The sequence below is a fragment of the Streptomyces toxytricini genome (genome assembly GCF_014649915.1).
GTDB lineage: Bacteria > Actinomycetota > Actinomycetes > Streptomycetales > Streptomycetaceae > Streptomyces > Streptomyces toxytricini.
Genome location: NZ_BMTY01000005.1, coordinates 267,534 through 366,978, shown reverse-complemented (window position 1 = coordinate 366,978; position 99,445 = coordinate 267,534). Strand labels below are relative to the sequence as shown.

The 99,445-nt window shown below is 74.8% G+C and carries 79 protein-coding genes and 1 pseudogene; 40 read left to right on the top strand and 40 right to left on the bottom strand.

The window, feature by feature from the left end:
* Positions 1 to 213: pseudogene (locus IE170_RS08965) on the top strand (trypsin-like serine protease); the annotation flags it as partial.
* 145 nt (positions 214 to 358) lie between these two features.
* Here the strand turns inward: IE170_RS08965 and IE170_RS08960 are convergent.
* The 5 genes from IE170_RS08960 to IE170_RS08940 form a co-directional block, all read right to left on the bottom strand.
* Positions 359 to 1,165, bottom strand: coding sequence for an alpha/beta fold hydrolase (locus tag IE170_RS08960; RefSeq protein WP_189808756.1), 807 nt, complete (start codon positions 1,163 to 1,165; stop codon positions 359 to 361).
* A gap of 272 nt (positions 1,166 to 1,437) precedes the next feature.
* A complete protein-coding gene (locus IE170_RS08955) occupies positions 1,438 to 2,754 on the bottom strand; it encodes a hypothetical protein (RefSeq protein WP_189808755.1) in 1,317 nt (438 codons plus the stop codon).
* Between the two features lie 86 nt (positions 2,755 to 2,840).
* A complete protein-coding gene (locus IE170_RS08950; protein ID WP_229884653.1) occupies positions 2,841 to 4,046 on the bottom strand; it encodes an aggregation-promoting factor C-terminal-like domain-containing protein in 1,206 nt (401 codons plus the stop codon).
* A 51-nt stretch (positions 4,047 to 4,097) separates the two neighbouring features.
* A complete protein-coding gene (locus IE170_RS08945) occupies positions 4,098 to 4,379 on the bottom strand; it encodes a hypothetical protein (RefSeq protein ID WP_189808754.1) in 282 nt (93 codons plus the stop codon).
* Between the two features lie 5 nt (positions 4,380 to 4,384).
* On the bottom strand, positions 4,385 to 4,591 hold the full coding sequence (locus IE170_RS08940) for a hypothetical protein (RefSeq protein WP_189808753.1): 207 nt from the start codon (positions 4,589 to 4,591) through the stop codon (positions 4,385 to 4,387).
* 291 nt (positions 4,592 to 4,882) lie between these two features.
* Here IE170_RS08940 and IE170_RS08935 point away from each other — a divergent pair, with 291 nt between their 5' ends.
* Entirely contained in the window at positions 4,883 to 5,869 is a 987-nt protein-coding gene (locus IE170_RS08935; RefSeq protein WP_189808752.1) for a LuxR C-terminal-related transcriptional regulator, read from the top strand.
* A gap of 17 nt (positions 5,870 to 5,886) precedes the next feature.
* Here IE170_RS08935 and IE170_RS08930 read toward each other — a convergent pair whose 3' ends face one another.
* From IE170_RS08930 to IE170_RS08920, 3 genes are all read right to left on the bottom strand, one after another.
* Positions 5,887 to 6,039, bottom strand: coding sequence for a hypothetical protein (locus IE170_RS08930; RefSeq protein WP_189808751.1), 153 nt, complete (start codon positions 6,037 to 6,039; stop codon positions 5,887 to 5,889).
* 164 nt (positions 6,040 to 6,203) lie between these two features.
* A complete protein-coding gene (locus IE170_RS08925) occupies positions 6,204 to 6,818 on the bottom strand; it encodes an HAD family hydrolase (RefSeq protein ID WP_189808750.1) in 615 nt (204 codons plus the stop codon).
* A 25-nt stretch (positions 6,819 to 6,843) separates the two neighbouring features.
* Positions 6,844 to 8,070 carry an MFS transporter gene (locus tag IE170_RS08920; protein ID WP_223855671.1) on the bottom strand — a complete coding sequence of 409 codons (1,227 nt, stop codon included), beginning with the start codon at positions 8,068 to 8,070 and terminating at the stop codon, positions 6,844 to 6,846.
* A 170-nt stretch (positions 8,071 to 8,240) separates the two neighbouring features.
* Between IE170_RS08920 and IE170_RS08915 the strand changes: the two genes are divergently transcribed.
* Positions 8,241 to 9,008 (top strand): DeoR/GlpR family DNA-binding transcription regulator, encoded by a 768-nt coding sequence (locus IE170_RS08915; protein WP_189808748.1) that lies wholly within the window; start codon positions 8,241 to 8,243, stop codon positions 9,006 to 9,008.
* Positions 9,009 to 9,032: 24 nt separating this feature from the next.
* Here IE170_RS08915 and IE170_RS08910 read toward each other — a convergent pair whose 3' ends face one another.
* Positions 9,033 to 9,437: a cupin domain-containing protein gene (locus IE170_RS08910; protein WP_189808747.1), complete on the bottom strand. Its 405-nt coding sequence runs from the start codon at positions 9,435 to 9,437 to the stop codon at positions 9,033 to 9,035.
* Positions 9,438 to 9,489: 52 nt separating this feature from the next.
* Between IE170_RS08910 and IE170_RS08905 the strand changes: the two genes are divergently transcribed.
* The 4 genes from IE170_RS08905 (at position 9,490) to IE170_RS08890 (ending at position 13,165) form a co-directional block, all read left to right on the top strand.
* Complete coding sequence (locus tag IE170_RS08905) at positions 9,490 to 10,566, top strand: GlxA family transcriptional regulator (protein WP_223855670.1); 1,077 nt, start codon at positions 9,490 to 9,492, stop codon at positions 10,564 to 10,566.
* A 44-nt stretch (positions 10,567 to 10,610) separates the two neighbouring features.
* Entirely contained in the window at positions 10,611 to 11,651 is a 1,041-nt protein-coding gene (locus IE170_RS08900) for a vWA domain-containing protein (protein ID WP_189808746.1), read from the top strand.
* Positions 11,652 to 11,843: 192 nt separating this feature from the next.
* Positions 11,844 to 12,827, top strand: a complete 984-nt coding sequence (locus IE170_RS08895; RefSeq protein ID WP_189808745.1) for an RNA polymerase sigma factor — start codon at positions 11,844 to 11,846, stop codon at positions 12,825 to 12,827.
* A 5-nt stretch (positions 12,828 to 12,832) separates the two neighbouring features.
* Positions 12,833 to 13,165: a hypothetical protein gene (locus tag IE170_RS08890; protein WP_189808744.1), complete on the top strand. Its 333-nt coding sequence runs from the start codon at positions 12,833 to 12,835 to the stop codon at positions 13,163 to 13,165.
* Positions 13,166 to 13,184: 19 nt separating this feature from the next.
* Here the strand turns inward: IE170_RS08890 and IE170_RS08885 are convergent, their stop codons facing one another.
* Positions 13,185 to 14,441, bottom strand: a complete 1,257-nt coding sequence (locus IE170_RS08885) for an ATP-grasp domain-containing protein (RefSeq protein WP_189808743.1) — start codon at positions 14,439 to 14,441, stop codon at positions 13,185 to 13,187.
* Positions 14,442 to 14,916: 475 nt separating this feature from the next.
* Between IE170_RS08885 and IE170_RS08880 the strand changes: the two genes are divergently transcribed.
* A complete protein-coding gene (locus IE170_RS08880; RefSeq protein ID WP_229884652.1) occupies positions 14,917 to 16,179 on the top strand; it encodes an MFS transporter in 1,263 nt (420 codons plus the stop codon).
* A 236-nt stretch (positions 16,180 to 16,415) separates the two neighbouring features.
* On the opposite strand, the gene IE170_RS08875 is transcribed toward IE170_RS08880, so the two are convergent.
* Entirely contained in the window at positions 16,416 to 17,276 is an 861-nt protein-coding gene (locus IE170_RS08875; protein ID WP_268255642.1) for an arylamine N-acetyltransferase family protein, read from the bottom strand.
* A gap of 327 nt (positions 17,277 to 17,603) precedes the next feature.
* Here IE170_RS08875 and IE170_RS08870 point away from each other — a divergent pair, with 327 nt between their 5' ends.
* From IE170_RS08870 to IE170_RS08860, 3 genes are all read left to right on the top strand, one after another.
* A complete protein-coding gene (locus IE170_RS08870; RefSeq protein ID WP_223855668.1) occupies positions 17,604 to 18,581 on the top strand; it encodes a hypothetical protein in 978 nt (325 codons plus the stop codon).
* A 76-nt stretch (positions 18,582 to 18,657) separates the two neighbouring features.
* The gene (locus IE170_RS08865) at positions 18,658 to 20,526 is read left to right on the top strand and encodes an HSP90 family protein (RefSeq protein WP_189808740.1); all 1,869 of its coding nucleotides are present in this window, start codon (positions 18,658 to 18,660) and stop codon (positions 20,524 to 20,526) included.
* The gene (locus tag IE170_RS08860) at positions 20,527 to 23,598 is read left to right on the top strand and encodes a hypothetical protein (RefSeq protein WP_189808739.1); all 3,072 of its coding nucleotides are present in this window, start codon (positions 20,527 to 20,529) and stop codon (positions 23,596 to 23,598) included.
* Positions 23,599 to 23,631: 33 nt separating this feature from the next.
* Here IE170_RS08860 and IE170_RS08855 read toward each other — a convergent pair whose 3' ends face one another.
* Complete coding sequence (locus IE170_RS08855) at positions 23,632 to 24,255, bottom strand: hypothetical protein (RefSeq protein WP_189808738.1); 624 nt, start codon at positions 24,253 to 24,255, stop codon at positions 23,632 to 23,634.
* Between the two features lie 555 nt (positions 24,256 to 24,810).
* On the opposite strand from IE170_RS08855, the gene IE170_RS08850 reads away from it, so the two are divergent.
* Positions 24,811 to 25,452, top strand: coding sequence for an HAD family hydrolase (locus IE170_RS08850; protein ID WP_189808737.1), 642 nt, complete (start codon positions 24,811 to 24,813; stop codon positions 25,450 to 25,452).
* Positions 25,453 to 25,519: 67 nt separating this feature from the next.
* Here the strand turns inward: IE170_RS08850 and IE170_RS08845 are convergent, their stop codons facing one another.
* Positions 25,520 to 26,188, bottom strand: coding sequence for a DUF4097 family beta strand repeat-containing protein (locus tag IE170_RS08845; RefSeq protein ID WP_189808736.1), 669 nt, complete (start codon positions 26,186 to 26,188; stop codon positions 25,520 to 25,522).
* Positions 26,189 to 26,429: 241 nt separating this feature from the next.
* Here IE170_RS08845 and IE170_RS08840 point away from each other — a divergent pair, with 241 nt between their 5' ends.
* A complete protein-coding gene (locus tag IE170_RS08840; protein WP_189808735.1) occupies positions 26,430 to 27,176 on the top strand; it encodes a helix-turn-helix domain-containing protein in 747 nt (248 codons plus the stop codon).
* Between the two features lie 6 nt (positions 27,177 to 27,182).
* On the opposite strand, the gene IE170_RS08835 is transcribed toward IE170_RS08840, so the two are convergent.
* Together IE170_RS08835 and IE170_RS08830 are read right to left on the bottom strand one after the other, a co-directional pair.
* The gene (locus IE170_RS08835) at positions 27,183 to 27,416 is read right to left on the bottom strand and encodes a hypothetical protein (protein WP_189808734.1); all 234 of its coding nucleotides are present in this window, start codon (positions 27,414 to 27,416) and stop codon (positions 27,183 to 27,185) included.
* Positions 27,417 to 27,723: 307 nt separating this feature from the next.
* Complete coding sequence (locus tag IE170_RS08830) at positions 27,724 to 28,125, bottom strand: MerR family transcriptional regulator (RefSeq protein ID WP_189808784.1); 402 nt, start codon at positions 28,123 to 28,125, stop codon at positions 27,724 to 27,726.
* Between the two features lie 561 nt (positions 28,126 to 28,686).
* Here IE170_RS08830 and IE170_RS08825 point away from each other — a divergent pair.
* Entirely contained in the window at positions 28,687 to 30,174 is a 1,488-nt protein-coding gene (locus tag IE170_RS08825) for a SulP family inorganic anion transporter (RefSeq protein WP_189808783.1), read from the top strand.
* Between the two features lie 76 nt (positions 30,175 to 30,250).
* On the opposite strand, the gene IE170_RS08820 is transcribed toward IE170_RS08825, so the two are convergent.
* The 6 genes from IE170_RS08820 to IE170_RS08795 all read right to left on the bottom strand — a co-directional run bounded on the left by IE170_RS08820 (position 30,251) and on the right by IE170_RS08795 (position 38,515).
* Positions 30,251 to 31,222: a helix-turn-helix transcriptional regulator gene (locus IE170_RS08820; RefSeq protein WP_229884650.1), complete on the bottom strand. Its 972-nt coding sequence runs from the start codon at positions 31,220 to 31,222 to the stop codon at positions 30,251 to 30,253.
* A gap of 1,072 nt (positions 31,223 to 32,294) precedes the next feature.
* Complete coding sequence (locus tag IE170_RS08815) at positions 32,295 to 33,047, bottom strand: lytic polysaccharide monooxygenase auxiliary activity family 9 protein (protein ID WP_189808732.1); 753 nt, start codon at positions 33,045 to 33,047, stop codon at positions 32,295 to 32,297.
* A gap of 58 nt (positions 33,048 to 33,105) precedes the next feature.
* Positions 33,106 to 34,464 (bottom strand): fibronectin type III domain-containing protein, encoded by a 1,359-nt coding sequence (locus IE170_RS08810; protein ID WP_189808731.1) that lies wholly within the window; start codon positions 34,462 to 34,464, stop codon positions 33,106 to 33,108.
* A 418-nt stretch (positions 34,465 to 34,882) separates the two neighbouring features.
* Positions 34,883 to 36,019 (bottom strand): DUF4132 domain-containing protein, encoded by a 1,137-nt coding sequence (locus IE170_RS08805; protein WP_189808730.1) that lies wholly within the window; start codon positions 36,017 to 36,019, stop codon positions 34,883 to 34,885.
* A 58-nt stretch (positions 36,020 to 36,077) separates the two neighbouring features.
* Positions 36,078 to 36,911: a hypothetical protein gene (locus IE170_RS08800; protein ID WP_189808729.1), complete on the bottom strand. Its 834-nt coding sequence runs from the start codon at positions 36,909 to 36,911 to the stop codon at positions 36,078 to 36,080.
* A gap of 110 nt (positions 36,912 to 37,021) precedes the next feature.
* Complete coding sequence (locus tag IE170_RS08795) at positions 37,022 to 38,515, bottom strand: MFS transporter (RefSeq protein WP_189808728.1); 1,494 nt, start codon at positions 38,513 to 38,515, stop codon at positions 37,022 to 37,024.
* A 187-nt stretch (positions 38,516 to 38,702) separates the two neighbouring features.
* Between IE170_RS08795 and IE170_RS08790 the strand changes: the two genes are divergently transcribed.
* From IE170_RS08790 to IE170_RS08775, 4 genes are all read left to right on the top strand, one after another.
* On the top strand, positions 38,703 to 39,506 hold the full coding sequence (locus IE170_RS08790) for a TetR/AcrR family transcriptional regulator (protein ID WP_189808727.1): 804 nt from the start codon (positions 38,703 to 38,705) through the stop codon (positions 39,504 to 39,506).
* A 1,191-nt stretch (positions 39,507 to 40,697) separates the two neighbouring features.
* On the top strand, positions 40,698 to 41,693 hold the full coding sequence (locus IE170_RS08785; RefSeq protein ID WP_189808726.1) for a CPBP family intramembrane glutamic endopeptidase: 996 nt from the start codon (positions 40,698 to 40,700) through the stop codon (positions 41,691 to 41,693).
* A 496-nt stretch (positions 41,694 to 42,189) separates the two neighbouring features.
* Positions 42,190 to 42,438 carry a hypothetical protein gene (locus IE170_RS08780; protein WP_189808725.1) on the top strand — a complete coding sequence of 83 codons (249 nt, stop codon included), beginning with the start codon at positions 42,190 to 42,192 and terminating at the stop codon, positions 42,436 to 42,438.
* A 4-nt stretch (positions 42,439 to 42,442) separates the two neighbouring features.
* On the top strand, positions 42,443 to 44,818 hold the full coding sequence (locus IE170_RS08775) for a helix-turn-helix domain-containing protein (RefSeq protein ID WP_189808724.1): 2,376 nt from the start codon (positions 42,443 to 42,445) through the stop codon (positions 44,816 to 44,818).
* Positions 44,819 to 44,867: 49 nt separating this feature from the next.
* Here the strand turns inward: IE170_RS08775 and IE170_RS08770 are convergent, their stop codons facing one another.
* Positions 44,868 to 45,644: a TioE family transcriptional regulator gene (locus tag IE170_RS08770; RefSeq protein ID WP_189808723.1), complete on the bottom strand. Its 777-nt coding sequence runs from the start codon at positions 45,642 to 45,644 to the stop codon at positions 44,868 to 44,870.
* A 102-nt stretch (positions 45,645 to 45,746) separates the two neighbouring features.
* Between IE170_RS08770 and IE170_RS08765 the strand changes: the two genes are divergently transcribed.
* The gene (locus tag IE170_RS08765; RefSeq protein WP_308428373.1) at positions 45,747 to 46,940 is read left to right on the top strand and encodes an erythromycin esterase family protein; all 1,194 of its coding nucleotides are present in this window, start codon (positions 45,747 to 45,749) and stop codon (positions 46,938 to 46,940) included.
* Between the two features lie 157 nt (positions 46,941 to 47,097).
* Positions 47,098 to 47,745 (top strand): DUF6461 domain-containing protein, encoded by a 648-nt coding sequence (locus IE170_RS08760; RefSeq protein ID WP_189808722.1) that lies wholly within the window; start codon positions 47,098 to 47,100, stop codon positions 47,743 to 47,745.
* 237 nt (positions 47,746 to 47,982) lie between these two features.
* On the opposite strand, the gene IE170_RS08755 is transcribed toward IE170_RS08760, so the two are convergent.
* Positions 47,983 to 48,582, bottom strand: a complete 600-nt coding sequence (locus IE170_RS08755; protein ID WP_189808781.1) for a short chain dehydrogenase — start codon at positions 48,580 to 48,582, stop codon at positions 47,983 to 47,985.
* A gap of 120 nt (positions 48,583 to 48,702) precedes the next feature.
* Here IE170_RS08755 and IE170_RS08750 point away from each other — a divergent pair, with 120 nt between their 5' ends.
* Positions 48,703 to 49,605, top strand: coding sequence for a LysR family transcriptional regulator (locus tag IE170_RS08750; RefSeq protein ID WP_189808721.1), 903 nt, complete (start codon positions 48,703 to 48,705; stop codon positions 49,603 to 49,605).
* Between the two features lie 22 nt (positions 49,606 to 49,627).
* Here the strand turns inward: IE170_RS08750 and IE170_RS08745 are convergent, their stop codons facing one another.
* The 15 genes from IE170_RS08745 to IE170_RS08675 all read right to left on the bottom strand — a co-directional run bounded on the left by IE170_RS08745 (position 49,628) and on the right by IE170_RS08675 (position 71,363).
* Entirely contained in the window at positions 49,628 to 50,434 is an 807-nt protein-coding gene (locus IE170_RS08745) for a thioesterase II family protein (protein WP_189808720.1), read from the bottom strand.
* 146 nt (positions 50,435 to 50,580) lie between these two features.
* On the bottom strand, positions 50,581 to 51,501 hold the full coding sequence (locus IE170_RS08740; protein ID WP_189808719.1) for an SDR family oxidoreductase: 921 nt from the start codon (positions 51,499 to 51,501) through the stop codon (positions 50,581 to 50,583).
* Positions 51,498 to 52,106, bottom strand: coding sequence for a TetR/AcrR family transcriptional regulator (locus IE170_RS08735; protein WP_189808718.1), 609 nt, complete (start codon positions 52,104 to 52,106; stop codon positions 51,498 to 51,500). The genes IE170_RS08740 and IE170_RS08735 overlap by 4 nt, the downstream gene beginning before the upstream one ends.
* A gap of 129 nt (positions 52,107 to 52,235) precedes the next feature.
* A complete protein-coding gene (locus IE170_RS08730) occupies positions 52,236 to 52,856 on the bottom strand; it encodes a dihydrofolate reductase family protein (protein WP_189808717.1) in 621 nt (206 codons plus the stop codon).
* Between the two features lie 396 nt (positions 52,857 to 53,252).
* Entirely contained in the window at positions 53,253 to 53,945 is a 693-nt protein-coding gene (locus IE170_RS08725) for a formyltransferase family protein (protein ID WP_189808716.1), read from the bottom strand.
* Entirely contained in the window at positions 53,942 to 58,081 is a 4,140-nt protein-coding gene (locus tag IE170_RS08720) for an amino acid adenylation domain-containing protein (RefSeq protein ID WP_189808715.1), read from the bottom strand. The genes IE170_RS08725 and IE170_RS08720 overlap by 4 nt, the downstream gene beginning before the upstream one ends.
* Positions 58,082 to 58,683: 602 nt before the next feature.
* Positions 58,684 to 60,387: an NAD-dependent epimerase/dehydratase family protein gene (locus IE170_RS08715; RefSeq protein WP_189808789.1), complete on the bottom strand. Its 1,704-nt coding sequence runs from the start codon at positions 60,385 to 60,387 to the stop codon at positions 58,684 to 58,686.
* Positions 60,372 to 62,996 carry an AMP-binding protein gene (locus IE170_RS33340; protein WP_189808714.1) on the bottom strand — a complete coding sequence of 875 codons (2,625 nt, stop codon included), beginning with the start codon at positions 62,994 to 62,996 and terminating at the stop codon, positions 60,372 to 60,374. The genes IE170_RS08715 and IE170_RS33340 overlap by 16 nt, the downstream gene beginning before the upstream one ends.
* Positions 62,997 to 63,001: 5 nt before the next feature.
* The gene (locus tag IE170_RS08705; protein WP_189808713.1) at positions 63,002 to 63,868 is read right to left on the bottom strand and encodes a beta-ketoacyl-[acyl-carrier-protein] synthase family protein; all 867 of its coding nucleotides are present in this window, start codon (positions 63,866 to 63,868) and stop codon (positions 63,002 to 63,004) included.
* Positions 63,869 to 63,874: 6 nt separating this feature from the next.
* A complete protein-coding gene (locus IE170_RS08700) occupies positions 63,875 to 64,999 on the bottom strand; it encodes a 3-oxoacyl-ACP synthase III family protein (RefSeq protein ID WP_189808712.1) in 1,125 nt (374 codons plus the stop codon).
* A gap of 547 nt (positions 65,000 to 65,546) precedes the next feature.
* The gene (locus IE170_RS08695) at positions 65,547 to 66,554 is read right to left on the bottom strand and encodes an ATP-grasp domain-containing protein (protein ID WP_189808711.1); all 1,008 of its coding nucleotides are present in this window, start codon (positions 66,552 to 66,554) and stop codon (positions 65,547 to 65,549) included.
* Between the two features lie 45 nt (positions 66,555 to 66,599).
* Positions 66,600 to 67,859 (bottom strand): ATP-grasp domain-containing protein, encoded by a 1,260-nt coding sequence (locus tag IE170_RS08690; RefSeq protein ID WP_189808710.1) that lies wholly within the window; start codon positions 67,857 to 67,859, stop codon positions 66,600 to 66,602.
* A complete protein-coding gene (locus tag IE170_RS08685; protein WP_189808709.1) occupies positions 67,852 to 69,072 on the bottom strand; it encodes an MFS transporter in 1,221 nt (406 codons plus the stop codon). The genes IE170_RS08690 and IE170_RS08685 overlap by 8 nt, the downstream gene beginning before the upstream one ends.
* Entirely contained in the window at positions 69,069 to 70,259 is a 1,191-nt protein-coding gene (locus IE170_RS08680) for an ATP-grasp domain-containing protein (RefSeq protein WP_189808708.1), read from the bottom strand. The genes IE170_RS08685 and IE170_RS08680 overlap by 4 nt, the downstream gene beginning before the upstream one ends.
* Before the next feature lie 42 nt (positions 70,260 to 70,301).
* Complete coding sequence (locus tag IE170_RS08675; protein ID WP_229884649.1) at positions 70,302 to 71,363, bottom strand: pyridoxal-phosphate dependent enzyme; 1,062 nt, start codon at positions 71,361 to 71,363, stop codon at positions 70,302 to 70,304.
* A gap of 178 nt (positions 71,364 to 71,541) precedes the next feature.
* Between IE170_RS08675 and IE170_RS08670 the strand changes: the two genes are divergently transcribed.
* The 4 genes from IE170_RS08670 to IE170_RS08655 all read left to right on the top strand — a co-directional run bounded on the left by IE170_RS08670 (position 71,542) and on the right by IE170_RS08655 (position 75,617).
* Positions 71,542 to 73,287, top strand: coding sequence for a non-ribosomal peptide synthetase (locus tag IE170_RS08670; protein WP_189808707.1), 1,746 nt, complete (start codon positions 71,542 to 71,544; stop codon positions 73,285 to 73,287).
* 84 nt (positions 73,288 to 73,371) lie between these two features.
* Complete coding sequence (locus IE170_RS08665) at positions 73,372 to 74,124, top strand: thioesterase II family protein (RefSeq protein WP_189808706.1); 753 nt, start codon at positions 73,372 to 73,374, stop codon at positions 74,122 to 74,124.
* Positions 74,121 to 75,344 carry a cytochrome P450 gene (locus tag IE170_RS08660; RefSeq protein WP_189808705.1) on the top strand — a complete coding sequence of 408 codons (1,224 nt, stop codon included), beginning with the start codon at positions 74,121 to 74,123 and terminating at the stop codon, positions 75,342 to 75,344. Before IE170_RS08665 ends, IE170_RS08660 begins: the two co-directional genes overlap by 4 nt.
* A gap of 132 nt (positions 75,345 to 75,476) precedes the next feature.
* Entirely contained in the window at positions 75,477 to 75,617 is a 141-nt protein-coding gene (locus tag IE170_RS08655; RefSeq protein WP_189808704.1) for a hypothetical protein, read from the top strand.
* A gap of 30 nt (positions 75,618 to 75,647) precedes the next feature.
* On the opposite strand, the gene IE170_RS08650 is transcribed toward IE170_RS08655, so the two are convergent.
* Entirely contained in the window at positions 75,648 to 78,698 is a 3,051-nt protein-coding gene (locus tag IE170_RS08650) for an AfsR/SARP family transcriptional regulator (protein WP_189808703.1), read from the bottom strand.
* A 218-nt stretch (positions 78,699 to 78,916) separates the two neighbouring features.
* Complete coding sequence (locus IE170_RS08645) at positions 78,917 to 79,846, bottom strand: MBL fold metallo-hydrolase (protein ID WP_189808702.1); 930 nt, start codon at positions 79,844 to 79,846, stop codon at positions 78,917 to 78,919.
* Positions 79,847 to 80,103: 257 nt separating this feature from the next.
* On the opposite strand from IE170_RS08645, the gene IE170_RS08640 reads away from it, so the two are divergent.
* From IE170_RS08640 to IE170_RS08570, 15 genes are all read left to right on the top strand, one after another.
* Positions 80,104 to 81,702, top strand: a complete 1,599-nt coding sequence (locus tag IE170_RS08640) for an acyl-CoA carboxylase subunit beta (RefSeq protein ID WP_189808701.1) — start codon at positions 80,104 to 80,106, stop codon at positions 81,700 to 81,702.
* Entirely contained in the window at positions 81,699 to 81,923 is a 225-nt protein-coding gene (locus tag IE170_RS08635; protein WP_189808700.1) for an acyl-CoA carboxylase epsilon subunit, read from the top strand. The genes IE170_RS08640 and IE170_RS08635 overlap by 4 nt, the downstream gene beginning before the upstream one ends.
* An 87-nt stretch (positions 81,924 to 82,010) precedes the next feature.
* Positions 82,011 to 83,579 (top strand): MFS transporter, encoded by a 1,569-nt coding sequence (locus IE170_RS08630; RefSeq protein WP_189808699.1) that lies wholly within the window; start codon positions 82,011 to 82,013, stop codon positions 83,577 to 83,579.
* Between the two features lie 134 nt (positions 83,580 to 83,713).
* Positions 83,714 to 85,069 carry a salicylate synthase gene (locus tag IE170_RS08625; RefSeq protein ID WP_189808698.1) on the top strand — a complete coding sequence of 452 codons (1,356 nt, stop codon included), beginning with the start codon at positions 83,714 to 83,716 and terminating at the stop codon, positions 85,067 to 85,069.
* 81 nt (positions 85,070 to 85,150) lie between these two features.
* The gene (locus IE170_RS08620) at positions 85,151 to 86,185 is read left to right on the top strand and encodes a ketoacyl-ACP synthase III family protein (RefSeq protein ID WP_189808697.1); all 1,035 of its coding nucleotides are present in this window, start codon (positions 85,151 to 85,153) and stop codon (positions 86,183 to 86,185) included.
* Positions 86,186 to 86,274: 89 nt separating this feature from the next.
* Positions 86,275 to 87,924: a (2,3-dihydroxybenzoyl)adenylate synthase gene (locus tag IE170_RS08615; RefSeq protein ID WP_189808696.1), complete on the top strand. Its 1,650-nt coding sequence runs from the start codon at positions 86,275 to 86,277 to the stop codon at positions 87,922 to 87,924.
* Positions 87,921 to 88,229, top strand: a complete 309-nt coding sequence (locus IE170_RS08610) for a phosphopantetheine-binding protein (RefSeq protein ID WP_189808695.1) — start codon at positions 87,921 to 87,923, stop codon at positions 88,227 to 88,229. The genes IE170_RS08615 and IE170_RS08610 overlap by 4 nt, the downstream gene beginning before the upstream one ends.
* Positions 88,226 to 89,767 carry an amidohydrolase family protein gene (locus tag IE170_RS08605; RefSeq protein WP_229884648.1) on the top strand — a complete coding sequence of 514 codons (1,542 nt, stop codon included), beginning with the start codon at positions 88,226 to 88,228 and terminating at the stop codon, positions 89,765 to 89,767. The genes IE170_RS08610 and IE170_RS08605 overlap by 4 nt, the downstream gene beginning before the upstream one ends.
* Positions 89,764 to 90,543 carry a 2,3-dihydro-2,3-dihydroxybenzoate dehydrogenase gene (locus IE170_RS08600; protein ID WP_189808694.1) on the top strand — a complete coding sequence of 260 codons (780 nt, stop codon included), beginning with the start codon at positions 89,764 to 89,766 and terminating at the stop codon, positions 90,541 to 90,543. The genes IE170_RS08605 and IE170_RS08600 overlap by 4 nt, the downstream gene beginning before the upstream one ends.
* A gap of 31 nt (positions 90,544 to 90,574) precedes the next feature.
* Entirely contained in the window at positions 90,575 to 91,234 is a 660-nt protein-coding gene (locus IE170_RS08595; RefSeq protein ID WP_189808693.1) for an isochorismatase family protein, read from the top strand.
* Positions 91,231 to 93,153 carry an anthranilate synthase family protein gene (locus IE170_RS08590; RefSeq protein ID WP_373298959.1) on the top strand — a complete coding sequence of 641 codons (1,923 nt, stop codon included), beginning with the start codon at positions 91,231 to 91,233 and terminating at the stop codon, positions 93,151 to 93,153. Before IE170_RS08595 ends, IE170_RS08590 begins: the two co-directional genes overlap by 4 nt.
* Before the next feature lie 82 nt (positions 93,154 to 93,235).
* Positions 93,236 to 93,511 carry a chorismate mutase gene (locus tag IE170_RS08585; protein WP_189808692.1) on the top strand — a complete coding sequence of 92 codons (276 nt, stop codon included), beginning with the start codon at positions 93,236 to 93,238 and terminating at the stop codon, positions 93,509 to 93,511.
* A gap of 588 nt (positions 93,512 to 94,099) precedes the next feature.
* Positions 94,100 to 94,381 carry an acyl carrier protein gene (locus IE170_RS08580; protein ID WP_114059283.1) on the top strand — a complete coding sequence of 94 codons (282 nt, stop codon included), beginning with the start codon at positions 94,100 to 94,102 and terminating at the stop codon, positions 94,379 to 94,381.
* Positions 94,365 to 95,264, top strand: coding sequence for a thioesterase domain-containing protein (locus tag IE170_RS08575; protein WP_189808691.1), 900 nt, complete (start codon positions 94,365 to 94,367; stop codon positions 95,262 to 95,264). The genes IE170_RS08580 and IE170_RS08575 overlap by 17 nt, the downstream gene beginning before the upstream one ends.
* 89 nt (positions 95,265 to 95,353) lie before the next feature.
* A partial coding sequence (locus IE170_RS08570) for a type I polyketide synthase (protein WP_189808690.1) occupies positions 95,354 to 99,445 on the top strand: 4,092 nt, incomplete at its 3' end.

Below are 99,445 nucleotides of genomic sequence, written 5' to 3'. Positions count from 1 at the left end.
GTCGGCACACCGGTACTCATCGGCGTCGGCTGGAACACCTACCCCACCCTCTCCTTCGCCGACATCAACAACGACGGTCTTGTCGACCTCATCGGGCGCGATGCCGGCGGAGCCCTCTGGGCATACCCCCACACCGGCGGTTCCGGCACCCAGACCTTGGGTAGCCGCGTCCTCCTCGGGCAGGGCTGGAGCGGCCTCGACATCATCCGCTGACGCGAGGGTGACGACCGGGGGGCGGGCTCTGACGAGGCCCGCCCCCCGGCGCGTGTCCGGCATGCCGCGGCGGCCGCCCGCTGGGCGGTGCCGCGGCCCGGGACGCGCTCGAGCATGCCTCGGCACCGCAAGGGGGCGTCACGGGTCAGGCTGCTTCCGCGCTGCGTGTGGGGGCGGTGAGTTCGCAGATGGTGTGGGCGATGGTGTGGTGGTCCTGGCGGAGGATCTTCGAGTGGTTGCTGGGGGCCTTCGCCGTGATGCGGATGTTCGGGTTGCGAAGGGTGGCCGGGGTCAGGTCGGCTCGGATCCTTTCCATCAGTTGCGCTTCACCGCCCAGGTTGCCGCCCGTCGCGAGGACGTAGTGGACCGGGAGGGCCAGGCTGTCGAGGACCGGGTTGAGGACCGCGGGCGCGCACAGTTCGTTCGCCTCGATGTTGACCTCGGCGTGCTGGGCGGCGCTCATCCGGGCCGCCATGCCGAGTCGGCGGGCGACCGGGAACAGCGGGCTCAGCCGGCGGAACAGCTTGCGGATCTTCGCCCGGGCGGCGTCGTCGAGCCATTCGTGCGGCAGCGCTCCGTCCACGCAGACCACGCCCTCGGCGCGGCCCGGGTTGCGGGCGGCCCAGTTGACGGCGAGTACGGCGCCGTAGGACCAGCCCACCAGGATCGGCCGCTCCACGGCGCGTGCGGCGAGAACGGCGTCGATGTCGCGGAGGCACGCCTCGAAGGAGTAGTCCGCGGAGCGCTGCGACTTGCCGCGGGCGCGCGCGTCGAAGGTGATGTGCCGGAAGCCGGCGCCGAGGTCGGCGGTGACACGGCGCCAGTGCGACTGGTCGGCGTAGCAGCCGTTGAGGTAGACCACGGGGCGGCCGGGGCCGCCGGTGTCGGTCACGGCCAGTGCGGTGTCCTCGACGGTGACCGTTCCGGTCCAGGGTGAGTGAGTCGTCGTCATGGTGTCGTCCGTCCTTCGTCCGGGGCGTTCCTGTTGTTTCCGACACCGCAAAAGCTACGTTGCGTTCGACGATACGGCAACGCTTCAACTCGCCATAATCCATGTTTTCCCAGGTCACAGCCTCCATTTCGTTGCAGTGGGCGTGCAAGGTAATGCAATGAGCGGAGTTGCATGTTGCAATGAGATGCGCGTGAACGCGTCGGTGCACGCCAAGGCCCGCGGGCGCAGCCTGTGTGTGCTGCGGTCCCGTGGGCCCGGGGTGCGCGTCGGTGTCAGCCGTTGATCGCCTTGTCGTAGCGGAGGGCCACGTAGCCCGACGCCGCGTGGCCGGCGATGCGGCCGTCCGAGCCGCCGTTGAGGTAGTCCTGGCCGCGCATCATGTCGTCGTTCGGGTTCGACTGGTGGATGTACGAGAACTTGCCGGCCGCCTTGTCGACCCACTTCTCGAAGAGCACCACGTGCCCCGATGAGGTGTTCAGGGCGTCGCCCGGCTGGAGGTCGGACTTCGAGATGGTGGCGCTGACGCCCGGGAGGCTGGCGGTGGTGTAGCTGCTGTCGGCGTGCCAGGCCATCGAGATGAAGCCCGAGCAGTCCGTGCGGTAGGAGTGGCCGCCGTCCGGGTCGGAGGCGTACGCGCTCTGGCTGTACGGGATGTCGCGGTTCAGCCAGTTCACGGCGCGGCTCATGATTTCGGTGCGGGTGATCTGGCCGCCGCGCGTGGACGGGGTCGGGGTGGGCGGCGCCGGCGGCTGGTAGGTGCAGTCGTTGGCGTACGCGGAGAGCAGGGTCTGCGTCCAGCCGCTCGCGTCGACCGGGTCGTCTGAGTGGTAGGCGATGTCGCCGCCCTTGCCGTCGGTCGGGTCGGCGTCGTGGTACCAGTACATGCCGCCGTTCGTGCGGCCGTAGTAGAGGCCGCCGCCGGGCGAGACGAGGCTGTCGACCGCCGACCAGCCGCTGCTCTTGAGTTCGGAGCTCTCCCAGTCGCCGACGCCGTTGATCTGGTACGAGAGCAGCCTTCCGTCGGCGGTGGTGGCGATGAGGACGTCGTCGCCGGCCGCGGCGAGGGTCTTGAGGACGAAGCCCTCGTCGATCACGACGTGCTTGGCGATGTGCGCCGGGCCGGCGGGCTTGGCCTGGGAGACGTTGTAGCGGTGGAGCTGGCCCGCGACCGTGCCGTAGAGGTGGCCGGCCCCGTCGTAGACCATCTTGTCGAAGGTCCAGCCGCTCTCCCAGATCCTGGTCACGCCGGCCAGCGCCAGGGCGTTGTCGTTGGTCTGGATGTCGACGCGGTACAGCTCGCCCGCCGTGGACGTCACGAGGACGGTGTTGAAGTTGAGGGTGGCCATCGCCTTCGGCGTGAAGCCGAGGTTCGCGCCGATCAGCGTCTTGACGCGGTCGCCGGTGTTCGGGGATATCGCCGTGTACGTGAGGCGCCCGTCCGGCAGGGTGCCGTAGACGGAGACGTTGCCGCCGCAGATGGCGGCCGCCTGGGCCGGCGTCGCCGTGGTGAGGGTGACGAGGCCGAGGGAGGTGGCGGCCGCCGCGAGGGTCGCGGTGAGGCGGAGCGTGCGGGACGACGAGCGACGCATGGGGTCTTCTCCGGTGGTTTCGGGCAGCCCTGAGCGGGGCGGGGCGGAAGGGGGTGAGGCAGGGGAGGTGCGGCCGCGGCCGCGCGTCAGTACCAGTTGTTCTTCAGGAAGTGGTTCCAGGCGCCGCACGGCGTGCCGTACCGGCCGTCGATGTACGACAGGCCCCACTTGATCTGCGTGACCGGGTTGGTGCGCCAGTCGTCGCCGAAGGCGTCCATCTTGGAGCCGGGCAGGGCCTGGGGGATGCCGTAGGCGCTGGAGCTCGGGTTGTCGGCCCAGTAGCGCCAGCCGCTCTCCTTGTCCCACAGCTGCTCCAGGCAGCTCCACTGGGTGGAGTTGTTCCAGACGCCGCCGTCGTGGCGGTTCATCAGGTCGCGGCCTGCCGCCTTCACGGCGGGGATGTCGCGGCCGTCGAGCGGGTCCGCGGTGGTGGTGCAGGTGAACGTGCCAGGCTGGGCGGAGAGCAGCTGCTGCGTCCAGCCGCCGGTGTTGACGGGCGTGTCGTTGTGGTAGGCGATGTCGCTGCCGGTGCCGTCGGCCGGGTTGGCGTCCTTGTACCAGTACATGGCGCCGGTGGTGGGGATCCGGCCGTAGTAGAGGCCGCCGCCGGGCGAGACGAGCTGGTCGAAGGCGGACCAGCCCGAGGTCTTCAGGTCGTCGCGGCTCCACCCGCCCGCGCTGTCGATCTTGTACGAGTACAGGGCGCCGGCCTCGGTGGTCGCCAGCAGGCGGTCGTCGCCGGCGGCGGTGAGGGTCTTCAGGACGAAGCCGCTGCCGATCTCCTTGCGCTGGCCGATGTGCGCGGAACCGGTCGGCTTCGGCTGCGACACCAGGTACTGGAGGAGCAGGCCGCCGGCGGTGCCGTACAGGTGGCCGTGCCCGTCGTAGGTGAGCTTGTCGTGCGTCCAGCCGCTGTCGAAGAGCTTGACGGGCGGGCGCTCCAGGACGAGCGACGTGTTGTTGGTGAGGACGTCCAGGCGGTAGAGCGCGCCGGCGGTCGAGGTGACCAGGACGGTGTTGAAGTTGAGGGTGGCCATGGCCTTCGGCTCGAAGCCGAGGTCGGCTCCGATGACGACCTTCTTCAGCTCGCCCGTGGCGGGCGTGATGGTGCTGAAGGTGAGCCGGCCGTCGGGGAGGACGCCGTAGATCGAGGCGGTGCCGCTGCACGTGGTCGCGGCCTCGGCGGCCGGGGCGGCGGCGACGGTCGCGGCGGTGAGGAGCCCGGCCCCGAGCACGCCGGACAGGGCGGCGACGGCGGTCTTGCGGGCGGCCTGGAGGAAGGTGTTCGTCACTGCGTTCCTTGGTCCTTGGTCCTTGGGCCTTGCGCCTCGGGCCTGGGTCGGTCAGGGGCCCGGGGGCGGGGTGGCGTAGCCGTGGGCGCGCAGCGGGGCGCGGGCGCCGGAGAGGAGGGCGCGGGCCTGGTCGAGGGCGGCGGCCTCGGAGGCGGCGCGGAGGAAGAGGTAGAGGTCGACGCCGGTGTCGGAGGGCCTGGCCCGGACGTGTTCGAGTCCGTGGGCCGCTCGGGCGTGCGCCCAGATGAGGTCGCAGAGGACGGCGAGGGCGCCGTCGGCGTCGGGGCCGGGGCGGGGGCGGGGTCCGTCGAGGGTGGCCCGGATGACGCGCACGCCGGTCAGTCCCAGTTGATGCTGCCGGTCGCGGACTTGGGGGCGGTGTCCCAGTTGATGCTGCCCGGGCCGGTGCCGGTGGCGCCGCCGGTGGCGGTGGCGGCCGCGGTCGTGGAGGCGGCGCTCGCGGTGGTCGCGGCGCCGAGGCCGGCTCCGGCGCAGAGCAGGGCGCAGAGGGCGGCGGCAGCAGCGGTGCGGGCGGTGCGGGACATGGATCCCCCCAGGATCGAGAGTCGGGAAGCAGTGGGTGTGGTGCGGTGTGCTGCGTGTGCTGCGCGCGCTGTCCGGGCCGACCGGATGGCTCCGGCGCCCCGGGCCGGGGCCTGCGCCCCGTCGTTCCGGTGATCACCATGCTGCTGCCGCCGGTGCCCGCGGGAAAGGTGTTTCGGCTGTCACCAAGGGGCCTGGCACCTTGGTGACAGGTCTCGTTTACGATCACGGTCACGGGTGTCCGCGGCAGGCCGCGGGGGCGAGGGGCCGTACGACAGCTGGGGGGCTGGGGCATGCTGCAGGCGCTGGGGCTCGGGGCGGACGTGGAAGCCGTCTACCGGGGGATGCTCGCCGATCCGTCCGGCGGTGTCGCCGAGTTGGGCGCCCGCCTCGGCCTCACCGAGGAGCAGGTCCGCGCCGGCCTCGACCGGCTCGTCGACCTCGACCTGCTGCGCCCCTCGAGGGACTCTCCCGGCGCGCTGCGCGCGGTCAGGCCCGAGCTGGGGCTGGAGCTGCTGCTGCGCCGCCAGGAAGAGGAGCTCGTACAGCGGCAGCAGGAGCTGGCGCGCAGCAAGGCGGCCGCGGCGCAGGTGGTCTCCGAGTTCGCGGAGCTCCGGCCGAACACCGAGGTCGACGGAGCCGAGCGGCTCGTCGGGATGGACGCGATCCAGAGCCGGTTGGAGGAGCTCGCGCACGGGCTCGTCGGGGAGTGCCTGGCGATCCTGCCGGGCGGCGCACTGTCCGAGGCCAGCCTGGAGGCGTCCCGGCCGCTGGACCGGCGGGTGCTGGCCCGCGGCATCGAGATGCGGTCGGTGTACCAGGACAGCGCCCGCAACGACCCGGCGACGCTGGCGTACGCGCGCTGGCTGACCGAGCAGGGCGCCCAGGTCCGCACCAGCCCGCTGTTGCCGCCGCGTTTGCTGGTGTTCGACCGCACGGTCGCGGTCGTGCCGATCGATCCGGCCAACTCCCGCCTGGGTGCGCTGTGTACGCGCGCGCCCGGCATCGTCGCCTCGCTGATCACCCTGTTCGAGCAGACCTGGAACGCGGCGGTGCCCCTCGGAGCTGACCGGCCGCGCCCCAGCGACACGGAGCCGACCGCGGCCGAGCTGGAGCTGCTGCGGCTGCTGGCGTCGGGGATGACCGACGAGACGGCGGCGAAGCGGCTGGGGGTGTCGCTGCGGACGGTCCGGCGGCAGATGGCGGCGCTGATGGAGCGCCTGCACGCCACGAGCCGCTTCGAGGCAGGGCTGAAGGCGGCGCAGCAGGGCTGGCTCTGACGGGCCGCCGGGCCCGATCAGCCCGCCGGCCGGGCCCGGTGTCCGGCGGCCGCCGCGAGGAAGGCGTCGTTCTCCTCGCGCAGGCCGACCGTGACGCGGACCCCCTCACCGGGGAATGGGCGGACGAGGACGCCCCGCTCGGCGCAGAGGTCCGCGAATGAGGCGGCCACCGGGCGGGAAGCGCCTCCCGCGGGCGTACCCAGTCGCCGCGCGGCTTCAGCCGGCCCCCCGGCGCAGCCTCGACCAGGCCGCGGGGCCGGCCCGCGCCTCCCGCTGCGGGGGCGGTAACCAGCCGTCCGCGGCGGCGCGCACAGGGCGTGGGCTCTTGCGGGTGTCACGCCCGGCCCGTCTCCAGGACGGCCCTCAGGGCCGTCCGCAGCGCTTCCGGGCCGGTGAACAGGTGTCCCTGCATGCCGAGTTCGCGGGCCGCGCGGACGTTGTCCTCGCGGTCGTCGACGAACAGCACCTCCCCCGGCGGCAGTCCGAGCTCCCGCAGGCACCACTCGTACGCCGCGGCATCGGGCTTGGTGCTGCCGATGCGGCAGGACAGGCCGCGTACGGCGAACCGCTCCAGCCACGGCTGCGTGGCCTCGTACCGGGCGGCGAGCTCCTCGGGGATGTTGGAGAGGAGCCCGAGGGCGACTCCGCGGCCGGCCAGATCGGCGAGGAGGGCGACGGCGCGGTCGTCGACCTCGCTCCAGCTTGCCAGGTCGGCGGCGATGAGGTCGCGGGTCAGGCGCTCGTCGGGGGTGGTGCCGAGGGCGGCGCAGACCCCCTGCCAGTAGGCCGGGCCGTCGACGTCACCGCGGTCGTAGGGGTCGCGGTGCGCCCAGTACGCCTCCCAGAAGCGGTCGGGATCGCCGCCGGCGACGGCCTCGAGCGCGGCTCTGGACGCGGGCGACTGCAGGCGTGCGATGACGCCGAACATGTCGAAGAGGACGGCTTTCATGCGTGGTTGCCTCGCTTTCCGGGGTTCACCGTGTGGTGGCGGCTTCGGGTCGGCCCGCGCCGCTGGGGTGGGACAGGCCGTCGGGGTCGGGGGCGTTGCGGCGCAGCCAGAGGCTGAGCACCCCGCAGCCGACGGCGAGGGCGAACAGCACCAGCGGCACCGTCTTCACCTCCATCGTGTCGACGACCCCGCCGAGCAGCGGCGGGAAGGCGACGCCTCCGATCATCGAGGCGGCGATGACGTACGCGCCGGCCGCGGCCACGCCGGGGACGGCCCGGCTGAGCCAGGGCAGGCAGGTGGGGAAGATCGGCGCGATCATCAGTCCGACGCCGAAGTACGCGTACGGGGCGAGCAGCGGGACGGTGGCCAGGAGCAGGAAGCCGGCCATGCCCCCGCAGCAGACGACCAGGATCGAGGGGGCGGACCAGCGCAGGCTGAGCGGGGCGACGGCGAAGCGGCCGACGGTCATGGCCGCCCAGTAGGCGGAGGTGGCGCCGGCGGCGGTCGCGGCGCCGTAGCCGAGGGCCTCCAGGTGGGTCGGCTCCCAGCCGCCGACCCCGGTCTCGATGGCGACGTGGAGCACGTAGATGCCGATGAACGCCGCGATGACCGGCATGGCGCGGGCGCCGCCCGCGGCGGCGCCCTCGGCGGGCGCGGGAGCGGGTTCGCGGGCGGCGACACCGCCGAGGGTGAGGAGGATCAGCAGGGTGAGCACGCCGAGGCCGAGGAAGATGCCCGGGTAGTTCTCCGCGCCGAGCCGGCCGATCAGGGCGGGGCCGGCGATGGCTCCGATGCCGAAGTGCCCGTTGAGCAGGTTGAGCATGGCGGTGCTGCGGTGGCCGAAGCCGGTGGCGAAGAGCTGGTTGAGGCCGTAGTCGATGCCGCCGAAGCCGAGGCCGATGACGAAGGTGCCGGCGAGGGCGGGGATCCAGCTCGGCGAGAAGGCGAAGGCGGCGCATCCGGCGGCCGTCAGCACGTACGAGCCGCCGAGCAGCACGCGGTTGTTCAGGCGGCCGCGCAGCACGTGGTGGACCAGCACGCCGAGGAGCGCGCCGACGAAGTGGGCGCTGAGGCTGAGGCCGGCGACGGCCGGGCTGATGCCGTACTCCTCCCGCAGGGCCGGGATCGCGGGGCCGTACAGCGCCTGGAGGGCGCCGATCACGACGAACGCCCCGCAGGAGGCGGCGACCGCGACGGTGGTGAGGAGGGGACCCGCCGCCTCGGGCGGGTCTTCCCCGGGGGTGGCGGACATCGGTCTCCCCATCGATCATGCAGGAATGAACAACAGTCACGTTCATTACGGGGCGATTCCCACACCGCACCTCACACAATAGGCATGATTAATGTTCGTTTCAACAGCCTCGCCGTTCGGAACGCACAGGCCGGGTCACACGCAGGCGGTCTTGGGGTAGAAACGGACACATGAACGTGATGGAGAGGCACAAGCTCGTGATCGGACTGCTCGCGCAGCAGAACCGCGCGACCGTCGCCGAGCTTGCCCGGGCCACCGGGGCGTCCGAGATGACCGTCCGCCGGGACCTGGAGGTGCTGGAGTCCCGGGGCGCGCTGCGCCGGGTCCGCGGGGGCGCGGTGAGCGCCCTGCCCGGCGGCGTCGAGCCGCCTTACGCCGTCCGCGCCATGTCCGGGTCGCAGGCCAAGGAGCGGCTGGCCCGGACCGTTGCAGACCTGCTCACCGACGGCGAGACCGTGGCCCTCGACACCGGCACCACCGCCGTGGCGGTGGCGAAGGCCATGGCCGGCCGGCAGTTCACCGTCTCGCCCCTCTCGCTGCACGCGGCGTTCGCCCTCTCCGCGCAGTCCGGCATCCGGCTCGTCCTGCCCGGCGGCCAGGTGCGCCCCGAGGAGTTGTCCTTCCACGGCCGGACCGCCGTGGAGACCTTCCGCGACCTGTGCTTCGACACGTTCGTCCTCGGCTGCTGCGGCATCGACCCCGTCCAGGGCGCCACCGCCTACGACCTCGACGACGTGCAGGTGAAGCGGGCCGCGGTCGCCTCGGCCCAGCGCGTGGTCCTCGTCGCGACCGCCGACAAGCTCGGCCGCACCGCACTCGGGCGCATCTGCTCCGTGGAGGAGATCGCCATCGTCGTCACGGACGCCCCGGCCGACTCCCCCGCCGTCGAGGCACTGCGGGAGCGCGGCGCGGAGGTGGTCCATCCGGCGGACGGCTGAACCGCGCCCCACCGGACCGCCGGTTCAGGCCCCGAGTGCGCCGAGCACGTGTCCGGTCGTCACGTCGACGTGGGCCGGCACCCCGTCGTGGCGGTCGCCGGTGCTCGGCGTCCCCGTGGGCTCGAACATGAGGATCGCGGCGCCGGACGGCGCGTACGGCCTGTGCTGCGTGCCCCGGGGAACGGTGAAGACAGAGCCCCGTTCGAGGAGCACCGTGCGCTCCCCCTCGGGCTCGCGCAGGGAGATGTGCAGCTCTCCTTCGAGGACGAGGAAGAACTCGTCGGTGTCGTCGTGGGCGTGCCAGACGTGCTCGCCCTCGACCTTGGCGATGCGTACGTCGTAGTCGTTGACCTGCGTGACGATGCGGGGGCTCCACAGGGCGTCGAAGGAGGCGAGGGCCTTGGCGAGGGATACGGGTGCGTTGCTCATGGGCTCATCCTCGGCGGTTCCGCGCAGGCGGTGTGAGTGCTAGGAATCGCACATGTCGCACGGATCCTCGCATGCAACGGGCCCCGCTGGCGCACACCGGGTCGTCGTGGTCGTCGACGCGAACTCGAACCCCTTCGAGCTCGGCTGCGCGACCGAGGTGTTCGGTCTGCGCCGACCGGAAATCGGGCGTGACCTGTACGAGTTCGCCCTCTGCTCCCCCGAGCCCCGCACCCTGATGCGGGACGGGTTCTTCACCCTGACGGGAGTCGCCGGCCTGGAGGCGGCCGAGACGGCGGACACCCTGATCGTTCCGAACCGCCCCGATGTGGAGGTCCCGCGGCGCCCCGCCGTGCTGGACGCCGTCCGCCGCGCCCATGCGCGCGGTGCGCGCCTGGTCGGCTTCTGCAGCGGCGCCTTCACCCTGGCCGAGGCCGGTGTGCTCGACGGCCGACGGGCCACCGCGCACTGGCAGTGGGCGGACTCCTTCCGGGCGCGCTTCCCGTCCGTCCGGCTGGAGCCCGACGTGCTGTTCGTGGACGACGGCGACATCCTCACCGCGGCGGGCAGCACGGCCGCGCTCGACCTCGGGCTGCACATCGTCCGCCGCGACCACGGCGCGGAGGCCGCCAACGCCGTGAGCCGCCGCCTGGTCTTCGCCGCCCATCGCGACGGCGGGCAGCGCCAGTTCGTGGAGCGCCCCGTACCCGACCTGCCCGACGAGTCCCTCGCGCCCGTGCTGGCCTGGGCGCAGGAACGCCTGGACGCACCGCTGTCGGTGTCCGACCTCGCGGCGCGCGCGGCGGTCAGTCCCGCGACGCTGCACCGCCGCTTCCGGGCCCAGCTGGGAACGACGCCGCTCGCCTGGCTCACGGCGGAACGGGTCACCCTGGCCTGCCGCTTGATCGAGCGGGGCGAGGCCCGCCTGGAGGTGGTGGCGCGGCGCAGCGGGCTGGGAACCGCCGCGCGCCTGCGGACGCTGATGCGCCGGGAGACGGGCATCACCCCGTCGGCGTACCGGACCCGGTTCGGACGGCGGCCGGCGGCGGCTGCGGGGAGCGTTCCGCCCGGAGTCCCGCAGGGGGTGAGGGGGTCGGAAGCGGAGCCGGGGCCGATTGTCAGTGGGGGGTGACAAAGTAAGGGCATCGGTTCGGAAGAAGAAAACGGGGAGCGGTCGTGTCCGGAAACCAGAACTACATCAATCACGTTGCCCTTGTGCTGGACGCCAGTTCGTCGATGTCGCACCTGAACGGCAAGGTCGTGGAAGTCGCCGACCGCCAGATCGAGTACCTGGCCCGCCGTTCCCGGGAACTGGACCAGGAAACGCGGGTCACGGTCTACGTCTTCTCGAACGAAGTCGAGTGCATCATCTACGACAAGGACGTGCTGCGCATGCCGTCCTTGAAGCAGCTCTACCGGGTCGGCGGAATGACGGCCCTGCTCGCCGCCACACTGAAGTCGCAGCGGGAGCTGGCCCAAACCGCCCAGCTGTACGGCGACCACAGCTTCCTGACGTTCATCCTGACGGACGGCCAGGAGAACGCGAGCCACCGCTGCGCCGACGCACCCTCCAAGAGCGCGAAGGCGCTGGTGCAGGCGGTCTCGAAGATGATCGAGACGCAAGACGACAACTGGACGCTGGCCGTCCTCGTGCCGGACCAGATGGGCAAGCGGGAGGCCATGCAGTGCGGCTTCCCGAAGGACAACATCGCCGTCTGGGACGCCACGAGCACCCAGGGCCTGGAGGAGGCCGGCGAGGTCATCCGCGAGGCCACGGAGAAATTCATGGTGGGTCGCACGAAGGGAATCCGCGGCTCGAAGGCGGTTTTCTCCACGGGCGGCGACGCGGTGAACGAGGCCACCATCAAGGCGGCCGGCCTGACCGCGGTGGACCCGTCGGGCTACGAGCTCATTCCGGTGGCGCGGGAGGCGGGCATACGCGAATGGGTCGTGGAATGCGGGCACACCTTCAAGAACGGCTCGGCTTTCTACCAGCTCAGCAAGTCGGAGAAAATCCAGGCGCGCAAGCAGATCGCGGTGCTGGAGAAGAAGACGGACAAGGTGTACACGGGCCCGGAGGCGCGCGCCCTGCTGGGCCTGCCGGACGCGGAGGTCCGCATCAAGCCCGACCACAACGACGACTTCACCATCTTCGTGCAGAGCACGAGCGTCAACCGCAAGCTGGTCCCCCAGACCCGCCTCCTGCTGATGGTGTGACGGTCTTGCTCCGCTGAAGAGCCGGTGCCCCTCCCGGGCGCCGGCTACCGGGCTGCTCCGCGGTCCGCGGTCCGCGCGGGGTGCCGTGCCGAGATTTTTTGAAGTTCTTCTCTCCGACCCCGTCCAAATCCGGTTCCCTGTGCCTCACCCACGGCGACCGACCCACCCGGGGCGGTCGTGAGGAGAACCGAGATGATGGACCTGTCCTTCGCGGCCACACCGTGCCTGGGCTGCACCGCTCCCGTCGACCTGCTGGACCTGCCCGAACCGCCGGACCCGGCCGGCGGTGAGACCGCGGAGTACCTCGACCCGTCGCGCTGGTGCGACCGGTGCCTGCACCGCCTCGACGACTGGGACCGCTTCTTCCGGCTGTACCAGCCGCGGGTGCGCGCCTTCTGCGCGGACAGGCTGAGGGGCCTCCTGCCCGACAACGAGGACCACCGGGAGGTCGCCGAGGACATCGCGCAGGAGGTGATGGTCGAGGCGTACCGGCACTTCGGGCAGTGGGAGCGGCCGGAGCGGGCGATCTGGACGACCGCCCGCAACAAGATCCACAAAAAGTGTGCGGCCTACCGCATCGTGACGAAGGACGGTTACGCCCTCACGGTCAGGTATGCCTCCTCCGCGCTCGTGGAGGACCCGTGCCGCGGCGCGACCGCGGATCCGGCGCAGGCGGTCGTCGACAAGGTCGTCCTCTACTCCGCACTTTCCCGCCTGCCCGTCAGCCAGCAGGAGGCGGTCGTCGTCCACAAGGCCTTCCAAGTGCCCGCGGCGGCGGCCGGGACCGTGCTGGAGCGGCCGGGGTCGACGGTCAAGACACAGGCGGAGCGCGCCCTCGCCCTCCTGCGGGAGGCCGCGGCGAAGGGCGCGCTCATCGCACTGCCGGGCGCGGGCCTGTTCGGGCTGTACAAGGTCGTGCAGGAGGCGCCCTTGAAAGCCGTCGCCGAGGGCGCCGTCGACCTGATCAGCGAGCCCGCCCCCTACACGGTGCTCGTCGCTCTCGCCGCCAAGCAGGCCGGCCCGTACCTCAGCGAGCGCTACGGGGCCCTCCGCGAGCGGCTCGGCGGCGGCGGGGTGCGCTCCACCGGGCGCGACCTCTCGTCCGCGAAGGACCCCGAGCGCGGGGGGACGCCGGCCCGGGGCGGTCGGGCACGACGCGGAAGGCGGGGACAGTGATGACGGTGCACGACGTACTCACCGGCTGGACGGCGGAAGCGCTCGGCGGCCCCACCGTCGCCCTGGTGTTCTTCCTGCTGCGCCGGGCCCGCACACGCCGGGCCGCCGCCCGGACCGCGGGGCAACCGGTTCCGGGCGCGGCGGTCCTGCGGACCTACACCCTGATCGGCGTCCGCGCCGCCGACGGCCAGCCCGTCCACCTCCCCAGCAGCCGGCCCGCGGGGACCGTCCTCACCTGGCCGGGCCCGGCCGGCGCCGGCGAGCAGTTCGAGCTCACCGACGCGGTCCTGCCGGACGGCACGTACGCTGCGGAGCGGCGGTGCCTGTACGGGGACTGACACCGGCGGGCGGGCGGCGTCAGAGGAGGTTCGTCTGGTCGGCCGGGTGGGTGGCCACGAAGGTGAGGTTCGCGATGGTCCGGCGGGCCAGGGCGAGGGCCTGGTCGGCGGTGTCCGCGTGGGCGCGGGCGTAGGCCAGGCGGGAGAAGCTGTTCTGGAGGCCGCCGAGCCGGGTGCCGGGCTTGCCGAGGACGGTCAGCGCCACCTCCGGCGGGAGGGCGGCGTCGGCTCCGGCGACCTCGACGAGGGTGCCGGACGAGGGGGCGCCCGCGAACCAGATCGCCTCGCAGCGCGTCGTGCGCTCGGGGTCGGCGAGCACGGCGCGCACGCCCGGCAGGACGGTCTCGCCGAGGACCTGGCGCAGCTGACACTCGATCATGTCCACACCCGTGGCGCCGGTGACCATGTCCCAGAGGTCGTCGCCGCCGGTGCGCAGGTGCGTTTCGATGACGCGGGGGCCGGCGGGCGTGAGGATCACCTCGGTGTGGGTGGGGCCGAATTCCACGTCGAGGGCGTTCAGGACCGCCGTGACGTGGTGTTCGATCGCGGTCCGCTGCTCCGGCTCCAGGGGGGCAGGCATGACGTGTCCCAGCTCCACCAGGGAGACGGGGTCGGAGAACTTGCGGGTCACGGCCAGGACGACGTGTTCGCCCTTCTCGGAGAAGGCCTCCACGCTGTACTGGTCGCCGCTCAGGAACTCCTCGGCCGCGACCCGGGATTCAATGCCCGCCCCGCCCGCGCGCAGGAAGGCCTGTTCGGCCTCCTGCGGGGCGTGGATGACGGACACGCCCTTGCTGGCCGCCCCGTCGACGGGCTTGACCACGCACGGGTAACCGTGTTCGGCGGCGAACGCCTTGAGCGCGTCCGCGCCGTCGACGACGGCGGAGGCCGTCCTCTCGACTCCGGTGTCGGCGAGCCGCTGCCGCATCGCGTGCTTGTCGCGGACGACTTCGACGACCTCGGGGCTGTGCGTCTCCAGGCCGAGGTCCCGGGCCACCAGTGCGGCCTGGGGGCGGCAGTCGTCGTAGAAGGAGCCGATCCGGGTGACGGGGTGCAGGGCGTGGACGGCGCGGGCGAGGGTGAGCCATTCGCCGTCGGTGGCGTCGGGCTGCAGGACGATCACGCGGGCGTGCTCGTCGGCGTCGTCCAGCTTCTCCAGGTGCTCGGGCCAGCACATCACCGACGTGACGACGTCACCGCCCGACTCCGCGCCGGCCGCCCGCATACGCTGCGGGATGTCGTATCCGACACCGAAGACCAGGACGTGTTCAGCCACGACGGCTCCTTCTGGGCTGTGAGGGGAGTGTGGGGGCCGCCCCCGGGGCGGTCCCGGGGATCGGGGGCTTCCGGGGCGCTGCGGGGGCGTGCGCGGCTCGGCTCGCGCGCTGCTGCGCGGCTCCTGCGCCCCTGAGGGGCGCACGCGCGAAGAAGTCGAATGGTCGGTTTCGTAACGCTCTTGAGATCTTCACCAGGAGGTCGGACGGTGTCAACAAATCAACTGGCCGCGACGGGGCCCCGCGCATAATCTGGCCTGAACCATGGGACTTGACGCTCGCGGCGGCCCTCCAACGGGTTCCGGAGCCCCGCGTACCGGCCGTCCCGCACCCACCCCACCCCACCCCCCACCGACATCGACATGCCGATGTGTGCCCCCGCGGCCGCTGTCGGCGGTGCGGCGGCGCCCCCTTTCGGCCCTTCCGCCCCTCCGCCCGCTCCGCCGGCCGTCCACAGCCGATGCGACAAGGAGCGCAGTGATCAAGGGACTGATTCCGCCTCCGGGCGTTCCCCGGGTCCTGGCCCTCGCCCAACTGGTCTGCCGGACCGGCGACGGCGCCTACTACATCTGCTCGGCCCTGTTCTTCACGCGGATCGTGGGCATCTCGCCGGTGAAGATGGGGCTCGGCCTGACCGTCGCCTGGTCGGTGGCGCTGGTGCTGAGCGTGCCGATGGGCCATCTCGCGGACCGCCGAGGCCCGCGGGCGACCGCCGTCGTGCTGTTCGGTTGCGCGGGGCTGGCGATCGCCTCCTACCTCTTCGTGTCGACGTTCACCGCGTTCCTCGTCGGCGCCTGCGTGTACGCGGTCGCGCAGCGCGGCGGCTCGGCGGCGCAACAGGCGCTCCTGGCGGGCTCGGTCCCGGTGGGGCAGGCGACGAAGGTCCGCGCCTACGTGCAGTCGAGCTGCAACGCCGGGCTCGCCGTCGGCTCGGCGTTCGGCGGCGCCGCGCTGCTGCTGGACCGGCGGGAGGCGTACTACGCGGTGTTCGCGCTGAACGCGGTGGCCTTCTTCGCCGCCGCGTTCGTGCTGAGCCGGGTGCCCGAAGTGCCGCGCGCGGCGGCGCCCCGGGCGGAGGCGGCGGGGGGCGGCCGGGACCGGTCGGTGCTCAGGGACCGGCCGTACGTCGTCGTGACGGCGCTCAACACGCTCCTGCTGCTGCACGTCCCGCTGGTCGACATCGCGCTGCCCCTGTGGATCAGCGAGCACACGGCGGCGCCGGTGTGGCTGCTGTCGCTGATGTTCATGCTCAACACGGTGTCGGTGGTGCTGTTCCAGGTACGGGTCGCCCGCGGCGTGACGGACCTGCCGAGCGCGAGCCGGTACATCTTCCGGGGCAGTGCGCTGCTGGGGCTCGGATGCGCGGTCTTCGCGATGACGAGCATGGGCGATTCCGCCTGGGTGGCCGGCGGGCTGCTGCTGATGGCCGTGGCGATCCAGGCGCTGGGCGAGATGATGCAGGCGGCCGGCGCCTGGGAGGTCAGCTTCGGGCTGGCACCGGCCGGGAAGCACGGCCAGTACCAGGCGTTCTTCGGGAACGGCACGACGGTCGCCGAGATGGTCGGTCCGCTGCTGCTCACCGGGCTGATCGTGTACTGGGGCGTGCCGGGCTGGATCCTGCTCGGCGTCCTGTTCACGGTGGTGGCCGCGGCCATGGGCCCGGCGGTCCGCTGGGGCGCCGGCACCCGCTCCCGCACGCAGTCGCCTCCGACGCCCGGCGCCGCCGTATCCGGCGTGTGAGCTGTGTCGTGCTGACCTCGTGCACGCACGACGTCCCCGTGTCGGCAGCTCCGCGTCGGTACACACACGGTTTCAGCCACCCCACCACTGCCTCACGGCGCAGACGACGCCGCACCCGGCCGAGCAACCCACCGGCGGCCGGGGCTTCCTGACGGGCACCCTCGGGACGCTGCCGGAGGGACTTCACGTGCTGCATGCGGCGAAGGCGCGGGGCGGCGTCGTGGAGATCCCGGACTTCATCGGGCAGACGGAGCGCTGGTAGCCGTCCCCCTTCCGGCGAGCCGGGCCGAGGTGTCCTCGTCGAGCACGATCGCGAACTCCTCCCCCAGGACCCGGGCCAGGTCGCGCGGGTGCACCGTACGGCTGCTGCGGCTGCCGTCGGGGAGGACGGTCGTCCACTCGTCGCCGTCGAGGATTTGGTGGCGGCGGCCGTCGAACCGCTGGGCGTACGCGCGGCGGGTGAACGGCGACCGGGGGTGCGTGCCGACGTAGTGGCTGCCGCCGACGTAGTCGACGGGGTGCTGCGGGGTGAGCGTGAAGGTGTGCCGGTCGACCCAGCCGTCCGGGCCGCGGTGGTGCAGCCACCAGTGGTCGATGCCGAACTCCCCCGGCCGCCGCTCCAACCGGAACGGCCACCCGCCGACCTCGGACCGGGCGCCGTCGACCAGCTCGATCGGCTCCAGCGGGCCGGCCCCGTACCCCACGTCGCACAGCCAGCGGCGGCTGTCGCCGGGAACCTCGGCGAGCAGCAGCGCGTGCGTGGCGGGCGTGACCTTCTCCGACCCGAGGGTCACGCGCCCGTGCAGCGCTGTGAAGCGGAACCCGAGCCGCTCCAGCGCGGCGGCGAAGAGCACGGCGTGCTCGTAGCAGTACCCGCCCCGCCGGCGCCGCAGCACCTTGTCCTGCACGGCCGGCACATCAAGCGGAATGTCCACCCCGAGCACGGCATCGAAGTTCTCGAACGGCAGCGCGGTCACATGCGCCCGCACCAACTCCCGCAACACGCCCTCACCGGCCGCCTGCTCCCCCCGAAACCCGATCCGCCCGAGGTACCCCTCGAGATCGAGCAACTCCCCCTGCCACCCACCCGCACCCACGCCACCGCACCGCCCGTCCACTCGCACTCACAGGGGGACGCCTCACACACCACGCCCACCCACTCCGACGCTACCCCCGCATCCCGGAGCCCCACCTCACCCCACGGACCGACCCCGCCCCCTCCCCTGGTCCCGGTCCCCGGGTCGTAGGCCCCCCGGGCGGAAGCGGATTCGGGGTGGTGTGTGGGGGTTGTCGGCCAATGTCGGGGGCGGGGCGGGAAAGTGTTTGTGTGCTTGTCCGTGCGGCGTGATACTCACTGGGTTTGCGGGGGCGGTCGGGTATCGGCCCTGGTCATGGACGTGTAGCGGGACGAGCAAGGGGTGGGTATGGCGTTGCTCCGGGGGGCGGGGCTGTCGCTGCGGCGGTGGGTCGGCAGGGCCGGTGTGCGGTTGGAGAAGGACTTCGGCGATCCTGCCGTCACGCGGGTACGGGAGGCCGCGGAGGCCGGTGACTGGGCCGGGGTGCGCGACGGGCTCGCCGCCCGGCCCGAGAGTGCCGACCGGGCCGGGATGCTGGGGACGGTCTCCGAGGTCGCCGGGGTGGAGGAGTGGATCCACCGGGCGATCGCGGCCGAGCCGGATTCGGCGCTGCCGCTGCTGGTCGCCGGGGCGCGTTACGTGGCCTGGGGCTGGGAGGCCCGGACCGGTGCGCGGGCCCAGCACGTGTCGCGGGCGCAGTTCGAGGTGTTCCACGAGCGGCTGCGCCGCGCCGAAACGTTCCTCTACGAGGCCGCCGAGCGCGAGCCCGACTGGGTCACGCCCTGGCAGGTGCTGCTGACCAGCGGCCGCGGCCTGCAAGTCGGCCCGGTCGTCGCGCAGCGGCGGTTCGAGGCGGCGGTGCGGCGGGACCCGTTCCATCTGCGGACCCACCAGCAGCACTTGCAGCAGGTGTGCAGGAAATGGGGCGGCTCGCATGAGGAGATGCACGCCTTCGCCCGCGCGTCGATGCTGAAGGCGCCCGAGGGCAGCCTGCTCGGGCAGCTCGTCGCGCTCGCGCACATCGAGCACTGGCTGGACCTCGAGGGCGAGGCGTGCGCGCGGTACATGCGGAGTTCCGACGTCGTCGGCTCGCTGCGGGAGGCCGCCGACCGGTCCGTGCTGCACACCGGCTTCGAGCAGGGCTACGGCCGGGTGCAGGTGTGCAACTCCTTCGCCATGGCGTTCGCGCTCACCGGGGACAGGGAGTACGCCCGCCGCTGCTTCGACGCGACCGGCGGCGTCGTCTCCGAGTTCCCCTGGTACTACATCAACGGCGACAACCCCGTGGCGGCCTACCGCAACTACCGGTCCTCCGTGGGCGCCTGACCCAGGCCCTGCCCCGACCTCCTCCCCGGTCCTGCCGCCGCCCCGCGCGGCGCGCCGAACGAAAGATCCCGTACAGGTGTCGCAATCCGCATCCGCCCACACCTTCCAGGTCGACCTGCGCGGCCTGGTCGACCTGCTGTCCCACCACCTCTACTCCAGTCCCCGCGTCTACCTGCGGGAGCTCCTGCAGAACTCCGTGGACGCCATCACCGCCCGCCGGGCCGCCGACCCCGGCGCACCCGCCGCGATCACCGTGCGGACCGGCGCCACGCTCACCATCACCGACACCGGCATCGGCCTGACCGAGGCCGACGTACACCGGTTCCTCGCAACCATCGGCCGCAGCTCCAAGCGCACCGCCGACGGCGGCCTCGACGGGGCCGGGCTCGCCGCCGAGCGCGGGGACTTCATCGGCCAGTTCGGCATCGGCTTGCTCGCCTGCTTCGTCGTCGCCGACGAGATCACCGTGGTCAACCGGCACGCCGCCGACCCGGCCGCGCCCGCGGTCGAGTGGCGCGGCCACTCCGACGGCCGCTACACGATCCGCACCCTCCCGGCCGGCTCCGTCCCGGAGCCCGGCACCACCGTCCGGCTCACCCCGCGCGCCGACAACGCCGAGTGGACGACCCACGCCCGGGTCGTCGAGCTGGCCCGCCACTACGGGCGCCTGCTGCCGCACGAGGTGACCGTCGTGGGCGAGGACGGCGGGCGCACCCGCATCGACGAGGCACCGCCGTGGCAGCGCCGGCACGGCTCGCCGCTCGCCCGCCGCGAGGCGCTGACCTCGTACTGCCGCTCCGTCTTCGACTTCACGCCCCTCGACGCCATCGAGCTCGACCTGCCGGCCGCCGGCCTGCGCGGGGTCGCGTACGTGCTGCCGACGGCGCTCAGCCCGGCCCAGCGCGCCGGGCACCGCGTCCACCTCAAGGGGATGCTGCTCAGCGACCAGGCGTCCGAGCTGCTGCCCGACTGGGCCTTCTTCGTGCGCTGCGTCATCGACACGACGAGCCTGCGGCCGACGGCGTCCCGCGAGGCCCTGTACGAGGACGGCACCCTGGCCGCCGTACGGGACGCTCTGGGCGTCCGCATCCGCGACTGGCTGACGGGCCTCGCCGCGAGCGACCCGGCGCTGCTGCACCGGTTCATCGACGTGCACCACCTGGCGGTCAAGGCGCTCGCCCGCTACGACGACGAGCTGCTGCGGATCGTGCTGCCGTGGCTGCCGTTCGAGACGACCGACGGGAACGTCACCCTGGAGGAGTTCGCGCGGGCGCACGCCACCGTCCTCGTGACGCGCAGCGTGGAGGAGTTCCGCCAGGTCGCCCCGATCGCCTCCGCGGCCGGCCTCGGTGTCGTCAACGGCGGGTACACGTACGACCGCGACCTGGTGCACCGGCTGCCGGAGATCCGGCCCGGGACGGCCGTCACCGATCTGGATCCGGCGACCGTCACCGCGCACCTCGACTCCGTGGACCCGTCCGCCGAGATCCGGGCCGCCGCGTTCCTCTCCGTCGCCCGCGAGACGGTCGCCGCGCACGACTGCGACGTCGTCCTGCGCGACTTCCAGCCGGTCACCGCGCCGGTGCTGCTGCTGGACAACCGGGAGGCCCGCCACGAGCGGACGCGGTCCGGCCTGGCCGCCGACAGCGACGGCCTGTGGGCCGACATCCTCGGCTCGCTGCGCAGCGAGACCCCGCGTGCGCAGCTCGTCCTCAACCACCTCAACCCGCTGGTCCGCCAGGCCGTGACGATCACCGAGCGCGGGCTCGCCGTCGCCGCGGCCGAGTCCCTGCTGGGGCAGGCGCTGCTGCTGAGCCGGCGGCCCCTGAAGGCGAACGAGAGCGCCCTGCTGAACCGGGCGTTCATCAGCCTCCTCACCCATGCCATGCACCCTGGCGGCGCGCAGGCCGCGCCCGGTACCGACGAGCCCCGGAAGGAGCAGTAGATGCTGGACACCCCCGAGGCCGTGTTCGAAGCGCTGCGCGAGAACAACGAGCGCCCCTACGGCCTGCAGCGCACCGTCACCGCTGAGGAGCTGGTCGAGGCCGCCGAGCCGTTCGACAAGCCGGACATCCTGGTCACGGCGCTGATGGAGCTGATGGAGGCGTACGAGCACACCGGTGAGCACCGCAAGTCGCCGGTGGTGTTCGCACGGCTGCTGAAGCTGTGGGAGGACGCGCCGGGCGCCTTCAGCGAGTGGGAGGCGCACCAGGTGCTGTGGCGCTTCAAGTGGGTCACGACGTCGCTGCTGCAGGTGCCCGAGGTGCCGCTGGCGACGGTCGAGGGCTGGATCGGGCGCATGCGGGAGCGGTACGAGGCGGACGGCCACGGCGTGCAGCCGGTGGCGGCGATGCGGTACCAGGTCGCGGCGCACACCGGGGCGGGTACGGATGCGGCGTACGACCTGTGGGCGACCCGGCCGCGCACCCGGCTCAGCGACTGCGAGGCGTGCGAGACGCGCCACCACGCGCTGCACCGGGTACGCGCCGGTGACGACGCGGCGGCGCTGGAGGTGTGGCGTCCGGTCCTGGAGGGCGACTCGTCCTGCTCCGACGAACCGCAGATGAACCAGGCGCAGGCGCTGCTGCCGCTGGTGCGTTCGGGCCGCCTGGACGAGGCGCGTTCGCACCACCTGAGCGGCTACCGGCGGGTCCGAGGCATGTCGGGCATGCAGGACGAGGTCGGGCTGCACCTGGAGTTCTGCGCGCTCACCCGCAACGAGGGCCGCGGCCTGGAGATCCTCGCGGAGAACCGGCCGCTCTTCGAGGCGGTCGGCGCGCCGCTGGCCCGCCTCGGGTTCCTGACCGGCGTGGAGGTGCTCCTCGCCCGGCTCGTCGCGGGCGGGCATGCGGACGCGCCGGTGGCCGGGCCGCCCGGGCGGAGCTGGACGGCGGGGGAGCTGCTGGAGACCGTACGGGCGGAGGGGGATTCCCTGGCCGCCGCGTTCGATGCGCGCAACGGCACGACGGGGGTCGGCGACCGGCGGCGCGCACGGCTTGCGTGTGCGCCCCTGACCGGGGAACCGCTGCCGTTGGGGCTGCGAACGGCCGCTGCGGGGGCGGTGTCCGGCTCCGGGGCCGGCGGGAACGGCGCCTTCGGTGCTCCGGCCGCCCCCGTGATTCCCGAGGACTTCGTCGAGCTGGTGCAGGAGGCGCGGCGGATGGCCGCTCTGGGGCACCCGGGCGACACGCCGCTGTGGCAGCGGATCGCCGCCGTGGCCGGCGAGGACGCGTACGTGCACGACGACCGGCTCGGGCCGGAGGGGCGCCTGCGCGCGGAGCTCGTCGAGCAGCGCGCCTACGAGCTGTTCGGGGACGACCGGGAGACCGAGGCCGTGGCCGCGATGACGGAGGCCGCCGGGCTGTTCGGCGCGGCCGGCCTGGCGTGGGACGCGCTCGTCTGCCGGGCGCGGGCCCTGGCCTGGGGGTCCGTACGGAGGAGCGGGGGCGATTCCGGTTCCGGTGACGGCGCTGCCGGCGGGTCCGATGGTGCTTCCGATGCCGGGGTCGTGGACCGGGCGGGGATCCGCGCCGGCCTCGACGCGGTCCTGCGCGAGGCGGAAGAACTGGCCGCGTCGCCCGGCTCCCCCAGTCTCGCCGCGCCGGCGGACCGGCCGGCGGACGCCGCCCGCGCGGCCGAGGCCGCAGACGTGGCCGAGCAGTACCTGACCGTCGTGTACTTCCGCGTATACGGGGCTTACCACGAGGCCGTGGAGGAGCTGCCGGAGGTCTCCGCGGCTACCCTCGAACGGTTCGAGGAGACCGTCGCGCTCCTGCGCTCCGAGGCGGAACGGCTGGCCGTACCGCACCGGAAGGCGGGCGCGCTGGAGTTCACGGCGGACCTGGCGCTGCGCCGCGGCGAGCCGGAACGGGCGGAAGGCCACCTGCGGGCCGCACTGGAGGAGGTCGAGGCGTCCGGCCGCCCCTGGGCGGGCATCCGCACCCGCTCGATCCTCGCCCAGACGCTGTTCGCGCAGGGGAAGTACGGGGAGGCCGTCGAGCCCCTCCACCAGGTGATCGCGCTCGCCGTACGGCACGGCGCGTCCGACTTCCCGCTGGTCTCCGTCCACGCCATGCTCGGGCACGCCGCCTCGCACGTCGGGGACACCGCCACCGCGGTGCGGCACCTGTCGGAGGCCGCCGCCCGCCACGACCGGAGCGGTGCGCACGACGCGGCGGCCGACATGCGGCTCCAGCTCGCGGACGTCCTCACGCACGCGGGCCGGCCGGAGGAGGCCGTCGCCGTGCTGGAGTCCGTCGACGCGGACGAGTCGGGTGCACTCGACGGGCGGCTGCACGCCCAGGTCCGGCTGACCCTGGGGCGCGGCCTGCGCGCGCTGGAGGAGCACCGGGCTGCGGCGGAGGTGTTCCTGCGGCTGGCGGACACCGTCGCGGACTGGGAGGACGCCCCGGAGGTGCTGACGCTGGTGGCGTCGGAGGCGGCGGTGTCGCTGGCGGCGGCCGACCGCTGGGACGCCGCCCGCGCGGCGTACGCCCGCGCCGTCGACGCGCATGCGAAGGCGGCCAACCCGCCGGTCATCATCCGGATGATGTGCGAGTTCGCCCGGTTGACCCCGCTCGGCGAGCGTCCTGGAACGGAGGATGCGGAGGGACCGGCCGGGCTGGCGGCGGCGCTCGCCCACCTGGCGGAGGCCGACGCCGTGTGTGCGGCGGTGCCGCCGGACACGGACGGCTTCTCCCACGCCTACGAGTCCGGCACCATCCACTACCAGCGGGCCCGCGTCCTCGCCTCGGCCGAGCGCTTCACCGACGCCTTGGCGGAAGCGGAAGCGTCCGTCGCCGCACACGAACGGGACGGCGAGCAGGGCGAAGTGCCCCGGGCCGAATCCGTCCGTGTGGCGGCGGTGATCGAGTACAACGGCCTCGGCCGGGCCTCGGAGGCGATGGCCCGGCTCTCCGCCGCCGCCAAACGCTGCCGTCGACACGGTCTGGACGAAGCCGCGCAGATCCTGGACGCCTTGCGCGTGGACTTCCGCGCCCGCCAGTCCGACCGCTGAGTCGCGGGGGTCGGCCGCCGGACCCGGCGTGCGTCATGGGTCGTCGTGTTCCCGGAGGGTGAAGGCGTCCTCCCAGGACGCCGTCAGTTCGGCGGGGGTGTCGTGCGACCAGTCGGGGGCCGGGTCGGCCAGGACGGCGCGGATACGGCGTGCGGCCGCGCTGTCCGGGCCCTGGACGGCGACGGCCGTCGCCAGGAGCTCCGCGCCGAGGGCCTGTCCGAGGGCGGGGTCGGTGACGGTCCGCCAGAGGCTGTACGTTCGGCGGACCGCGGCCCCGGTGTCGGGGTGGGAGGGGCCCTGCAGGCCGGCGCGCAGGCGGAGCGCGTGCAGGTACCAGCCCACCGCCGCCCGGGTGTCGCCGGCCAGGCTGGCCAGGTAGCCGCGTACCTCGCGGATGTCCGCGAGGGCGGTGGTGGGGGTTCCGGCGGTGGCGGCCCCGTACGCGGTGTCGAGCTGCTCGGCGTGCAGGACGGCCTGGTCCAGGTCACCCTCGGCGGTGAGGGCGGCGATGACGGCGATCCGGGCGGGCACGTCCGGGAGCGCGGTGGGCGCCGGCGGTGGCGCTGCCGCGGGTGCCTCGGGGGCGGGTGCGGGTGCGTTCGACCAGAGGGCCGCGGTTCCCACGCCCCGGGGGAGGAACACGTCACCTTCGCTCACCACTGCACCACCCTGCGGATGCCGGTCACCCGGGTCATGTGGCTCGGCGAGCTCCCCCGCGACACCACACCGATGTGCGAACACCGCGGACAACTGGGCCGGTCTGGCCCGTGGTTGCCGTCACCGCGATCGCATTGCAGGTCGTGACACTATGCCATGTGCGCCCGTCCGGCAGGACCGAAAGCCCGTCCGCCGGCTTCTTCGCGGTGGGCGGTGCAGGGTGCGCGATCCCTGTTCCCGGAATCGGCGCGCCGTGTGCTGCCCGTGACGGCTGCCACCGGTGGAAGCGGCGCTCCACGCTTGCCTGCCTGCCGGAGCCTTCGGAGATCCGCTGCCCGCGGCACCCCGGCCGGCGCCGTTCGCCTGCCCTTTTGCCCTCGCCGACGGTTCCCGGCCCGGGGGGCACCTCCCCGTGTGGCTGCGGCGGGGGCGGTGCCTGAGGTCGGCTTGCGACAGGCGTGTCACAACGTGGTGTGATCGCTTGATCCACGGCTCCGGGGCGGGGTGACAGTTGTCCCCTGTATTGCGCGCAACAGCGCTGGGAGGGGAGTTCGTGTGACCGGGACCTGCGTCATCCTCGACATCGGCGGCGTTCTCGAGTTCACCCCGGAGACGGGGTGGGTGCGGCGGTGGGAGGAGAGGCTGCGGCTGCCGCCGGGCACGGTGGACGAGCGGATGGGCGACGTCTGGCGTGCCGGCAGCGTCGGCGAGATCAGCGAACGGGACGTGCACGAGGAGGCGGCCACGCGCCTCGGCCTCGACGCGCCGGCCGTCGAAGCCTTCATGGCCGACCTGTGGGCCGAGTACCTGGGCACACCGAACGAGGAGCTCATCGCCTACGTCGACGCGCTGCGCGGGAGGTGCCGCCTGGGCATCCTCAGCAACAGCTTCGTCGGCGCCAGGGAGCGGGAGACGGCCCGGTATGGCTTCGATCGGCTGGTGGAGCGGATCGTCTACTCGCACGAGATCGGCATCGGCAAGCCGGACGTGCGCGCCTTCGACACCGCCTGCGCGCAGTTGGACGTGCGGCCGGCGGACTGCCTCTTCGTCGATGACGTGGCGGTGAACGTGGAGGCGGCCCGCGCGGCGGGCATGCAGGACCATCTGTTCGTGGACAACGCCGCCACCATGGCCCGCATCGCGGCCCATGTGGAGCGCGGGCGGGCCGGCGCGTCGGCGGGCGTGCCGTCGGTGTGACGGCGCCGCCCCGGCCCGCGGCTGCGGGAGCACCACCGGCCGCGGTGGCCGTGCGGCCGGTGGGGCGTCACAGAGAGCGGGCGGTGATGTTGCCGTAGGCGGTGGTGGCGTGGATGGCGAGCGCCGGGGCGTCGCCGTCGGTGTTGGCGAGGGCGTTGTGGATGCGGCCGTAGGAGGTGCCGGCGTCGAGGGAGGTGGAGGTTCCGCGGGCGGCGCCGACGGTGATGTCGCCGTGCTCGGTGCGCAGGGTGAGCGGGCCGCGGTGCGCTTCGGTGACGGTCAGGTCGCCCTTCTGCGTGCGGAGTTCGGCCGGTCCGCCGAGGCGGCCGACGGCGATGTCGCCGGCCTGGAGGGTGAGGCGGGCGCCGGCGGCCTCGTCGAGCTTGACGGTGCCGTGGGCGCTGTCGTAGGCGACCTCACCCAGCCGTCCGACGCCGCGGAACTCGGCCGACGCGGTCTTGGCCTCGACGCGCGAGCCGGCCGGAAGCTGGACGGTGACCTCGACGCAGCCGGCGCCGGCCAGGATCCCCTTCTTCTTCGGGGCGGTGATGGTGAGGACGCCGTCGGTGCAGGCGACCGCCGTCTCCTGGGCGGCGGTGACGTCGCGGCTCTTGGAGGCGTCCGCGGGCAGCACCTCGACGGTGGTGTCGGCCCGGTCGGCGGCGATGAAGCGGATGTTGCCCGCGGGGACGTCGAGGACGACGGAGACGGGGGCGGGGGTGGCGAACGTCTGCATGGTGGGTTCTCCCTGGAGTGGTCGGCGGGCCCTTGCGGCCCGTCGTTTCCGATGAGAGAAAAGCTACGTTGCGTTCGAGGAACAGGCAATCAATTCATTGCGAGCTACGACTGTTTTCGCAGCTCAAAGCTCTGAAATCGTTGCACCGAACCAGGAAGTAACGCAACGAACACCCCGCCAAACGTTGCAATGAAAAGGAGTGAACGCTATACTGGAGCCCCGAACCGCAAAGGAGGCCGCCATGCCGGGAGGCAGGCTGACCCAGCAGGAACGCCAGCAGATCGCACTGGGATTGGCCGACGGCCTCGCCTATGCGGAGATCGCCCGGCGCCTCGACCGCCCGACCTCGACCGTCACGCGCGAAGTCATGCGCAACGGCGGCCCCACCTCCTACCGCGCCGACCTGGCGCACCGCGCCACCGAGCAGCGTGCCCAGCGCCGCAAGCAGGCCGTCCCGCGCAGTGCACCGAAGCAGGCGCTGCCCCACGGCCGCGACGCGGAGGAGGTGCGCCGGTACGAGGAGGAGTTCACCACCGTCCTCATGGGCTCGGGCGTCCCGAAGATGATGGCCCGCGTCATGGTGTGCCTGTACACCACGGACGCCGGCAGCCTCACCGCGGCCGAGCTGGTGCAGCGCCTCCAGGTCAGCCCGGCGTCCGTCTCCAAGGCGATCGCGTTCCTTGAGGAGCAGGGCCTCGTACGCCGCGAGCGGGACGAACGCCGCCGCGAGCGCTACATCGTCGACGACGACGTCTGGTACCAGTCGATGCTGGCCAGCGCCCGTTCCACGGCCCAAATCGTCGTGGTCGCCCGCCAGGGCGTCGGCGTCCTCGGCCCCGACACGCCTGCGGCCGCCCGCCTCGAGAACATCGCGCGCTTCGTCGACTTCGTCACCGAGAGCCTCATCCGCGCCGCGGAACAGGCACGCGACATCCTCTACGCGAAGCCCCCCGCCGCCGACCCGGACGACGCCGCGACGCGGTCGTGAGCCCTGTCAGCCCAGCACCCATACGGCCGTCAGGCACACCGCGAGGCTGGTGTTCGCCAAGACGAGGGACAGCCATTCCATGACGCCGATCCGCCACCGTTTGCGGGCCGACAGCCGCCATTCCTGCACCGTTACGACGACGCCGAGCAGCAGCAGCGGCACCCACAGCAACGCCCACCACGACCACACGGAGGTGCAACGGAGCACGGCGGCGACCGCTGCGAAGAGGAGGCCGGGCAAGGTCCATACCGTCCTCTGCCGTTCTCCGGCGTGGCCTGCGTCTAACGGCGCGTCCATGTCTCTCGTACCCTTTCGACTCGCGGGGCGGCGCAACGCCCGCTGGAGGAGGCCTCCCGGCGTCAGGTCGCGAAGGTAACGGAGCCGTCCGGCCTTGCCCAAGGCTTTGCAGCACCCCGCGGCGTGTCGGCCACTGCCGCGGGACGGTTCCGGCGCTGCGGCAGCCGCAGCGGCGCCCCGGTGCTCTTGGCTGATCCCGCCCGTAGTGCCGCGCCGCCCGCGGGGGCGGCCTGGAGCCTCCGGGCCGGACTCAGGCGGTACGGGTCGCGGGGGCGTCCCGCGGGAGGCGGGCGCGCAGGGTGTCGGCGAAGTCCTCCGCACGGGCGAGCTGGATGCGGAGCTTCTCCACCTGTTCGGCAGCGGCCTCCTGGTAGGTGCGTACACGGCCCAGGAGCGCCTCGCGTTCGTCCGCGTCGAGCGCGGCGCCGCCGTCGAGGCGGTCGGTGGCGTCCAGGAGGTCGCGCATCTGGTCGAGGGTGAAGCCGAGCGGCTTCATGCGGCGGATGACCATGAGGCGGGCGACGTCGCCCTCGGTGTAGAGACGGAAGCCGCCCTGCGAGCGGGCGGACGGGGTGACGAGGCCGGTCTCCTCGTAGTGGCGGATGGTGCGCAGGGACAATTCGGTGCGGGTCGCGACCTCGCCGATCTGCATGTGCCGGGCGGTGGTGGCTACGGTGCCGCGGGCGCCGCCGCCGCGGGTGTCGTTGCCGCCGTTGTCGTCCACGCCCGTCGTCCTCCGGTACTTCTGCGCCCCGTCGGCCCGTGCCCGGGGTGGGTGGGTCGGTCGTTGGCGGGCGCCGCCGATCCCTACTCTAACGTTAGGGTAGAGTTGCCGGCGGCCGGGGCGGCCCGACGCCGTCCTGCCGTTGCGTGTCGGGGCCGACGGCGCCCCCGGAGAAGTCCGATTCCGCAGGAGAGCCAGGAGAGCAGCGTGCGCGAGCCCTTGGCGTCCGGCGCCTCCGCGTGCCCGCCGTGACGTTCCGCCGCAGGTCGTGAGCCCGGGCGCGGGCCGCCCGGCACCGTCCGTACCGTCGGGCGCCGCTACCGCCGCTCCCTGCCTGCTCTCTCACCTCCGGTTCCGTTTCGCGGGGCCGCCCGCGGTGTGCCGGCCCGGCCCCCGCCTCCCCCGAGTACGACAGGTCTGCCCTCCTTGTCCCCTGCTGCCGCTGCGGCCCCCGACGTGTCCACCGCCGATCCCGCCGCTGCCACCGCCGTGTCCGCGGGGGCGCGCCTTCGCCGCCTGAAGCCCGACTGGATCTCCGATCCGAAGGTGTGGCGGACCGAGATCCTCGCCGGACTCGTCGTCGGCCTGGCCCTGATACCCGAAGCGATCTCCTTCTCGATCATCGCCGGGGTCGATCCGGCGCTGGGCCTGTTCGCCTCGTTCACCATGGCCGTCACCATCGCCGTCGTCGGCGGACGGCGGGCCATGGTCTCCGCGGCGACCGGCGCCGTCGCCCTCGTGATCGCCCCGCTCAGCCGCGAGCACGGCGTCGGACACCTCGTCGCCGCCGTGATCCTCGCCGGCGTCTTCCAGATGGTGCTGGGCGCGGTCGGCGTGGCGCGGCTGATGCGGTTCATTCCGCGTTCGGTGATGGTCGGCTTCGTCAACTCCCTCTCCATCCTCGTCTTCATGGCGCAGGTGCCGGAGGTGCGGGACGTGCCGTGGGCCGTCTATCCGCTGATCGCGGGCGGTCTGGCGCTGATGGTGTTCTTCCCGCGGATCACGACGGCCGTCCCGGCGCCGCTGGTCTCCATCGCGGCCCTCACCCTGATCACGGTGGCGGCCGGGATCGCCGTACCGACCGTCGGCGACAAGGGCGCGCTGCCGTCGTCGCTGCCCGTGCCGGGGCTGCCGGACGTCCCGTTCACGCTGGAGACGCTGGCGACGGTCGCCCCGTACGCGTTCGCGGTGGCGCTGGTCGGACTGATGGAGTCGCTGATGACGGCCAAGCTGGTCGACGACATCACCGACACCCGCTCGAACAAGACGCGCGAGTCGGTCGGGCAGGGCATCGCGAACATCGTCACCGGCTTCTTCGGCGGCATGGGCGGCTGCGCGGTGATCGGCCAGACGATGATCAACGTGAAGGTGTCCGGTGCCCGCACGCGCCTGTCGACGTTCATGGCCGGTGTGTTCCTGATGGTGCTGTGCATCGTCTTCGGGCCGGTCGTGTCGGAGATCCCCATGGGCGCCCTCGTCGCCGTCATGATCATGGTGTCGGCGGCGACGTTCGACTGGCACTCCATCGCCCCGCGTACGCTCCGGCGGATGCCCGTCGGGGAGACCGTGGTGATGGTGGTGACGGTGGTGGGCGTGGTCGCGACGCACAACCTCGCCGTGGGTGTCGTCACCGGCTGCCTGTGCGCCATGGCCGTCTTCGCCAAGCGCGTCGCCCGGCAGGCCCAGGTCACCTCGGTGACCGACCCGGACGGCGACTGCGTCGTCCACCGCGTGTCCGGCGCGCTGTTCTTCGCCTCGGCGGGGGACCTCGTCGGGCGGTTCGACTACGCGGGCGATCCGGAGCGCGTCGTCATCGACCTGTCGGCCGCACACGTGTGGGACGCGACCTCCGTGGCCGCGCTCGACACGGTGACGGCCAAGTACGCGCAGCGCGGCAAGACCGTCGAGATCATCGGCCTCAACGGGCCCAGCGCGCATCTGCACGGCAGGCTGAGCGGCGAACTCCCCCTGGGGTGACGGGGGCGGCTGAACCCGGGCGCAGCCCGGTCCCGCCCGGCCCGGCCCAGCCCAGCTCAGCCCAGCTCAGCTCAGCTCAGCTGCGGAGGGTGGCGGACGGGCTGCTTCCGTAGCGGCGGCGGTAGGCGGCCGCGAAGCGGCCGGTGTGCGCGAAGCCCCAGCGCGCGGCGACCGCCGACACGGTGGCGCCCGCCGAGGGGTCGGCGGCGACCAGATCGGCGTGCGCCGCTGCCAGGCGTACGTCACGCAGGTACGCCAGCGGGGTCGTACCGGCGTGCCGGGAGAAGGCGTACTGCAGGGCCCGCGGGGTGACGTGGGCGGCGGCGGAGATGTCGGCGAGGGAGATGTCGCGGTCGGCGTTGTCCTCGATGAACGCGATGGCGCGGCGGAGGGTTCCCGTCCCGGCGTCCCGGCCGTCGGCGGGCGCCGGGCCCGGGTCGCCGCCCGGCCGGTGGCCGTCGGGGCCGAGCGTGCTGGGCAGCGTGGCCAGGGCGGTGGCGGCGAGGAGCTGCGCGGCGCTGCCCAGCACCAGTTCGGTCCGCAGCTGCCGGGGCAGCGCGGCGATGTGCGCGAGGTGGGCGAGGGTGCCGGCGAGCTGCCGGCCGGCCTGCTCGCTCAGCGGACGGCGGCCGGTCAGGCGGACGGGCTCGCGGTCCCGGGCGCCGCGGGCGGCGACCCGCGGGAGGAGGGCCGGGTCGAAGAGCACCGCGGTCTGGCGTACGGAGTGCAGGGATCCGCGGTAGGGGCGGTCCGGGGTGGCGTGGAGGAAGGTGTCGCCGGGCCCGAAGGTGGCGGCGGGGCCGGTGCCGTCCGCGTCCACGGACACGGTTCCGGAGCGGACCGTTGCCACGCAGACCCGGCCGAGGGGCTGCGCCGCGTACCCCATGGCGAAGCCGATCTCGAACTCGTTCACGCTGAAACCGGGCGTGGTCCGGCGCGTCAACCGGGTGTCGGTCGGGCCGTCGCCGTCCGCGGTGGAGATCCGTACGTCCGCGTAGGTGCCGGAGAGGAAGGCCTCGGTCTCGTCCAGGTCCCTGCTGTGGAACACCAGTGGCTCCATCGGCTTCTCCACCCGTTCGCCGAACGGCCCGCGGTGAGGCGCGGGCCGACCCCGATCGTCCTTGCCCGTCGGACCCTACGCCCGCCGGCGCATGCCGGGGGCACAGTCGCGGGACACGGGCGCGCCGACGGGCGGCAACGGCACCGCAACTCGCCCGGCTTGCCGCCCCAGGAGCGCCGGAAGCTGCTGCCGGGGCGTGGCCTGCGGCGGGGGGGGCGGACAGCGCGGGTGCGTGCATGCCGCCGGCGGGCGAATTGCCCCGCCACGGGGGTGGTGGCGGTCAGGCAGGCGTCGACGGCCTCGCCGTCGAGGACCAGCTTCGGCGCCTGCTGCCCGGGCGAGGTCCCAGGCGTGGACGAGCGGCTCGATGACGGCCGTGGCCGGCACCCGTTCGGCCGTCACGTCACCGTGGTGCGAAGCCAGGCGACGGATGGGGTCGGTGCTGGTCAGCAGATCGCGCATGGAACGACGGGCGGCGGTCCACGCAGCGGCCGGCTGCCCGACGACCGCCTCGGCCGGATCCCGAAGCGGCTCACGCGGCCCCCGACCCGACAGGCCCCACCCTCCGGATCGACGACCGCTCCGTCCCACCCGGCCGCACCCTGGTTTTCACCAAGCCGCACGGGTCGGCGAGAGCCCTGGTCGGGGTCGGGGCATACCCGATGCGAAGGTGCCGCCCTGCGAACGGGACTACGGCCGCCCCGACGCCGGCAACGGAGCCGGGGTGCGAGGACGCCCCGGGCCCGCCGATACGAACTCCTCGGCCAGGGCCGGCAGGGCGGCGGTCCATGCCCGCCAGTCTTCGCCGTCCTGCGAGGCGGCCAGGGCTGCTGGAACTTCCACCTGGGACTGGGACCGGTTGGAGGCCACGACGCTCCCGAAGGGCAAGAGTGCTGGGGTCGCCGGCGGGCCCGGCCGTCTTCCGTCGTCCATCCGGGCGTCGGGCCGCCGTCATGTGATCGTACGGCTTCCCTTTGCGCCGCCTGCTCCGGGCTCCCGATTCGGGGTGAGGGGGGAGGGCCCTGGTGGGGTGGGGGTCCTCCCCCCTCGGTCTCGGGGGTTACTTGAAGGTGACGTCCGAGCAGGAGTAGAAGGCCTCCTCGCTCTGGAAGGAGCCGTCGGGCTTCTTCAGGCCGTGCCAGATCGTGTAGATCAGGTGCTTGCCCTTCTTCTGCGGGAGCACCGCCTTGAACGTGAACGCCTTGGATCCGAGGTAGCCGGACGGGGCCGCCGTCGCCGCCGTGTTGTCGGCGCTGAGGAACGGGGTGTCCTCCAGGTCGGACCACTTGAGCGGCTTCTTCGGGTCGTAGCCGTCCTTCGTGACGTACATCTCCATGCGGTACGGGTTGTGCAGGGCGCTGATGTCGTAGCGCAGGTCGTACTCCGCGCCGCCGGGCAGGGTCGTCGAGGGGAAGTCGTCGCGGGGCAGGTCCAGGCCGGAGAACTGGGCGTTGCCGGCGCTGCACAGCTTGCCGTCGGGGATGCGGGCGCGGTGCTGCGGCGAGGAGGTGGGGGTGCTGTGGTCGATGGCCCGGCCCTGGACGATCGACTTCCAGTCGCCGGGGATTCCGGGGCTCGCGGCGAGGGCGAGGCGGCAGGCTTCGGTGGCGGTGCGGTTCTTCGTGCAGGCCACGCTGCGGCTGACGGGGTCGGAGGTCGCGCCGTGCGCCGCGGCGGGGCCGGTGCCGAGGGTGGTGACGGCCAGGGGGAGGACGGCGAGGGCGGTGAGGCGCAGGGCCGCGGTGCGGCGGCGGGGCGTCCGGACGGCTTCGGTGGGGGCGGGGGAGGTCGTCGCCTGCGGGGCGGTGCTCATGCGGGGTGCTCCTGGTGGTGTGCCTGGGGTGGGTGGGGCGGGCGCGGGGCCGCGGGGGTCAGCCGCCGGTCTTGACGGTCAGTTCGCGGGAGAAGGCGCCCCACGTGCCGTCGCCGAGCCGCGCCCGGATCTTCACCGTGTACGTGGTGCCGGGGTGGGAGCCGACGAGTACTTCGCGGGTGCCCTTCGTGGTCGGCACGGGCAGTACGGGGGTGGCGGTGCCCCACATGAAGGTCTGGGCCGGCTTGCCGTTCAGGTAGACCTGGTAGGTGGTGATCTGGCCGAGGTTCTGGGGGACGGACCAGGCAAGGTTGAGGTAGTGCTGGGTGACGGGGCCGTCCTGCTTGGTGGAGGTGGTGGCGGTGAAGTCGCCGGGTGCGCCCGCGCCGGTGCCCGTTCCCGTGCCGCCGCCGCCCGTGCCGCCGCCGGGCGCCGGCGCCGTCGTCACGCCGGCCTCGCGGGTCGGCTCGGACTCCTTGCCGGAGGCGTCGACGGCGGTGACCTTGAAGCGGTAGGCGGTGCTCGGGGTGAGGCCGGAGACGGTTGCGGAGTCGGTCTTGGCGTCGGCTTCCTGGACGCGCGTGCCGTCGCGGTAGATGCGGTAGCCGGTGACGGCGACGTCGTCGGTGGCGGGGTGCCAGCGCAGGGAGGCCTGGTAGGGGCCGGAGGCGGTGGCTTCGAGGTCGGCGGGGATGACCGGCTTCGCGGCGTCCTGGCCGGGTGCGGCGTGTGTGGTGAGGACGATGTCCTTGCTGAAGCCGGAGGTGCTGCCGTCGGCGCGGAGGGTGCGGACCTTGAACGTGTAGCGGGTGCCGGCGGCGAGCTTCTCGACGTCGGTCATCGTGCCCGTGACGGTCTTGAGCTGCTTGCCGTTCTGGAAGACCTCGTAGCGGTCGGTGTCGGCGGCGCCTGCGGGGGGCTTCCACATCAGGTGGACGGCGGTGTGGTCCTTGACGAAGGAGCCGCTGTCGGCGGGGACCTTCGCCTCGGTGCCGGTGCCGCTGCCGCTGCCGGGGCCGGTGGCCTTGCAGCCGCTGACCTTGGGGACGGCCTTGCCGGCGGGGTTGATCCCGACCTTGACGGCCCGGGTGGCGCCGGCGGCGATGTCGGCCCGGTCGGCTATGGGCTTGACGGTGACGCGCTTGCCGTCCTGGCGGAGTTCGTACGCCCACGGGTTGTCGATGGTGGCCTGGCCCTGCGACAGCTCGAACTGGGCGGTCCAGTCCCGTACGGGCCGGTCCCCCTTGTTGGCGACGGAGACCTCGGCGGACGCCCACCACGCGGTGGACTGCTCCGTGATGCGGCAGGCGGCGCCGAGCCCGCCGTCCTCTCCGGCGTTGGCTGCGACGGGGACGGCGACGGAGGCCGCTCCGACGACCACGGCCGCGCAGGCCAGGGCAATTCGCTTACGGGACATCAGGAACCTCTTGGTGAACAGGCGATCCGCCGGGAGACGGCGGCGGCATCGGATGTGCCTCGGTCAACGCCAGTGACCCTAAGCGCGAATTCGTCCGCTTCCGGGCTCCGGAGGGGATGTGGAGGCGCTGTTATCCGTCCCTTAAGGTCCGGCTAGGGCGCCCTTGAAGTGCGGGCCGGAATCCGGTCGGGTGGCCGTCCGGAACCCTGCGGAGGAGCCGGCCGAGGATTCCGCTTCTGTACGCCGCCTGCGGCGGGGGCGGTCTGCCCGCCCGACCGGGAGCCCGGGGACGCGCGAGGGCCGCCACCCCGGCGGGTGGCGGCCCTCGACTGCGGTCGGACCGTCGGATGCCGTGCTCGGCGGGCGCCCCGCCCAGGCACTGGGTGCGCAGGCGTCGGCCCGGACCGGCGGCGGACGTTCAGCCCGCGGCGGTGGGCCGCAGGCGGACGCGGGCCGTGTCGGGGACGGCGCGGCCGGCGTCCAGGTCCGCCGGGTCGAGGGGCCGGAAGGCGTCCTCGTCGGGCAGGCGGTACTCCCACTCCAGGGAGCGGGTCACGACGCCCGTCACCGGGTGGTCGCGGTAGTGGCGGGACCAGTCGCGCCAGGACCAGGTGCGGTCCGGGGCGTCGGCGAGGGCGGCGAGGCGGGTCCGTTCCGCTCCGAGGGTCTTGGCGATGTCCTGGGCGCAGCGCCGCACCAGGGTGATGCTGTCGGTCCGCATCGGGGTCTTGTAGCCGTACGGGGTGCGGAAGGGGGCCGTGGTGCGGGTGGTGCGGCCGTTGTCGTCGGACCAGTCGACGGTGACCGTTCCGGTGTCGTGGAGGGTGATGACGGCGTCGACCGCTGCGTTCCACCACAGCGCGCCGCGGCCGATCCAGCCGACGGTCAGCGTGCCGTCCGGTTCCAGGCCGTGGCGGGGCACGGTGCGTTCGGCGAACTCGTGCGCGGGGACGCCGAGGCGGGCGGCGGCCCGTTTCACGGACTTCACGAGGACCCTCTGCGGGTGGATCGAGGGGGTGATCCGCTGGTGCAGGTCCCACAGTTCCTCCATGGCGGCGCTGCCGGGCAGGTCGCCGAGGGCGGTGAACGCGGCGCCCGCGATCTCGTGGTCCACGCGGTGGTAGGTGTCCATGGCCTGGGAGTTCTTGCGGGCGACGAGGGCCAGGTCGGCGCTCAGGCCGTCGGTGTCGGCGCTCAGCCGGCCGGCGGCGAGGAGGAAGCCGATCGCGAGCGGACGGGCCGGGGAGGGGGGCTTGACCTGCCCGAGCTCGCGGATGACGTGCTCCGGATCGGCCTGGTCGTGGAAGGAGCCGCCCGCGGCGAGTTCGTGTACCGCACGGCGGACGAGCGCGTCGGCGCCGTCGGCCTTGAGCAGCGCGTTGGTGCGGCGCTTCCAGGGGGTGTCGACCTTGTAGCGCCAGTCCCAGAACGTGTCGGAGTCGGCGAGGTGCAGGACGAGTTCGGCCAGGTGCGGCGGCAGGCCGGTCAGGTGCGGGTGGATGCGGGTGCTCCACCCGTTGCCGGGATCGAACACGCGGGCCAGTGGATCGCTCATGCCTTCGATCATGCCGGAGGGCACTGACGGCGACCCACGGCCCGCGGCAGCGGCCGGCTCAGGGACGGGTGAGGGGCCGCCGGGTCTCGGCGCGGACGTCGAGGGTCAGGCGGGCGAAGCCGGCCAGGTCGACCGCGTCGGGGGCGCGGCCGGAGACGTCCGGGAGGACCCAGCCGACGACCGCGGCGGTGTTCCCGTCGCCCCACGCGCACATGGGGACGGTCGACTTGGCGCCTGCGCCGGTGAGCGTCAGGACCTGGCAGCTGACGGCGACCTCGGAGCCGGCCGGCCGGAAGACCTTCGGCGGGCCGGCTTCGGCGGCGCTCTCGGAGGTGCGGGCGCCGCGCAGGATCGAGTCGCGGACCGACTCGGGGTGCTTGAACTGCCCGTACATCCCGGAGAACGAGAGCACTGCGGTGTCCTTGGTGCCGGAGCCGCTGTAGTGGCCGACGGCGGGCCGGGGGTCCCGGATGGTCGGGTCGCGCCGGACGTCCTCGCCGGTCAGCTCCTCCTTCATCGCCGCCGATTCGTCGTCGGTGAGCGTGTACCGGCCGCCGAGCAGGTGCTGCGGGAGCGTCAGCATGTGCTCGGCCGGAGGGAACGCGCTGGTGGAGAGGGTGCCGAGGACCTTCTGGGCGGGGACGGCGAGGACGCCGAGAAGGACGAGGACGCCGGCCGCTATCGCGAGGGTGCGGCCGGTGCCGCCGCGGCGGGGCGGCGCCCCCGGCGGGAGCGGCGGCATGGCCGGCACCGGCGGGACGGCCGGTGCCGCGGGCGGGAAGGCCCAGGCCTGCTGCGGGGGCGGACCGGGCGGCGGCCCGAAACCGGAAGCGGGGGGAGGCTGCTGCCCGCCGAGGGGGTGGGGCGGTCCGGACGGCGGGGGTGTGCTCATGCCAGGCAACCTACCGGACCGAACCGGAATCCGGTTCTGGCCCCGTCGCGGGCGTGCACGCATGCCGGAGGCCGGGCCCCTTGGGCTCCGGCCTCCGGTGTGGGTGCTGGTCAGGCGACCGGCTCGGGTTCGGGGGCAGTCGTACGGGGCTTCGGGGCGGGCCGCATGACGAGGGTGGCCAGGAGGGCCGCGGCCAGGACGCCCGCCGCGCTGATGGTGAAGGTCGTCGCCATCGCGGAGGTGAACGCCTCGCGGGCGGCGTGGACCAGGCCGGGCTCGCCCTGGGCGGCGGCCAGTGCGCCGACGATCGACTCCTTGGCCTGGTCGGGGGCCCCGGCCGGCATCCGGTCGGCGTAGCCGCTGGTCAGGAGCGAGCCGAGGATCGCGATGCCGAGGGCGGTGCCCGCCTGCTGGATGGTGTCGTTGAGGGCGGAGCCGACGCCGGCCTGCTCCTCGGGGATGGTGCCCATCAGGGCGCCGACCGCGGCCGGCATGGCCAGGCCGGCGCCGAGGCCGAGGAGGCCGAGGGCCACCGCGGGAACGGTGAAGCCGCTGTCGGCGGAGACGGTCGTCAGCAGGGCGAACGCCGCGGCCATCACGAGCATGCCGGCCAGGATCAGCGCGCGGTGCCCGGCCTTGGCGGCGAGGGCGGCGCCGGCGCCGTTGCCGACGAGGGCGGCCACGGCCAGCGGCACGAAGGCGAGGCCGGCCTTGAGGGGGGAGTAGCCGAGGACGAACTGGAGGTACTGGGTGAGGACCAGGAGCAGGCCGCCGTTGCCGATCTGCACGAGCGTCAGGGAGAGGGAGCCGCCGCTGAAGTTGCGGTGCCTGAAGAGGGCCAGCGGGACCATCGGGGCTTCGGTGGTGTTCTCCCAGACGACGAAGCCGACCAGGGCGGCGACGGCCACGCCGAGGGTGACGGCGGAGCGGCCGCCGAACGCGCCGTGCTGCGGGATCTCGATGATCCACCACACGAGGGCGGTCATGCCGGCGGCGGAGAGGACGGCGCCCAGCGGGTCCGGCTTGCGCCAGGCCCCCTTCGACTCGGGCATCAGGGTGAGGGCGGCGGCGATGGCGAGGACGGCGACCGGCACGTTGATCAGGAAGATCGAGTGCCAGGAGAAGTGGTCGATCAGGACGCCGCCGAGGACGGGGCTCCCGACGAGGCCGAGCATCGAGACGGACCCCCAGGCGGCCATGGCCTTGGGCCGCTCGTCCTCGTCGAAGACGGTGATGAGTATCGAGAGGGTGGACGGCATGATCAGCGCGCCGCCGACGCCCATCGCGGTGCGCACGGCGATGACCTGCCCGGGGTCGGTGCAGAACGTCGCGGCGAGCGAGGCGGCGCCGAAGAGCAGCAGGCCGATCAGCATGATGCGGCGGCGGCCGAATCTGTCGCCGAGGCTGCCCGAGGTCAGCAGCAGGCCGGCGAAGACCAGGATGTAGGAGTCGAGGATCCACTGGGTGTCCTGGGCGCTCGCGCCGAGGTCGGCGGTCATGGACGGGACCGCGACGGTCAGGGCCATGGAGTCGACCACGAGGACCAGCGAGCTGAGGCACAGCACGATCAGGATCCACCAGCGGCGTGGATTGCGGTCTGCCATGGATTTCCCCTCCGGTGGGAGCAGTTGGTGGGCGGAGCGGCCATCTGCGTACACCGTTCCGTCGATGCGCACACTGTACGCACGGCGGAACGGTGTACGCAACTGCGCCTCCTGTACGCTGGTGCGCACGGTGTACGCAGCGAGGCGCGCGGCACCGGTCCGCGTTCGAGGAGCCAGGAGTGACGCCATGGCAGGCAAGAGCAACCCCGTCCCGTCCGTGTGGGCCCGCGCACCGCGCGGGGCGGCCGAACAGCCCGCGCTCAGCCGGTTGGCGATCGTCCGCGAGGCCGTGGCGGTGCTCGACGCGGAGGGCGTCGAGGCGCTGAGCATGCGGAAGCTGGGCGCCCGCCTCGGCGCCGGCGCGACGTCCCTGTACCGGCACGTCGCCACCAAGGACGAGTTGATGGAGCTCGCGGTGGACGAGGTGTTCGGCGAGATCCGCGTCCCCGCGGGCGAGGAGGGGGACGGGGACTGGCGGACCGCCGCCACCCAGGCGGCCGCGTCCTTCCGCCACACCGTGCTGCGGCACCCGTGGCTGGCCTCGGTGCTCGGCCAGGCCGGGCTCGCCTATCTGGGGCCGAACCTCATGGGGTCCTCCGAGCGGCTCGCGGCGCTGTTCACGGGGGCCGGGTTCCCCGAGCCGAGCCGGGCCATCGAGACCCTCCTCGGCTACGTCATCGGGATGAGCTCGACGGAGGCGGCCTGGCTGACGGCGGTGGCCCGGTCCGGGGAGAGCGAGGCGGAGTTCATCGCCCGCCTGATCCCGGCGGCCGCCGAGGCGGCGGCAGGCCACGCCCACCTGCACGAGGAGTACGAGGCCGTGCAGGCGGCCCACACCGGCGGGGGCGGCGCCGGGCAGGCGGGTACGGGCGCCCGGGACGGGTCCCCCGCGGCCGCCGCCGGCGCCGATCCCGCCGCGCTGCGGGACGCGAAGTTCGCGTACGGGCTGGAGGTCGTCCTCGACGGCCTGGCACTGCGGCTCCCCGGGTAGGCGTCCCTCCGGCGCGGGTCGCCGACCTGGGGTGGGGCGACGATGTCGGCGGCGGCCGCAGCCTTCTCCGACCGACGCGTGCGCGCGGCATCTCGGCTGTCAAGCCGCGGGATGCCGTGCCGTGACGCGCCGCGCCTGACGGGGCGCAATGGAGTCGTACCGGCGGGCGGCGGGAGGACCGTCCTCGCTGCGGCCCCGGCACTCCTCGGAGGAGCAGTTCGCATGATCACCAGAAGTCGACGCCTCACCGTCCTTTCGGACTCAGTGGCCGGCATCCTGAACCGGAGCGGCCCGGCAGCGGAGGCCGAAGGGGCGGCCGACCGGCCGTGGGGCGGCGCCGTGCCAAGGCGCGTGTGGTGGCTGTGGGCGGGCGCGGTGGCCGGCCTGGCTCTGGCGGCGGTGATCCTGGTGGTCTGGGGGTTCTCCGCCGAACCCGGATTCGCAGGCGGTGGAGGAGGGGGCTTGAAGCCGACGGCCCACCAGGAGCAGGGTCCGCTCACGCCCACTGATGACTTCCACGCGTCCGATGTGGTGGTCGACTGGGTGAACGTGTCCATGGCTGCCGTTTCGGCCGCGGGCGGAATGATGAGCGGACTCGTCGCGGTGTGCACCGCCCGGCGCAGCATGTCGTCGGTCGCGGAGGGGCCGCCCGCGCTTCCCGACGCGCCGTCCCCTTCCATCGGGTCGGCGCCCGCCTCCTCGGATCCGCCCGCGACCTCCGGCCGGCTCCCGACCGCGCCGTGCCGGCGCGAGCGGTCCTCGCCTCGGCTGTGTCGGCACGGCAGGTATCGGCCCTCCCACCGGTGGCAGGGAGGGTGCTGCGGGTGATCGCTTATGGTGCCGGGGCGGCCGTGTGCCGTGCCGGGGCCGGTGATCGCGGTGTCCTGGGCGAGGCGAGTGAAAGGGGCTTCGGCCGTGTCGGAGATATCGGAGCCGGGCCGGGCGGCGGACGCCGCGCGGGAGCGGCCGGAGGGCCGCGACCCGTGGGCACCCCCCGGGTCGGCGGGCGACCCGTGGGCGCCCCCCGGGCAGGCGGCCGGGCCACAGGGGCACCCCGGCGGGCCACAGCCGCATTCCGGGGCCCCGCCGCTCGGGGGCGGGGAGCCGTACCGCGGGGCCGCGCAGGGTGGGCCGTATGCGCATCCTGCCGCGGCCTGGGGGTGGCCGGTACAGCCGGAGCCGCCGCGGCGGGTGGCCGCGCCGGCCGGGACGCGGTACCACGAGCAGTCCCGCAACGGACGCCAGCGCCTGTGGCACCGCCTCGGCGAATTCGCGGTCGTGACCGGGCTGTTCATGGTCGCGATGGTGCTGCTCGTCGGGATCGGGATGGCGGTCGGCCAGGCGCTCGGCTTCGGCCCGGCCCCCGAGGACGGCAGCGACCGGCTGCTGGCCGACCCGCTCGCAGACCAGGCGCTCGCGCTCACCGGCCTGGCGATCGGCATCCCCGTGGTGCTGCTGGCCGTGCTGTGGTGCGGGATGCGGCCGCCGGGGACGGTCTTGTCGGTGGTCGGGCGGATGCGGTGGCGGTGGCTCGGGCTGTGCGCGGCCGTGGCGTTCCCGGTCATGGCCGTGCAGATGGGCGTCCTCGTGCTGTGGGAGTGGCTGGAGGCCGGGGACGAGGTCTTCGAAGGCGACGTCCCCGGGATGACGCGGCTGCTGGTGGGGCTGGCGTTGTTCGCGGCGCTGGTGCCGTTCCAGGCCGCGGCCGAGGAGTTCGTCTTCCGCGGCTGGCTCGTCCAGTTCTTCGGCGGCTTCCTGCGCTCCCCCTGGCCCGGGCTGTGCGTGGCGTCCGTGCTGTTCGCCCTGGCGCACGGGTTCGGCGGGTGGAGCGGCTTCTTCCTGCTGCTGTACTCGGCGCTGTGGTGGGGGTGGCTCGTCCTGCGGACCGGCGGCCTGGAGGCCGTGATCGCCATGCACACGGCGAACAACGTCCTGTCGTTCGGACTCGCGCTCGCCCTCGGGCAGTTGGCGGACTCCGGGACGGCCGCGGACGCGCCGTGGCAGGCGCTGGTCGTGGAGCTGGTGAGCGCGCCGGTGTTCTGCCTGGTCGTCGACCGGATGGCGCGGGCCCGCGGCATCGCCTCGCGCCGGCCCGCGGATCCGGCCGGGGCACCGCTGGAGGTGCCGCCCGGGCCGCAGCCGTCGGGCCTGCCGGGCCCCGGCACCGGCACCGGCCTTCCCGCCTGAGCGGGTGCCGGAGTGCGCCCCGGCGGGTGTTCGGCGTGCGGGGCGGAGGGGCGGGGGCCGCGCCAACGGCCCCCGCCGGTGCGTGGATCCGGACCGTCGGCTCCCGCGGGAGGGGCGCGAATCTTCACGGATGCGCCCCCGAGGGCAGTATGCGCGACAGGGGGTGTTGTTCAGTGCGGTCTCTTCTTCGTGAACGCCGCCGCGCCCGCAGGGTGGCCATGAGCTGCGAGGACGCATCGGCAGGCGCATAGTTCACGGACGGACGGCCCGGGCGGTGCCATGTTCACCTGGTCGGGCATCAGCGGATACTGCGGACCATAGGGGCATTTTTCGGGCCGGTGCCGGGGAGGGCGGCGGTCGGGCATGGTGGGTGGGCGCCCGTCGGCTTCCGGCCGTCGAGCGGCCGCCCGCAGCGCCAACTGCGGGCTCGCGCAGGCGCTTCGCACCTCGATCCGGACCGTTGCTTCGATCGGAGGATTCCGTGATGGGAATGTCCGTGGCTTCCGTTGGGTGGGTTCCGGGGCTGGGCGTACGCCCCTCCCCCGTGCGCGTGAAGGTGGTCGTCGTCGTGGTGGTGGCCGTGGCCACCGCCGTCCTGGCCGTGCTCGGCCAGGACCCGGGAACGTCCCTCGCGGTGATCGTGATGGTCACCACGACGGGCCTGGAGCTGGCCCGCCGCATCTCCGGCGGCGACGGCGGCGACGCGGACGGTGCCGGTCCCGTCGTCCCGCCGGCCGGCCGGTAGCGGCATGGCGACGGGACGGCGCGGGCGGCCCGAACAGCCGCTCGACACGAGCGTCCCGGCCCTGGCGGAGCTCGCGCGGGAACTGCGCGGGCTCCGTGCCGCGGCCGGGCTGACCCTGGCCCGCCTCTCCACGGACGTCAACTGGAGCAAGGGTGCGCTCAGCGCCGCCGCGTCGGGGCGGAGCCTGCCGCGCTGGGAGCTCGTACGGGCGTGGGTGCAGGCGTGCGACCCGGAGGCCAACCTCGACCTGTGGCAGGCCCGTTGGGCGCGGGCCCGGGCGGAGCACCAGTGGGCGCGGACCGTCCCGCCGCAGGAGGGTCCGGCCGCCGGGCCGCCGCCGGGACCGAGGGGCGCCGCCCCATCCGCGGGCCCGCGCGGAGCCCGCTTCGACCCGTGTACGGACCCCTTCCCCGTCGGCGGCGGCATCCCGGCCTGCGGCCTGCCGGGGCCGACCCCGGCCCCGGCCCCGCTCCCGGCCCCCGCCCCGGCCGGCCCGGCGGCCGGCGAGGCGGCGGCCGCCGCCCTGGCCGCGGGCCCCGCCGGCCCGCCGCACCCCGCGGACCCCGCCGACCCGGCGCACCCGGCGGCCACCCCCGCCGCCGCCCCCGCCGTCCCCGCCGTCCCCGCCGGCCGGGAGGCCGCCGCCGGCCCGGACGGCCCGGGCCCGGGCTCCCTGGAGCGGGACGCCTGGCGGACCCTCGCCCCCGACCGGCGCCCCTGGGGCGTGGCCGCCCACCCGGCGCCGATCCGCCTGCGCTACACCACCGTCGGCCCGGACTTCACCGATGCGGGCCCCGACGCCCCCGACCTCGGCGGGCGCTACGACGAGATCGCGGAGGTCCACGCCCTCGTCCGCGGCCGGCGCCTGCTCGTTCTCGGTGACCGCGGCTCCGGCAAGACCCAGCTCGCCCGCCACCTCGGCACCCGCCTGCTCACCTCGGCGGACACCGGCGCGGTGCCCGTGCTGGTGTCGCTGCGCGGCTGGCGCCCCCGGCCGGGCCCGGTCGACGACCTGCTGGCCTGGATCGCGGGCGCGCTCACCGGCTGCACCGCCGAGGACGTCCGCACCCTGCTCGGCAGGCACCTCCTGCTGCCCATCCTCGACGACTTCGACAGCCTCACCCTGCGCCAGCGGGCCTGCGCGCTGCACCTGTTCAACCGGCTGCCCGAGCAGGCGCCGTTCGTCCTGGTCAGCGGCTGGGCGGAGTTCACCGACACGGTGGAGCGGACCGACACCGTCATCGCCGGCAGCGCCGGGGTCCGGCTGCGGCCCCTCGGCGCCGACGACCTCGACGGCTGGATCCAGCGCAGCTCCCGTTCCCGTACGAAGCAGCGGGAGTGGGCTCCGGTGCTGGAAGCGCTCGCGGCCCGGCCCGACCTGCCGGCCGCCGCGGTCCTCGCCGACCCGACACTGGCCGGCGCCGCCCGGCTGCTGTACACGGACGGACGCGCGGACCCCGCGGAGCTGGTCGCCGAGGACGCGACGGAGGAGTCGCTGCAACTCCGGCTGGTGCGGCACCTGTTCGGCGCGTACCTGCCGTACCGCCAGTACCGGGGGCCGTTCCGGGAGCAGCGCCGCCACGCGGCCCTGCGGCTGCTGGCGTTCCGGGAGAAGGAGGAGGGCGGGCCGGTCGGGGACCTGCGGGTGCTCTACCGCGGGCGGCGGCCCTCCCGGTGGCAGGCCGCCGCGTACGCGGCCGTGACCGGCATGCTCGTGTGGCTGATGCTGGACATGTACGAGTCCGAGGGCCGGGCCGGCGACCCGTACTACGGGTCCCCGTACGGCACGTCCGACTCGGGCATGGAGCCGGCGTGGTTCCTGCTGGGCGTGCTCACCGCCTTCGCCTGGTACGGGTACCAGCGGCACCGGCTGGATCCGCGGGCGCCGCGCGGGGACCCGGTGGGGCGGGTCTGGCAGGGGTTGCTGAAGGGCGTTCCGGGCGGGCTGGTGCTGCTGTTCGCGGTGACGGTGCCGGAATCGGCCGCAGACATCGTGTTCCTGACGGGGGCCGCGCTGGTGCTGGGTTTCACCGCGTGGTCCGCCGAGCAGGTGGCGCGCCCCGCGAAGAAGCGGTGGATCGTCGGGGAGGTCCTTGCGCTGGTGCTGTGCCTTGCGCTGCTGCTCGCCGCCTCGGGCGCCTGCGTGCTGCTGGTGCCGCTCCTGGCGGGCACCACCGTGACCGGGCACTGGCTCCGGGCGGTCGTCTCGTCCCGGTTCGCCGTGTGGGGGCTGCCCCCGGACGCGGTGTACCGGCTGCTCGACGAGGCGTCCGCGCAGGAGGTGCTGCGGGTCGGGCCGGAGGGGTGGTCGTTCACGCATCCGGCGATCGCCCGGTGGTACCGCCATGCGCCGTCCCTGCCGGAGTTCGACGGCCCGTGACGGGCGCGCCGGGGGTCTGCCGGGGCCGGGACCCGTCCGGGGCCGCCGTTCATTCGGCGGGTGGCCCCGCGTCGGCGGGGTCCGGCCCGGCGGGGCCGTCGCGGAGGGCCAGGTAGTCGCCGAGCCGGGCGGCTGCGGTGAGCATGGCCACGCCCCGCGCGGTGAGCTGCCGCTGCCAGTCGTCGAGGGCGCGGGTGAGGGCGTCGGCGCCCGCGCCGGTGACGGTCCCGGTGCGGGCGGTCGCGCGGATCTGCCGGACGACCGTGGTGATGCGGTCCAGGGGGTAGCCGCCGCGCCGCAGGAGGTGGGCGAGTTCGGCGTCGCGTACGTCGGCCTCGCGGAAGACGCGGTACCCGGTGCCGGGTTCGCGGGCGGGGTCGAGGATCCCGGCGGTCTCCCAGTTGCGCAGGGTCGCCGGGGTGACGCCGAGCCAGCGGGCGAGTTCGCCGACGGTAAGGGGCCCGCCGGCCCGGGCGGGTGGGCCGGGGGCGGAGTGCGCAGGCTCCGCCGCGAGGTGGCCGACGGCCTGCCGTACGGCGGCGAGGGTCTCCCGGTCGCGCAGCAGCCGCGCGTGGCCCCGGTCGACGGCGTCGAGGGCGTCGTCGAGGGAGTCGTGGTGGACGGCGTTCATGATGCGGCCGGCCGGCTGGTGCCCGTACGCGGCGACGAGCGCGAGGAAGGTGCGCAGTGCGGCCGCGTGCAGCGGGGTGTAGACGCGGTAGCCACTGGCGGTGCGCTCGGCGGGCGGGAGGAAGCCGTCGCGCTCGTAGTTGCGGACGGCCTGGGTGGAGATGCCGTGCCCGCGGGCCAGGTCGGCTGGTCGCATGGCTTCCCTGCTGTTTGAGACTTCGGGCACTCCGGTGCCGTGTGCACACGGCCAATGGAGAGCAAAGCCTCCACCGGGCTTTCAAAGATACGCTTGCGGGACATGATGAGTCAGGACATCCGGGAAATCGTCCCTGCGTCGTGCGCCCTGCTGGGCCTGGGAGAGCCGACGCACCTTGAACCCGCCTTCGGGTGGGTCCGCAACGACCTGTTCGGGCAGCTCGCCGGGATCGGCTTCCGGTCGGTCGCCCTGGAGGTCGACCGAGTGGCCGCGCTCGCCGTCGACGACTACGTCCGCAAGGGGCGGGGGACCCTCGACGCGGTGATGCGCGAGGGGTTCAGCCACGGCTGGGGGGAGTCGGCGGCCAACCGGCGGCTCGTCGCGTGGATGCACGCGTACAACCGGAACCGGCCCCCGCAGGAGCGGCTCGCCTTCCACGGCTTCGACGCGCCGACGGAGTCCATGAGCGCGCCCAGTCCGCGCCCGTACCTGGAGCACGCGCGCGCCCACCTGGGCCTGGACCTCGGCGCGGACCTCGCGGAGCTGGCCGGCGACGACGCGCGGTGGAGCCGCCCGGAGGCGGTCCTGGACGCGGCGGCCTCGCCGGGGGCCGAGCCGGCGACCACGGCGCTGCTGGCGCTCGCCGACGACCTGTGGGGCGCACTGTACGCGCGCGCGCCGGAGCGGATCGCGGCCACGTCACGGGAGGAGTGGCACCGGGCGGGCGTCCACCTCGCCGCGGGGCGCGGCCTGTTGCGCTACCACCGGCAGGCGGCGCGGCCCATGGACCAGCCGGAGCGGGTGCGGGGGCTGCTCGCCGTGCGGGACGGGCTGATGGCGGAGAACCTGCTCGCCATCCGCGCCGCCGAGGCCGGGCGGGGTCCGACGCTGGTCTGCGCGCACAACCTCCACCTCCAGCGGCCGCCGAGCAGCATGCGGCTGGGGGACGCGGACCTCACCTGGTCCGGTGCCGGCGCGGTGGTGGGGGCCCTGCTGGGCGCGGAGTACGCGTTCGTCGCCGGCAGCCTGGGCCGCAGCGCGGCGATCGGCCTGGGCGAGCCGGAGCCGGACACGTACGAGGGGCTGCTGCAGCGGCGGGCGGAGGGCTCAGAGTGGGGGCTGACCGCGGCCCCCGGGGCCGGCTCGGCCCGTACGCGCACCGACACCGTGCCGCAGCAGGGCTATTTCCCCCTCGGGGCGGCGGTCTTGGCGGGCGCGGCAGCGGTCCTCCACATCCCGGACGGCCCGCGGACGACCGCCGGCCACCAGGCCGACGCGGCGACGGCGGCCGGGTAGCCGGGTCCCGGGCCGCGCCGGCGGCTGCCGCTCGCGGCCCGGGCAGTCGCGTTGGCGCTCCTCAAGGCGCGGGCCGATCGGCGGGCGCCGTGTCCGGGCCCTGCACCCGTGGCCGAGTGCGGCCGGCGTGTCAGTGCCGGGAGGCAGGCTTCGGTGCATGACTTCGGTGACTGCACAGGATTACGCCTGGATCCGTTCCTCCCGGATGTTCTGCGCCGCGATGGCGGGCGGATACGGCCTGGCACTCGTCCGTGGCATCGCCCCGGCAGAGGCGCTGCGTCTGATGGAGGCCGAGCCGCAGGGAACGGGTGAGGGCCTGGACGCACTGGTCGAGCAGCATGAGGACCATCGGGATGCGACAGATTACTGGGACGACTCGTTCATCGCAGGTGCTTGCACCGTTCCGGGTAGGGGCGGCGAATGGACGCTCGTCTTCGCCTTCGACGGGAGCTCGGGCATGTCGCGGTTCCTCCCCGCCCTGTCACTGAACGGGCGGGCCGTGTCGCATTCCACCAACGGGGGCAAGCCGATCGAACTCTTCGACTGGTACGAGAACGGCGAGTTGCAAACCGGCTTCGAATGGCCCACGCGCAGGTACGGCAGCACGCCGGACGAGTTGGTCCCGATGATGCGGGAGATCGGCTTCGACTTGGCTGAGGGCGGGGTATGCACGGGTGCGAGCGCCGATGCCAAGGCGGCGGTCCTTGCCCTCACCGAGCAGCTGACGGGTGTACGGCTCACGGAGGAACTCCTCACGCACGCCGAGTACCACTTCGGGCTCGTGCCGGAGCAGCCTGCCGATTAGTGGACCGGGATGGTGATCGTGATCGATGTCACCGGCGTCGACGGGGAACGGTTCCACGAAGCAGGCATTGTGAAGAGGTCGAGGCTGCCACGGCGCACGCCCAGGCCGGGGAGGAACCGGTCGTCTGCCTCGGTGACCCTCCTCCCCTGCCCCGTGGCCGGCGGCGGTCGACCCGGGCTGCCACTGCCCTCAGCAGCCTTCGGCCCCGCGGTGCGGTGCAGGCCGCCACCTCCGGCGTCAGTGGACGCGGTAGATCCGGCCCGTCTGGGCGCCCTCGATCGAGCGGACGTATGCCGTGGCCACGCGGGAGGCGGGGACCGGTTCCATTCCGGGGAAGAACGGGGCGTACGCGGGGAGGGACTCCTCGGCGACGGTGGGGCTGATCGCGTTGATGCGCTGGGGCGGGAGTTCGATCGCGGCGGCGCGGACGAAGGCCTCGACGGCGCCGTTCGCCGCGGAGGCGGCCGCTCCGGCGGGGATCGGCTCCTCGGTGAGGATGCCGCTGATCAGCGTGAACGAGCCGGTCGGCGCCACGTGCCGGGCGCCTTGGCGGACGAGTTCCAGCTGGCCGAGCGCCTTGCCGCGCAGGGTCGCCGCGATGTCGTCGGCGGTCAGTTCGGCGAGCGGGCGGAAGACGGCGTCGCCCGCGGCGACCGCGACTGCGTCCAGCGGGCCGGCCTGCGCGTACAGACGGGCGACGGCCTCCGGGTCGGTGACGTCGGCGACCAGGTCGCCGCCGGTGCGGCCGACGCCGACCACCTCGTGTCCGCGTTCCGACAGCGCCGCGCGTACCGCGCCGCCGAGCGTGCCGCCCGCTCCGACCAGGAGGATCCTCACCATGCACCGTCTCTCTGAGAACGTTTCTCCGCCGGGGCGGGGCGCCTCGGCCCCTTCGACGCTACGGAGCCTTCCGCGCGGGCGGAAATGCCGTCTGGGCAGCGACTATGCTTCACAGGCATGGATGGCGTGGAGCTGCGGCACCTGAGGGCCCTGGACGCGGTCGCCGCGGCCGGCACGGTCACCGCGGCCGCGGCGCGGCTGCACATCACCCAGCCGGCGCTGTCGCGGACGCTGGCGCAGCTGGAGGCGCGGGTCGGGGTGCGGCTCGTCGACCGGTCCTCGCGGCGGCCGGCCCTGACCGCCGCGGGCACGACGCTGCTCGGGCACGCCCGGGCCATCCTGGCGCATCTGGACGCGGCCCTCGCCGACACGCGAGAGGTGTCGCGGCCGCTGCGCCTGGGCTACACGTGCGCGGTGCTCGGGCAGCAGACGGTGCCGCTGCTGCGCTCGTGGCGGCGTACGCACCCGCACGTCCCGCTGGAGGTGGTGCGGCACGACAGCAGTACCGCGGGCCTGGCCACGGGGGACGCGGACCTGGCGGTGCTGCGCACGGTGCCGGCGGACCGGCGGATCCGCACGGAGGCGCTGTACACGGAGGGCCGGGTCGCCGCGCTGCCGGACGACGATCCGCTGGCGGGCAGGGAGCAGGTGCTGCTGGCGGAGCTGACGGCGGGCCGGGAGCTGCCGCTGGCCCTGTGGCCGGAGACGGGCACGGCGTCGCCGGAGCTGTGGCCGGCGGGGCAGCGGCCGGCCCGGACGGTGGAGGTCCGCAACGTGGACGAGTGGCTGAACCTGATCGCGATCGGCGGGGCGTTCGGCGTCGGCGCGGCGGGCACGGCGGAGAGCCACGGCCACCCGGGCGTCCGCTTCGTGCCGGTGGCGGACGCTCCGGCGGCCACCGTGTACCTGGCGCGGCCCGCGCACCCCACGCACCCGCGGACGGACGAGTTCCGGGCGGCGGTCCGCGACGTGGTGAGCGGCGGCGGGGACGGCGGCGACGGCCGCGCGTCCGGCGCCTGAGCCGGCGGCCGCCGCGGGCCCGTCAGCGGGCTGCCGCCGCGCGGAGGGCCGTCGTGACCAGCCCGGCCAGGGTGTCCTCGCGGCCCTGGAGGTAGAAGTGGCCGCCGGGGAAGACGCGGGAGGCGAAGTCCGCGGTGGTGGCGTCGGCCCAGGTGGCGAGGGATTCGGGCGGGCAGCCCGCGTCGGAGTCGCCGCCGAGGGCCGTCACCGGTACGGGGACGCGGGCCGGCGGCCGGGCCGGGCGGTAGCGGGCGAGCAGCGCGAAGTCGCCGCGGAGGGAGGGCATCAGGAGCTCGCGGAGCTCGGGGATGTCGTACACCTCGGGCTGGGCGGCGCCCTGGTTGCGGACGTACGCGAGGAGGGAGGCGTCGTCCGGGGCGGGCAGGTTGGTGCGGTCGTGCGCGGGGGCGGGCGCGCCGGAGACGAAGAGCCGCACGGGCAGCGCCTGCGGGGCGTGCCGGGCGAGCCGCAGGACGGTTTCGTACGCGACGAGCGAGCCCATGCTGTGGCCGAAGACGACGGTGGGCAGGACGGGGAGCGCGGCGAGGGCGGCGGCGACCGCGTCGGCGAGCTCGCCGAGGGTGTCGGCACAGGGCTCGCCGAGCCGCTCCTGGCGGCCGGGGTACTGGACGGCCAACAGCTCGGTGTCGGCGGGGAGGTGACGGGCCCACGGCTGGTAGGCGGGGGCGGCGCCGCCGGCGTGGGGCAGGCAGACGACGCGGGAGCGGATGCGGGTCGGGGGCGTGAGGGCAGCCGTGCCGGGCGTGCGGCCGGTTGCGGGGCTGCTTGCGGGGGTGAAGCGCTTCAGCCAGCGGTCTGCGTCCTGCATCCTGGTTTCTCCGGTCGTCGTTCGTCCGCGTACGGGCGCTGCGCCGCCCGCCCGGCGGTGGCCCCGCCGGGCACCAGCATGCTGGTGCCCGGCGCACGCCGAGGCACCGGGGTCCCCGGGGACGGCACACCCGGGGCAGGCGGCTGCTACAGCGGCTCGCCGAGGGGGCCGTGGACCGGTTCGAGGGCATCGGCCCAGTGGGCGGCGAAGTCGGGCTGGGTGCCGTCGGTGTCGGTGAAGCCGTACTCCTTGTACAGGGACCAGGTTGCGAGGGCGCGGCCCGTCCACCGCAGGACGTCCGGGTCGGCGGCCAGGGCGGCGATCGCGCGGCCCAGGTAGGCGGGGCTTTCGGAGTGCGCGAAGTCGGGATCCCGGGCGACGGCGTCGCGCCAGGTGTCCTCGGTGACGCCGAAGTGGTCGAGCACCGCCTCGGAACGCAGGAAGCCGGGGGTGACGGCGACGGCGGCGACGCCGTGCTCCCTCAGTTCGGCGGCCTGGGCGAAGGCGAGGCGGATGACGGCCGACTTGGCGAGGTCGTAGAAGAACGAGCCGCGGTAGCGGGCGGTGTTGCCGTCGGTGACCTCGACGACGAGCCCACTGCCCTGCGCGACCATCAGGGGGAGGGCGTGGCGGCTGGTGATGATGTGCGTCTCGACGGCCTGGCGGAGCAGCCGCAGGCCGGTGTCGAGGTCCTGCTCCCACAGCGGGTGCTCCCAGTCGGTGAGCGGGTCGCCGCCCCAGACCGAGTTGACGAGGATGTCGAGCCGGCCCGACTGCTCGGCGCCGATGCGGGCGGTGAGGGCGCGGACTTCGTCGGGGTCGCTGTGGTCGACGCGTACGGGGATGCCGAGGCCGCCGGCAGCGGTGACCCGGGCGGCGGTCTCCTCGACGGTCTCGGGGCGGTCGAGGGGGGAGCGGCCGGCGGTGCGGCTGCTGCGGCCGGTGACGTACACCGTCGCGCCGGCCGCGCCGAGGGCGACGGCCGTGCCGCGGCCTCCGCCGCGGGTGCCGCCGGCGACGAGGGCGACCTTGCCGGCGAGGGGCCGGGCGGGGGTGGCGTACGTCATCGTTCCTCCGGGCGTGGGTGGTGGGGTTGGTGGGCGCGGAGTACGGCGGCGAGTTCGCGGCGCACACGGTCGGCGAGGCTGCCGCTGCGGTCGAGGGCCCAGACGAGGCCGGCGCCTGCTGCGGCGGCCTGTACGGTCGCCGCGAGCGCGGCGGTGTCCGTACCGGGGCGGAGCTCCCCGGCCCCGGCCGCCTCGCCGAGGAGGGCTTCGACGGCGCGCTGCTGGGCGCGGTGCACGGCCAGGGCGTGGCGGTGGAATTCCGGGTCGGTCAGGTCGATGCACAGGACCCCCAGATGGTGCGCGAACGCCTCGGGTGTCGCCATGTGCTCCGTGGAGGAGACGAGCAGCGCCTCCAGGGCGGCGAGGGGGCTGTCGTGGCCTTGGCGGGCGCGGACGGGCAGGTCCTCCGCTTCGCGCGCGGCCTGCTCGGCGAGCGCGAGGAGCAGGCCGCGCTTGGAGCCGAACCGCTGCACGAGCGTGCCGGGGACGAGCCCGACTTCGCGGGCGACGGCGGCCAGGGTGAGGCCGCCGGGCCCGGACCGGCCGATCACGTCGACGGCGGCCCGCAGGATCACCGCGTCCTCGACGCCGCGGGGTCGTGCCATGTCCCTGCCCACCCGCTTTCACAGTTAATGAATGACCGTTCATTCATTAAAGCGCGCGGCGGGGGCGGCGGCAAACCGGCAGGTGGTGGGGCCGGACGGCGGCGCGGGTGGGGCCGCGCCGCCTCGGCGTCAGGCGGTGTCGGTGTCGGTGTCGGTGTCGGTGGGGCGGGTGTAGGTGAGGAACGCCGCCCCGCTCTTCAGGACCGTGTGGTCGGTGAGCGTCCACGTGCGCGGGTCGAAGGCGGCCTTGCGGGAGAAGAGCGGGATGCCGTCGCCCAGGGTGAGCGGCGCGACCTTGAGGACGAGCATGTCGATCTCGGCGTAGAGGGAGCCGGCCAGCTCGGCGCCGCCGATCAGCCAGATGTCCTTGCCGTCCTGCTGCTTCAGCTCGCGCACGGTCGCCACCGGGTCGCCGGAGACCAGCTCGACCGCCGGGGCCGGGACCTCGGTGAGGGTGCGGGAGAACACGATGTGCCGCAGGTGGGGGTAGGCGTCGGGGATGCCGGCCGCGAGGCCGATCTCGTACGTGCGACGCCCTTCGAGGACGGTGTCGAACCGGGTGCCCTCGGCGGTGACGGACAGCGCCTGCCGGGCCTGGACCGGCAGGGTCTCCGGGTACTCGGCCACGAGGTGCTGGAGGTAGTCCTCCGCGATCGGCCAGAAGCCGTTCGGGCCGGTCGGGTCGGCGCCGTCCGGGCCGGCGATGAAGCCGTCGAGCGTGGTGGCGATGTAGTAGACGAGTCGGCGCACGCCGGGTCCCTCCTGTTGGTCCGCTGCCGCGGTGCGCCCCAGTGCCGTTGGCCGGCAGCCGGGTCGCGCACCTGCGGAACGATCATCGCATCGGGGCTGCGGGGAACCCAACGCGGTTGCGCGCATGTGGAGTTCGCCTGCGTGTCGGGGTAGGCGGGGAGCCGCCGTGCCCGGCGTGCCGGACGGGGTGGCGTTCCGCCGCATCGGGGCGGCAGCGGGACCTGCTTCCGACGTGGCCGCCGCCGTCGACGACGACGTGACGGGCCTGCGCGGCCGGGCGGGGGGCCGGGCAGGAGGGGCGGGCTCCGCCCAGGCCGCGGCCGGGGCGGAGCTGCCGCGGGCATCGGCGTACCGCCCCGTCGGGCCGGCCCCGAGCCGCGGGGCGGGCGCCGCCGCTCAGGGGCGCACGCGGTGCAGGGCCTCGGCGACTTCGGGTGCGTGCGCCGCGAAGGGGCCGAGGTCGGTGGCGCGTACGAAGGAGGGGGCGTCGCGGTGCTCCCCGAGGCGGGCGAGGGCCCGACGCCCGTAGTACCCGGAAGGCCGGGCGGCGTCCGGCGGGGCGGCTCGGGGGCGTTCGCCGGCGGCCACGGCGGGCAGCGTCCGCTCGAAGAGGGTCTGGCAGGCGCGGACGCCGCGCAGCATCACCTCGTGGAAGCGGTCGGCGGGCCCGATCGGGAAGCGGTGCTCGGCGAGGACGGGGCCGGTGTCGATGCCGGCGTCGACCTCGTGCACGGTGGCCCCGTACTCGGTGTCCCCGTGGAGCAGCGCGAACACGACGGCGGCGGACGGCAGTCCGCGGTGCTGCGGCAGCAGCCCGTTGTGGACGTTGACGATGCGGAGCCCCAGCGACAGCACCGGGGCACGGAAAAGCTGCCGGTTGTTGACCGACCAGACGATCCCGTCGGTGCAGGCCGCCGCCAGGTCGGCGGCCGCGGCGTTGACGTCGGGCGCGGCAAGGTGCGGCGTGCCGGGGGCGGCGGCCGCCGCGTCGAGCGGGTCGGGCGAGCAGACCAGGTCGACGCGGTGGCCTCGGGCGGCGGCGTGGGAGACGGCCCGGCGCAGCAGGGCGCCCTCTCCGACGAAGATCATGCGGTGGTTCCTTCGCGTACGGCGGCGAGGCGGTCGCAGACCCGGTCGAGGGTCAGGTCGCGGACCAGGACGGTGAGGTCCCCGGTGAAGCGGCGGGTTTCGTCCGGGGTGAGCAGGTCGGCGCTGACGGCGCTCAGCATCTCGACGAGGGCGAGCGAATCGCCGCCGAGCGCCTGGAAGTCGGAGTCGGCGGTCAGGGCTGCGGCGTCGATGCCGAGGACGGTCGCCCAGTGGCGGGCCACGCGGAAGCGCAGCGCCTTGCGGCTGCTGCGGGGATCGGGGGCCGCGTCGTACGTGTCGTGCGGCGCGGCGGGCCCGTCCGGCTCGGCCGGGAGCGGGGCGGTTCCGGCGAACGGGTCCGGGAGCGCGTCGAAGTCCGTCTTGCCGCTCACGGTGGTCGGGAGGCCCGGCACGGTGAGGATGTGGGCCGGGACCAGGTGCCGGGGCAGGATCCCGGCCAGGTGGGCGCGGAGCTCCGCCGCCGAAGGCGCGCCGGCGGGGGGCACCGGGGGGCCGGAGCGGGGGTCCGACGGGCCGGAGCCCGCCGGATCGGTGGCCGCACGGCCGAAGTCCGCCGAACCCGTGGCCGCAGGGCCGGAGCCCACCGCACCGGTGACCGCCGAGCCGGAACCCGACCGGCCGGTGACCGCCGAGCCGGAACCCGCCGGGCCGGAGTCAAACCGGCCTGTGCCCGCACGGCCGGTGCGGGCAGAGCCGGCGTCCGCGGTGCCGGGGTCCGCAGGGCCGCCGGCGGCCACGGTGCCGGTGATCGCCAGGCCCGTGGTTGCAGTGGCGGTGGCAGCAGAGCCGGAGTCCGCCGGGCCCGCGGCTGCAGGGCCGCTGTAGGCAGGACCGGATTCCGCGGTGCCGGGGTCCGCAGGGCCGCCGGCGCCGGCGGCGGGGGCGGCCGTCGGGCCCGTGGTTGCCGTGCCGGTGGACGGGACCGCGTATGCGCACAGGACCAGCCCCCGTCCGCCGGGGCGGCGGCGGGTCGTGACCGCGGCGCGGGCGACGCCGGGGTGGGCCTCCAGGGCGGCGGTTATCTCGGCGGGCTCGATGCGGTGGCCGGCCACCTTCACCTGGCCGTCTGCCCGCCCGGCGAAGGCGATGCCGCCGCCGGGGAGGCGGCGTCCGAGGTCGCCGGTGCGGTACGAGCGCAGCCCGTCGGGCCCCGTTGAGAACGGCCCGACCGTGCCGTCGGGTTCGGCGGACACCGAACCGTGGTAGCCGCGGGCCACCTGGATGCCGTGGACGACGATCTCGCCGACGCGGCCGACGTCGTCCGGGCCGGTTCCGACGGACGCGCCGTCTTCCGCGACCAGGTCGACGCGGAGGTCCGGGCCGGGTGTGCCGAGCGGCAGCGAGGGGCCCGTCTCCGTGTCGTCGACGACGTGCGCGAGGCAGGCGACGGTGGCTTCGGTGGGCCCGTAGCCGTTGATCAGCCGGCAGCCGGTGCCGAAGGCGGCGTACGCGGAGCGGACGGCCGCCGGGGTCAGCTCCTCGCCGCCGAGCAGGAGGGTGCTGAGGGGGCCGCCGCCGTCGCCGTCGAGGAGTGCCAGGTGGGACGGCGTCAGGGCGAGCGTGTCGGCGCGGTGTTCACCGACGAGCGCGCGGAGGGTCGCGGGGGACGGCGCGTCGGGGGCGAGGACGGCCGTTCCGCCGGCCAGCAGGGGCAGGAACAGCGGGAAGCAGGAGATGTCGAAGGCGTAGGAGGAGGCGAATCCGAAGCGGGTGCCCTCGCCGACGCGGCACAGGTCCGTCATCCAGCGGGCGAAGGCGACCAGCCCGCGGTGCTCGATCAGCACGCCCTTGGGGTGGCCGGTCGAGCCGGAGGTGTGCATGACGTACGCCAGGTCGCCGGGGGCGGGTCCGGTGGCCACAGGGGCGAACGGGGGCTGCGCGGGCGTCGGTACGTCGTCGACGGCCAGGAGCGCGCCCGGGACGAACTCGGCGAGGTGGGCCGCCAGGTGCCGCCGGGTCAGCGTCAGCCGGACGCCGCAGGATGCGAGGACACCGCGGATGCGCGGGCCGGGGTGGGCCGGGTCGAGGGGGACGTATGCGGCGCCGGCCTTGAGGATGCCCCACAGCGCGGCCACGCCCTCGGGGGTGCGGTCCACGACCAGGCCTACGAGGTCGCGGCGGGCGGTCCCGCGCCGCACCAGCTCGGCGGCGACCGCGTCGGAACGCCGGTCCAGCTCCGCGTAGGTGACCGGCCCGGCGGGCCCGTCGAGGGCGACGGCCGCGGGCGTACGGGCGGCCTGTGCGCGGAAGAGGTCGACGACGGTGCCCGCGGCGGTCGCGTCGGCCGGGACGGTCCGGGCGGACGCGTCGGACGCGGCGGCCGGGGTGACCGGGGCGGACCCGTCAGCCGGGACGGACGGGGTGCACGCGTCAGCCTGGGCGGTCCGGACGGACGCGCCGGACACCTCGGCCAAGGCGGACGTGTCACCCAGGACAACCGGGGCGGGCAGGTCAGCCGAGGCGGACGCAACGCACGCGCCGGATGCGTCAGCGGAGGTGGTGGGGGCGGACGCGCCGGCCGGGGCGGAGCAGGTGGACGCGTCGGACGCATCGACCGGTACATATGCGCCAACCGAGGCGGCCGGGACGGACCGGGCATCCGGGGGGAACCCGCCGGCCGAGGCGGCCGGGGTCAATGCGTCGGCCGGGGCAATCTGGGTCGACGCGTAGGACGCGGCGGACGCACCGACCGGGGGGTACGCGCCAACCGAGGCGGCCGGGGCGGACGGCGCATCCGGGGCGGCTTCGCCGGCCGAGCCGGGCGGGGCGCACGCGCCGGATGCGCCGACCGAGGCGGACGGGGTCAACACGTCAGCCGGGGCAGTCCGGGTGGACGCCGGCGCGGACGCATCGGCCGGGCCGGATTCGGCAGTCGTGGCAGACGGGTCGGATGCGGCGGTTCGGGCGGGTGTGGTGTTCGTACGCGGGCCGGCGCCGTCCGCGGCGAGTACGGCGAGTACGGAGTCCAGGAAGGCGGAGGCGCGGTGGGGGAGGGACGGGTCGGTGGCGCGGACGCCGAGGGTGATCTCGCTCGCGTAGGGCGTCTCCGCGACGGCGAACGACAGCGGCACCAGCGGGGCGTGCACGGGCAGGGCGTAGGCCGTGGCGGCGGTGAACCCGCCGCCGGAGAGTTCGCCGGTGTCGAGCCGTCCGAGGTGGGAGACGACGGCGGAGGCCAGGTGCCGGTCGGCGCGTACGGCGGCGGCCTGCGCGGCGCGCAGCAGAGCGGCGACGGCCGGCCGGGGCAGGCGGCTGACGGGCCCGGATTCGAACCCGGCGGCGAGTTCGCCGCCCGCGGCGAGCGCGGTCAGCAGGCGGGTGTGGGCGGCGGCCCAGTCCTGGCCGGGGCGCAGGTCGAGGAAGAGGGGCAGGGTCAGGTTGCCGGTGGCGGCGGCGAGGTGCGGGAGGTGGCGGCGCAGGTCCACGGGGACCATGGCGCGCGTGTCGAGCCGTGCCGTGTCGGCGACGGCCTGGGCGAGCCGGGCGGTGAGCGCGGGGTGCCGGCCGGGCAGGGTGCGGCGCAGCCACAGCGTCTGCGACGCAGAGCCGGTGGCCGAGGCGGGGCCGAGCGGGGAGCGCCGTCCGGGGAGCGGCGCGGGCCGTCGGCGGGGGCGGCCGCCCCGGTCCGCGGCGAGTCGGCGCAGCACGCCGAGGTCGGTGGACGGGTCGGCGGCGGGCCTGGCGGCTTCGCCTCGGAGGGCGCGGAAGACCTCCCGCACCCAGGTGAGGGCGCCGTGCCCGTCCATCAGGGCGTGCGAGGCGCTGAACACGAGCGTGCTACGGGCCCCGCCCGCACCGGGCACGACGAGCAGCTCGCACCCGGGCTGGTCCCCCGGGCCGGATCGGCCGGTGAGGAGGCGAGCGGTGCGCGGGTCCGACACGTCGAACGGGCCCTCGGCGGCCGCCGCGTGGACGATGTGCGGCGGCGGACCGTCCGCCGCCCACAGGGGGCCGCGACGGACAAGCCGGGATCCGGGGCACGTCTCCGCGGCCCGTGCGACGGCGGCGCGGAGCTGCCCGGCGTCGGGCAGGCCGTCGCCTTCGACGACGATCCGCAGGGCCATGGCGCCGCGCGGCTCCCCCGCGGCGAGGTAGAGCCTCTCGGTGGGCGACACGGGCCGCCGGTACGCGGCCGCGGCCGTGGCGTCCGAACTGTGCGGTCCGGATCCACCGCCGGCGGTGGATGACCGGCGTGCCTCCGGCGTGCCGGAAGCGCCGGACAGGGTGGCCGAGCCGACCGCCTCCGGCAGCTCCGGCCCTCCCGCCGCACCGGGTGCGACGGTTGTGCCGGGTGTCGCCGGCAGGGCTGAAGGGCTGGGCGACGGCGACACCGTGTTGCCTGACGCGAGGTACGAACCCGGCGACACCGGCGCGGTGCAAGCGCCGGAGGCCGCGGGAGAGCCCGCATCCTCCGCCGGGCCCGGGGTGCCTGCCGGGCTCGCCGTGCCGGGCGCCGCGGGTGCGGGTGACCGGGGCACCTGCGGTGAGGTCGAAGCGCCGGGCACGGCGGCGGACGGCTTGGGCGCCGGGAGCGCGCCGGAAGGGCGGCCCGCGGCGGCAGCCGGGCCGCACGCCTCCGACGAGGCCCGGGGAATGGGGGCGCCGGGTGCCCCGGGCGAGCCCGGAGTGCCGGTCGGGCTCGGCAGGTCGGACGCGGCCGCCGAGCGGGACACCCGCTGTGGTTCCGAGGTGCCGGGCGGGTTCGGTGTGCTGGTGCTCATCGTGAGGTGTCCTCTCGGCCGGCAGGTCCGGCCGGATCGGTGGATCCGCGGCGCGCGGTGTCCCCTTCGGGCGCCATGCCCCTCCCCGCGTCTCCCGGCCGTGCTGCTTCGGCGCGAGTCGGGTCGTGGTTCGGGCGGGTGTCGGCAGGGGCGCCGGAGCCGTCGCTGCCCGGTTTCCCGCTTGCGCGCAGGGACGGGTCGCGGTGTTCGCGCTGCTCTGCCGAACCGCGTACCGGCCGGGGGCCGCGCCCCGTGGCGGCGGACCGGGCGTCGGCAGGGCCGCCTACGGGCGCCGGTGCCGGGCCGGAGGCCTGTCCGGCACGGGACGCCGGCGCATCACCGGCCGTCCGCGAAGAGCCCGACGGCGCAGGCGTCCGGTCGGGGGCCGGCACGGAGACCGGCCCCGGTGCAGGGCCGGACACCGGTGGGGTGTCCGTGGCGTCGGCGGGGTGGGGGAAGGGCTGTTCGGTGGAGTCCGCCTCGGGGGAGGAGCGCGGGCGGGGCAGGGCCGGGCGGTGTTCGGCCTTGGGCGGGGGTGCGGGGGCGGCCGCGGCCGGAGGTTCGGGCATCGGCGGGTGCGGGGCGCGGGCCGGGGCGTGGGGTGTGGCGTCCGGAGTGTGCGTGTGGGCGGGGTGGGGGCGCGGGGCGGTCCAGGAGGCGACGCCGCCTTGCGAGGCGACCCAGCGGACCAGGTCGCGCAGGCCGTCCTCCTGCGTGCGGACGGGGGCGTAGCCGAGGTCGCGGCGGGCCGCCGTCGTGTCGTACGTGCTCGAACGGGTCAGCAGGGCCATCATGTACCGGCTCAGTGGCGGGCTCGACCGGGCCCGGGCGGCGGCGTCCGGGCGCAGGCGCCATGCCGTCTCGACCGCCGCGGCGAGCGCCCGGCCCGCGGGCAGCGGGATGCGGGGTGCGGGCGGCGGGCAGCCGAGGCGGGCGGCGACGTCTGCGAGGAACGGCCACAGGTCGGTCGTCTCGGCGTCCGCGACGAAGTAGGCGCGGCCGCCGATGCGTTCGGCCGGTGCGGACACGGCGGCGCGCAGGCAGGCGTCGACCGCGTTGTCGACGTGGCAGAGGGAGACCAGGACGTGTTTGCCGCCCGACAGGTCCGGGAGGCGTCCCGCGTGCAGGGCGCCGATGAGGCGGGGCAGGAACCCGGCGTGGTCGCGGGGCCCCCAGATGCCGCGGGGCCGCAGGGCGCAGGTGGTGAAGCCGGCGGTGTCGGCGGCGAGGACGTGCTGCTCGGCGACGGCCTTGGTCGCGCAGTAGTCGTTGAACCAGCGGGTGGGGTAGGGGGTGGTCTCGTCGATGCCGAGCCGGTCCCCCTCCCGCAGGTGCATCAGCGCGCTCGGGCTGGAGACGAACACGAACCGGCGCGCGCCGGCGGCGCGGGCGGCGTCCATCAGCCGGAGCGTGCCGGTGACGTTGGCTTCGGTGAACTGGGCGCGGGTGCCGTGGTCGACGACGCGGGCGGCGCTGTGCAGGACGGCTTCGCAGCCGTCGGCGGCGCGCCGGAGCGAGTCGGGGCGGGTGAGGTCGCCGGTGACGAGTTCGACGCCGGGCAGGGCGCGCAGCCGGTCGGTGTTGCTGCCGGGGCGGACGAGGGCGCGTACGCCGTGGCCGGAGCGCAGGCAGGCGTCGGCGAGGTGGCCGCCGAGGAAGCCGGTGGCTCCGGTGATCAGGATCTTCACAGCTGCCGCCACCAGGTCGCCCCGTAGAGCATGGTCAGGCCGACGGCGGCGGGGCGGCCTATGCCGGCCGTGCGGGCCCGGGGCAGGGCCAGCGGGATCTGGACGGCGTGCCCGGCGGTGCTGAGCACGGCGTCCGCCCACCACAGGAGGCGGGGCAGGCGGGCTTCGGGCACGCCGCAGGCTGCCGCCCATACGGCGCCGCCGACGAGGTAGGCCCACCCGGCGAGCGGGACGATCCGGGCGGCGCGCTGACGGGGTGTGAGGGGGGTGGGAGGGGTGAGGCGGCGCTCGGCCCAGCGGGCGAGCTCCTCGCGGCCGATCTTGGCGTTGTGCCGGATGTCGACGGGGAAGCCGGGGTGGTGCAGGAACTCCTGCAGGTCGGTGGTCGGCGCGTGCGTGCGGGCCAGGGTGCGCAGTTCGGCGGTGAGGCGCTGCCAGGCGGCCTCGTCGAGGTCCTCGTCGACGGTCTCGACGCACACGACCGGGCGGAGGCGGTTCCGGCGCGGGTCCGCCGGCACACCGCCCGGCGCGACGCCGGGTGGCGCGGCGGTCGCGGAGCCGCCGAGGGCTGTTCCGTCGCCGGCGGAGCCCCTGCCCCCGGTCCGGCTGCGGGCTGTGCCGCTGCCTTCCGCCGCCATGCCCGCGGCGGCGCTGCCGGCCCTCGCGCCGGCAGGGGTCGCACCGGGCGCGGAGGTGCTGCCCGCGGAGCCGCCGACGACCGTCTCACTGCCCGGGGCGGCGCTGGCCGCGCTCCCGCTGACCGCGGCGGCGCGGCCGGAGCTGCCGCTGACCGTGGTCGCGCTGTGCGCGGGGGCGCTGACCGCGGAGACCCTGGCCGGGGTGGGCCGGCGGGGAGTTCCGTTGCCGGTCGTCTCGCAGGGCGGGGTCGCGCTGTGCGCGGGGTCGTTGTCCGTGGCCGTGGTAGGGGCGGCGGCGGTGCTCGTGTTTCCGTTGCCCGCGGCGACGCTGCTCTCGGTGGCGCCGCGCGCGGTGCCGGTGCCTCCGCTCCCGGTGCCGCTGCGGGTGGTCGTGCGGCCGCCGCGACCCCATCCGCTGTCCGGGGAGGCGGGGATGCCGACCAGGGCCGTGCGGCGGACCTGGGGGTGGGCGTTGAAGACGCCCTCGCAGCGGACCGTGTGCAGGTCGCCGTGCCCGGTGCGGACGCGTTGGGCGGAGCGGCCGCAGAACCAGAGGCGGCCGTCGTCGTCGAGGTAGCCGAGGTCGCCGGTGCGGTGCCAGGCGGGGCCGGCGGGGTCGGTGTCGTCGGGGACCTTGTGGAGCCGGTCGGCGTCCGGGGAGTGGTGGTAGCGGGGGCTGACGCAGTCGCCGCGGACGGCGATCTCGCCGACCCGGCCCGTCGGGAGGTGCGGTACGGAACCGGTCAGCGGGCCGTCGGTGACGGGCAGGACGGCGAGGCCGATGCCGGGGACGGGGCGTCCCACACAGGTTCCGGCGCCTTCGGCGGCGCGTGCCGCCGTACCGCCGGAACCGGCGCCGCCGACGCCACTGCCCCCGCCCTCACCTCCGTCCTCCGGGCCGAGGAGTTCTTCCGCCTCGATCGACGTGATGGGCAGCGCCTCCGTCGCCCCGTACGTGACGTGGATGCGGGCCCGCGGGTCCAGTGCGCGGCGCAGCGCGGCCACCGTCGTGTCCGGGACGGGTGCTCCGCCGCCGACGACGCAGCGCAGGTCGGGGAGCGGGTGGCGGCCGGGGGCGGCTGCGGCGAGGTGGGCGGCGAGGGGGCCGAGGAGGGCGGGTGAGGCGAACATCGTGGTGACGCGGAAGCGTTCCAGAGCGTCGACGACGAGCGCGGGGTCGGCCTGGGCGACGCGGGAGGGGGCCAGCGGGGCGAGGACGAGGGTGGAGCCGTAGACGAGGTCGAGGACCCCGTAGAACGGCAGGGTGACGAGGGAGGTGTCGTCGGGGGTGCGGCCGTGCACGGCCTCGATCTGGCGGGCGGTCGACAGCGCCATGCGGTGGGTGTACTCGACGCCCTTGGCGGGGCCGGTGCTGCCGGTGGTGAAGCCGATCATCAGCAGGTCGTCGCGGCCCGCGGCGACGGGTGCGGCCGCGCCGCCCCGGGCGCCGAGGGCGCGTACGGCGGCGAGGGTGCGGGCCCGGCCGAGGCGGTGCCGGCCGAGGGTGACGGGGACGCGGATGCCGGCGAAGGCGCGGCGGCCGAGGAGGCGGGCGGCGTGGGCGAGGGGCGGTCCGATGAACGCCTCGGCGCCGACGGTGCGGTAGCAGTGCAGCATCCGGCGGACGCCCATGCCGGGGTCGACGACGACGGGTACGGCACCCACCCGGAAGAGGGCGAAGGCGAGGGCGAACAGTTCGGGTCCGGGCGGCGCCATCAGGACGGTCTTGGTGCCCTTGGTGATGCCGGCGCGGGTGAAGCCGGCGGCGAACTCCTCGACGGCCTGCTGGAGCCGGCCGTAGGTGAGGGTCCGGTAGGCGGGGCGGGCGCCGTCCCGCCGGGGGCCGGCGGCGGGGTGGATGACGGCCGGTTTGTCGGGGAAGGCCCGGGCGTTGCGTTCGAGGAGGCCGGCCAGGCTGTGCGCGCCGAGGTCGTCGGCGGCTGCGGGCCGGGCCGCCGCCGGGGTGGCGGTCGTGGTCGCCATGGCGGTCACCATCCCTGCGGGCGGTAGGAGGCGACGGCTGCTCGCGGTCCGGCGCCGGCGGTGACGAACAGGAGGGTGTCGACGCCTTCGGGGCGGGCGCTTTCCAGGGCGTGGAGGTAGCCGAGGACCGGGGCCGCGGTGTGCGGCCGGCCTCCTCCCGGCCCGTCGCCGACGCCGGCGGGGGCGTCCGGGCCGATGACGAGGGTGCGGCCGGCGTCGAGGCCGAACTCGCCGGTGTACGCGGCGACCGCGGCCGCGGCGAGTTCGCCGGTGCGCTGCTCGTGGCCGGGGGTGCGGTGGACGGTGATGCGGGAGCGTCCGCCGCTGCCCATGGTGTCGAGGTCGAGGTAGCCGGCGACGTCGGTGGGCCGGTCGCCGCCGCCGTAGTGGCGTACGGGGCCGAAGCCGGTGTCGGGGTCGGCGTCTCGTTCGAGGAGGAACGCTCCGGCGAGGTCGGCGTAGGGGTAGTCGGGGTCGCGGGAGGCGTCGCCGCCGGGGTGGACGTCGGCGGCGGTGATGAGGAGCCTCTCGGTGGTGCCGGTGGCGAGGAGGGACTGGCCGGCCTGGACGGCGCTGAGGACGCCGCAGGCGCCGTCCATGAGGTCGAAGGAGAAGCCGGCGGCGGGCTGCGGGTCGGCGAGGTAGTCGGGGTTGATGCCGGTTTCCTTCTGGACCAGGGCGGCGAGGGCCGGTTCGAAGGTGTTGTTCTCGCGGTAGACGCCGACGTTGACGAGGACGCCGACGCCGGACGGGGATACGCGGGCGTGGGCGAGGCAGCGGCGTGCGGCGCGCCCGGCGAGGTCGACGGCGGAGGCGGGCGTGCCGGGGTCGGTGTGGGTGGCGGTCGCGGATGCGGTGATGACGATGCCCATGGCGGATCAGGCCCCTGCGTGGGTGACGGTTGCGGACAGCGCGCCGGTGACGAGTCCGGAGGCGGCGGGCACCAGGAGGTACTTGGCGCCCGCGGCCTCCCGCGCCGGGCCGGCGCCGGGGCCGGACCCGGTGCCTGTACCGGTGCCGGTGGCTCCCGCGCCGCGGGTGCGGCGGAGGTGGTCGCGCAGGGTCAGGAAGTGGGACGTGGTGGCGGTGTTGCCGTACTGTTCCACGACCTGGAGGGACGGCGGCATGGGCGCGGCGAACTCGGCCTCGGCGGTCCGGTTGGCGTACTCGATGAACCGGGTGCCGACCTGGTGTTGAATGATGTGGTCGAATTCCTCGTCCTCGAAACGGCGCCCGTTCTTGGCGAGGAAATCCTCGTGGAACCGCGGCCACAGTTTGAGGCGTTCCCGGTCGTGCATCTTCTTGTTGTCGGTGTAGAGGCCGATTCCCTGGCTGCGGTCGCTCGGCATTCCCAGGCACAGGTGGGAGTATTCGGCGCAGGTCATGAGCTCGATGTAGTGGATGCGGTCGGCGGGGTCGGTGGATTCGTCGAGGACGACCGCGGCGGCGGAGTCGCCGACCGAGAGGGAGGCGAACTGCGGGTCGTAGGAGTCGCGCAGTTCGCGGGCGGCGGTGCGGGCGACGCGGGTGGCCTGCTCGCCGCTGACGACCATGCCGCTGCGGACGGCGCCGGAGCGGATCATCCGGTCCAGCAGCCACACGCCGGTCATCATGCCGGCGCAGGCGTTGGAGACGTCGAAGCTGATGGCGGGCTGGGCGCCCAGCTCCTTGGCCAGCATCCCGGCGAAGGACGGCTCGAAGTGGAAGCGGCTGCCGTCCTTCACGCGGGTGATGGACGCGCTGATGACGACGTCGAGGTCGGCCGCCCGGTGGCGGGAGACGGCCAGGCAGTCGCGGGCTGCGGCGAGGGCCATCCCGAAGGAGTCCTCGCCGGCGGCCGGGTCGGGGTCGTGGACGCGGCGCTCGGCGATGCCGGTGATCCGGCGGACGTCCGCGTCACCCAGGTTCGGCACCTTCGCGCGGAGTTCGTCGTTGGTCTCGCGTCCCGCGGGAAGAAAGGCGCCGAGGGCCTCTATTCGGCTGCGGCGCTCGGTGGTACTCATATTCGCCCTCCATGGCGATCCGCCGGGCCGTCGAAAGGTCAGTGGCTCCGGTCGGTAAATGGCTGAGGGCCGTCACTGGTGACGGACAGCGAAGTTACCGTAGCGTACGGAATTCCCTGCACAGGTCGCCGGACCGGTTCCGGGGGCCCGCCCGATCGAATATCGGCCAATCCGCGGCAGGCCAATTCCCCCTCGGATCCGGGACTTTCGGCCCGGATCGGGGGCGCCGGCGCGGGGCCGGGCGTCCCCGTACGGACACCCGTACGGGCACGGAACGGGTGTCCCGGCGGTCTCCGCGTCCCGCAGGGCCGCGCAAAAGATGTCCGGAAGCGCCCGGTCCGCCTTGACCCCGCTCCCCCACCCGCCACCCACTGCACACCGGAACCCTCGGCACGCCGGCGCCCCCGCCCGCCACTCGGCTCTCTCCGCACCACCCCGCGCGGCCCCCACCGCGCCGCGACTTCGCACCGAACCACCGGCCCCCGTACGCGCGGAAGCGGCCCGCCCCCTCCGGGGGGCTGGCCGCTTCCGCGCGTACGGGCCCCGGTCAGCGCAGCTTGCCGGCGGCGCGGAGGGACTCCAGCACCGCGTTGACCGCCGCGGACGAGGTGTCCTCCCCGGTGGCGAGCGTGTGGTAGCTGAGCCCGCCGGGGTTCACCATGTTCACCTCGATGACGTACGGGAACGCCATGTCGATGCCGGAGTAGAAGATGCCGAGGTCCATCATCCGCTTGCCGAGCAGCCGGACGAAGTCCTCCTCCTCCGGGGTCAGCTCCAGGGCCTCGAAGCGGGCGCCGAGGGTGGCGTTGGAGCGGTGGTCGTGCTCCGGGTGGAAGCGCAGGAAGCCGGAGACGGGGGTGTCGCCCGCGATGATGACGCGCTTCTCGTTGGTCCGGACGTGGGGGACGTACTCCTGGGCGACGGTGTGCCGCTTCGCCATGCCGATGATCTCGCGGCCGTAGCGGCCGTTCCGGGAGGCGGCGTTGCCGGTGGCCGAGCCGAGCAGCGCGGAGCGGTTGCGGTCGAGCGCGTTGACGACGAAGACGTCGGCGCCGCAGCCGTCGCTGGTCGGCTTGACCACCCAGGAGCGGTCCGCGTCGGACTCCACCAGGGCGTTCAGGAAGTCGAAGTCGTTGGAGACGTACGAGGCGGGCAGGTGCTCGGCGGGGACGATCGCCCCCAGGTTGATCTTCGTGTTGAGGAAGAACAGCGCGGAGGCGTCGTTGACGAACGGGACGCGCTGGTTCAGCAGCCACAGCAGGCGGAAGGAGTCGTCGCCGGCCTCCGGGTGGGTGCCCGCGAGCACCCACACCAGGTCGAAGTCCTCCGCCGAGGCGTACGGCTCGCTCAGCGACGGGAAGTCGCCGCCGGCGATGAACTCCTCGGACAGCCGCACCCGGTCGCAGACGACGACGGAGTCGTGCACGTTCAGCGTGTCGATGTCCCCGATGTGCACCTCGTGGCCCTCGCGGTGGAGGGCGCTCGGGATGATCGAGTGGTTGTCGAGCTCGAACTTCGGGGCCTGGGAGACCAGGACGAGGATCCTGTAGGGCACGGCGGGCACCTTTTTCTGGGAAGGACGGGGCGGCGGCGGGGCGGGTCAGGCGGCGGTCAGGGTGCGGACGGCGCGGGCGAGGTTGGCCTCCAGCTCCTCCCGGGTGTCGCCGGTGGCGACCACGAAGCCGTGCCGGTCGCCCGACGCGGCCACCGGCGGCGGCAGCTCCCCGGCGGGGACGCTGATCTGGACCTCGGCGATCCCGGGCAGCGAGGCGACGAGCGCGGTGCCCGTCCCGTGCGGCGGCACGGGCACGCCGCGGTCGAAGGTGACGTACCGGATGCCGGCGACGCGCCGGCGGGCGGCGGGCGCCGGCTCGGGCAGGCCGAACACGGCGAGCATCATCTGCGCGAAGACGTCTTCGCCGAGCGCGAGGCCGAGCATGTCGCTGATCCGGTCGCCTCCGGGCCGGCCGTGCGACTCGATGAGGCGGGGGCCGGCCGCGGTCAGCATGACCTCGGTGTGGGAGGGCCCGTAGCGCAGCCCGGCCGCGTCGAGGGTGGCGGTGACCACGGCGGTGACGGCGGCCTCGTCGGCGGGGTCCAGCCGTACGGGCAGGACGTGGCCGGTCTCGACGAAGTGCGGGGCTCCGGTGGTCGCCTTCTCGGTGACGGCCAGGATGCGGTGCCCGGCGGGGGAGCTGACGGCCTCGACGCTGTACTCGCTGCCCTCCAGGAACTCCTCGACGACGTGCTCCGCGGTGAACTCCAGCGCCGCCAGGTGGGCTTCGGCCTCCTCGGGCGTGGCGAGGAGGCGCACGCCGGAGCTGCCGGTGCCCGCGACGGGCTTGATGACGCAGGGGAGGCCGATGCGGGCGACGGCGGCGCGGGCCTGCGCGCGGTCGGAGCAGACCGCGTACGCCACCGGTACGCCGGCCCGGTCGCCGACGACGGCCCGCAGCCGGGCCTTGTCCCGCAGGGCCTCCAGCGCCTCGGGCGGGTTGCCGGGCCAGCCCAGCTCGCGGTTCACGGCGGCGGCGGTGCAGGCGCCGACCTCGCCGAACCCGAACACGGAGGCCGGGCCGGCGGGTGTGAGCGCGCGCAGCCGGCGGACGAGGTTGGCGGGGTCGGCGATCCACGGGGTGTGCAGGACGGGGAAGGGCAGCCCGTCGGGGACGGGGACTGGCGAGGAGGGGTCGGCGGCGACGACGACGGACAGGCCGAGCCGCTGCGCGGTGGTGATGACGAGGTCGCGGGGGTTGAGCAGGACGGCGGTGGGCCGCGGCTCGGGCAGGCCGGGCCGGTCGGTGAGTTCGGGCAGGTCGGGGAGTTCGGGCAGGTCAGGCAGGTCAGGCAGGTCAGGCATGCTGCATCCGCGCTTTCGGGAGGAGGAGTGAGGAGGCGGCCGCGGCGACGGACACCGCGACGATCACCAGCCAGATGCCGGTGCCGGTGTGCAGCGTCTGGAGCAGGAAGCCGCCGAGGCTGGAGCCGAGCAGGCTGCCGACGGCGCCGGCGGCGCTCATCGCGCCGAGGGCGAGCCCGGTCCGGCCGAGCGGTCCGGCCTGGACGGCCTGTTCGTCGAGGCTGGGGGCGATGAGCATCTCCGCGAGCGTCACCGGCAGGACGAAGGCGAGCAGCGCCGACCAGCCGGCGAGCGGGATGAGGAGGGCGTACGCGGCGGCGAAGGCGAGGAACCCGACGACGAGCAGGGTCCGGGCGGTGGCCTGCCGGAACACGTGGCGCAGGAGGGTGTACTGGAGGAGGACGACGAGGAGGCCGTTGACGGTGAAGACGACGGAGATGGCGGCGGTGCTGCCGGTCATCTCCTTGGCGCTGATCGGCAGGATGACGTTGAGCTGGCTGTAGAGGGCCCAGAAGGCGACGCCGACCAGGCACAGCGGGACCCACTGGCGCACGGCGCGGCGCCGGGCGGCCGGGTCCGCGGCCGCCGCGGCCGCCGGGGCGGCGGCGGACCCGGCGGCCGCCGGGCCGCCGTCCGGCCGCGGTGCCGGGGCCGCCGCCTCGGCTGCGGGGCGGAGGGTGAGCCGGACGCCGAGGAGCAGGTGGGACAGGACGCAGGCCGCGAGGATCCAGTCGAAGCCGAGCGGGTAGACGAGCGCGCCGAGTGCGGGGCCGGCGATGACGCCGATGTTCACGAACGTGGAGCGCAGGGCGAGCATGTCGCGGGCGGGGACGCCGTCCTCGGCGACCAGCCGGGTCTTGACGGCGAGGCCCAGCAGCGAGCCTCCGATGCCGATGGCGGCGATCCCGGCGACGGCGGTCGCGGAGGCGGTCCCGGCGCCCAGGAGGGCGTACCCGGCGATGCGCAGGCCGAAGCCGGAGGCGAGGACGGCGCGGGTGCCGAAGCGGTCGACGACGAGTCCGCACAGCAGGGAGAAGCCCTGGCTGCAGAAGGCCAGCAGGCCGACGAGGAAGCCGACGCGGCCGCCGGGGACGCCCTCGGAGGAGAGGTGGACGGCGAGCAGCGGGAGGAACATGAAGGTGGTCAGGCCGGTGAGGAGGACGGTGACCAGGAGGGCGCGGCCGGTCGGCGAGGTCTGCCGCCAGGTGTTCACGGGGCCGGCACCTCCGTGTCCCGTACGCGGTCCATGAGCCAGGCCTCGGTTTCCAGGAGCCGCTGTTCGACCTGGGCGGCGTCGGCGCCCTCGACGATCGCGAAGCACAGGTAGGAGGTGCTGTTCTGGGCGACGGCGCCGGGGGCGAGGTTGTCGTTGGCCTCGTAGTGGCGGACCCACGGGAACGGCGGCCGTCCGGGCGCGGCGACGGGCCGGCCCTGCGGGAGGATCGACACGGAGCCGTGGACGGCGGCGGGGGGTGCGGCGGGCGGCGGGGCGGCGGGCAGGCCGACGGACTGGCGCAGCCAGGCGGTGTGCAGGTCGACGCCGTAGGTGAGGCGGGTGAGGGCGGGGATGCGGTCGCCGCCGACGCGGGAGGCGATCTCGCACAGGACGAGTTCGTCGTCGGGGGTGTGGAAGACCTCCAGGTGGTAGGCGGCGGTGTCGGGGGTTTCGAAGGCGTCCAGGACGCGGTCGAGGAACTCCTCTAGCCGTCGGGCGAAGGGGTCGCGGACGGGGTGGAGCTGGACGGAGCCGTTGTTCTGCCCGGAGAACACGCCGAGGCAGCTGCGCAGGTAGCGGGAGGCGGCGACGAAGCGGTAGCCGGGGGCGATGACGGCGTCGACGTGGTACATGGGGCCTTCGACGAAGCCCTCGGCCATGAGGTCGTCGCGCCAGGGGCGGCGGCTGAAGGCGAGGAGGGCGTCGTCGTCGCGCAGGACGCTGATGTCGCGGGAGCCGCCCTGTTTGACGGGTTTGACGACGACGGGGTAGCCCTGCTCGGCGATGAAGCCGGTCAGGTCGGTGATGTCGGCGAGCCGCCGGAAGGGGGCGGTGGGGACGGTGCGGCGGGCGGTCTCCTTCATGACGGCCTTGTCGCGGAAGGAGAGGGCGCTGGCGGGGCTCTGGCCGGGCAGGCCGAGGTCGGCGCGGATGCGGGCGGCGCGCTCCAGGTCGTACTCGTTGTCGGTGATGACGTGGGCGAGTCCGGTGTCGCGGGCGAGGCCGCGGATGCGCAGCTCCGGGTAGGGGACGGACTCGCAGTCCTCGACGTACTCGTACGAGGCGAGGCCGGCGGTGCCGGTGAGCCGGTGGTGGCTGAAGACGTGGAGCCGGTCGGCGAGTTCGGGGAGCATCGCGGCGTAGTCGTGGCGGGGGCCGTAGTTGATGACGGCGACGTGGGTCATGGTGTGGCCTCGCAGGAGGTGCCGGACAGGGGTGGCGGGGGCTCAGGCGTACGCGGGCTGCCGGGCGGCGGCGGGGGTGTAGGGCGGGAGGTCGTCGGTGACGCTGTAGGGCCGCCGGTCCCAGCGCATGGTGCACCAGGGGCCGGCCATCTCGGAGAAGTCGGTGATGGTGCGGGGGCTGTGGGCGGGGTCCTCGGTGAGGGGGCCGTCGGGCGGGAAGACGCGTTCGACGTAGCGGTGGCCGGGGTCGGCGGCGAGGAAGACGATGGGGTTGCCGTCGGGTTCGGCGGCCCGGATGTGGCGGGAGACCTGCCAGCTCGCACCGGCGGAGAGGCCCGCGAAGACGCCGGTGGTGGAGAGCAGGTGGCGGCATCCGGCGGCGGAGACGGAGAAGTCGAGCCAGTGGATGTCGTCGTAGGCGCTGTAGTCGATGTTGTCGAAGCGGATGCCGCTGCCGATGCCGGCGATGATGAACCCGTCGAGGGGGACGGCCTCGGAGCCGAAGGAGCGGCTGCCGAAGGGCTGGATCCCGGCGACGCGGACGCCCCTGGACGCGGCGCGCAGGTAGCGGCTCATCGCGCCGGTGGAGGCGCCGGTGCCGATGCCGCCGACGAGGGTGACGCCGTCGGAGCCGAGCTCCTTGACGACGGTGTGGGCGACGCGCTCGTAGCCGAGGTAGTGGACGTCGTCGTGGTACTGCTGCATCCAGTAGGCGTCCGGGTGCTCGCGCAGGTAGGCGTGGACGAGGCGGACGCGGGTCTCCTGGTCGTGCTGGAGGCCGTCGTCGCCGGAGGAGGGCACCTGCGTGTAGGTGGCGCCGAGGTACTTCAGCTGGGTGCGGATCGCGGCGTCGACGGCGACGGAGGCGAAGACGTGCGCCTTGAGGCCGAGTTCGCGGCAGACGAGGGCGAGGGCGTGGCCGTAGATGCCGCTGGAGCTGTCGACGAGGGTCTGCCCGGGGCGGATCACGCCGCGTTCGAGGAGGTCCACGACGGCCGCGCGGACCGAGGTGACCTTCATGACCTCGAAGCGCAGGACGTGGATGCCGTTCCCGAGGTCGATGAGGTCGGGCTCCGAGAGCTTCTCGGCGAAAGACTTGTACACCGCGGCTGTCCCTTCCAGTGGTGTCCGTGGGGGGCCGGGCGGCAGGCCGTGTGCGCGGGCCGCCGGCACCGACGAGTCTGGGAGGGCCTGCTCCCGGTGCGTTCCCGGCGGCTTCCCGGCGGGTTCCCGGAACGCGGCGGGAAGGATCCGGGAAGGGCGGCTGCGCAGCATGCGGGCCATGACGAGACATCAGCTTGCCCTCGACGCGGTGATGGAGCACGCCCTGCGCAGCCCCGACGGCCCCGCCGTGGTGTGCGGGGGCTCGGTACTGTCCTACGGCGCCCTGCGGGAGGCGGCGGAGGCCGCCGCCCGGGAGCTGGACGCCGATCCGCGGTCCGCCGGCGCGGACCGGATCGGCATCCTGTCGCACCGGACGGCCGGGGCCGTCGTGTACGCCCTGGCGGCCTGGCTGTCGGGCCGGTCGTTCGTGTTCGCCGACCCGCGGGCGGCGCCGGAGGCGCTGGCGCACATCCGGGAGTCGGCGGGGCTGGGGGTGGTCGTCGATCCGCGCACGGGCGCGTTCGACGCCCCCGCGGAGCCGCCGCCCGCAGGCCCCACGACGGGCCGCCGGGAGTGGGTGCGTGATCCCGCGGAGCGGGAGGCGTACGTGCTGTACACCTCGGGCAGCAGCGGCCGCCCGAAGGGGGTGTCGGTCTCCCAGCGGAACCTGGCGGCGTCGAACGCGGCGCGCGTGGAGGTGTACGAGCGGTTCGGCAGGCCCGTCTTCCTGCTGCTGTCGCCGTTCCACTTCGACTCGTCGGTGGCCGGGGTGTGGGGCACGCTCGCCGTGGGCGGGACGCTCGTCGTCGCCGACGAGGAGGAGCGGCGCAACCCGCAGGCGCTGGCCGGGCTCATCACCGGGCACGGCGTCACGCAGACGCTGACCGTGCCGAGCTTCCACTCCGAGCTGCTGGACACCGCCCGGGAGGACGCCGGCGTCGCGGCCGCGCTGGAGCGGCTGCGGGTGGTGGTGTGCGCCGGGGAGTCCCTCGCCCGGTCCGTCATCGACCGGCACTTCGCGCTGCTGCCCGGCGTCGTGCTGGGCAACGAGTACGGGCCGACGGAGTGCACCGTCTGGTCGACGTACCGCTTCTTCACCGAGCCGGCGGACTCCACGATCGGCTTCGCGATCCCGGGGGTGACCGTGCACCTGCTCGACGAGCGGCTGCGCGCCGTGCCGCTGGGTGCGGCCGGGCAGATCGCGGTCAGCGGTCCGACGGTGGCCCGCGGCTACGTCGGCGACGATACGCTGACGCGGGCCCGGTTCACCGACGTCGAGACGGGGCCGGGCCGGCTGGAGCGGGTGTACCTGACGGGCGACCTGGGGCGGTGGCTGCCGGAGGGCGGCCTGGAGTTCGTGGGCCGGCTCGACAACGAGGTGAAGATCCGCGGGGTGCGGGTCCACATCGAGGCCGTCGAGGAGGCCCTCGCCGCGCATCCGGGGCTGCGGGCGGCGGCCGTCGCCTACGACGCCGAGTCCGCGACCTCGTACGCCTTCGCGGTGCGCGAGCCCGGCGCGGAGGCGGACGCGGCGTCGGTGCGGCGGGTGGTGGAGGAGACGCTGAGCGCGGCGGTCGTACCCGACCGGATCGTGTTCCTGCCGTCGCTGCCGCGCTCCGCGCACGACAAGATCGACCGGGCGGCGCTGCTGGCGTCGGTGCGCCGGCCCGCGCCGGCCGCCGCTGCCCCGGCGCCCGTGGCGGGCGGGCTCGCCGCGCAGATCGCGCGGGCCTGGGAGGAGGTCCTCGGCGTGCCCGTGCGGGGCACCGAGCAGGACACCTTCTTCGACCTCGGCGGGAACTCGCTGTCGGTGCTGCGGCTCTCCCGCGCGCTGGGCCGGATCGCGGGCCGGACGCTGCCGGTCCGGCAGGTGTACCGCTGCGGCACCATCCCCGAGCAGGTCGAACTGCTGTCGCGGCCCTGACTGCCGGCCCCGCCCGACCCGCCCGCGCCGCCCGCGCATCCGTCCGTACGTACGTCCGTCCGCCACGACACCGATGGGTTCCCCATGCCTTCGACCACCAGCTCCATCAGAGAGTTCACGCCCGGGCGCGACGGGCGCCCGGCCGTCCTGTGCTTCCCCCACGCGGGCGGCTGCGCCTCCTTCTTCCGCTCCTGGCAGGGCCTGCTGCCCGGGGCCCGCGTCCACGCCGTGCAGTACCCCGGCCGCGAGGACCGCATCACGCAGGACCATCCCGCGTCGCTGACGGCGCTGGCGCGGGCCGTCGCCGACGAGGTCCTGGCGAGCGGGGAGGCGTACTCCGTGCTGTTCGGGCACAGCATGGGCGCGTACGTCGCGTTCGAGACGGCCCGGCTGCTGGAGCGGGCCGGCCGGCCCGTGCCCGTCCTGGTGGTGTCGTCGGCGGCGGCGCCCTCGCTGCGCCCGCCGGTGCCCTTCGAGGACACCGCGGACGTCCTCGGCTACCTCGGCCGGTACGAGCCGCTCAGCATCGAACTGCTCCAGGACGACGAGCTGATGGAGCTGCTGCTGGAGTACATCAAGGCCGACCTGCGGCTCGTCGCCCACTACGGCGGGTACGAGGACGCCCGGATCTCCTCCCGCCTGGTCGCGGTCGCCGGGGAGGACGACATCCCGGAGATCCGCACCCGGTTCGCCCAGTGGAGCGGGCACACCTCCGGCGCCTTCACCCCGATCGTGCTGCCCGGCGGGCACTTCTACCTGCGGACCGAGCCGCCGTTCCCGCTGATCTCCGACGAGCTGGCCCGGTCGGCGGCCGCCGCGGCCCCCTCGGCGCCGTGAGCGCCACGGCGGCGGCGCACGCGCCGCGGACGACCGCGCAGGACGACACCGCCCGCCTCCTCGACGGCGAGACGCACCGCTCGGGCGACCCGTACGCCCTGTGGGCCCGGCTGCGCGAACAGGAGCCGGTGCTCTGGCACGGGCCCGGCGAGTTCCCCGGCTTCTGGTCGCTGACCCGCTACGACGAGATCGACGAGGTGCTGCGGGACGCACGGACGTACAGCTCCGCCTCGGGGATCCTGCTGCGGCCCCGCGCCCAGGGCGACGACCCGGGCGGCAACCGGACCCTGGCCCTGTCCGAGCCCGAGCGCCACCGGGTGCTGCGCGGGGCCGTCGCCGGCTGGTTCGCCCCCCGCAACCTGCGGCTGCTGTCGGACGCCCTGGACGCGCAGGCGGAGCGGATCGTCCGGGACGCGGTGGCGGCCGGGCGCACCGACTTCGTGACCGGCATCGCGGCGGTCCTCCCGGTGGAGGTGGTCTGCACCTTCCTCGGGATCCCGGAGCGGGACCGGCCGGACATCGTGGAGTGGACGACGGACGCGTTCTGCGCGGGCACCGCGACGGAGCGGACGCTGGCGCACCTGCAGATCCTCGACTATTTCGGCGAGTTGGTGGAGCGGCGGCGGGCCGCACCCGGCGACGACCTGGTCAGCGTCCTCGCAGCGGTGCGCCTGGACGGCCGGCCGCTGCCCGTCGAGGACGTCGTCCTCAACTGCGACAACCTGCTCGTCGGGGGGACGGAGAACGTACGGCTCGCCATGTCGGGCGGCATGCTCGCGCTGCTGGAGCGGCCCGCGCAGTGGGAGCTGCTGCGCACCGGCTTCGAGGAGGTGGCGGGGACGGCGATCGAGGAGATCCTGCGCTGGACCTGCAGCGCCACGCACCTCGTACGGCGGGCCGCGGGGGACGCGGTGCTGGGCGGGCGGCGGGTCCGCGAGGGCGACCTCGTGGTGTGCTGGCTGCCGTCGGCGAACCGGGACCCCGCGCACTTCGCCGACCCGGACGCCTTCGACATCCGGCGCACCCCGAACCGGCACCTGGCGCTGGGCGCGGGCCCGCACTACTGCGTGGGCTCGCAGCTGGCGAAGCTGGAGATCCGGGCGGTGCTGAGGGAGTTCGCCCGCCAGGTCCGCAGCGTGGATCTCGATGCTGCGCCGGAGCGGCTGGACTCGATCGTGGTGGGCGGGCTGCGGACGCTGCCGCTGCGCCTGACCGGGTGAGCGGCGTACGGGCGGCCCGGGCCGCCGCCGCGGCGCGGGATCCGGGCGGGAACCCTTCGGGAACGGCCGCGGCCAGCATGGTCCTGCCGGGCGCGCCGCGGGGCGCGCCGGCCCCGGCGAGGAGGGGTTCGCGTGATGCGGAGGACGGTGGCCGCCCTGGTGGCGGCGGTGGCACTGGCGGCCGTCTGCGGGGCGGGCGCCGCCCTCGGCCCGGCGGGCGGGGGTGGTGAGGTGCGCGCGACCGAGATCGGCCCGTCGTTCGTCCGGCCGTAGGGCCGCGCCGCCGCACCCCCGGCCCCGGGTTCAGGGGACGGGGGCGAGGGCGGTGTCGGGTGCCTCGGCTCCGGTCAGGGCGGCGAACGCGGCGTCGGCGCGGTCGCGGTGGGTGCGGGCCCGTTCCGGGTCGCCGAGCGCCTCGAAGGCGAGGGCCAGGCCGTGCAGCGCCCTGGCGGCCTCGATGCGGTAGCCGACGGCCCCGGCGCTGCGGAGGGCGTCGGAGTGGAGTTCCCTGGCCCGTTCGGGGGCGCCGCGCAGCAGGTGGACCCGGCCGAGGACGTTCTCCACGACCGCCTGCCGCATCGCGGTGCCGTGCGCGCGGATGAGCTCCAGGGCCCGTTCGGCGTGGTCGTCGGCGAGGACCGTGCGGCCGGTGCGCCGGCAGGCCTCGGCGGCCAGGGCGAGGGTGAAGCCGAGGTTCTCCGGCATGCGGCACTCCCCCGCCAGGTCCATGGCCCGTTCCAGGGCGGCGAGGGCCTCCTGGTCCTCGCCGAGCGCGAGGCGGGCGACGGCCAGGTCGTTGAGCGCGGACACCTGCTCGCCGGCGGTGCCGGCCCGCCGGGTCAGGGCGACGGCGCGGGCGGCGGCCGCGGCGGCCTCCGCGTGCCGGCCGGTCCAGGCCAGGACGGAGCTGAGGTTGCACAGGGTGTACGCCTCCTGCCGCGTGTCGGCGAGGTCCCGGTGCAGGGCGGCCCCGCGCTCCAGGTGGCGGCGGGCCGCGGCGAGGTCGCCGAGGAGGCTCTGCAGCAGGCCGAGCAGGGTGAGGCAGACCGCCTCGCCGGACCGGTCGGCGAGGCCGGCGGCGAGGCGCAGGGCCTCGGTCGCGGCGGTGACGCCCTCGGCGAACCGGCCGAGCTTGCAGTGGGCGACGGCCTGGTTCGACAGGCTGACCCGCAGGAGGGCCGGGTCGCCCAGGCGACGGGCCGCGGCGACCGCGACGGCGGCGACCCGGCCGAACTCCTCCAGGCTGCTGCGCGCGTTGAGGTGGAAGGCGAGGTTGCGGGCCAGGTGGACGGCGTGCCGGTCGAAACGGGCCCGCTCGGCGCACTCCGCGGCCGCGAGCAGCGCGCCCTGCTCCCGCTCGAACCAGTCCTCTGCGGCTGCGGCGTCGACGGGGGCCGGGAGACCGGGCAGCCCGGCCTCCGCGGGCGCGGGCGCTTCCCCTCCCGCGGGGGCCCGGCCGGGGAAGCGGATCCGGCAGGCCTCCTCGGTGGCGGCGAGGAAGTGGTCGAGGACCCGTTCGAGGGCGGCCCGCTCCTGCGGCCGGGGCGGCGCGCCGTGCAGGCTGTGGGTGAAGCTGCGGACCATGTCGTGGAGGGCGTAGCGGCCCATCTCGTACTGGCAGGCGAGGTTCATGTCGAGGAGGTGCTCCAGCACGTCCTCGGCCTCCCGCAGCCCGCTGCCCAGCAGGGCGGCCGCCGAGTGGACGCCCATGTCGCGGCCCGGGTGCAGGCCGAGGAGCCGCAGGGCATCGCGGTGGGCGGGGGTCATCGCCTCGTAGGACAGCTGGAGGGTCGCCTTGACGCTCTGGTCGCCCGAGCTGAGCTCGTCGATGCGGCGGGCCTCGTCGCCGAGCCGGTCGACGAGGTGGCGGACGGTCCAGCGCGGCCGGCTGCGCAGCCGGGCGCCGGCGATGCGCAGGGCGAGCGGCAGGTGCCCGCAGAGGGCGCCGAGTTCGGCGGCGGCGCCGGGTTCGGCGCGCACGCGGTCCGCGCCGAGGACGCGGGTGATCAGGGCGAGGCCGTCGGTCGGCGGCATCGCCGCGACGCCGATCCAGTCGGCGCCGTCCAGCCCGGTCATGCGGGTGCGGCTGGTGACGAGGACGAGGCAGCCGGAGGAGGCCGGGAGCAGCGGCCGTACCTGCGCGGCGTCCGCGGCGTCGTCGAGGACGAGGAGGACCCGGCGGCCGGCGAGGGTGGCCCGCCACAGGGCGGTGCGGCCGTCGAGGTCGTCGGGGATGCGCTCGCCGGGGGTGCCGAGGATGCGCAGCAGGGAGCCGATGACGGCGCCGGGCGGGCGGGGGTTCTCGGCGGAGGAGAAGCCGCGCAGGTCGGCGTAGAGCCGGCCGTCGGGGTAGCCGGGGGCGAGCCGGTGGGCGGCGTGCAGGGCGAGGGCGGTCTTGCCGCTGCCGCCCATGCCGTCGATGCCGAGGACGCGCGCGGCGGCGTCCGGCAGGCCGGGGTCGGGCGGGGCGAGGAGGTGGCGCAGCTCGCGTTCGCGGCCGGTGAAGTCGGGGAGGTCGGGCGGGAGGGTGCAGGGGGCGCCGGCCGGTGCGGCGGGGGTGTCCGCAGGAGGGGCGGCGGGCGGGGCGGCGGGCTCGGGAGCGGCGAGTTCGGGGCTGTCGCGGAGGATCGCCTCGTGGAGGCGGGTCAGCTGGGGGCCGGGGTCGATGCCGAGGTCCTCGACGAGCAGTTCGCGGACCCGGCCGAATTCGGCGAGGGCCTCGGCCTGGCGTCCGGAGCGGTAGAGGGCGAGCATCAGGTGGCCGCGGAGGGTTTCCCGCAGCGGGTGCTCGGCGATCAGTTCGCGCAGGTCGCCGATGAGTTCGCCGCTCTCGCCGAGGGCGAGGCGCAGTTCGACGAGCTGTTCGACGGCGGTCAGCCGGCGTTCTTCGAGGACGGCGGAGGCGGCGGCGATGACGGGGCCGCTGCTGCCGGCGAGGACGGGGCCGCGCCACAGGGCGAGCCCGTCGCGCAGGTGGCCGGCGGCCTCGGCGGGGCGGTGGGCGTCGAGGGCGCTGCGGGCCTGCTGGAGGCGGTGGGTGAAGAGGGTGAGGTCGAGGCGGGCGGGGTCGACGTCGATGCGGTAGCCGGGGCCTTCGGTGGCGATGGCGGTGGCGCCGCCGGGTATGCGCTGGCGCAGGTCGGCGACGGCCTTGCGGACCTGGTGGGCGGCGGTGGTGGGGGGTTCGTCGTCCCAGGCCGCCGCGACGAGGCGGGAGACGGAGACGGTCCGGCCCGGTTCGAGCAGCAGGGTGGCGAGCACCCGTGCGGGGATGGGGCCGCCCAGGCGCAGCCGTTCGTCCCCGGTCCTGACCTCCAGCGGTCCCAGCACCGCGAAGCTGACGTCCCCGCTCACCGGCCCCTCCTGATCCCCCGCTTCGGGCGTGGCGTGCTCCGGCGGGCGGTCGGCCCGCCCCTCCTTCCGGATGCTAGGGGAGCCGCGGCCGGAAGGCGCCGGTCGCACCGGGCGGGGTGGCGCCGCCCTCCAGGGCCTCTCCAGGGCGGCTCCAGTGCAGCTCGGGAGGGGTTCCGGGCGGCGGGGTGCAAGCGCCGGGGCGCGGGGCGGCGGCGGGGTCAGGCGGCGCAGGCGGGGCGGCCGCCGCGGTAGAGCGCCATCTCCTCGAAGAGGGCGCCGATGTCGAGCGGGCCGCCCGGCGCCAGCCCCTGCAGCTCGGCGTACGCGCGGTGGAGGTTGGGCAGCAGCCGCTCGGGGTCGAGGAGGCCGGCGTACGGGCCCGGCCCGGCGGTCCGGGCGAGTTCCAGCGGCGTCAGGCCGGCGGCCGCTCCGTCCGCGGCGAGGTCCCGGACGTACCGGAAGTAGGCCTCGTTCGCGTCGAGGAGGCCGGGGCCGCCGACGGGGCCGTGGCCGGGGACGACGGTGTCGGCGCCGAGGGCGCGCAGCCGGTCCAGCGCGTCGAGGGAGCCGCTGACGGAGCCCATCGCGCAGAACGGGGTGACGCCGTTCATGACGAGGTCCCCGGTGAACAGAACGCGCCGGTCCGGGAGCCAGACGACGGTGTCGTCGGTGGTGTGCGCGGCCGGCCCGATGTGGACGATCTCCGCGCGGACGTCCCCCACGTGGAGGGTGGTGCGGTCGCGGAAGGTGAGCTGCGGCGGGGTGATGTCGATGTCGCCCCAGCAGACCTCCGGCCACAGGCCGGCCATGTGCTTCCCGGCGGCCAGGACCATGCTGCGGGTGCGTTCGTGGCCGATGGCCAGCGCTTCGGGGAAGAGGCAGTTGCCGTAGGTGTGGTCGCCGTGGAAGTGCGTGTTGACGACGGCCTTCGGCGGCCGCGGGGCGAGCCGCAGCGCGGCCGCGCGCAGCCCGCGGGCGCGGGCCTCGGTGGCGGCGGTGTCGACGAGGGCGCTGTGGCCGCCGTCGTGGATGATGCCCGCGTTGTTCAGGCACCAGCCGCCGGGCGGCTGGACGTAGGCGTGGACGCCGTCGGCCACCTCGGTGAGGGTGGCGTCGCCGGCCGGCTCCCGGTGGTGCGCGCCGTGCACGGCGGGCCTCCTTCGCTCGGTTCGGGCCGCGCCGCCGCGCGCCCCCGCTGTGCCCAAGGTGACCCGCGGGCCTCGACACGCACTCGAAACGCCCTGGCGGGAGGGGTGTTCCCGGCCCGGAAACCCTCCCCTGCCGCGGTGCCAGCGGTCCTGCGTCCGGCTGCGGTCGGAATTCGAGCCCGGCTGTAGCGGGCGCTCCCAAGCTGGCTGGGCGACACCGGTCCGTACCCGGTGCCTGATGTGTCGAAAGGGCCCGCATGAGCATCGTCGACGAAAGACCGCTGGAGAACGAGACCATCCGCTACGCCTCCCTGCGCGAGCGGACGGCCGAGCTGGGCGCCATGCGGGCGCTCGCCGAGGCCGGTCCGAGCGAGCGCGCGACGGCCGCGCAGCACGCCAAGGGAAAGCTGACCGCCCGCGAGCGCATCGCGATCCTCTTCGACGAGGGCACGTTCAACGAGGTGGAGGGGCTGCGCCGGCACCGCGCCACGGGCTTCGGCCTGGAGGACAAGCGGCCGCACACGGACGGCGTGGTGACGGGCTGGGGCAAGGTGCACGGCCGGACCGTCTTCGCGTACGCCCACGACTTCCGGATCTTCGGCGGCGCGCTGGGCGAGGCCCACGCCGAGAAGATCCACAAGCTGATGGACCTGGCCGAGGCGGCCGGGGCGCCGATCGTCGGACTGTGCGACGGTGCGGGTGCCCGCATCCAGGAGGGGGTCACGGCCCTCGCCGGGTACGGCGGCATCTTCCAGCGCAACGTCCGCAACTCCGGGGTGCTGCCGCAGATCTCGGTGGTGCTCGGCCCGTGCGCGGGCGGCGCCGCCTACTCGCCGGCGCTGACGGACTTCGTGTTCATGGTGCGCGGCACCTCGCAGATGTTCATCACCGGACCGGACGTGGTCCAGGCGGTGACCGGCGAGGCGGTCACGATGGAGCACCTCGGCGGGGCGGACAGCCACGCCGCGGCCTCCGGTGTGGCGGCGTTCGCGTACGACGACGAGCAGAGCTGCCTGGAGGACGTGCGGCACCTGCTGTCGCTGCTGCCGTCGAACAACCGGGAGCTGCCGCCGGCCGGCGACCGGGAGGACCCGTGCGACCGGCGCTGCGAGAGCCTGCTGGACCTGGTCCCGGCGCGGCCGACGCAGGGCTACGACATCCGCGACCTGATCGAGGAGGTCGTCGACCACGGCGACTACTTCGAGGTGCACGGCCAGTGGGCGCAGAACGTGGTGTGCGCGCTGGCGCGGCTCGGCGGGCAGGTCGTGGGGATCGTCGCGAACCAGCCGGCTCACCTGGCGGGCGTGCTGGACATCCAGGCGTCCGAGAAGGCGGCCCGGTTCGTGCAGTTCTGCGACGCGTTCAGCATTCCGCTGGTGACGCTGATCGACGTGCCGGGCTTCCTGCCGGGCGTCGACCAGGAGCACAACGGCATCATCCGGCACGGCGCGAAGCTGCTGTACGCGTACTGCAACGCGACGGTGCCGCGGATCAGCCTGATCCTGCGCAAGGCGTACGGCGGTGCGTACATCGTGATGGACTCGCGGTCGATCGGCGCCGACATCGCGCTGGCGTGGCCGTCGAACGAGATCGCGGTGATGGGCGCGGAGGGCGCGGCGAACGTCATCTTCCGGCGGGAGATCGCCGCCTCCGACAACCCGGAGGAGACCCGCGCGCAGAAGATCAAGGAGTACCAGGCCGAGCTGATGCACCCCTACTACGCGGCCGAGCGCGGCTTGGTCGACGACGTGATCGACCCGGCGGAGACGCGCTCCCGGCTGATCGCCGCCCTCGACATGCTGCGGGCCAAGCACCAGCAGCTGCCGAGCCGGAAGCACGGGAACCTGCCGCTGTGACCGCCGACGGGAGCACCGCGCTGGCGGCGGCGTCGATCCGGATCACGCGGGGGAACCCGACCGCCGAGGAGGTCGCGGCGGTGGCGGTGCTGCTGACGGCCAGGCTGCGGCTGGCGGCCGAGGCGCAGGCCGCGGCCGGGCAGGAGGAGTCGGCGGTGGTGTTCAAGCTGCCGCGGCGCCGGCCGCCGGTGTTCGCGCCGCCGGGCGCCTGGGCGTCGTAGCCCTCCGGCGGCGTGGCCGGGCCCGGCCCGCCGGGCCCGCCGCCGCCGACCCGAACCCTCGTCCCTCTCCGAGTCCCTGGAGGCCTCGTGCGTAAGTGGTGGCCGCTCGTCGCGGTCAGCCTGGGCGTGTTCATGCTGCTGGTGGACGTGACGATCGTGATCGTGGCGCTTCCCGCCGTCGGCTCCGACCTGGACGCGTCGCCGTCCGACCTCCAGTGGGTGATGGACGGGTACGCCCTCACCCTGGCCGCGCTGCTGCTCGGCGCGGGCTCGCTCGCCGACAGATCCGGGCGGCGCCGCGTCTACACCGGCGGCCTGGCCCTGTTCGCGGCGGCCTCGCTGCTGTGCGGGCTGGCCGGCGATCCGGCGGTGCTGGTCGCCGCCCGGGCGGTGCAGGGCATCGGTGCGGCGGCCATGCTCGCCACCGCAATGGCGCTGCTGAACTCGACGTACCAGGGCCGGGACCGCGGGGTCGCCTTCGGGGTGTGGGGGGCCGTCAGCGGTGCGGCCGCGGCCGTCGGGCCCGTCCTGGGCGGCGTGCTGACGGAGTACCTGGGCTGGCGGTGGATCTTCCTGGTCAACCTGCCGCTGTGCGCGGCGGCCGTCGCCCTGTCGCTGGCCGTGCTGCCGGAGTCCCGCAATCCGGCGGCGGGCCGCATGGACCGGGCGGGCACCGCCGCCTTCACGGTGGCGGCCGGCTCGGCGGTGTACGTCCTGATCAGCGGCGGCTCCGAGGGCTGGACCTCGGCCGGCACGCTCGGATTCGCCGCACTGGCCGCGGTGGCGCTGGCGGCGTTCCTGCTGGTCGAGCGCCGCGCCGCGAGCCCGATGCTGGACCTCTCGCTGTTCCGCCGGGCCCCGTTCGCCGGGGTCATGCTGTGCGGCCTGCTGTTCTCCGGGGTGGCGTTCGCCTACCTGCCGTACACCTCGCTGTGGGTGCAGTCCGTGCTCGGGCTGGGGCCCGTCGGGGGCGGCCTGGTGGTGCTGCCGATGAGCGCCCTCGCGTTCGCGGTGTCCGCCCTCGCCGGACGGCACCTGCCTCGGGTCCCGGCCTGGCTGGCGCTCGGCGGCGGCCTCGCCCTGATCGGCGCCGGCAGCCTCCTCCAGGCCCGGCTGGACGCCGACTCGGGGTGGGCGGCGCTGATGCCCGGCCTCGCCCTGACCGGGCTGGGCGTCGGGGTGGTCTCCCCGGTACTGGCCGCCACCGCGATGGCCGCCGTGCCGCCGGAGCGGGGCGGCATGGCCGGCGGGGCGCTGAACACCTTCCGCCAGCTCGGCCAGGCGCTGGGCATCGCCGCCTTCGGCATCGTGCTCCAGCAGGGCCTGGCCCGCGCGCTGGACTCCGGCCCGGGGGCCGCGCTCGGCGCGTCCGCCGCCGGGCAGCTGGGCAGCGGGCGGGCCGGCGAGGTCGTCGCCGCGGCCCCCGCGGGGCAGGCGGACGGTGTCGTCCACCTCGTCCGCGGGGCGTTCGCCGCCGCACTGAACGACGTGATGCTGGTCTCCGGCGCGACCGGGCTCGCCGGCGCGGCCGTGGTCGGCCTCCTGCTCTTCCGCAAGGCGGCGCCGGGTCCGGCCCGGCCCGCCGCACCGACTCCCGCGGCCGGGAGCGGCGGCGCCGACGAAGCCGCCGCACCGCTCCGGGCCGCGGGCAGGTGAGCCCCGGCGCCGGGCGTCCACCCACCCGCCCGGCGCCGGACCTCCCTCCCTTCCCGCCTCCGCCTTCCGGCGCCGCCCGTCTCCGCGGGCGCGCCCACCACTTCCGCGACCGACGCCCCAGGGGGAATGCGACCGTGTCTCCGTACTACGTCGAAACCAGGATCGAGCCCGCCGAGGACCAGCTCGCCGCGGCCGCCGCGCTCGCCGACTCCGGCCTGCACGACGACTACGTCGTCTACGAGGGCCCGGACGGCTGGTCCTACGCGGGAGGCACGCTGGCCGAGCTGACCCTGGACCGCACCGGCGCCCGCCTCTCGTACGGCGGGGAGCGGTTCCTGCCCTGGGACGGCAAGCCGCTCCGGCAGGTGCAGGCGCTCCTCGACACCCTCGCCGTCGACGGCTGGCGGGCCTACGGCTGGGCGGCGTTCGAGCTGTCGTACGCCAAGGACGGCTCCCTCGACCACGTCGGCGGCGAGAAGCTGCTGCACCTGGTCGTGCCGCGCACCGAGGTCCGCTTCGAGGGGGCGACGGCGCTGGTCCGCTCGGCCGACCCGGAGGGGCTGGTGGCCGCGCTCGACGTGCTGCGCTCGCCGGGGCGGGCCGGCGGCGGCCGCACCACCCGGATCGACGTGCGCGGCTTCGACAAGACCGACTACCGCAGCTCGGTCGAGTCGGCGGTCGCCGAGATCCACGAGGACCGGCTGCAGAAGGTGATCCTGTCGCGGGTCGTGGAGGTCGAGGACGACATCGACCTCGTCGAGACGTACGTGCGGGGCCGGCGCGGCAACACCCCGGCGCGGTCGTTCCTGCTGCGGCTCGGCGGTGTGGAGGCGGCCGGGTTCAGCCCGGAGACGGTCGTCGAGGTCGAGGCCGGGGGCCGCGTCTACAGCCAGCCCCTCGCGGGGACGCGGGCGCTGACGCAGGACCCGCAGCGCAACCGGGCGCTGCGCGAGGACCTGCTGTCGGACCCGAAGGAGATCTACGAGCACGCGATCTCGGTGAAGGTCGGCACGGACGAGCTGACGGACGTGTCGCAGGCGGGCTCCGTCGAGGTGCCCGAGTTCATGGCGGTCAAGGAGCGCGGCAGCGTCCAGCACCTGGCCTCCCGGGTGTCGGGCCGGCTCGCCGACGGGTTCGGGACGTGGGACGCGTTCGGCGCGGTGTTCCCGGCCGTCACGGCCTCCGGCGTGCCGAAGGACGCCGCGTACGACGTGATCCGCCAGTACGAGCCGGAGCGCCGCGGCCTGTACAGCGGGGCGGTGCTGACGGTCGACGAGGACGGCGGGATGGACGCGGCGCTGGTGCTCCGCTCGGTCTACCGGCAGGGCGGCCGGACGTGGCTGCGCGCCGGTGCGGGGATCGTCGGGCAGTCGACGGCGGCCCGCGAGTTCGAGGAGACCTCCGAGAAGCTGGAGAGCGTCTCCCGCTTCCTGGTCGCCGCGGACGGGTCCGGCGGGGCGGACGGGCCGCAGGCCCGCCTGGCCGGCTGACGCGCCGCGCCACCGCCCTGCCCCGCCCTGCCCCGCCCTGCCCGACCCGCCCATCCCGTACCGGACGGAGAGCTGACCACCATGCGGTTCGACAAGCTGTACCTCGCGGGCATCGCGAGCGTCCTGCCCGAGGTCGTGGAGACCGAGCGGGCCGTCAAGGAGGGTCTGCTGGACCCGGACGTGCGCGAGGCTTCCGGGATCCTGTCGGTGGCGGTCGCCGGGGACGTCCCGGCGCCCGACATGGCCGCCGAGGCGGCCGCGGCCGCGGTCCGCCGGTCGGGCCGCGCGCCCGGGGAGTTCGCGGCGCTGCTGCACAGCAGCGCGCACTTCCAGGGCCCGGACGGCTGGTCCGCGCAGCACTACGTGCTGCGCAAGGCGCTGGACGTGCCGATCCCGGCGCTGGAGGTCCGTCAGGGCTGCCTGGGCATGCTGGCCTCGCTGGAGCTGGCCGCGCACCGGCTGGTCGCGGACCCGTCGCGTCCGGCGGTGCTGCTGACGGCCGCGGACAACTTCGGTACGCCGATGGTGGACCGGTGGCGGGCGTCGGGGCTGTTCCTGCTGGCAGACGGGGCGGCCGCGGCCGTGGTCGCCTCGGACGGCGGCTTCGCCCGGGTCCTGGCCGCCGGGTCGCTGTCCAACCCGGAGATGGAGGAGTTCAACCGGGGCGGGGAGGTCCTCTTCCCGCCGCCGGTGACGGTGGGCCAGCCGCTGAACCTGGAGGCCCGCCGCCGCTTCTGGCGGGACCAGTGGGCCCAGGGCGTGCTGCCGCCGATGGGGAACCTGGGCGAGCTGGTGTCCGCCGTCGCCGAACGCACCCTGGACGAGGCCGGCGTGGGCATGGACCGGATCAGGCGGGTCGTCCACATCGGGTTCTCCCGGGGCCCGCTGGAGGACACCTTCCTGGAACCGCTGGGCATCGACGCCGACCGGGGCGTGTGGGAGTTCACCCGGCGCACCGGCCACGCAGGGGCCGCCGACCCGGTGTCCGGGCTGGAGTACCTGCTGGACACCGGGCAGGTGGCGGAGGGCGACCACGTGATGCTCATCGGCGCCGCCCCGGGCGCCGAGGTCACCTGCGCCGTCCTGGAGATCACCGGCCCGCACGCCGGCCGCTGATCCGCGCCCCGCGGCGGGCCCGGCCCCCTCGCCGGCCGCCGCCCCCGACGACCGTCCTCCCGCTGCCACGCACAAGGAGACCGACCACCATGCTTGACGGCTGCACCCCGCCCCGTGAGCACCTCGCCGAGGCCTACCGGGCGAACGGCTACTGGCGGGGCGAGAACCTCTCCGCCCTGCTGCGCTCCTGGGCCCGCCGCTCCGCGGACCGGACGGCCCTCGTCCACGGCGCGACCCGACTGACGTACCGCGAGCTGGACGCACGGGTCGACCGGCTGGCCGCCGGCTTCCGGGCGCACGGGCTCGGCCCTGGCGACCGGGTCGTCGTCCAGCTGCCCAACGCGCCCGAATTCCCGGCGGTGTGCTTCGCGCTGTTCCGGCTGGGCGCCGTGCCCGTGTTCTCGCTGACCGCCCACCGGGCCGCCGAGATCGGCCACCTGCTGCGGGTCTCGCAGGCCGCGGCGTACGTGCTCCCGGCCGAGCACCGCGGCTTCGACCACCTGGCACTGGGGCTGCGGCTGCGGGACGAGGTGCCGTCGCTGCGGATGCTGTTCGTGCTGGGCGGGGTGCCGGCGGGCACGGCCGCGGTGCCGCTGGACCGGGTCGACGCCGAGCCGGTGGAGCTGCCCGAGCCGGACCCGTCCGAGGTGGCGTTCTTCCTGCTGTCGGGGGGCACGACGGCCCTGCCGAAGCTGATCCCGCGGACGCACGACGACTACGCGTACCAGACGCGGGCCGCGGCCGAGGTCAACGGGCTCACCGAACGGGACGTGTACCTGGCGGCGCTGCCCGTCGAGTTCAACTTCACCTGGGGCTGCCCGGGCGTGATCGGCACGCTCGGCGCGGGCGGGACGGTCGTCCTCGCCGACGGCCCGGCGCCGGACGACTGCTTCCGGCTCGTCGAGGAGGAGGGCGTCACCTTCACCTCGCTCGTGCCGACGGTGGCGCAGCTGTGGCTGGAGGCCGCCGAGTGGTCACCGCACGACCTGCGGACCCTGCGGACGGTGCAGATCGGCGGGGCGCCGCTGGCGCCGGAGCTCGCCGCCCGGGTCGGCCCCGGGCTGGGGGTGCGCCTGCAGCAGGTGTTCGGCATGGCGGAGGGGCTGCTGTCCTTCACCCGGGCCGACGACCCGGAGGAGGCCGTGCTCACCACGCAGGGCCGGCCGATCTCGCCCGGCGACGAGGTGCGGATCGTCGGGGAGGACGGGGCGGAGGTGCCGCCGGGCGCGACCGGCGAGCTGCACACCCGCGGCCCGTACACCCTGCACGGCTACTACCGGGCGGAGGAGCACAACCGGACCGCGTTCACCGCGGACGGCTTCTACCGCACCGGCGACCTGGCCCGGATGACGGCCGAGGGCCGGCTGGTCATCGAGGGCCGCATCAAGGACGTCATCGTCCGCGGCGGCGACAAGGTGTCCGCGGGCGAGGTCGAGGGGCACCTGCTGGAGCATCCGGCGGTGGCGCGGGCGGCGGTCGTCGGGATGCCCGACGAGTGGCTCGGCGAGCGGATCTGCGCGTTCGTCGTCCCCGACGGGGAGCCGCCGACGCTGGCCGGGCTCAAGCAGGCGCTGCAACTGCGGGGGCTGGCCGACTACAAGCTGCCCGACCGGCTGGAGCTCGTGAACGCGTTCCCGCTGACCGGGCTCGGCAAGGTCGACAAGAAGACGCTGGCGGCCGGCCTGGCCGCCGCGGCGCACCGGCCGCTCGCGGCCTCGGCTCAGGGAGGGCCCCGATGACGAACAGCCCCGCCGCCCCCGGCACCGCCGCTGTGCCGGACGCCGGCCCGCAGGACGTGACGGCGGCACTGGCGCGGATCACCGCCGAAGTCATGAAGGTGGAGCCGGAGGACCTCGCCCCGGACGCCAACCTCGTGCACTGCGGGCTCGGTTCGCTGGAGATCATGCGGGTCGTCGGGGCGCTGCGCCGGGCCGGCATCGCGGCGGGCGTCCGCGAACTGGCCACGGAGCCGACCCTGGAGGCGTGGACCCGGCACCTCCTGGAGGGGCAGAGCGCCGCCGAGGTCACCGCGAGGCTGGCGTGAGCGCCACCCCGGCCGGGGGCGGTGCGGGGCCGCTGCCGGAGCGGGCTCCGGCGCTGCTGGTGCGGGGCGGCTGCGTGTACACCGCCGACGCGGAGGCGGCGATGCACCCGTCGGGCTCGGTCCTGGTCGTCGGGGACACCATCGCCGCGGTCGGACCGGTCGCCGAGGTCGACGCGGCGGCCGCGGCGCTGCCCGCGCCGGTGCGGGCCGGGATGCGGACCGTCGAGGCCGGCCGGCACCTGGTGCTGCCGGGCTTCGTCAACGCGCACTGGCACGAGATGTTCGCGCTGCGGCTGCCGTTCAAGGGCGCGCTGCGCGACCCGCGGGACGCCTCGGACGAGCCGGGCGTGATGGCGCTGGGCGGGGACGTTGCCAAGATCTCGGCGATGTTCGACACCTTCCAGGACGTCGCCGACGGGCTCACCCCCGGCGAGGCCGAGGCCGTCGCCCGCTACTCGCTGTGGACACAGCTCCGCTCGGGCACCACCGCCCTCGGCGACGTCGGCTCCTTCAACCGCGCCGAGGCCCTCGCGGCGGCCGCCCGCACCGTCGGCGTCCGCTGCGCGGTCAGCCACTGGACGGGCGACGGGGTGTGCGCGCCCGGCGAGGGCCGCTTCCGCCGCACCCGCGACACCGACGCGGTGCTGTCCCGGCTGGAGGGCCTCCTCTCCGACTGCGCCCGCGACCCGTCCGGGCTGGTCACGGCCCAGGCCAGCGCCGCGTACGTGACGAACGTCAGCGACGGGCTCGGCAAGGGCCTCGGGGAGCTGGCCCGCGCGTACGACGTCCCGTTCGCCACGCACGTCGGCGCGCTGCGCCGGGAGGCGGAGGTGATGCGGGGGTACCACGGCACGACCCCGGTGCGCCGGCTCGCGGAGCTCGGGCTGCTCGACGACCGGCTGGTGGCGGTGCACTGCGCGTTCCTCGACGCGGAGGAGCGGTCGCTGCTGCTCGCCGCGGGCGCGCACGTCAGCCACTCCCCCGCCAAGTACGGGCCTACGGGCGAGTCGACGCTCACGGAGACCCGCGCCATCCCGGAGCTGCGCCGGGCCGGGCTGGACGTGTCGCTGTCCACGGACGGCGGGGCGCTGCCGGTGGGCGGCATGCCGGAGGCGATGCGGGCGGCGTGGCACGCGTACACGGAGATGTACGCGGACAACACGGCGCTGCTGCCGACGGACGCGCTGGCGATGGCGACCCGGATCGCGGCGCGCGCCCTGCGCCGGCCCGACCTGGGCGCGCTGGAGCCGGGCCGGCAGGCCGACCTGGTGCTCGTGCCCGCCGGCGACTGGCGCTACCTGCTCAACCCGCGGCCGCTGGAGGGGTTCCTGAACCTCGGCGGGTCGGCGGACGTGAAGACCGTGATCGTGGCGGGCCGGGTGCTCCTGGAGGACGGCCGGGCCGTCCACCTGGACGAGGAGCAGCTGGCCGCCGACTACCTTCGGGCGCTGGCGTCCTTCTCGACGCGGCGGCTGGGCATCGCGCCCGAGGCCGTCGCCGGGGTGCTGGCGGGACACGTCAGGGGGGCGGAGGCATGACGGTGGAGACGGACAAGGTCGCGCTGGTCAGCGGTGCGGCGGGCGGGATCGGGGCGGCGGTCGCGCGGGCGCTGGCGGCCGACGGCCGCGCGGTGGCCCTGCTGGACCGGGACCGGTCCGCGCTGGACCTGGTGGCGAAGGAGCTGGCGGAGGACGGCCACCGGGTCGTCGCCGTCACGGCGGACGTCGCCTCGCAGGCGGAGGTCACCGCGGCCGTGAACCGCGCGGAGCAGGCGCTCGGCCCGGTCTGCGAGCTGGTCAACTGCGCGGGCGTGCTGCGGATGGGGCCGGTGCTGGACCTGTCGGACGACGACTGGGAGACGACGTTCGCGGTCAACGCGGGCGGGGTGTTCCGGCTGTCGCGGACGGTGGGCCGGCGGATGGCCGAGCGCGGCAGCGGCGCCGTCGTCACGGTCGCGTCGAACGCGGCGGGCACGGCCCGCATGAACATGTCGGCGTACGCGGCGTCGAAGGCCGCGGCGACGATGCTGACCAAGTGCCTGGGGCTGGAGCTCGCCCGCTACGGGATCCGCTGCAACACGGTGGCGCCCGGGTCGACGTACACGCCGATGCTGTACGGGATGTACGACCCGGAGGACGTGGCGCGCAGCTCGATCGAGGGCCTGCCGGAGTCGTTCCGCACGGGGATACCGCTGCGCCGGATCGCCGTCCCGCCGGACATCGCGGACGCGGTGCTGTTCCTGCTCTCCGACCGGGCCCGGCACATCACCATGCACGACCTCGTCGTCGACGGCGGCGCGACGCTCGGCGCCTGATCCGGCCCCTGAACCCAGAAAGGAGATCGTCATGGGCATCCCGGCGATCGCACCGTACTGCATGCCGTCGGGCGGGGAGCTGCCCGTGAACACCGCCCGGTGGACGGTCGACCCGCGGCGGGCCGTGCTGCTCGTCCACGACATGCAGGAGTACTTCCTGCACCCCTTCCCGGCGGGCGCACAGCCGCTGACGGACCTCAAGGCCAACAGTGCGGCGCTGCGCGGGCGGTGCGCCGAGCTGGGCGTGCCGGTGGCGTACACGGCGCAGCCGGGGGACATGACGCCGGCGGACCGGGGCCTGCTGAAGGACTTCTGGGGGCCGGGGATGACGGTGGCGCCGCAGGACCGGGCGATCACCGCGGTGCTGGCCCCAGCGGAGGGGGACGCGGTGCTGACGAAGTGGCGGCCGAGCGCGTTCTTCCGGACGGACCTGCTGGAGCGGATGCGGGCGCAGGGCCGGGACCAACTGCTGGTGTGCGGGGTGTACGCGCACGTGGGGATCCTGGCGACGGCGAACGAGGCGTTCGCGCACGACATCCAGGCGTTCGTGGTGGCGGACGCGGTCGCGGACTTCGACGCGGGGCACCACCGGTTGGCGGTGGAGTACGTGGCGACGCGCTGCGGAATGGCCGTGACCACGCAGGACGTGCTCCGGCAGCTCGCCGGGGCCGGTGCGGAGGCGGTCCGTTGACCGCGGACGGCGGGGACCTGCTGGGCCGGATCCTGGCGGCCGGCCCGGCAGGCGGCCCGACGGGCGGCGGACCGCACTTCGCGCTGCTCCACCGGCCGGAGTCGGGCTCCGGCGGGGTGGACGTGCTGCTCGGCCGGGCCGCCGAGGTCCCGGACGGGGAGGGGCTCGCCGGGCTGCCGCTGCCGGCGGCCGGCGCGCGGGGGCGGCACGAGCTGCTGGCCCTGCTGCCGTACCGGCAGATCCGCGAGCGCGGCTTCGCCTGCCCCGACGACGGGGCGCCGCTGGTGGCCCTGGAGGTCGCCGAGCAGGCGGTGGTACCGCTGGAGGAGGTGCTTCAGCGGCTGCCGCAGGAGCCGCTACGCACCTCGGGCGGGGCGTTCGACCTCGACGACGGGGCGTACGCGGCGCGGACGGCGCAGGTGCTGGCCGAGGAGATCGGGCGCGGCGAGGGCGCGAACTTCGTGCTCCAGCGCTCGTACACGGCCGTGGTGGAGGACTGGGGCGCCGCGGCCGCTCTGTCGTTCTTCCGCCGGATGCTGCTGCACGAGCCGTCCGCGTACTGGACGTTCGTCGTGCACCTGGGCGGCCGGACGCTGATCGGGGCGACCCCGGAGCGGCACGTCAGCCTGGCGGGCGGCACCGCGGTGATGAACCCGATCAGCGGCACCTACCGCTATCCGGAGGACGGGCCGACGGAGGCGGGCCTGCTCGACTTCCTCGCCGATCCGAAGGAGGCCGACGAGCTGTACATGGTCGTCGACGAGGAGCTGAAGATGATGGGCCGGATCTGCTCGGAGGGCGGGCAGGTCGTCGGCCCGTACCTGAAGCAGATGGCGCGCCTGGCGCACACCGAGTACCTGATCCGCGGCCGGACCGGGCTGGACGTCGTGGACGTGCTGCGGGAGACGATGTTCGCGCCGACGGTGGTGGGCAGCCCGCTGGAGAGCGCCTGCAAGGTGGTGCGGAAGTACGAGCCGGAGGGCCGCGGCTACTACAGCGGGGTCGCCGCGCTGATCGGCCGCGACGCGGACGGCGGGCGGGCCATGGACTCGGCGATCCTGATCCGCACGGCGGACGTGGACGCCTCGGGCGCGCTGCGGCTGGCCGTCGGCGCGACGCTCGTGCGGGACTCCTCGCCGGAGTCGGAGGTGGCCGAGACGCGGGCCAAGGCGGCCGGGCTACTGGCGGCGCTGGAGCGGGAGGCGCCGCCCGCGGAGCCGGTGCCGTCGTTCGGGGACCGTCCGGCGGTGCGGCAGGCGCTGGACGCCCGGAACTCGGCGCTGGGAGCGTTCTGGCTGGCCGATCCGCAGGCGCGGGCGGAGGCCCGGCCCGAGCTGGCGGGCCGGCGGGTGCTGATCCTGGATGCCGAGGACACGTTCACGGCGATGGCGCAGCACCAGCTGGCCGCGCTGGGGCTGCGGGTGTGCATCCGGCGCTACGACGAGCCGTACGAGCCGGGCGCGTACGACCTGGTGATCGTCGGGCCGGGTCCGGGCGACCCGCGGGACGCCGGCCACCCGAAGATCGCCGCGATGCGGGCGGCGACGGAGCGGCTGCTGCGCACCGGGACGCCGTTCCTGTCGGTGTGCCTGGGGCACCAGGTGTTGAGCATCCTGCTGGGGCTGGAGGTGCGGCGCCGGCCGGTGCCGCACCAGGGCGTCCAGCTGAAGATCGACTTCTTCGGCCGGCCGGAACTGGTCGGCTTCTACAACACGTTCGCCGCGCACAGCCCGGAGGACTCCTTCCGGTGCGCCCGCCGGCCGGGCACCGTCCGGGCGTTCCGGGACGCGGCGACCGGCGAGGTCCACGCGCTGGCGGGCCCGGGGTTCGCCTCGGTGCAGTTCCACCCGGCGTCGGTCCTCACGCAGAACGCGACGGAGATCCTCGCGGACCTGCTGGCGGCGGCCCTGCCCCGCTGAGGGGCCCGGCCCGCCGGCCGCAGCGGCACCACCTCCGAACCATCCCTGACCATCCCTCACCTTTCACCGAACGGGAGTAGCCATGCCCTTGGCAGCCACCCTGGACGCCGGCCTGCGCGACGAGCAGGTGACGGAGCTCGACTCCACGATCATCGAGCTGGTCCGCCGCCGGTCGGAACTGGTCACGCGGCTCCAGCAGGCGAAGAGCCTGGCGGGCCTGCCGCGCACCCAGCTGGGCCAGGAGACCGAGATGCTGAACCGCTACCGCTCGGCCCTGGGCGCGCAGGGGACCACGCTGGCCCTGCTGCTGCTCAAGCTGGGCAACCGGCCGGACCTGCTGCCCTCGGCCGGCGCCTGAGCCGCCCGCGGCCCCCCTCCTGCGCACCGCCCCTCCCGCACCGCCCCCGCGACTGATCCTGCGGGGTCCCATGAGCGCCCTTCCGGCCACTGCGGAGGGGCGCTCGTCCGTGTGCGGCGCCCCGTCCAGGGCGCTCGAAAAGTCCGTTTCCTCCCGTTAATCGAGGCGGCTCCTCGACGTGAACTCAATGCCGGGTGGAGGCCCGACAGGCATGTCCCGGACAGCGGCGGGAATTGCTTGCCACACCCTCCGGCACCTGCCTACTGTGCTGGACAAGGACAGGGGCAAGGCACGGGGAAGAACCCGTGGAATTCACAGGATCCGTCTTCTCCGTCTTCTGTTTCCGGACCCGCCCGGGGGGGGTGCCACATGTACCGCACCATTTCCTTCCCCGCCGCCGGCGGAATCACCGGGCCAGGGGTCCCGTAATTTCTCCGACGCCTCTTTCCCACCGCCGCGCAGCACCTGCCGGCAGTGCGGCGTCAGGGCGGCCCGGACGTGCGCCGACCGCGCACGACGGCCGTTGCCGGCCCCCACCCCCCTTTCAGACCGGGTCTTCCGGAATTCACGGACCAGGGAGGAACCAACGTGCTCGTTGTGACGGCGTCAGAAGCCCAGCAGTGGCTCGTCGAGAAAATCGCCCACAAGCTCGGTGTGGAGCAGAGCGAGGTGTCGCCGGAGCTTTATTTCGACGAGCTCGACCTCGACTCGACCGAGGCTCTGATCCTCGCCGGGGAAATGGAGAACTGGCTCGGATTCGAACTCGGCACCACCACCCTGTGGTACCACCCCACCATCAAGGACCTGGCCGCCTTCATCGCGGAGGAGTCCAAGACCCGAGCCGAGGAACGGCATGCGGCTGCGTCCTGACCGGACTCCGGCGCCCGTCCGCCGGCTGAGCACCGCCGCGGCCGGGGCCGACACGGTGTACCTGGTGCACCCCGGCGCGCTGGACGCCGAGGTGCACCGGACGCTCGCCGCGGCGCTGCCGGCCGGGTCGGGGCTCACCGTCCTCGACCTGTCGGCGCTCCCCGAGTACTGGGAGGCCGCCCTGACCGGCGGCCGCGCCGCGACCACCGTCGAGGACCTCGCCGGCCGGCTCGCCGCGGAGCTCCTCGGCGCCCGCGCCGAGGACGCCCCCACCGGCGGCTCCCCCACCGGCGACGCCCGCCCGTACACCCTGGCCGGCTGGTCCTTCGGCGGCGTCGTCGCCCAGGCCCTCGTCGAGCAGCTCCCGGCCGGGCAGCGGCCCCGCCGGCTCGTCCTGCTGGACAGCATCGCCCCCACCGATGCGTACAAGCCGTCCGACGAGGAGCTGGACCCCACCCTGCTCCTCGGCTGGTTCGCCCTGTACCTCGGGGCGAAGCGCGGCACGCCGGTGGCCCCGGACCCGGAGCGGCTCGCCGGCGCGGACGTCGACCGCGGCCTGGAGGCCGTCCTGGACGCCGCCGTCGCCGCCGGCGCCCTGAAGGCCGGCACCCCGGTGTTCGGGCTCCGCAAGCTGTACGACACGTACGTGGACGGGCTGCTGCGCAACAACCGGCTCACCACCCCGTACGAGGCCGTGCCGTCGAGCGTGCCGCTGGTCCTCGTCACGGCCGAGGGCAGCCTGATCCCCGACGACCCGACGCTCGGCTGGGAGCCGCTGGCACCCCGCGGGCTCACCCTGCACCGCAGCCCCGGCGACCACTACACCATGCTCAGCCGCCCGGACGCCGCCGCCCTGATCGCGCAGCTGGTGCACGCCGCCTGACCGCCGCCCGCTCCTGGCAGGCCCTTCTCCACGATGACCGGCGGACCCCGGCCCACGGCCGATCGCCCCGAGACCCTGAGAGCTCTGTCGTGAATTCTCCGCAGCCCGTCACTCCGCCGTCGGACAGCCAGCTGGACCGCCGGCTGGCCCGAGACCCGATCGCCATCGTCGGCCTCTCCGCCCTGTACCCGAAGTCGCCCGACCTGCGCGAGTTCTGGTCCAACGTGGTCGCGGCGGCCGACTGCATCGAGGACGTGCCCGGCACCCACTGGGACCTGTCCGAGCACTACGACCCGGACCCGTCGGCACCCGACAAGACGTACTCCCGGCGCGGCGGCTTCATACCGGACGTGCCGTTCAACCCGCTGGAGTTCGGCCTGCCCCCGAACACCCTGGAGGTCACCGACGTCCTCCAGCTCCTCAGTCTCGTCGTCGCCCGCGACCTCCTCAAGGACGCCGGGGCCGACCAGCCCTGGTACGACGCCTCCCGCACCGGCGTGGTCCTCGGCATCACCGGCGCCAACCAGCTGACCCAGCCGCTGACCGCCCGCCTCCAGACCCCGGTCATCAAGGAGGTCGTCCGCAGCTGCGGCCTCACCGACCGGGACGCCGAGGAGATCGCCGCCAAGTTCCGCCTCGCGTACGCGCCGTGGGAGGAGAACTCCTTCCCCGGCATGCTCGGCAACGTCGTCGCCGGCCGGGTCGCCAACCGGCTCGACCTCGGCGGCATCAACATGACCGTCGACGCCGCCTGCGCCAGCTCGCTCGGCGCGGTCCGCGCAGCGGTCAGCGAGCTGCTGGAGCGCCGCTCCGACACCATGCTCGTCGGCGGCTGCGACGCCGAGAACACCATCTTCATGTACCTGTGCTTCAGCAAGACGCCCGCCCTGTCGAAGTCCGGGAACATCCGCCCCTTCGACAAGGACGCCGACGGCACCCTGATCGGCGAGGGCATCGGCATGCTGGCCCTGCGCCGCCTCTCCGACGCCGAGCGCGACGGCAACCGCATCTACGCGGTGCTGCGCGGCATGGGCACCTCCAGCGACGGCCGCTTCAAGTCCATCTACGCCCCGCGCGCCGAGGGCCAGATGGTCGCGCTGCGCCGCGCGTACGAGGACGCCGACTGCTCCCCCGCCAGCGTCGAGCTGTTCGAGGCGCACGGCACCGGCACCGCCGTCGGCGACGCCACCGAGCTGAAGGCGCTGACCTCCGTCCTCGCCGAGGCCTCCGACGCCAAGGCGTACGCGGCCGTCGGAAGCGTGAAGTCGCAGATCGGCCACACCAAGGCCGCCGCCGGAGCCGCCGGCATGATCAAGCTGGCCATGGCCCTGCACCACAAGGTGCTCCCCCCGACGATCAACGTCCAGGAGCCCGGCAGCTCGCTGCAGCCGGGGGCCGGACCGCTGTACGTCAACTCCGAGGCCCGCCCTTGGATCCGCCACCCCGAGCGGCCCAAGCGCCGCGCGGCGATCTCCTCGTTCGGCTTCGGCGGCACCAACTTCCACATGGTGCTGGAGGAGCACGGCGACGGCGACGACCTGCGCGCCGGCCACCAGGTGGCCGCCGTCCACCTGTGGCACGCCCCGGACACGGCCGCGCTGACCGAGCTGCTGGCCGGCGGCGCCCCCGCCACTGCCGGACCCGTCCCCGAGGGCAGCGCCCGCATCGCGCTCGTCGCCCGCACCGCCGGCGAGCTCGCCGCGCTGCGCGACACCGCGCTCGGGCAGCTGCGCGCCCGGCCCGCGGAGGAGGCCTGGTCGCACCCGAAGGGCATCTGGTTCCGCCGCCGCGCGGCCGCCGCCGGCAAGGTCGGCGCCCTGTTCTCCGGGCAGGGCAGCCAGTACGTCAACCCGGGCAGGTCCGCGGTGATGGCGCTGCCGCCGCTGCGCGCCGCGTTCGACGCCGCGAACCGGCAGTTCGAGGGCGCGGCCGCGGCACTGTCGGCGGTCGCGTTCCCGCCGCCCGCGTTCGACGACGCCGCGCGCAAGGAGCAGGAGGCGGCGCTGCGTGCGACCGCGTACGCGCAGCCGGCGATCGGCGCCCTGTCCGCGGGCCAGTACCGCTACCTGTCCGAGCTGGGCTTCGCCGCGGACGGATTCCTCGGCCACAGCTTCGGCGAGCTGACCGCCCTGTGGGCGGCCGGCTCCCTCGACGACGACGCGTTCTTCGCGCTCGCCCGGGCCCGCGGCAACGCGATGTCCCCGCCGGCCGAGGAGGGCTTCGAGGCCGGTGCGATGGCCGCGGTGTCCGCCCCGGAGGAGCGGGTCGCCGAGCTGCTCGCCGCCGTCGACGGGGTCGTCGTCTGCAACCGCAACGCGCCCGACCAGATCGTGGTGGGCGGGGCCACCGCCGAGGTGGAGAAGCTGATCGCGGCCGCCAAGGAGGCCGGCGTACGGGCCTCCCGCCTGCCGGTGTCGGCGGCGTTCCACACGCCGTTCGTCGGGCACGCCGTGGAGGCGTTCCGCGGCAGCGTCGACGCGGTCGAGGTGGCCGCGCCCGCCGCGCCCGTGTTCGCGAACACGCGGGGCGCCGTGTACGGCGCGGACACCGCCGCGAACCGACGGATCCTGACCGAGCAGCTGCTGAACCCCGTCGACTTCGCCGCCCGCGTGGAGGAGATGTACGAGGCCGGCTTCCGGGTGTTCGTCGAGTTCGGCCCGAAGGACGTGCTGGCGAAGCTGGTCGGCCGGATCCTCGGCGGGCGCGAGCACACCGTCGTCGCGCTCGACGCCGGCCCCGGCAAGGACGCGGACACCGCGCTGAAGCAGGGCGTGGCCCAGCTCGCGGTGCTCGGCCTGCCGCTGGAGACCGCGGACCGGTACGGGCCCGCAGCGCAGGCGGAGCAGGCGCCGAAGAAGGGGATGTCGATCCTCCTCAACGGCATCAACTACGTCTCGCCGGAGCGCAAGGCCGCGTACCGCGACGCGCTCGAGAACGGGTACCGCATCGCGGTCCCGACCCTGCCGAAGGCCGCCGCCCCGGCGCCCGCGGCCCCGGCTGCGGCCGCCGCGAAGGCCCCGACCGCCCCCACCGCGGCGCCGCAGGCCGCGCCGGCGAAGGCGCCGGCGGCCGCACCGGCTCCGGTCCCGGCCGCGGCCTCCGTCGCCGCCGCACCGGCCGCCACCGCGACGGCCGTGGCCGTCCGGCCCGCACCCGCCCCGGTCGCGGCCTCCGCACCCGCCCCGGCGCCGACGCCGACGCCGGCCCCGGAACCCGCCGTCATGGAGACAGCCCACGTGGACAACGACCGCCTGGCCGATCTTGTGGCCGACCACCTTTCCCTGCACGACGACTACCTGACGGGCCAGCTGCAGAGCGCCGAGCGCCTGACCGGGCTCCTGGAGCGCGCCGCCGAGCAGGGCCGGCTGAGCGAGGTCCTCGACGCGGTCAACGCCGTCAAGGAGCACGGGCTCGACATCGGACGCAGTCACCTGCGGGCCAACGAGATCCTGCGCGACCTCGCCGGGCTGGAGCTCGGCGCCGCCGCCGGCGCCCCGGTCCGCAGCGCCGCCCCCGCGCCGGTGTCCGCGCCGGCCGCCCGGCCCGCCGTGGCACCCGCCCCGGCTCCGGCCGCGCTCGCCCCGGCGCCCGCGCCCGCCGCCCCGGCGGCGCCCGCGCCGCAGGCCCCGGCGGCCGCACCGGTCCTGGTCTCCGCGTCCGTGGCCGCACCGGCCGCACCGGCTGCCCCGGCCCCCGCGTCCGTCCCGCAGCCCGCCGCGCCGAAGGCCGCCCCGGCCCCGGCGCCCGCCCCGGCCCCGGTGTCCGCGCCGCAGGCCCCGGCCGGTGCGGGTGTGGCGGACGTCCTGCTGGAGGTCGTGTCGGAGAAGACGGGCTACCCGGCCGACATGCTCGACCTCGACATGGACATCGAAGCCGACCTCGGCATCGACTCCATCAAGCGCGTCGAAATCATGGGCGTCCTCCAGGAACGCGCCGGCGCCACCGTCACCGCCGGTCCGGAGCAGCTCGCCGAACTCCGCACGCTCCGCGACATCATCGGCATCATGGCCGGCTCCACCGCCACGGCTCCCGCCCCGGCCGCCCCGGCCCCTGCGGCCGCTCCCACGTCGGGCGCGGTGGAGGCGGTGCTGCTGGAGGTCGTCTCGGAGAAGACCGGCTACCCCGCGGACATGCTCGACCTGGACATGGACATCGAAGCCGACCTCGGCATCGACTCCATC

What these genes read in the sequence shown, in the direction of transcription:
- IE170_RS08960 (WP_189808756.1), bottom strand. Translation starts at nt 1,165, where the DNA reads ATGACGACGACTCACTCACCCTGGACCGGAACGGTCACCGTCGAGGAC.
- IE170_RS08955 (WP_189808755.1), bottom strand. Translation starts at nt 2,754, where the DNA reads ATGCGTCGCTCGTCGTCCCGCACGCTCCGCCTCACCGCGACCCTCGCG.
- IE170_RS08940 (WP_189808753.1), bottom strand. Translation starts at nt 4,591, where the DNA reads ATGTCCCGCACCGCCCGCACCGCTGCTGCCGCCGCCCTCTGCGCCCTG.
- IE170_RS08935 (WP_189808752.1), top strand. Translation starts at nt 4,883, where the DNA reads ATGCTGCAGGCGCTGGGGCTCGGGGCGGACGTGGAAGCCGTCTACCGG.
- IE170_RS08925 (WP_189808750.1), bottom strand. Translation starts at nt 6,818, where the DNA reads ATGAAAGCCGTCCTCTTCGACATGTTCGGCGTCATCGCACGCCTGCAG.
- IE170_RS08920 (WP_223855671.1), bottom strand. Translation starts at nt 8,070, where the DNA reads ATGTCCGCCACCCCCGGGGAAGACCCGCCCGAGGCGGCGGGTCCCCTC.
- IE170_RS08915 (WP_189808748.1), top strand. Translation starts at nt 8,241, where the DNA reads ATGAACGTGATGGAGAGGCACAAGCTCGTGATCGGACTGCTCGCGCAG.
- IE170_RS08910 (WP_189808747.1), bottom strand. Translation starts at nt 9,437, where the DNA reads ATGAGCAACGCACCCGTATCCCTCGCCAAGGCCCTCGCCTCCTTCGAC.
- IE170_RS08905 (WP_223855670.1), top strand. Translation starts at nt 9,490, where the DNA reads ATGTCGCACGGATCCTCGCATGCAACGGGCCCCGCTGGCGCACACCGG.
- IE170_RS08895 (WP_189808745.1), top strand. Translation starts at nt 11,844, where the DNA reads ATGATGGACCTGTCCTTCGCGGCCACACCGTGCCTGGGCTGCACCGCT.
- IE170_RS08870 (WP_223855668.1), top strand. Translation starts at nt 17,604, where the DNA reads ATGGCGTTGCTCCGGGGGGCGGGGCTGTCGCTGCGGCGGTGGGTCGGC.
- IE170_RS08860 (WP_189808739.1), top strand. Translation starts at nt 20,527, where the DNA reads ATGCTGGACACCCCCGAGGCCGTGTTCGAAGCGCTGCGCGAGAACAAC.
- IE170_RS08845 (WP_189808736.1), bottom strand. Translation starts at nt 26,188, where the DNA reads ATGCAGACGTTCGCCACCCCCGCCCCCGTCTCCGTCGTCCTCGACGTC.
- IE170_RS08840 (WP_189808735.1), top strand. Translation starts at nt 26,430, where the DNA reads ATGCCGGGAGGCAGGCTGACCCAGCAGGAACGCCAGCAGATCGCACTG.
- IE170_RS08830 (WP_189808784.1), bottom strand. Translation starts at nt 28,125, where the DNA reads ATGCAGATCGGCGAGGTCGCGACCCGCACCGAATTGTCCCTGCGCACC.
- IE170_RS08815 (WP_189808732.1), bottom strand. Translation starts at nt 33,047, where the DNA reads ATGAGCACCGCCCCGCAGGCGACGACCTCCCCCGCCCCCACCGAAGCC.
- IE170_RS08810 (WP_189808731.1), bottom strand. Translation starts at nt 34,464, where the DNA reads ATGTCCCGTAAGCGAATTGCCCTGGCCTGCGCGGCCGTGGTCGTCGGA.
- IE170_RS08805 (WP_189808730.1), bottom strand. Translation starts at nt 36,019, where the DNA reads ATGAGCGATCCACTGGCCCGCGTGTTCGATCCCGGCAACGGGTGGAGC.
- IE170_RS08800 (WP_189808729.1), bottom strand. Translation starts at nt 36,911, where the DNA reads ATGAGCACACCCCCGCCGTCCGGACCGCCCCACCCCCTCGGCGGGCAG.
- IE170_RS08795 (WP_189808728.1), bottom strand. Translation starts at nt 38,515, where the DNA reads ATGGCAGACCGCAATCCACGCCGCTGGTGGATCCTGATCGTGCTGTGC.
- IE170_RS08790 (WP_189808727.1), top strand. Translation starts at nt 38,703, where the DNA reads ATGGCAGGCAAGAGCAACCCCGTCCCGTCCGTGTGGGCCCGCGCACCG.
- IE170_RS08775 (WP_189808724.1), top strand. Translation starts at nt 42,443, where the DNA reads ATGGCGACGGGACGGCGCGGGCGGCCCGAACAGCCGCTCGACACGAGC.
- IE170_RS08770 (WP_189808723.1), bottom strand. Translation starts at nt 45,644, where the DNA reads ATGCGACCAGCCGACCTGGCCCGCGGGCACGGCATCTCCACCCAGGCC.
- IE170_RS08765 (WP_308428373.1), top strand. Translation starts at nt 45,747, where the DNA reads ATGATGAGTCAGGACATCCGGGAAATCGTCCCTGCGTCGTGCGCCCTG.
- IE170_RS08760 (WP_189808722.1), top strand. Translation starts at nt 47,098, where the DNA reads ATGACTTCGGTGACTGCACAGGATTACGCCTGGATCCGTTCCTCCCGG.
- IE170_RS08750 (WP_189808721.1), top strand. Translation starts at nt 48,703, where the DNA reads ATGGATGGCGTGGAGCTGCGGCACCTGAGGGCCCTGGACGCGGTCGCC.
- IE170_RS08745 (WP_189808720.1), bottom strand. Translation starts at nt 50,434, where the DNA reads ATGCAGGACGCAGACCGCTGGCTGAAGCGCTTCACCCCCGCAAGCAGC.
- IE170_RS08740 (WP_189808719.1), bottom strand. Translation starts at nt 51,501, where the DNA reads ATGACGTACGCCACCCCCGCCCGGCCCCTCGCCGGCAAGGTCGCCCTC.
- IE170_RS08735 (WP_189808718.1), bottom strand. Translation starts at nt 52,106, where the DNA reads ATGGCACGACCCCGCGGCGTCGAGGACGCGGTGATCCTGCGGGCCGCC.
- IE170_RS08725 (WP_189808716.1), bottom strand. Translation starts at nt 53,945, where the DNA reads ATGATCTTCGTCGGAGAGGGCGCCCTGCTGCGCCGGGCCGTCTCCCAC.
- IE170_RS33340 (WP_189808714.1), bottom strand. Translation starts at nt 62,996, where the DNA reads ATGGCGACCACGACCGCCACCCCGGCGGCGGCCCGGCCCGCAGCCGCC.
- IE170_RS08705 (WP_189808713.1), bottom strand. Translation starts at nt 63,868, where the DNA reads ATGGGCATCGTCATCACCGCATCCGCGACCGCCACCCACACCGACCCC.
- IE170_RS08700 (WP_189808712.1), bottom strand. Translation starts at nt 64,999, where the DNA reads ATGAGTACCACCGAGCGCCGCAGCCGAATAGAGGCCCTCGGCGCCTTT.
- IE170_RS08690 (WP_189808710.1), bottom strand. Translation starts at nt 67,859, where the DNA reads ATGCCTGACCTGCCTGACCTGCCTGACCTGCCCGAACTCCCCGACCTG.
- IE170_RS08680 (WP_189808708.1), bottom strand. Translation starts at nt 70,259, where the DNA reads ATGACCCACGTCGCCGTCATCAACTACGGCCCCCGCCACGACTACGCC.
- IE170_RS08670 (WP_189808707.1), top strand. Translation starts at nt 71,542, where the DNA reads ATGACGAGACATCAGCTTGCCCTCGACGCGGTGATGGAGCACGCCCTG.
- IE170_RS08665 (WP_189808706.1), top strand. Translation starts at nt 73,372, where the DNA reads ATGCCTTCGACCACCAGCTCCATCAGAGAGTTCACGCCCGGGCGCGAC.
- IE170_RS08640 (WP_189808701.1), top strand. Translation starts at nt 80,104, where the DNA reads ATGAGCATCGTCGACGAAAGACCGCTGGAGAACGAGACCATCCGCTAC.
- IE170_RS08620 (WP_189808697.1), top strand. Translation starts at nt 85,151, where the DNA reads ATGCGGTTCGACAAGCTGTACCTCGCGGGCATCGCGAGCGTCCTGCCC.
- IE170_RS08615 (WP_189808696.1), top strand. Translation starts at nt 86,275, where the DNA reads ATGCTTGACGGCTGCACCCCGCCCCGTGAGCACCTCGCCGAGGCCTAC.
- IE170_RS08610 (WP_189808695.1), top strand. Translation starts at nt 87,921, where the DNA reads ATGACGAACAGCCCCGCCGCCCCCGGCACCGCCGCTGTGCCGGACGCC.
- IE170_RS08600 (WP_189808694.1), top strand. Translation starts at nt 89,764, where the DNA reads ATGACGGTGGAGACGGACAAGGTCGCGCTGGTCAGCGGTGCGGCGGGC.
- IE170_RS08595 (WP_189808693.1), top strand. Translation starts at nt 90,575, where the DNA reads ATGGGCATCCCGGCGATCGCACCGTACTGCATGCCGTCGGGCGGGGAG.
- IE170_RS08585 (WP_189808692.1), top strand. Translation starts at nt 93,236, where the DNA reads ATGCCCTTGGCAGCCACCCTGGACGCCGGCCTGCGCGACGAGCAGGTG.
- IE170_RS08575 (WP_189808691.1), top strand. Translation starts at nt 94,365, where the DNA reads ATGCGGCTGCGTCCTGACCGGACTCCGGCGCCCGTCCGCCGGCTGAGC.